This window comes from Streptomyces spinosus (assembly GCF_020400655.1).
GTDB classification, from domain to species: Bacteria; Actinomycetota; Actinomycetes; order Streptomycetales; family Streptomycetaceae; genus Streptomyces; species Streptomyces argyrophylli.
In genome coordinates, this window is the sequence record NZ_JAINRC010000013.1 from 1 (window position 1) to 112829 (window position 112829).

General features: G+C 74.2%; 104 protein-coding genes and 4 pseudogenes (1 of these 108 running past the window's edge). 59 read left to right on the forward strand and 49 right to left on the reverse strand.

The window, feature by feature from the left end:
• Together LG395_RS24145 and LG395_RS24150 are read left to right on the forward strand one after the other, a co-directional pair.
• On the forward strand, positions 1-477 hold a 477-nt coding region (locus LG395_RS24145), incomplete at its 5' end, for an LLM class oxidoreductase (RefSeq protein ID WP_505016510.1).
• Positions 478-521: 44 nt separating this feature from the next.
• Positions 522-953, forward strand: a complete 432-nt coding sequence (locus LG395_RS24150; RefSeq protein ID WP_171158821.1) for a tetratricopeptide repeat protein — start codon at positions 522-524, stop codon at positions 951-953.
• A gap of 95 nt (positions 954-1048) precedes the next feature.
• Here LG395_RS24150 and LG395_RS24155 read toward each other — a convergent pair whose 3' ends face one another.
• Both LG395_RS24155 and LG395_RS24160 read right to left on the reverse strand, forming a co-directional pair.
• The gene (locus tag LG395_RS24155; protein ID WP_171158822.1) at positions 1049-1906 is read right to left on the reverse strand and encodes an HAD family hydrolase; all 858 of its coding nucleotides are present in this window, start codon (positions 1904-1906) and stop codon (positions 1049-1051) included.
• 262 nt (positions 1907-2168) lie between these two features.
• Positions 2169-3545, reverse strand: coding sequence for an alkaline phosphatase PhoX (locus LG395_RS24160; protein ID WP_225811168.1), 1377 nt, complete (start codon positions 3543-3545; stop codon positions 2169-2171).
• A 199-nt stretch (positions 3546-3744) separates the two neighbouring features.
• On the opposite strand from LG395_RS24160, the gene LG395_RS24165 reads away from it, so the two are divergent.
• Complete coding sequence (locus LG395_RS24165) at positions 3745-6069, forward strand: ATP-binding protein (RefSeq protein WP_225811169.1); 2325 nt, start codon at positions 3745-3747, stop codon at positions 6067-6069.
• On the opposite strand, the gene LG395_RS24170 is transcribed toward LG395_RS24165, so the two are convergent.
• The 3 genes from LG395_RS24170 to LG395_RS24180 form a co-directional block, all read right to left on the reverse strand.
• Positions 6062-7045, reverse strand: coding sequence for an AraC-like ligand-binding domain-containing protein (locus LG395_RS24170; protein ID WP_443743011.1), 984 nt, complete (start codon positions 7043-7045; stop codon positions 6062-6064). The genes LG395_RS24165 and LG395_RS24170 overlap by 8 nt on opposite strands.
• Positions 7046-7154: 109 nt before the next feature.
• Entirely contained in the window at positions 7155-8024 is an 870-nt protein-coding gene (locus LG395_RS24175; protein WP_171158825.1) for a LysR family transcriptional regulator, read from the reverse strand.
• Between the two features lie 136 nt (positions 8025-8160).
• Positions 8161-9399 carry an MFS transporter gene (locus LG395_RS24180; RefSeq protein ID WP_225811171.1) on the reverse strand — a complete coding sequence of 413 codons (1239 nt, stop codon included), beginning with the start codon at positions 9397-9399 and terminating at the stop codon, positions 8161-8163.
• A gap of 337 nt (positions 9400-9736) precedes the next feature.
• On the opposite strand from LG395_RS24180, the gene LG395_RS24185 reads away from it, so the two are divergent.
• Together LG395_RS24185 and LG395_RS24190 are read left to right on the forward strand one after the other, a co-directional pair.
• Positions 9737-10789 carry a helix-turn-helix domain-containing protein gene (locus LG395_RS24185; RefSeq protein WP_225811172.1) on the forward strand — a complete coding sequence of 351 codons (1053 nt, stop codon included), beginning with the start codon at positions 9737-9739 and terminating at the stop codon, positions 10787-10789.
• 201 nt (positions 10790-10990) lie between these two features.
• Complete coding sequence (locus tag LG395_RS24190) at positions 10991-11968, forward strand: alpha/beta hydrolase (protein WP_171158828.1); 978 nt, start codon at positions 10991-10993, stop codon at positions 11966-11968.
• 43 nt (positions 11969-12011) lie between these two features.
• Here the strand turns inward: LG395_RS24190 and LG395_RS24195 are convergent, their stop codons facing one another.
• On the reverse strand, positions 12012-12992 hold the full coding sequence (locus tag LG395_RS24195; protein ID WP_225811173.1) for an AraC family transcriptional regulator: 981 nt from the start codon (positions 12990-12992) through the stop codon (positions 12012-12014).
• A 310-nt stretch (positions 12993-13302) separates the two neighbouring features.
• Between LG395_RS24195 and LG395_RS24200 the strand changes: the two genes are divergently transcribed.
• The 4 genes from LG395_RS24200 to LG395_RS24215 all read left to right on the forward strand — a co-directional run bounded on the left by LG395_RS24200 (position 13303) and on the right by LG395_RS24215 (position 16368).
• A complete protein-coding gene (locus LG395_RS24200; protein ID WP_225811174.1) occupies positions 13303-14028 on the forward strand; it encodes an alpha/beta fold hydrolase in 726 nt (241 codons plus the stop codon).
• A gap of 42 nt (positions 14029-14070) precedes the next feature.
• Entirely contained in the window at positions 14071-14919 is an 849-nt protein-coding gene (locus LG395_RS24205) for an alpha/beta fold hydrolase (RefSeq protein ID WP_225811175.1), read from the forward strand.
• A 96-nt stretch (positions 14920-15015) separates the two neighbouring features.
• Entirely contained in the window at positions 15016-15663 is a 648-nt protein-coding gene (locus tag LG395_RS24210; protein ID WP_225811176.1) for a DUF4232 domain-containing protein, read from the forward strand.
• A 60-nt stretch (positions 15664-15723) separates the two neighbouring features.
• Complete coding sequence (locus LG395_RS24215; protein WP_225811177.1) at positions 15724-16368, forward strand: TMEM175 family protein; 645 nt, start codon at positions 15724-15726, stop codon at positions 16366-16368.
• 15 nt (positions 16369-16383) lie between these two features.
• Here LG395_RS24215 and LG395_RS24220 read toward each other — a convergent pair whose 3' ends face one another.
• The 3 genes from LG395_RS24220 to mdlC all read right to left on the reverse strand — a co-directional run bounded on the left by LG395_RS24220 (position 16384) and on the right by mdlC (position 20796).
• A complete protein-coding gene (locus tag LG395_RS24220; RefSeq protein WP_171158834.1) occupies positions 16384-17631 on the reverse strand; it encodes an MFS transporter in 1248 nt (415 codons plus the stop codon).
• A 76-nt stretch (positions 17632-17707) separates the two neighbouring features.
• Positions 17708-19162 (reverse strand): benzaldehyde dehydrogenase, encoded by a 1455-nt coding sequence (locus LG395_RS24225; RefSeq protein WP_225811178.1) that lies wholly within the window; start codon positions 19160-19162, stop codon positions 17708-17710.
• A gap of 53 nt (positions 19163-19215) precedes the next feature.
• On the reverse strand, positions 19216-20796 hold the full coding sequence (gene mdlC / locus LG395_RS24230) for a benzoylformate decarboxylase (RefSeq protein WP_308071313.1): 1581 nt from the start codon (positions 20794-20796) through the stop codon (positions 19216-19218).
• 95 nt (positions 20797-20891) lie between these two features.
• On the opposite strand from mdlC, the gene LG395_RS24235 reads away from it, so the two are divergent.
• A complete protein-coding gene (locus LG395_RS24235; RefSeq protein ID WP_171158837.1) occupies positions 20892-21821 on the forward strand; it encodes a LysR family transcriptional regulator in 930 nt (309 codons plus the stop codon).
• Between the two features lie 117 nt (positions 21822-21938).
• Here the strand turns inward: LG395_RS24235 and LG395_RS24240 are convergent, their stop codons facing one another.
• Genes LG395_RS24240 through LG395_RS24255 form a run of 4 tightly spaced genes read right to left on the reverse strand, consistent with a single transcriptional unit; the run spans position 21939 to position 25472 of the window.
• Positions 21939-23171, reverse strand: a complete 1233-nt coding sequence (locus LG395_RS24240; RefSeq protein ID WP_263982986.1) for a cytochrome P450 family protein — start codon at positions 23169-23171, stop codon at positions 21939-21941.
• A gap of 5 nt (positions 23172-23176) precedes the next feature.
• A complete protein-coding gene (locus tag LG395_RS24245; RefSeq protein WP_225811181.1) occupies positions 23177-24253 on the reverse strand; it encodes an amidohydrolase family protein in 1077 nt (358 codons plus the stop codon).
• Entirely contained in the window at positions 24250-25137 is an 888-nt protein-coding gene (locus LG395_RS24250; RefSeq protein ID WP_171158840.1) for an NAD(P)-dependent oxidoreductase, read from the reverse strand. Before LG395_RS24250 ends, LG395_RS24245 begins: the two co-directional genes overlap by 4 nt.
• Entirely contained in the window at positions 25134-25472 is a 339-nt protein-coding gene (locus LG395_RS24255) for an antibiotic biosynthesis monooxygenase family protein (RefSeq protein ID WP_171158841.1), read from the reverse strand. The genes LG395_RS24250 and LG395_RS24255 overlap by 4 nt, the downstream gene beginning before the upstream one ends.
• Positions 25473-25809: 337 nt before the next feature.
• Between LG395_RS24255 and LG395_RS24260 the strand changes: the two genes are divergently transcribed.
• Together LG395_RS24260 and LG395_RS24270 are read left to right on the forward strand one after the other, a co-directional pair.
• Positions 25810-26136, forward strand: coding sequence for a hypothetical protein (locus tag LG395_RS24260; RefSeq protein ID WP_372463467.1), 327 nt, complete (start codon positions 25810-25812; stop codon positions 26134-26136).
• A 1018-nt stretch (positions 26137-27154) separates the two neighbouring features.
• A complete protein-coding gene (locus tag LG395_RS24270; RefSeq protein WP_225811183.1) occupies positions 27155-28411 on the forward strand; it encodes an MFS transporter in 1257 nt (418 codons plus the stop codon).
• A gap of 16 nt (positions 28412-28427) precedes the next feature.
• Here the strand turns inward: LG395_RS24270 and LG395_RS24275 are convergent, their stop codons facing one another.
• Positions 28428-29315 (reverse strand): endonuclease/exonuclease/phosphatase family protein, encoded by an 888-nt coding sequence (locus LG395_RS24275; protein ID WP_171158842.1) that lies wholly within the window; start codon positions 29313-29315, stop codon positions 28428-28430.
• Positions 29316-29852: 537 nt separating this feature from the next.
• Here LG395_RS24275 and LG395_RS24280 point away from each other — a divergent pair.
• On the forward strand, positions 29853-30332 hold the full coding sequence (locus LG395_RS24280; RefSeq protein ID WP_225811184.1) for an ATP-binding protein: 480 nt from the start codon (positions 29853-29855) through the stop codon (positions 30330-30332).
• 86 nt (positions 30333-30418) lie between these two features.
• On the forward strand, positions 30419-32491 hold the full coding sequence (locus LG395_RS24285; protein ID WP_225811185.1) for a SpoIIE family protein phosphatase: 2073 nt from the start codon (positions 30419-30421) through the stop codon (positions 32489-32491).
• A gap of 96 nt (positions 32492-32587) precedes the next feature.
• Here LG395_RS24285 and LG395_RS41910 read toward each other — a convergent pair.
• A pseudogene (locus LG395_RS41910) lies at positions 32588-32848 on the reverse strand (sigma factor-like helix-turn-helix DNA-binding protein); the annotation flags it as partial.
• Positions 32763-33542 (reverse strand): sigma-70 factor domain-containing protein, encoded by a 780-nt coding sequence (locus tag LG395_RS41915; protein WP_443743012.1) that lies wholly within the window; start codon positions 33540-33542, stop codon positions 32763-32765. The gene LG395_RS41915 and the pseudogene LG395_RS41910, both read right to left, overlap by 86 nt.
• Between LG395_RS41915 and LG395_RS24300 the strand changes: the two genes are divergently transcribed.
• Positions 33468-33974, forward strand: a complete 507-nt coding sequence (locus tag LG395_RS24300) for an NUDIX domain-containing protein (RefSeq protein WP_225811187.1) — start codon at positions 33468-33470, stop codon at positions 33972-33974. The two genes, LG395_RS41915 and LG395_RS24300, sit on opposite strands and share 75 nt — an antisense overlap.
• Before the next feature lie 108 nt (positions 33975-34082).
• On the opposite strand, the gene LG395_RS24305 is transcribed toward LG395_RS24300, so the two are convergent.
• From LG395_RS24305 to LG395_RS24315, 3 genes are all read right to left on the reverse strand, one after another.
• On the reverse strand, positions 34083-35066 hold the full coding sequence (locus tag LG395_RS24305) for a threo-3-hydroxy-L-aspartate ammonia-lyase (protein ID WP_225811188.1): 984 nt from the start codon (positions 35064-35066) through the stop codon (positions 34083-34085).
• Between the two features lie 75 nt (positions 35067-35141).
• On the reverse strand, positions 35142-36341 hold the full coding sequence (locus LG395_RS24310) for an alanine racemase (protein ID WP_225811189.1): 1200 nt from the start codon (positions 36339-36341) through the stop codon (positions 35142-35144).
• Between the two features lie 14 nt (positions 36342-36355).
• Entirely contained in the window at positions 36356-37045 is a 690-nt protein-coding gene (locus LG395_RS24315) for a helix-turn-helix transcriptional regulator (protein ID WP_225811190.1), read from the reverse strand.
• Positions 37046-37155: 110 nt separating this feature from the next.
• On the opposite strand from LG395_RS24315, the gene LG395_RS24320 reads away from it, so the two are divergent.
• Complete coding sequence (locus LG395_RS24320; protein ID WP_308071314.1) at positions 37156-37932, forward strand: thioesterase II family protein; 777 nt, start codon at positions 37156-37158, stop codon at positions 37930-37932.
• A gap of 73 nt (positions 37933-38005) precedes the next feature.
• Here the strand turns inward: LG395_RS24320 and LG395_RS24325 are convergent, their stop codons facing one another.
• Together LG395_RS24325 and LG395_RS24330 are read right to left on the reverse strand one after the other, a co-directional pair.
• The gene (locus LG395_RS24325) at positions 38006-38506 is read right to left on the reverse strand and encodes a peptidylprolyl isomerase (RefSeq protein ID WP_225811191.1); all 501 of its coding nucleotides are present in this window, start codon (positions 38504-38506) and stop codon (positions 38006-38008) included.
• Between the two features lie 121 nt (positions 38507-38627).
• Positions 38628-39701, reverse strand: coding sequence for an NAD(+)/NADH kinase (locus LG395_RS24330; RefSeq protein ID WP_171158849.1), 1074 nt, complete (start codon positions 39699-39701; stop codon positions 38628-38630).
• Between the two features lie 383 nt (positions 39702-40084).
• On the opposite strand from LG395_RS24330, the gene LG395_RS24335 reads away from it, so the two are divergent.
• Positions 40085-40666 (forward strand): DUF4232 domain-containing protein, encoded by a 582-nt coding sequence (locus tag LG395_RS24335; RefSeq protein WP_225811192.1) that lies wholly within the window; start codon positions 40085-40087, stop codon positions 40664-40666.
• Here LG395_RS24335 and LG395_RS24340 read toward each other — a convergent pair.
• Positions 40629-41555 carry an alpha/beta fold hydrolase gene (locus LG395_RS24340; RefSeq protein ID WP_225811193.1) on the reverse strand — a complete coding sequence of 309 codons (927 nt, stop codon included), beginning with the start codon at positions 41553-41555 and terminating at the stop codon, positions 40629-40631. The genes LG395_RS24335 and LG395_RS24340 overlap by 38 nt on opposite strands.
• A gap of 97 nt (positions 41556-41652) precedes the next feature.
• On the opposite strand from LG395_RS24340, the gene LG395_RS24345 reads away from it, so the two are divergent.
• Together LG395_RS24345 and LG395_RS24350 are read left to right on the forward strand one after the other, a co-directional pair.
• The gene (locus tag LG395_RS24345; RefSeq protein WP_225811194.1) at positions 41653-42051 is read left to right on the forward strand and encodes a winged helix-turn-helix transcriptional regulator; all 399 of its coding nucleotides are present in this window, start codon (positions 41653-41655) and stop codon (positions 42049-42051) included.
• A 166-nt stretch (positions 42052-42217) separates the two neighbouring features.
• Complete coding sequence (locus LG395_RS24350; RefSeq protein ID WP_225811195.1) at positions 42218-44296, forward strand: sigma-70 family RNA polymerase sigma factor; 2079 nt, start codon at positions 42218-42220, stop codon at positions 44294-44296.
• 303 nt (positions 44297-44599) lie between these two features.
• On the opposite strand, the gene LG395_RS24355 is transcribed toward LG395_RS24350, so the two are convergent.
• The gene (locus tag LG395_RS24355; RefSeq protein WP_225811196.1) at positions 44600-45472 is read right to left on the reverse strand and encodes a CAP domain-containing protein; all 873 of its coding nucleotides are present in this window, start codon (positions 45470-45472) and stop codon (positions 44600-44602) included.
• A gap of 561 nt (positions 45473-46033) precedes the next feature.
• Positions 46034-46228, reverse strand: a complete 195-nt coding sequence (locus LG395_RS24360) for a DUF2795 domain-containing protein (RefSeq protein WP_225811197.1) — start codon at positions 46226-46228, stop codon at positions 46034-46036.
• A 181-nt stretch (positions 46229-46409) separates the two neighbouring features.
• On the opposite strand from LG395_RS24360, the gene LG395_RS24365 reads away from it, so the two are divergent.
• From LG395_RS24365 to pqqB, 5 genes are all read left to right on the forward strand, one after another.
• Complete coding sequence (locus LG395_RS24365; RefSeq protein WP_225811198.1) at positions 46410-46565, forward strand: hypothetical protein; 156 nt, start codon at positions 46410-46412, stop codon at positions 46563-46565.
• A gap of 8 nt (positions 46566-46573) precedes the next feature.
• Complete coding sequence (locus LG395_RS24370; RefSeq protein WP_171158857.1) at positions 46574-46897, forward strand: DUF2795 domain-containing protein; 324 nt, start codon at positions 46574-46576, stop codon at positions 46895-46897.
• An 88-nt stretch (positions 46898-46985) separates the two neighbouring features.
• Entirely contained in the window at positions 46986-48539 is a 1554-nt protein-coding gene (locus LG395_RS24375; protein ID WP_225811199.1) for a purine-cytosine permease family protein, read from the forward strand.
• Positions 48540-49231: 692 nt separating this feature from the next.
• On the forward strand, positions 49232-49630 hold the full coding sequence (locus tag LG395_RS24380; RefSeq protein WP_225811200.1) for an SseB family protein: 399 nt from the start codon (positions 49232-49234) through the stop codon (positions 49628-49630).
• 180 nt (positions 49631-49810) lie between these two features.
• Complete coding sequence (gene pqqB / locus LG395_RS24385; protein WP_225811201.1) at positions 49811-50707, forward strand: pyrroloquinoline quinone biosynthesis protein PqqB; 897 nt, start codon at positions 49811-49813, stop codon at positions 50705-50707.
• Here pqqB and LG395_RS24390 read toward each other — a convergent pair.
• The 3 genes from LG395_RS24390 to LG395_RS24400 form a co-directional block, all read right to left on the reverse strand.
• Positions 50704-51138 carry a MarR family winged helix-turn-helix transcriptional regulator gene (locus tag LG395_RS24390; RefSeq protein WP_171158858.1) on the reverse strand — a complete coding sequence of 145 codons (435 nt, stop codon included), beginning with the start codon at positions 51136-51138 and terminating at the stop codon, positions 50704-50706. The genes pqqB and LG395_RS24390 overlap by 4 nt on opposite strands.
• 74 nt (positions 51139-51212) lie before the next feature.
• Positions 51213-51563, reverse strand: a complete 351-nt coding sequence (locus tag LG395_RS24395) for a VOC family protein (RefSeq protein WP_225811202.1) — start codon at positions 51561-51563, stop codon at positions 51213-51215.
• 106 nt (positions 51564-51669) lie between these two features.
• Positions 51670-51840, reverse strand: coding sequence for a hypothetical protein (locus tag LG395_RS24400; protein ID WP_225811203.1), 171 nt, complete (start codon positions 51838-51840; stop codon positions 51670-51672).
• A 5-nt stretch (positions 51841-51845) separates the two neighbouring features.
• Between LG395_RS24400 and LG395_RS24405 the strand changes: the two are divergent.
• The 12 genes and pseudogenes from LG395_RS24405 to LG395_RS41470 all read left to right on the forward strand — a co-directional run.
• A pseudogene (locus LG395_RS24405) lies at positions 51846-53643 on the forward strand (beta-galactosidase); the annotation flags it as partial.
• 104 nt (positions 53644-53747) lie between these two features.
• A pseudogene (locus LG395_RS24410) lies at positions 53748-54521 on the forward strand (glycosyl hydrolase 53 family protein); the annotation flags it as partial.
• 273 nt (positions 54522-54794) lie between these two features.
• Positions 54795-55082 (forward strand): helix-turn-helix domain-containing protein, encoded by a 288-nt coding sequence (locus LG395_RS24415; RefSeq protein WP_225811401.1) that lies wholly within the window; start codon positions 54795-54797, stop codon positions 55080-55082.
• Positions 55083-55135: 53 nt separating this feature from the next.
• On the forward strand, positions 55136-56095 hold the full coding sequence (locus LG395_RS24420) for an SMP-30/gluconolactonase/LRE family protein (RefSeq protein ID WP_225811204.1): 960 nt from the start codon (positions 55136-55138) through the stop codon (positions 56093-56095).
• Positions 56096-56672: 577 nt separating this feature from the next.
• The gene (locus LG395_RS24425; RefSeq protein WP_171158866.1) at positions 56673-57509 is read left to right on the forward strand and encodes an undecaprenyl-diphosphate phosphatase; all 837 of its coding nucleotides are present in this window, start codon (positions 56673-56675) and stop codon (positions 57507-57509) included.
• Positions 57510-57643: 134 nt separating this feature from the next.
• The gene (locus LG395_RS24430) at positions 57644-58375 is read left to right on the forward strand and encodes a FadR/GntR family transcriptional regulator (RefSeq protein ID WP_171158867.1); all 732 of its coding nucleotides are present in this window, start codon (positions 57644-57646) and stop codon (positions 58373-58375) included.
• On the forward strand, positions 58372-59811 hold the full coding sequence (locus LG395_RS24435) for an amino acid permease (protein ID WP_225811205.1): 1440 nt from the start codon (positions 58372-58374) through the stop codon (positions 59809-59811). Before LG395_RS24430 ends, LG395_RS24435 begins: the two co-directional genes overlap by 4 nt.
• Before the next feature lie 41 nt (positions 59812-59852).
• Positions 59853-60869: an asparaginase gene (locus LG395_RS24440; protein ID WP_171160238.1), complete on the forward strand. Its 1017-nt coding sequence runs from the start codon at positions 59853-59855 to the stop codon at positions 60867-60869.
• A 115-nt stretch (positions 60870-60984) separates the two neighbouring features.
• On the forward strand, positions 60985-62397 hold the full coding sequence (gene aspA, locus LG395_RS24445; RefSeq protein WP_225811206.1) for an aspartate ammonia-lyase: 1413 nt from the start codon (positions 60985-60987) through the stop codon (positions 62395-62397).
• Positions 62398-62549: 152 nt separating this feature from the next.
• The gene (locus tag LG395_RS24450; RefSeq protein WP_171158870.1) at positions 62550-63479 is read left to right on the forward strand and encodes a glutaminase; all 930 of its coding nucleotides are present in this window, start codon (positions 62550-62552) and stop codon (positions 63477-63479) included.
• Between the two features lie 220 nt (positions 63480-63699).
• Positions 63700-65130, forward strand: coding sequence for a polyprenol phosphomannose-dependent alpha 1,6 mannosyltransferase MptB (gene mptB / locus LG395_RS24455; RefSeq protein ID WP_225811403.1), 1431 nt, complete (start codon positions 63700-63702; stop codon positions 65128-65130).
• On the forward strand, positions 65127-66518 hold the full coding sequence (locus tag LG395_RS41470; protein WP_308071316.1) for a glycosyltransferase family 87 protein: 1392 nt from the start codon (positions 65127-65129) through the stop codon (positions 66516-66518). Before mptB ends, LG395_RS41470 begins: the two co-directional genes overlap by 4 nt.
• A gap of 59 nt (positions 66519-66577) precedes the next feature.
• Here the strand turns inward: LG395_RS41470 and LG395_RS24465 are convergent.
• A pseudogene (locus LG395_RS24465) lies at positions 66578-67423 on the reverse strand (D-alanyl-D-alanine carboxypeptidase family protein); the annotation flags it as partial.
• 100 nt (positions 67424-67523) lie between these two features.
• Complete coding sequence (rho, locus tag LG395_RS24470; protein WP_171158872.1) at positions 67524-68672, reverse strand: transcription termination factor Rho; 1149 nt, start codon at positions 68670-68672, stop codon at positions 67524-67526.
• Positions 68673-69055: 383 nt separating this feature from the next.
• On the opposite strand from rho, the gene LG395_RS24475 reads away from it, so the two are divergent.
• Together LG395_RS24475 and LG395_RS24480 are read left to right on the forward strand one after the other, a co-directional pair.
• Entirely contained in the window at positions 69056-70306 is a 1251-nt protein-coding gene (locus tag LG395_RS24475) for a cytochrome P450 family protein (RefSeq protein WP_225811207.1), read from the forward strand.
• A gap of 117 nt (positions 70307-70423) precedes the next feature.
• Positions 70424-71299, forward strand: coding sequence for a hypothetical protein (locus LG395_RS24480; RefSeq protein WP_225811208.1), 876 nt, complete (start codon positions 70424-70426; stop codon positions 71297-71299).
• 30 nt (positions 71300-71329) lie between these two features.
• On the opposite strand, the gene LG395_RS24485 is transcribed toward LG395_RS24480, so the two are convergent.
• The gene (locus LG395_RS24485; protein WP_171158874.1) at positions 71330-71728 is read right to left on the reverse strand and encodes a nuclear transport factor 2 family protein; all 399 of its coding nucleotides are present in this window, start codon (positions 71726-71728) and stop codon (positions 71330-71332) included.
• A gap of 75 nt (positions 71729-71803) precedes the next feature.
• Here LG395_RS24485 and LG395_RS24490 point away from each other — a divergent pair, with 75 nt between their 5' ends.
• From LG395_RS24490 to LG395_RS24500, 3 genes are all read left to right on the forward strand, one after another.
• A complete protein-coding gene (locus LG395_RS24490; RefSeq protein ID WP_171158875.1) occupies positions 71804-72415 on the forward strand; it encodes a PadR family transcriptional regulator in 612 nt (203 codons plus the stop codon).
• Positions 72416-72445: 30 nt separating this feature from the next.
• Positions 72446-72907 carry a hypothetical protein gene (locus tag LG395_RS24495; RefSeq protein WP_225811209.1) on the forward strand — a complete coding sequence of 154 codons (462 nt, stop codon included), beginning with the start codon at positions 72446-72448 and terminating at the stop codon, positions 72905-72907.
• A gap of 96 nt (positions 72908-73003) precedes the next feature.
• On the forward strand, positions 73004-73777 hold the full coding sequence (locus LG395_RS24500; protein ID WP_225811210.1) for a class I SAM-dependent methyltransferase: 774 nt from the start codon (positions 73004-73006) through the stop codon (positions 73775-73777).
• On the opposite strand, the gene LG395_RS24505 is transcribed toward LG395_RS24500, so the two are convergent.
• From LG395_RS24505 to LG395_RS24530, 6 genes are all read right to left on the reverse strand, one after another.
• Positions 73747-74490, reverse strand: a complete 744-nt coding sequence (locus LG395_RS24505; protein ID WP_171158877.1) for a GntR family transcriptional regulator — start codon at positions 74488-74490, stop codon at positions 73747-73749. The two genes, LG395_RS24500 and LG395_RS24505, sit on opposite strands and share 31 nt — an antisense overlap.
• A gap of 153 nt (positions 74491-74643) precedes the next feature.
• Positions 74644-75843 (reverse strand): serine hydrolase domain-containing protein, encoded by a 1200-nt coding sequence (locus tag LG395_RS24510; protein WP_225811211.1) that lies wholly within the window; start codon positions 75841-75843, stop codon positions 74644-74646.
• A 109-nt stretch (positions 75844-75952) separates the two neighbouring features.
• Positions 75953-76921: an acetylxylan esterase gene (locus LG395_RS24515; RefSeq protein WP_225811212.1), complete on the reverse strand. Its 969-nt coding sequence runs from the start codon at positions 76919-76921 to the stop codon at positions 75953-75955.
• 262 nt (positions 76922-77183) lie between these two features.
• Positions 77184-77768 carry an Rv1733c family protein gene (locus LG395_RS24520; RefSeq protein WP_225811213.1) on the reverse strand — a complete coding sequence of 195 codons (585 nt, stop codon included), beginning with the start codon at positions 77766-77768 and terminating at the stop codon, positions 77184-77186.
• Positions 77769-78203: 435 nt separating this feature from the next.
• On the reverse strand, positions 78204-78959 hold the full coding sequence (locus tag LG395_RS24525) for a ferredoxin reductase (protein WP_225811214.1): 756 nt from the start codon (positions 78957-78959) through the stop codon (positions 78204-78206).
• Complete coding sequence (locus tag LG395_RS24530; protein WP_171158882.1) at positions 78952-79557, reverse strand: sulfite oxidase-like oxidoreductase; 606 nt, start codon at positions 79555-79557, stop codon at positions 78952-78954. Before LG395_RS24530 ends, LG395_RS24525 begins: the two co-directional genes overlap by 8 nt.
• Positions 79558-79856: 299 nt before the next feature.
• Between LG395_RS24530 and LG395_RS24535 the strand changes: the two genes are divergently transcribed.
• Positions 79857-80615, forward strand: a complete 759-nt coding sequence (locus LG395_RS24535) for a GNAT family N-acetyltransferase (RefSeq protein WP_225811215.1) — start codon at positions 79857-79859, stop codon at positions 80613-80615.
• Between the two features lie 54 nt (positions 80616-80669).
• Here LG395_RS24535 and LG395_RS24540 read toward each other — a convergent pair whose 3' ends face one another.
• Positions 80670-81068 carry a MarR family winged helix-turn-helix transcriptional regulator gene (locus LG395_RS24540; RefSeq protein ID WP_225811404.1) on the reverse strand — a complete coding sequence of 133 codons (399 nt, stop codon included), beginning with the start codon at positions 81066-81068 and terminating at the stop codon, positions 80670-80672.
• Between the two features lie 126 nt (positions 81069-81194).
• Between LG395_RS24540 and LG395_RS24545 the strand changes: the two genes are divergently transcribed.
• Together LG395_RS24545 and LG395_RS24550 are read left to right on the forward strand one after the other, a co-directional pair.
• On the forward strand, positions 81195-82289 hold the full coding sequence (locus LG395_RS24545; protein WP_225811216.1) for an ABC-2 transporter permease: 1095 nt from the start codon (positions 81195-81197) through the stop codon (positions 82287-82289).
• 210 nt (positions 82290-82499) lie between these two features.
• Entirely contained in the window at positions 82500-83291 is a 792-nt protein-coding gene (locus LG395_RS24550) for a putative protein N(5)-glutamine methyltransferase (RefSeq protein ID WP_225811217.1), read from the forward strand.
• 288 nt (positions 83292-83579) lie between these two features.
• Here the strand turns inward: LG395_RS24550 and LG395_RS24555 are convergent, their stop codons facing one another.
• Positions 83580-85658, reverse strand: coding sequence for a SpoIIE family protein phosphatase (locus tag LG395_RS24555; protein WP_225811218.1), 2079 nt, complete (start codon positions 85656-85658; stop codon positions 83580-83582).
• A gap of 336 nt (positions 85659-85994) precedes the next feature.
• Here LG395_RS24555 and LG395_RS24560 point away from each other — a divergent pair, with 336 nt between their 5' ends.
• The 4 genes from LG395_RS24560 to LG395_RS24575 all read left to right on the forward strand — a co-directional run bounded on the left by LG395_RS24560 (position 85995) and on the right by LG395_RS24575 (position 90101).
• Complete coding sequence (locus LG395_RS24560) at positions 85995-86876, forward strand: hypothetical protein (protein ID WP_171158888.1); 882 nt, start codon at positions 85995-85997, stop codon at positions 86874-86876.
• 94 nt (positions 86877-86970) lie between these two features.
• Positions 86971-87345 carry a hypothetical protein gene (locus tag LG395_RS24565; protein ID WP_171158889.1) on the forward strand — a complete coding sequence of 125 codons (375 nt, stop codon included), beginning with the start codon at positions 86971-86973 and terminating at the stop codon, positions 87343-87345.
• Between the two features lie 163 nt (positions 87346-87508).
• Positions 87509-89524, forward strand: a complete 2016-nt coding sequence (locus LG395_RS24570; RefSeq protein ID WP_171158890.1) for an oxidoreductase — start codon at positions 87509-87511, stop codon at positions 89522-89524.
• 31 nt (positions 89525-89555) lie between these two features.
• Positions 89556-90101 carry a PadR family transcriptional regulator gene (locus LG395_RS24575; protein ID WP_171158891.1) on the forward strand — a complete coding sequence of 182 codons (546 nt, stop codon included), beginning with the start codon at positions 89556-89558 and terminating at the stop codon, positions 90099-90101.
• Positions 90102-90135: 34 nt separating this feature from the next.
• Here the strand turns inward: LG395_RS24575 and LG395_RS24580 are convergent, their stop codons facing one another.
• Together LG395_RS24580 and LG395_RS24585 are read right to left on the reverse strand one after the other, a co-directional pair.
• Positions 90136-90771 (reverse strand): hypothetical protein, encoded by a 636-nt coding sequence (locus LG395_RS24580; protein WP_225811219.1) that lies wholly within the window; start codon positions 90769-90771, stop codon positions 90136-90138.
• A gap of 220 nt (positions 90772-90991) precedes the next feature.
• Positions 90992-91969: a fibronectin type III domain-containing protein gene (locus LG395_RS24585; protein WP_225811220.1), complete on the reverse strand. Its 978-nt coding sequence runs from the start codon at positions 91967-91969 to the stop codon at positions 90992-90994.
• A 421-nt stretch (positions 91970-92390) separates the two neighbouring features.
• Here LG395_RS24585 and LG395_RS24590 point away from each other — a divergent pair, with 421 nt between their 5' ends.
• A complete protein-coding gene (locus LG395_RS24590; RefSeq protein WP_268744364.1) occupies positions 92391-93164 on the forward strand; it encodes a glycoside hydrolase family 75 protein in 774 nt (257 codons plus the stop codon).
• Positions 93165-93531: 367 nt separating this feature from the next.
• On the opposite strand, the gene LG395_RS24595 is transcribed toward LG395_RS24590, so the two are convergent.
• The 7 genes from LG395_RS24595 to LG395_RS24630 form a co-directional block, all read right to left on the reverse strand.
• Positions 93532-93942, reverse strand: a complete 411-nt coding sequence (locus tag LG395_RS24595; protein ID WP_171158895.1) for a PTS-dependent dihydroxyacetone kinase phosphotransferase subunit DhaM — start codon at positions 93940-93942, stop codon at positions 93532-93534.
• Positions 93939-94544, reverse strand: a complete 606-nt coding sequence (gene dhaL, locus LG395_RS24600) for a dihydroxyacetone kinase subunit DhaL (RefSeq protein ID WP_171158896.1) — start codon at positions 94542-94544, stop codon at positions 93939-93941. Before dhaL ends, LG395_RS24595 begins: the two co-directional genes overlap by 4 nt.
• A 67-nt stretch (positions 94545-94611) precedes the next feature.
• The gene (gene dhaK / locus LG395_RS24605) at positions 94612-95604 is read right to left on the reverse strand and encodes a dihydroxyacetone kinase subunit DhaK (RefSeq protein ID WP_171158897.1); all 993 of its coding nucleotides are present in this window, start codon (positions 95602-95604) and stop codon (positions 94612-94614) included.
• A gap of 300 nt (positions 95605-95904) precedes the next feature.
• Positions 95905-98301, reverse strand: a complete 2397-nt coding sequence (locus LG395_RS24615) for a glycoside hydrolase family 65 protein (protein WP_225811221.1) — start codon at positions 98299-98301, stop codon at positions 95905-95907.
• Positions 98298-99041 (reverse strand): HAD family hydrolase, encoded by a 744-nt coding sequence (locus LG395_RS24620; protein ID WP_225811222.1) that lies wholly within the window; start codon positions 99039-99041, stop codon positions 98298-98300. The genes LG395_RS24615 and LG395_RS24620 overlap by 4 nt, the downstream gene beginning before the upstream one ends.
• Positions 99042-99176: 135 nt before the next feature.
• The gene (locus LG395_RS24625; RefSeq protein ID WP_225811223.1) at positions 99177-100391 is read right to left on the reverse strand and encodes a cytochrome P450; all 1215 of its coding nucleotides are present in this window, start codon (positions 100389-100391) and stop codon (positions 99177-99179) included.
• Positions 100392-100600: 209 nt separating this feature from the next.
• Complete coding sequence (locus tag LG395_RS24630; RefSeq protein ID WP_171158901.1) at positions 100601-100756, reverse strand: hypothetical protein; 156 nt, start codon at positions 100754-100756, stop codon at positions 100601-100603.
• A 247-nt stretch (positions 100757-101003) separates the two neighbouring features.
• Between LG395_RS24630 and LG395_RS24635 the strand changes: the two genes are divergently transcribed.
• Positions 101004-101354, forward strand: coding sequence for a DUF3040 domain-containing protein (locus LG395_RS24635; protein WP_171158902.1), 351 nt, complete (start codon positions 101004-101006; stop codon positions 101352-101354).
• A gap of 234 nt (positions 101355-101588) precedes the next feature.
• Here LG395_RS24635 and LG395_RS24640 read toward each other — a convergent pair whose 3' ends face one another.
• Positions 101589-102152, reverse strand: coding sequence for a hemerythrin domain-containing protein (locus LG395_RS24640; RefSeq protein ID WP_225811224.1), 564 nt, complete (start codon positions 102150-102152; stop codon positions 101589-101591).
• Positions 102153-102253: 101 nt separating this feature from the next.
• On the reverse strand, positions 102254-103147 hold the full coding sequence (locus LG395_RS24645; protein WP_225811225.1) for a polysaccharide pyruvyl transferase family protein: 894 nt from the start codon (positions 103145-103147) through the stop codon (positions 102254-102256).
• A gap of 283 nt (positions 103148-103430) precedes the next feature.
• On the opposite strand from LG395_RS24645, the gene LG395_RS24650 reads away from it, so the two are divergent.
• The 9 genes in view from LG395_RS24650 to LG395_RS24690 are tightly spaced (at most 33 nt apart) and all read left to right on the forward strand, a layout consistent with a single transcriptional unit that may run on beyond the window.
• Positions 103431-104438, forward strand: coding sequence for an NAD-dependent epimerase/dehydratase family protein (locus LG395_RS24650; protein WP_171158905.1), 1008 nt, complete (start codon positions 103431-103433; stop codon positions 104436-104438).
• Between the two features lie 33 nt (positions 104439-104471).
• Positions 104472-106106: a carbamoyltransferase family protein gene (locus tag LG395_RS24655; protein WP_212768293.1), complete on the forward strand. Its 1635-nt coding sequence runs from the start codon at positions 104472-104474 to the stop codon at positions 106104-106106.
• The gene (locus LG395_RS24660) at positions 106103-107098 is read left to right on the forward strand and encodes a glycosyltransferase family 2 protein (protein WP_225811226.1); all 996 of its coding nucleotides are present in this window, start codon (positions 106103-106105) and stop codon (positions 107096-107098) included. Before LG395_RS24655 ends, LG395_RS24660 begins: the two co-directional genes overlap by 4 nt.
• Complete coding sequence (locus LG395_RS24665) at positions 107095-108105, forward strand: D-glycero-alpha-D-manno-heptose-1,7-bisphosphate 7-phosphatase (protein WP_225811227.1); 1011 nt, start codon at positions 107095-107097, stop codon at positions 108103-108105. Before LG395_RS24660 ends, LG395_RS24665 begins: the two co-directional genes overlap by 4 nt.
• Entirely contained in the window at positions 108102-109112 is a 1011-nt protein-coding gene (locus LG395_RS24670; RefSeq protein WP_225811228.1) for a glycosyltransferase family 9 protein, read from the forward strand. The genes LG395_RS24665 and LG395_RS24670 overlap by 4 nt, the downstream gene beginning before the upstream one ends.
• Positions 109109-110071 carry a glycosyltransferase gene (locus LG395_RS24675; RefSeq protein WP_225811229.1) on the forward strand — a complete coding sequence of 321 codons (963 nt, stop codon included), beginning with the start codon at positions 109109-109111 and terminating at the stop codon, positions 110069-110071. The genes LG395_RS24670 and LG395_RS24675 overlap by 4 nt, the downstream gene beginning before the upstream one ends.
• Entirely contained in the window at positions 110068-111300 is a 1233-nt protein-coding gene (locus LG395_RS24680) for a glycosyltransferase (protein ID WP_225811230.1), read from the forward strand. The genes LG395_RS24675 and LG395_RS24680 overlap by 4 nt, the downstream gene beginning before the upstream one ends.
• Positions 111297-112151, forward strand: a complete 855-nt coding sequence (locus tag LG395_RS24685; RefSeq protein ID WP_225811231.1) for a D-sedoheptulose-7-phosphate isomerase — start codon at positions 111297-111299, stop codon at positions 112149-112151. The genes LG395_RS24680 and LG395_RS24685 overlap by 4 nt, the downstream gene beginning before the upstream one ends.
• Positions 112148-112829 carry the beginning of a PfkB family carbohydrate kinase gene (locus LG395_RS24690; protein WP_225811232.1) on the forward strand. Its footprint extends 740 nt past the window's final position, so 682 of the gene's 1422 nt are visible here — the first part of the coding sequence; the start codon lies at positions 112148-112150; the stop codon falls past the right edge of the window. Before LG395_RS24685 ends, LG395_RS24690 begins: the two co-directional genes overlap by 4 nt.

Sequence of the window (112829 nt, forward strand, 5' to 3'; positions counted from 1 at the left end):
AGGCTGATCGACCTGTACCGGCAGCGGTACGCGCACTACGGGCACGGCACCCCGGAGCAGGCCGTCGTCGGACTGGGCGGCCACGTGTACATGCGTCCGCGCTCCCAGGACGCCGTCCGGGAATTCCGCCCGTTCTTCGACCACTCACCGGTGATGGGAGGTGGAATCCCGATGGAGGAGTACATGGAGCAGACTCCGCTGACCGTCGGCACGCCCGCGCAGGTCATCGACAAGACGCTCACCTTCCGCGAGCAGTTCGGGGACTACCAGCGCCAGCTGTTCATGGTGGACGGCGCCGGAATACCGCTCGAGACCGCGCTGGAGCAGATCGAGACGCTCGGCGCGGACGTCGTACCGGTGCTGCGCGCCGAGTTCGCGAAGAACCGGCCGGCCGACGTGCCCGACGCGCCCACCCACGCGTCCCTGCGCGCGGCCCGCGACGCGGAACGCGCGCACACCACCGGACCGGCGGCCTGAGCCCCAGGCCCACGCAGCCCCCACGCAGAGGAGAACGAGGAACGATGAGCGAGAACTTCACCGGGTACACGACGGGCGACAATGTGGCGCCCGACCGCTGGGCGAGCGCGTTGCACCTGTTCGACAACGGCCCCGGCGCGCCGCGCGAGGAGACCACCACGGAGCGCTGGGAGCGCGCGCAGCTGCTCTTCGAGGCCAAGGACTACATCGGGGCCGCGCGGCTGCTCGCCCTCGTCGTGGAGGAGGCGCCGGAACAGACCGGCCCCCGGCTGCTCCTGGCCCGTGCCTACTACCACTCCGCTCAGCTGCGGCGTGCCGAGGAACAGCTCCGCGCGATCATCGAGCGCGATCCGGTGGAGCACTACGCCCACCTGATGCTGGGCCGCACCCTGCAGCGCCAGGGGCGGCAGGACGAGGCCGAGCCCTTGCTGCGCATGGCCGCCGCGTGGTCGGGCGAGTTCCCGGAAGAGGACTGAGCGACGCGGCGGGGAGCCCCGTTCACGTGATCCGGGACCGGGGTGTCCGGGGCGCGGCCCCGGGCACCCGGTCGCACGGGGTGGCCTCTCAGGGCTCAGGCGGTCAGGGGTGACCGGCGTGTGATCGCGTCGACGAACGCCTCCAGCACCTGCGCCACCCCGTCCTCGTCGTTGGAGGGCGCACGGTGCCGCGCGGCCGCCAGGACGTCCGGGTGGGCGTTGGCCATGGCGTAGGAGTTCCCCACCGCGCCGAGCATGGGCAGGTCGTTGGGCATGTCACCGAAGGCGGCGATCTCCTGGGTGCCGATGCCGAGCCGGCCGCTCCAGGTGACCAGGGTGGTGGCCTTCGTGACGCCGGGCGCGCTGAACTCCACCAGCGACAGCCCGGTGGAGTGGGTGGTCTCGGCGTCCGGGCCGGCGGCGTGGCGCGCCCGCTCGTAGAAGGCGTCGAGCGGGAGCGCCGGATGGTGGGCCAGGATCTTCAGCGGACGGCGGCCGGAGCCGGGGGCGAGGATCTCCTCCGCCGTGCCGATCAGTTCGACGGCCTTGTCCCCGAACGACCAGGCCGGATAGGCCGGTTCGTGACCGAAGGCGCCGTCGAACTCGACCGCGAACGAGACGCCCGGGATCGCGGCGCGCACGTGTGCCACGAGACGGGTGGCCCCGGGGGCCGTGAGGGGGAAGGCGTGGGCGACGGTGCCGTCCGGTGAGTGGACCGCGGCGCCGTTGGCGGCGATGACGGCGTGCGGCCCGACGCGCTCCAGCAGGTCCGGCACGCTGCGCGGTGGGCGGCCCGTGACGAGCACGACACGTATGCCGGCTCCCTCGGCCGACGCCAGCGCCGCTCGCGTGCGCCGCGACAGCGTGCCGTCGCTCCGGAAGAGTGTGCCGTCCAGGTCGGTCGCCACCAGCTTCGGCGGCGTGACCAGCGATGGGGCGGGCGTGGATGTCATGGGTGCCGGTACCTCCCGTAATCTCCGATGAAGTATCGGCCCTCGACGGTCCTGACGCTGCGGCGCCCCCTCCTTCGCCCCCCACACCGGCGGCGCACACACCGCCCGAGCCCCGCGGCCGACGGCACGCGCGCCGGGGCGGACGGGCCGTGGGGCGGACCCTCCGCGAAGGTCCACCCCATGGCACCCTCGGCGTCTCGCGTGAGCGGGCACGGACGGCCGGGCCCCGCTCCCTGATCCGGCCTGATCCAGACAAAAGACCCTAGCCGCGCCAGGGTCCGGTCACCGCGAACGTGGTGCCGGGCGTGTAGCAGTTGACGAACATCGTGTCGCCGTCGGCGGAGAAGGTGACCCCCGCGAACTCACCCCACTCCGGCTCCTGGGCCGTGCCGCCCGCCGTGAGGACCTGGCGGTTGCGGGCCATCGGGTACACCTCGCCCCTGCGGGTCACGCCGAAGACGTGCTGGGCCCCGTTGCCGTCCTCGCACACCATCAGTCCGCCGCCGGGGGCGAGACAGATGTTGTCCGGGGACTCGCCGGGCAGCCGCACGTCGGTGTCCGGGCCGAACACGACGACCAGGGTCAGCCGGCGGTGCGCCGGGTCGTAGCGCCAGATCTGGCCGTAGTGGTCGGCGGCGGAACCGTCCGCGCCGCGGGCGAAGGACGACACGAAGTACACGCAGCTGCCCCCCCAGTAGCAGCCCTCCAGCTTCTGCGCGTGGGTGATGCCGCCGGGGCCGTAGTCCTGCAACCGGGTGGGAGTGGCGGCGGCCAGCGGGTCGGGGACGTCCACCCACTCGATGCCGTCGAAACGCGTTCCCGGCTCCTGGACCGGGGACAGGTCCGGCACGCCGGGCACCCGCATCGCCTGGAGCCGGCCGCCCGCGCGCAGCGAACCGACGCCGCCGAGGGGCTTGTCCGGCAGGAAGCGGTAGAAGAGGCCGAACGGCTTCAGGAAGGCGTCCTCGGTCTCGTAGACGACGCCGGAGCGCGGGTCGATCGCCACCGCCTCGTGCTGGAAGCGGCCCATCGCGGTCAGCGGGACGGCGCCGGTGCGGTGCGGGTCGGTGGGGTGGACCTCGAAGATGAAGCCGTGGTCCTTCGTGTAGCCGTTGGTACCCGCCCGGTCCTCGGTCTCCTCGCAGGTCAGCCAGGTGCCCCAGGGGGTGCGGCCGCCCGCGCAGTTGACGGCCGTACCGGCGATGGCGACCCGCTCGGACAGCACGTGCCGGTGCGCGTCGAGCGTGAGCGCCGTACAGCCGCCCTTGCCCGCGGGGTCGTAGGTGAGGCCGCTGACGGTCGAGACCGGGACCGGCGCGGTGACGCGGTTCTCGTGGTTGCGGACGAGGTGGGTGTGGCCCCCTCCGCCGGCGAAGGCGGCCATGCCGTCGTGGTTCGAGGGGACCCTGCCCTCCCCGGAGCGGAGCTGGTCGCCCTCGCGGGAGAGCACGGTGTAGCGGAAACCTTTCGGCAGATCGAGCAGGCCGTTCGGATCGGAGACGAGCGGACCGTAGCCGGTGCGGCCGAGGGGCTGTGCGGCGGCGGTGCCCGCGAAGAGTTCGGACAGGGCCCCGGTGAAGGCGATGCCCGCTCCCAGGGCGCTCGCTCGGGCCAGGACCTGACGACGTGTTGCAGACATGGGGCGGCAACCTTCCTGCTGGCGGACAGGAACTGTGATCCCGCTGTGTCTATCACCTGCCGCGGGCCGCGGGAACCGCGCGTGCATCACGTGTCACGCGTCGTGACGTGTGCCAGGACGGCCGGTCCCCGGACGGCGGCTCTTGTGACCGAGGTCCCGGTATTACAATATTCAAGCGTAGCCGGGGGAAAGGGCCGACATGTCCGGACAGGAAATCGCGTTCGGGCCGTTGCTGCGCTCGATGCGACGGGCGAAATCGCTGACCATCGAGGCCCTGGCGGAGGCCTCCGGGGTCAGCGAGCGGGGCATCGGCGACCTGGAACGCGGACGGCGGGCCGCACCGCAACGGCGGACGGTGGCCGCGCTCGCGGACGGCCTCGGCCTCGACGACGCCGACCGGGAACGGCTGCTCGCCGCCGCCCGCGCCGGACGCGCCCCCGGATACAGTCCCGTCGGCGTCCGCTCCTTCCCGCGCGGCATCGACGACTTCGTCGGCCGCGCCGACGAGCTGGCCGGCCTGGAGACACTGACCGCACGGCCCCGCAAGGACCGCGCTCTGGGAGAGGGCGGTGGTGCCGCGGACGGCCAGCCCGTCGTGGTCGTCATCCACGGACCGCCCGGCACCGGGAAGACCACCCTCGCGCTGCGCGCCGCCCGCCGCCTCGCCGACCGCTTCCCGGACGGCCAGCTCATGGTCGACCTCAGGGGGACCGACGACAGCCCGCCCGCCCCCTCCGAACTGATGGTCCGGGTGCTCAAGGCCTTCGGCGTGCCCGACCGCGACCTGGCCAAGACGGGTCCGCAGGCCCACCCCGCCCTCTACCGGCAGGTCCTCGCCGACCGCCGCTGTCTGCTGGTGCTGGACGACGCCCGTGACGAGACGCAGGTACGCCCGCTGCTGCCGGGCTCGGGCGGGACCCTGGTCCTGGTGACCAGCCGCCGCATGCTCACCGGACTGGACGACGTGCACCGGCTGCCCCTCGGCGGGCTCGAACCCGCCGAGTCGGCCGCCTTCCTGACCACCCTCGTCGGCGAGGCGCGCGCGACGGCCGAGCCCGAGGCCCTGGAGGAGGTCGCCCGGCTGTGCGAGCACCTGCCGCTGGCCCTGCGGGTCGCGGGCAACTGGCTGGCGACCCGCACCGGATGGACCGTGCGCCGGCTCGCGGACCGGCTGGCGAGCGAGGAACGGCGGCTGGACGCGCTGTCCGCCGGGGACGTACGCGTCACGACCGCCTTCGACCTGTCCTACCGGCAGCTCACGCCCACGGCCGCCCGCCTGTTCCGGCGCCTGTCCCTGGTCCCCGGCCCGGACGTGGGCGCCGCCTGCGCCGCCCGGCTCACCGGCCAGGACGTCCACGACGCCGAGGACACCCTGGAGGAACTGGTCGAGGCCGGCCTCGTCGGCAGCGCCGAGGACCGCTACCGGCTCCACGACCTGCTGTGCCTGTACGGCCGCTGCCGCCTCACCGCCGAGGACGGCGCGGCCGACGTCGAACGGGCCCGCCGGTCGATGTTCCGCTGGCTGCTGGAGACGGCCGTCGTGGCGGGGCGGTGGTACGAACCCGGCCACGGAGCCCCACCCGACTCCTGGCAGGGCACGGTGGACCTCTCCAGCGCCGACAGGGCCCGTGAGTGGCTCCAGGCGGAGGCCGCCAACTGGCTGGCGGCCCTGCACGCCGCCGCGGCGGACGGCGACCACGCCACCGTCGTCGAGGTGGCCGAGTCGCTGCACTGGTTCTCCGACCAGTGGATGTTCTGGGGGCACTGGCCGGAGGTCTTCGGCACCGCCGTCCGCTCCGCCGAGGCGCTCGGCGACCCCCTGCTCGAGGCGACCCAGCGCAACTACTACGCCTGGGCCGTGCTGATCTGCGAGGGCCGGCCCCGGGACAGCCTCCCGCACGCCGCCCGTGCGCTCGCCGCGGCCCGGCGGGCGGGTGACGCCGAGCAGCAGGCGTGGGCGCACGCGTACGCCGCCTGGGCCCACCGCGTGCTGCGCGAAGAGGGCCCGGCCGCCGAGCACAGCGCCCAGGCCGTCACGCTGTTCGAGGTCGCCGGCGACCTGCACGGTATGCTCCAGGCCCTCGTCTCACGCGCCCTTGACCTGAAGGGCGCCGGGCGCGACGAGGAAGCGGTCGACGCCTACCGGCAGGTCCTGACCCGGCTGGACGAGGTCGGCGACCGTGTCGAACCGCACATCGCCGCCTTCACCCGGGTCAACGCACTCGCGGGCCTCGGAGGCGCCTACGGCCGCCTGGGGCGCTGGGAAGAGGCGGTGGAGTACCTGCGGGCCTCGGTCGCGCTGTCCCGCACGGACGGCAACATCGCCCTGGAAAGCCGCTACCTCCTCGTGCTCGGTGACCTCCTCCTCGGAGCCGGCCGTCCGGGCGAGGCCCGTGAGGCGTTCACGCGGTGCGTCGCCCTCGGCAACGAAGCGGACCCGCGACGGGTCGCCGAGGCCCGCTCCCGGCTCGCCCGCCTCGACGGCGACCGCCGGCACCCGCCGCCCGGCGTGGGCGTCAGGTGAGGGCCGGGCCCGCCGGCTGCTCGTCCTCGCCCCGCTCCAGGTGCCGGGTGCGCCACTCGCGGGGGGAGAGCCCGTACGCGGCGCGGAACGCCCGGCTGAAATGGGCGGGATTGACGAACCCCCACCGCCGGGCCACCGCCGACACGGTCGGCGTCACCCTCCCGCGACGGGCCAGTTCACGCCCGCACGCCTCCAGCCGCCGCTGCTGGATGAGACGGCTGACGGTGATGCCCTCGCCCTCGAAGAGCCGGTGCAGATAGCGGACGGATATGTGGTGCGCGCGGGCGATGGACTCCGGTGAGAGGGAGGGGTCCCCGAGCTTGCGGTCGATGTGGGCCCGCACGCTCAGCACGAGGTGGTCGCGGCCGTCGTCCGGGTCCCGCAGGGTCTGATCGGTGATGAGGGTGGCGAACAGGTCGACGACGTGGCCGGCCAGCCGGTGCCCGACGGCCGCCGGGTAGGAGGGGGCCGCGTCGGCCAGGGTGGCGAGGAAGGGCCGCAGCACCGAGCCCAGGCCGTGTGCCGTGCCGATCGCGGTCCCCGTGACCCGCTTGATGTCGCCGTCCGAGACGCCCAGCACATGCCGCGGCAGCTGGAAGACATGGGTGGCGAACCGCTCCGGATAGGTGAAGGAGAACGGCCGCGCGGTGTCGTAGAACACCAGGTCACCGCCGCCCATCTCGGCCCGCCGGCCGTCCTGGAGGAAGGTGGCGGTGCCCGACACCAGCAGGCCGACCGCCACGAGGGCCTCGGGCGAACGCTCGATCAGGGCCGGCGTGCGGCTGACCCGCCCGGCGTCGGCCTCCATGCGCGAGACCCGCAGGTACCCCAGGCAGTCGCTGGCGATCCTGCCGTCGAACCGCCGGCTGTCGCGGGGGGCCACGGTGACCGGCACCAGGGCCCTGCTCACCGCGTCGTTCCAGTAGGCGACCTTCTCCTGGTCCGGCACCGTGTCGGTCGTCAGCACCAGGCTCAACTGGCTCTCCCTTGGCATGCGTGGCACCGGGGCGCCGTACTGGTCGTGTTCCCAGCCCAGCCAAGCAGCGGCGCCCAGGGACCACCAGGAACAAAGCAGGCAGAAATGATCAGGTGAAGTGCCGCCACAGCGCGGTGACCGCCGGTGACGCCTCACCCGGGGGGCGTACCAGCATGATCTTCCAGTGGGGTGCGTGGTGCCGGAAACCATACGTGGTCAGGTCGGGGAAGCGGTCCGCGATCGACCGGGGCAGGATGCAGATCCCGAGATCGTTGCGGACCAGCTCGGCCGCCGCCACGATGTCGTTCACCTCGAACGTCGTGGTGCGGTCGACGCCGGCGGCCCGGAAGGCGCGGTCCACCGAGTGACGGATCGCCCAGCCCGGGCTGAAGTCCACCAGCGGCAGCCGGGCGGCATCGGCGAGTTCCACCTCGCCCTGCGGCTTCGTGGCCCCCAGGACCCGGCGCGGCGACGCGACCAGCACCATCTCCTCCTCGGACAGCAGCCGGGTGGTCAGCCCGCGCTGCTGCTGGCGGTCCAGCGCCACCACGGCCAGGTCGACCGTGCCCTCGCGCAGCGCCTGCCGGATGTCGGCGACCGCCGCCTGCCGCAGCTGCACACCGAGCCCCGGGTGCTCCGCCCGCAGCGCGGCCAGGGCGTGATGGAGCCCGGCCCAGACCCCCTGCATCGTGCCCACCGTGATCCGGCCCCGCAGCTGCCCCCGCACCGCGTCGACCGACTCCCGGGCGGCCTGCGCGGCGCGCAGGGCGGCGCGCGCCGCCGGCACGAACGCCTCGCCCGCCGGCGTCAGCGCGACCCGGTGCGTGGTGCGGTCGAAGAGGGGCGTGCCCAGCTCGCGTTCGAGTGCGCGGACCGTGCCCGACACGGCCGACTGCACCACGTGCAGCTGTCGCGCCGCCGCGGTGAAGCCGCCCGTGTCGGCCACCGCGACGACGACCTCCATCTGCCGCAGATCCATCGTGTGCTCCTCCGGGTGGTGCGGGGCCCGGTCGCCGCGGGGCGGAACCCGTGCCGCGTCGTGGGGGTGCGCCTGACGGCGGGGAGGTCCGTCAGGCGCCTGTCTACGGTGTGCCGGCCGCACCGGCCGGGCGCCGTCAGTCGCGGGTCTCCGCGGCCGGGGCCGGTCGCGGGGACCGGGGCTCGAAGGCCCAGTAGACCAGCGCGCCCAGCGGGAGCACCGCGCCCAGGACGCTGAGGGCGGCCCAGCCTCCGGCGTGGTAGACCGTGGAGCCGAGCTGGGAGCCGGCGGCGCCGCCGACGAAGAACATGGCGATGAACGCGCTGTTCAGACGGGCCCGGGCGCCGGGGTCGAGGGCGTAGATGGTGTGCTGCCCGAGGATGAGCGTCGCCTGTACGGCCATGTCGACCAGGATCGCGGCCAGGGCTATGAGCACGATGCTGTGCCCGCCCAGACCCGCGAGCACGAAGGCCAGCGCGGCGACCACGAACGCGGCACCGGTCATGGGCCGCGTGAGCCCCCGGTCCGCCCAGTGGCCGGCGAACGGGGCCACCGCCGCGCCCGCCGCGCCCACGAGCGCGAAGACGCCGACGCCGACCGGCGAGTAGTGGAAGCGGGGACCGGTCAGGACGAAGGAGACCGTGGTCCAGAAGGCGCTGAACGCTCCGAACATCGCCGCCTGGTACAGCCCGCGGCGCACCAGCGCCGGATGGGTGCGCACCAGCCGGGCCGTGGACCGCAGGACGTGGTGGTACGGGACGGAGGTGGTGGGCGCGTGGTCCGGGAGAGCGACGCGCAGCGCCACCGTGAGCACGGCCATCAGGGCGGCGGAGCCGAGGAAGACCACCCGCCAGCCGGCGACGTCGGAGACCAGGCTGCTCAGGGTCCGGGAGAGCAGGATGCCGGTGAGCAGACCGCTCATGACCCGGCCGACGACCCGTCCCCTGGCATGGTCCGGGGCGAGGCTGGCGGCGAAGGGCACGAGGATCTGCGCCACGACCGAGGTGGCACCACTGATCAGCGCCGCGATCAGCAGCACGGGGAAGTTCGGGGCAAGTCCCGCCACGACGAGGGCGGCCGTCGTGACGATCAGCAGGACGGAGACCAGATTGCGCTTCTCCAGCCGGTCGCCGAGCGGCACCAGGAAGATCATGCCGAGGACGTAGCCGATCTGGGTCAGCGTGATCAGCGTGCCGGCGGTGGCCTCGCTGATCCCGAACACGTCGCTCAACGACGACAGCAGCGGCTGCGCGTAGTAGAGGTTGGCGACCGTCATCCCGGACGCGCCGGCCAGGAGGGCGACCAGCCAGCCGGGCACGCCCTGGGTCTGACGCCCGGAGCCGGTCCCACGGCGGTGATCGAGTGGTGTGGACATGTGCACCTTCTTTCGTCATGCAGCACAACGACCTGACCGCCGGCCGGCTTCCTCACCTGACGCGATCGTTCGGGATGTCAGTCATCTCACGCGGAGATGACCGCGTGAGTGCCGGGCGTCGACCCTAGAGGCGGGCGGACGGTGCTTCTTGCCGGGTGACGCACGCGGCGATGACTCACCGCGCACGGCTCATGCCCCTGTCCGCACGGAACGCCGGACGGCCTCCTGCGCGCCGCCCCGCCGCACCAGGCTGACCTGCGTGGGCTCCTCACCTCACCGGACGCCCACCGCCGGACCCCGTCCCGGCGCGGAACCACCGTTTCCACCAGGGGATCCCATGAACCCGACGCCCCCGCCCGCCCCAGCCGGCAGCGCCGCCGGCCGACCCCCGCACCCGGACCTGACCCTGGCGAGCGCCCCGGTGCCCGCGCCGACGCGCGCCTTCCTGCCCGCCCACGTCCGTGCCACCACCCGCTTCACCCCACCGGCACAGGTCCGCGTGCTCGGCGTCCTCCAGGTCAGCACCTACCGCGGACCGGGGCGGTCCTTCGTCCGCCCCGCCGACGACGCCACCGAGCCCCACCTGACGCTGGGCGTCCACGCGTCCGGCCGGGCGACCCTGGTCAGGGGTGACGGCACCGCGGCCTGCCGTCCGGACGACATCTTCGTCTGCGACGGAGCGGTGCCCTTCCTGCTGCACGAACCGGTGGACTTCGAACTGCACCTCCTGCGGATCCCACGGGCCGCCCTCACGCTGACCGACCGCCAGGTGCGGGCGCTCGGCGCCCGGGCGCCCTTCGCCGACGGCTCCGTGGCGCCCCTGCTCGGCCCCCTCCTGCGGTCCTTCCTCGACACCCTGCCCGCGTTCCCGCCGGCGACGGCCCTGCGCCTGGCCACGACCGTCACCGGGTTCGTCGGCTCGCTCGCGGCGGAGGGCGCGCAGGACACGCCCGACGTGGCGGACAGCGTGAACGGGGCGCGGGCCGGGCGCGGGACGGGCACCGCACCCGCGTCCGGAATGGGACAGGAGCAGCGGGAACTCCTGCGGCGCGTACGCGCCCACGTCGACGCGCGCCTGTGGGACCGCACCCTGAGCCCCGCCACCATCGCCGCGGCCCAGCACATCTCGGTCCGCTACCTGCACAAGCTCTTCGAGAGCCAGGGCAGCACGATCGGCCGCTGGGTGCAGCACCGCCGTCTGGAGGAGGCACGGCGCGAGCTGGCCCGGCCCGGCGCGCGGGACGTCGCGGTGGGGGCGGTGGCCAAGCGGTGGGGCTTCGCCAACGCCACCCACTTCAGCCGCAGTTTCCGCGCGGCCTACGGCGTGTCACCCCGCGAGTGGCGCGAGCGTACCCGGCCGCCCGAGGACACCGCGGGCGGGGGCGGCTGACGCCGGAACTGTGCACGCAGCGGCAAGTATCCATGGCACGGTGCCGCCCGTATCACGTTCACCGCGGCCTAGGCTGGGCAGTCGTGCCGGTGGAGCCGCCTCCGGCGCCGCACGCCCGCCTGCCCGGCCGCGGGGGAGGGGCCGGCACCCTTTCCGACGGCCCGGCCCTTCGAACGGCCGGGCCCCCTCGCAGGAGTTCTCTTGCACGATGACGTTCCGGCCCCCGGGGCCGCGCCTGTCCTGGAGCGGCTGACACGCGCCTTCGTCGAGACGCACGCGCTGCCCGCGTCCTCGGACCCGGACGCGGTCGGCGCCAGGGCGCGGATGGCGTCCCTGTGGACCGGTGACGACGGTGACGAGCCGGACGTCGAGGAGGAGTGGCTGGCCCTGCCGGGCGGTGACGGCCACCGCGTCCGGGTGCGCATCCTCCGCCCCGCCGGCAGCGACGAAGAACTGCCGGTGGTGCTCTACCTGCACGGCCTGGGCTGGATGCTGACCGACGCGTACGCGCACCGGCACCTGGTGACGGACCTCGTCCTCGGAGCGGACGCCGCCGTGGTCATCCCGGAGTACGACGCGCCGGAGGACGTCCGCTATCCCGGCGCCGTCGAGCGGGCGTACACCGTGGCCCGGTGGATCGCCCGGCACGGCCCGGGATGCCGGCTGGACGGGAGCAGGATGGCCGTCGTCGGCGCCAGCGCCGGCGCCCAGCACGCCGCCTCGCTCGCCCTCCTGGCACGGCAGCGCGGCGGCCCGGCCCTGCGGCACCAGGTGCTGCTCTGCCCGGTCACCGACGCCGCGATGGACACCCCCTCCTACGAGCAGTTCGCCGACGGCTACTTCCTGAGCCGCGCGGCCATGCGCGACTACTGGGAGCAGTACGCGCCCGACCCGCGCATCCGGACGCACGACACCGTCTCCCCGCTGCGCGCACCCACCCGGTCGCTGCGCGGCCTGCCGCCGACACTCGTCCTCACCGCGGAGGCGGACGTGCTCCGCGACGAGGGCGAGGCCTACGCCTCCCGCCTGCGGGAGGCGGACGTCCCCGTGGTGTCGCTCCGCTACCACGGGACGATCCACGGCTTCGTGCTCTTCGACTCCCTGCGCGGCACCGACGCCTCCCGGGCGGCCCGCATCCAGGTGACGGACACCCTGCACACCGCGCTGCACGCCGCCTGACCCGTCCGCCCGTCGGGCGCCGACGCGCGCGGCGGGGTCCGGATCACCCGGTGGCGTCCCCCGCCTCCGCCCGCTGGAGCCGCCGCCACTCGCTCGGCGCCACCCCGTACGCCGTCCGGAAGCGCCGGCTGAAGTGGCTGGGGCTGCCGAACCCGCAGCGGGCGGCGATCGCCGCCACGGTGAGCCGGTCGTACCGGGCGGAGGCCAGCATCTGCCGTGCCTTGCCGAGACGCTCGGTGATGAGCCACTGCTCCAGGCTGAGCCCCGCCCCGCCGAGCACCACGTAGAGCCGGCGCACGGAGACCGCGTGCTCCGCCGCGATCCGTTCCGGCGTCAGATCGCGGTCCGCGAGGTGGCGCCGCGCGTAGGCCATGATCCGGGTGAGCAGGGTGTCGTCCATGACGGACCGGGCCGCGGCGGACTCCTCGACGTGCGCGGCCGACACGAGCAGCGCGCGCACCAGATCGGTCGTCGCGGACGCCAGATGGTGCGCGCCGGGGTCGGTCTCCAGGCCGTCCGGATCGCGCCACACCCCGCGCAGATGCGTCAGCACCAGGTCGTACAGGGGGCTGGCACGCAGCCGTTCCGCCGCCCGCACCACCACCTTTGGCGGCAGGCCGAGCCGCTGCGCGTCGAACATCATCGACTGGGACGCCCCGTCACCGGACCAGCCGTACACCCGGGGCGACAGCTCGTGGAAGACACAGATGTCGTCCGAGCCCAACAGCCGCCGCGCGCCGGACACCTCGGCCCGGTGCACGCCCTCGGGCTGGAGCGAGACGGAGACGATCGGGTCGCTGCGGTGGTGCCGGACGTGCCGTTCCGTGCGCCGCACCTCGAAGCCGGAGTTGCGGGTGGCGAAGAGATGCAGATCGCCCACCCGCCACATCCGCATCCGGGCGTGGATGCCGGACGCGGGCTCCTCGTGGACCACGTCGTTGGGTACCGAGGAGTCCGTCAGCGCGTGGTGGAACGCCTCGGCCCGGTCACAGGGCGCCACGGTGGCGAGATCGAGCAGCAGCACACAACCCTCCGAATCGGTGTCCCGGATGCCGGGATGCCGACGATACGGCGACTCCGAAGGGGCAGGTGGCCGCCGAGCGCGCACAGGCCACAGATGGTGCACCGACAGTCAATCCGCCCGATCCGGCCCGCCCTAGGGTCTCGGACGTACCGGTGGTTCCGCCCACGGCGTGGTGGCGCGCTCCCCGCGCACGAACCGGGCGGCCGACCCGTCCGGACGTCCCGCGGCCCCGGCACCACCCACGGGCCACCCGCCCGCCCGGCAGCCGGGCACGGGCCGGCACCCGCCCCAGAGACCAGGGAGTTCCCTCATGTCCCGTACCGACGCACCGACCGTCGTCCTCGTCCACGGCGCCTTCGCCGACGCCTCCAGCTACGCCGAGGTCATCCCCCGGCTGATCGCCCGCGGCCTCGACGTCGTCGCCCCGGCCGTACCCAACCGCAGCCTCCTCGGTGACGCCGCCTACGTCGCCGGGATCGTCCGTCAGATCCCCGGCCCCGTCGTCCTGGTGGGCCACTCCTACGGTGGTGCCGTGATCACGGTCGCCGGGACCGAGGACAACGTCAGCGCCCTGGTCTACCTGGCCGGCTACGCCCTGGAGGAGGGCGAGAGCCTCGGCGAGCTGCAGGGCCGCTTCCCCGACTCCGACCTGGCCGACGCCCTCGTCTACACCCCGTTCCCGGCCGAGGGCTCCGACCAGCCCGGAACCGACGTGTCGGTCCGGCCGGACAGGTTCCCGGCCATCTTCGCCGCCGACGTCGACCCCCGCCTCGCCTCCACCCTCGCCGTGTCCCAGCGCCCGCTGGCCGCGCGGGCCTTCACCGAGGCCGCTCCGGCCGCGGCCTGGAAGACCAAGCCGTCCTGGGGCCTGGTCGACTCCGCCGACCACACCATCAACCCGGACGTGGAGCGCTACGGCTACCGGCGGGCCGGCATGACCACCGTCGAGGTGGACTCCTCCCACCTGGTCATGCTCGCCCACCCCGAGCGGGTGGTGCGCCTCATCGAGGACGCCGTCCGGGCCACCTCCCGCTGACCCCGGCCCGCGCCCCCCTCCACCCCTGACAGAGAGCGAACGATGAACCCACCGATCTCGCGCCGTACCGTGACCACGTCCCTCCTGGCCGGCGCCGCCGCACTGGGCACCGCCGGCATCGCGCACGCCGCGCCGGCCGCCGGCCGTCCGGCCACCGGACACGGCCGCCCGGCCGACCCCACCGTCGTCCTGATCCACGGCGCGTTCGCCGACGGCTCCAGCTGGCGCGCCGTCGTCCAGCGTCTGCTGCGGCAGGGCCACCGCGTCCTGGTGCCCGCCCTGCCCCTGCGCGGACTGGCGAGCGACGCCGCCTACATCCGCAGCGTCCTGGAGAGCGTCAGCGGACCGGTCGTGCTGGTCGGGCACTCCTACGGCGGCGCCGTCATCAGCCAGGCCGCGGCCGGACTCCCGAGCGTCAAGGCGCTCGTCTACATCGCCGCCTTCGTCCCCGAGATCGGGGAGAGCGCGCTCCAGCTCACCGGCAAGTTCCCCGGCAGCACCCTGGGCGAGGCGACCGTCACCCAGCACTACCCGCTGCCCGACGGCGGCCAGGGCGACGAACTGGTCATCAGAAAGGACCTGTTCCGCGACCAGTTCGCGGCGGGTGTCCCCGTGCCGACCGCCCAGGTCATGGCCGCCGGGCAGCGCCCGATCACCCTCGCGGCACTCCAGGAACCGGCCACCGCCGCCGCGTGGAAGAAGATCCCGAGCTGGTATCTCGTGGCGACCGAGGACCGCAACATCCCGCCGGCCGCCGAACGCTGGATGGCCGAGCGCGCCCGCGCCCACACCATCGCCGTCCGCGCCCCGCACGCGGTGTCCGTGAGCGACCCCGGCCCCGTCACCGACCTGATCCTGCGCGCCGTCCGGTCCGTACGCACCGGTCACTGACCCGGCCCGCCGCCCGTCACCGCGCCGGCCCCTCGGGCCGGCGCCCACACCTGCCACGGCGCCCGCGAGCCCGGGACGCCCCGAGGAAGAAGCACCATGACGTTCCGTCGCATCCTGCCCGCCGTACTCGCCGGCTGCGCCGTGCTGACCGCGTGTACGAGCCGCGGCGCGGACGGCACCTCCGGGAGTACCGTGCCCCCGTCCGCCACCGGTACGCCGTCGGCGACCGCCCCGGGTCCCGCCGGCGGCGACACCCCGGGCCCCGCCGAGCCGGCCGGCACCGGCACCGGCACGGCGGTGGCGTCGCCCGCCGCGCCGGCGCCGAAACGCTGCCGCACCTCCGACCTGACGGCGTCCCTCGGACCCGACCACCCCGGGGCCGGGCAGGAGAACTTCGCCCTCGTGCTGACCAACCGGTCCCCGCGCGCCTGCAGCCTGTACGGCTTCCCGGGCGTGGCGTTCGTCGACGCGGCGGGCGAGGCAGTCACCCCGGACCCCGAGCGGGCCACCGACCAGCCGCCACAGCGGGTGACGCTCGCCCCGGGGGCCGACGCCTGGTCGGCGCTGAGCTACACCGATCCGGCGATCACCGGCGTCACCACCGTCACCCCACGGGCCCTGCTGGTCACCCCGCCCGACGAGACCACCCCGCTCTCCGTCCGCTGGACCGGTCGTCAGGTCTCCAACACCGGCAAGGCGTCCGTCCCCCGGGTGAGTCCCCTCAGGGCGGGCAGCGGGGCCTGAGACACCCGCCCCGGCCCGGTCCTGTCCCGTCCCGTCGTCAACCAGCGCTCAGGAGCCAGTGTGTCCCGCACCCGCTTCCGCGGATTCTCCCGGTCCGACACCACCCGAGCGGAGGCCTTCAGCGACGGCGTGCTGGCCATCGCCGTCACGCTGCTCGCCCTCGGCCTCGCCGATCCACCGCACCGGCCGGGCGGCCTCGGCCACGCCCTGCTGGCCCAGTGGCCCGCCTACCTCGGCTACCTGGCCTCCTTCGGATACGTGTCGGTCATCTGGCTCAACCACCACCAGGCCTTCGTGCGGGTCCGCGTGATGGACCGGGGACTGCACGCCGCGAACCTGCTGCTGTTGTTCAGCACCGCGGCGCTGTCGTTCCCCACCGCGGTCGTCGCGGACGCGCTCCAGGCGGACCCCGACGGCTCCGACGCCCGGGTCGCCGTCGCCCTCTACGCCGGTCTGGCGGCGGTGATGTGCCTGAGCTGGGTGGCCTTCTACCACCAACTCGCCCGCCGCCCCGAGCTGTTGGTCCCGGACGTGGAGAGCACGTACGTACGGCACGGCCGCCTGCGCTCCTGGGCGGGAGCCCTGGCGTACGGCGCCGCGGGGCTGCTCGGCGTGCTCGTCGCACCGCCGGCGGCAGTCGCCGTCTTCGTCGTGCTCCCGGTGTTCTACTTCGTCACCAGCGACGGTTTCCCCGCGGAACGGTGAGCGGACGCGGCCGCGTCAGGCCCCGGGTTCCCGCGGGGGCCGGGCCGGGAGGGTGAGCACCGCCAGGAAGGCCAGGACGGCCACCGCGGCGAAGAAGTAGAAGCCCCACGGATGACCGACCCCGGCGGAGACCAGGGCACCGGTGACCGACGGGCCGACGATGGAGCCGATGCGGCCGATGCCGGACGCGGAGCCGAGCGCGGTGCCGCGGACGGAGGCCGGGTAGAACTGCGTGACGTAGGCGTAGACGAGCACCTGTGCCGAGAAGACGAACACGCCGGTGAGGAAGACGACGGTGTCGAGCAGCAGGTCGCTGTCCATCTTCACGCCGAGACAGGCCAGCATGCCCACCGAGACCGCGAACCAGCCCAGCGTGGTGAGCTTGATGCCGCGCCGGTCGGCCACGAAACCGCCCAGCACCAGTCCGGCCACACCGCCGACGTTGAGTACGAGGAGCTGGGTGACGGCCGTCGGGACGGGGTATCCGGCGTCGTTCATGAGCTTGGGCAGCCAGGTGTTGAGGCCGTAGACCAGCAGCAGGCCCATGAAGGAGGCGACCCAGATCCCGATGCCGGCGCGGAGGTAGGCGGGCTTGAGCAGTTCGGCGAACGGGACGCGCCCGGTGCCGGGTGCCTCCTTGGCGCGGACGAACGCCTCCGACTCCGGCAGCCGGAACCACTGGACGACCGCGACGACCAGTCCGGCGGCGCCCAGGACGTAGAAGAGGACCTCCCAGTCGCCGGTCACCCGCAGCGCCAGCAGCGAGGTGATCACGGCGCCGGTGTGGTAGCCGGTCATCGTGAGCGTGCTGGCGCGCGCCCGCCGGTCCGCCGGCATGTGTTCGGCCATCATCGTCAGGGACACCGGCATGCACGCGCCGAGCCCGAGACCGGCGACGAGGCGGAGCGCGGCGAACGTCGTGACCGAGCCGGCGAGCGGCACCAGCAGCGTGAAGACCGAGAAGAGCACGACCGAACCGATGAGCAGCAGGCGGCGGCCGAGCCGGTCGGCCAGCGGGCCGACCAGCACCGCGCCGATGGCGACGCCGACGAGCGACAGCGTGGCGACGGTGGTCGCGTCCCCCGCGGTCATGCCCAGGTGACGCGTCTTGAGCAGGGTCGGGATGATGGCGCCGAGGACCACGAGGTCGTAGCCCTCCAGCAGGACGGTGATCCAGCACAGGACCACCGTCCACAGGTCGCGTCCGGCGGTGCCGGTCCCCGTGGCGGTGCCGGACGCGTCGGACGAGGCGATGGATGACATGGCGATGTTCCCCCTGTGAGCGGCTGCGGGAGATGAAGGTGGGCGCGGTGCTTCGTGGTGGTGCCGGGTTTCCGGTTCAGAACGGGTAGTCGGCGATGTCCGGCCGCACGGTGAGCCACTGCGTCTCGGTGAACGCCTCGATGCTGGCGGCCGCTCCGCCGAAGCGGGAGCCGGTGCCCGACGCCTTGACCCCGCCGAAGGGCGCGTGGGGCTCGTCGCCGACGGTCTGTTCGTTGATGTGGACCTTGCCGGAGTCGATCCGGTCGGCGAGCCTCATCGCCGTACCGACGTCACCGAGGATGCCGACGGACAGCCCGTACTCGCAGTCGTTCACGATCCGCGCGGCCTCCTCCAGCGTGGAGAAACCCATGACGGGTGCGACGGGTCCGAAGATCTCCTCGCGCCACGCCGGCATGTCGGTGCTCACGTCCGTCAGGACGGTGGCCCGGTACCCGGCGCCCACGATCTCGCCGCCCGCGGCCAGCGTCGCGCCCGCCGCGACGCTCCCGGTCACGATGGCGTGCACCCGCTCCAGCTGCCGCCGGTCGATGACCGGGCCGAGCGCCACGTCCTCCCGGGCGGGATCACCGACGGGCAGCGCACGGGCCTTCGCTGCGAGCGCGGCGGTGTACTCCTCCAGCAGGGACTCGTGCACGAGGTGGCGGCCCGTCGTCATGCAGATCTGCCCCTGGTGCAGGTACGAGCCGAACGCACCGGCCGAGGCCGCCTTCCCCACATCGGCGCCGGGCAGCACCACCAGGGCGTTGTTCCCGCCGAGTTCGAGGTGGGCCCGCTTGAGCAGACGGCCGGCCCGCTCGCCGATGACCCGTCCCACCGGCGTCGACCCGGTGAAGGAGACGACCCGCACCTCGGGGGCCTCGACCACCGCCTCGCCGACCGTGCCGTCCCCCGGGAGCAGATGGAGCACACCAGGGGGCAGTCCTGCCTCCTCGAAGACCCGCGCGATGACGACACCGCCGCTCACCGCCGTACGCGGATCCGGCTTGAGCAGCACCGCGTTGCCCAGCGCCAGCGCGGGAGCCACCGAACGCAGCCCCAGGAGCAGCGGGAAGTTGAACGGCGCGATCACGCTCACCACCCCGGCCGGGCGGCGGCGGGCGAACGACCAGCGGGGGTCCTCGGACGCCAGCACCTCACCGTGCGGATGCGTCGGCAGCGCCGCGCACTCGAAGCACTCGCCCCGCGCCAGTGCCACCTCCGAACCGGCCTTGGCACGGACGGAGCCCGCCTCCCGCACCAGCCAGTCCTCGATCTCGGCGGCGTGCTCGGTGAACAGCTCGCCCGCGCGGCGCAGTACGGCCGCCCGCGCCTGGGGAGGGGTGGCCGCCCAGGCCCGCTGCGCCTCGGCGGCGCGGGCGGCGGCGGTGGTCACCTCCCCGGCCGTGGCCAGGCCCACGGTGCCGAGCCGCGCCCCGGTCGCCGGTTCGACGACCGGCTGTCCGCGGGTGGCGTCCTTCCAGCCGTCGCCGAAAAGCTTCCTGCTCCAGACCTCGTCGTCCAGGAGTGTCATCCGATTCCCTTCGTGGAGTCGCCGTGGAACGGGCACTCGCGCGCGGAGCGCGCTCAGGAGGGTGTGGTGAGCGCCGTGTCCACCTGGACGAGCCGGGGCCCGTCCGGGTGTGCGGCGAGGACCGCCCGCAGCTCGTCCACGCCCTCCGCGTGTACGGCGGGCACCCCGTAGCCCTCCGCGATACGGGTGAAGTCCAGGCCGGGGATGTCCAGTCCCGGCGCGTCCGGCACGCCGAGGAGGCCGCCGAACCAGCGCAACGCGCCGTACGTCCCGTTGCGCAGCAGCACCACGGTGAGCGGGAGCCGGTGCCGGGCGGCCGTCCACAGGGCGGTGATGCCGTAGTTGGCCGAGCCGTCCCCGACCACCCCCACGACCGGCCGGCCGGGGCGGCCCAGGGCGACCCCGACCGCGCCGGGCAGGCCGAACCCGAGGCCGCCCGCCGCCGGGAAGTAGTAGGAGCCGGGCCGGCGCAGATCCATCTGGCGCCACCACGCGGAGGCGGTCGACGTCGACTCCACCACGTACGCGGTGTCGGCGGGCAGTTCGTCCCGCAGGGCCGCGAAGACCTCCTCCGGGTGCAGGCGCGGGCCCTCGGCGGAGCGCGGCGCCGGCACGGGCCGGTAGTCGCCCACGGGCTCGCCGGACGCGCCGAGCGCCTCCGTCAGCAGCTCGATCACCGCGCCGGGGTCGGCGACCAGCGCCTCGCCCACGGGCGCCCGCGCGGCGGCGGACGCGTCCTCCGTCACCTGGATCAGCCGGGTGCCCGCCGGCAGATAGCGCCCGGGGAGATGTTCGTGGTAGCGGAACACGGGGGCGCCGAGCACCAGCACCAGGTCATGGCCCTCGAAGGCCCGGCAGACCGGCTCGATGCCGGCGGGCAGCACCCCGCGGAACAGCGGGTGGCGGTTGGGGAAGGGCAGCCGGAAGAGCGAGGGCGCCGCCCACACCGGGCCGCCGAGCCGCTCGGCCAGCCGCACCGCGTCGTCGAAGTGTCCGGCCGTGTCGATGTCACCGCCCAGGACGAGCGCGGGGCGCCGGGCGCCGGCCACCGCCTCGGCCAGCCGTCGGCCCTGCTCGCCGGCGGGCACCCCCGCGCGCTCGACCCGCCGGTCCAGCACGGCGGGCGCGTTCTCGCCCGCGTCGGCCGCCCAGTCGTCGTAGGGGACGGAGAGGTAGGCCGGCCGGCGCTGCAACCGCGCCTCGAAGACGGCCTGGGCGAGCGCTCGCGGGACGTCCTGGGCGCACGCCGGTTCCGCGGCCCAGCCGACGAGCGGCCTCATGAGCGCCGGGGCGTCGACGTTGGCGAGGTTGGCCTCCGGCCCGATGGCCGGCCGCACCTGCTGACCGGCCACGATCACCAGGGGCGTCCGCGAGGCCACGGCATTCGTCAGCGCCCCCATCGCGTTGCCGGAACCGGAGGCGGCGTGCAGATTGACCAGCACCGGCCGGCCCGTCGCCTGGGCGTAGCCGTCGGCCATGCCCACGACGGCACCCTCGTGCAGGCCCAGCACGTACCGGAACCCGTCCGGGAGGCCGGTGAGGAAGGGCAGCTCGTTCGAACCGGGATTGCCGAAGACGGTGGTCAGCCCCTGGCGCTCCAGGAACTCGTGGGCGATACGGCGCACGGACGGCACAGGCGTTCCTCTCCGAAGTGACGCAGCACACGCTAGGGACCACGCGACCTGGCCACCAATAGATGTTGGCGCGCCCCGATATAGAGTCGATCGATATGAGCAGCTTCGATCTCAACCTCGCCCGGGTCTTCGTGCTGCTCTACGAGACCGGCAGCGTCACGGCCACCGCCGAGACCCTCCACGTCACCCAGCCGACGGTCAGCTACAGCCTCGCCAAACTCCGCCGGCACTTCGACGACGACCTCTTCCGCCGCACCGGCCGCGGCCTGACCCCGACCGCCGGCGCCCGCCGCCTCTACGAGCCGCTGCAACGCGCCCTGGCCGACATCGACGGGGCGGTCCGCCAGGGCGACGACTTCGACCCCGCGACCATGCCGGGCCGCTTCACCGTCGCCCTGTCCGACCTCGGCGAGGTGACCCTGCTGCCCCGGCTCGTGGCTGCCGCCCGCGCACGCGCTCCCCGGGTGTCCTTCACCGTCCGCGCCCTGGACGTCGACGACGCCGAGGGCCGGCTGCGCAGCGGCGAACTCGACGCGTTCGTCGCCACCCCCGTCCTGACCTCCCACCGCACCGTGCGCATCCCGCTCTTCCACGAGCGCTACGTCGGCATGGTCGCCGCCGACCACCCGCGCGTCCGGGGCGAGTCCGTCACCCTGGCCGAGCTGGCGGCCGAGCACCACGCCACGGTGTACGGCCCCAGCGGACACCTCGTCCCCCGGTCCGTGCTCGCCACCCACGGGCTCCTGGACCGGGCGGCCGTGGACGCCACCCGCTTCTCGATGCTGCCGTACCTGCTGGAACGCACCGACCTGATCGCGATCGTCCCCGAGTACGTCGGGGAGGTCTTCACCGCCTCGCACCGCCTGCGCCTGGTACGCCTGCCGTTCGAGACCGAGCCGATCGAGGTCGCCCTCTACGCCCGGCACGAGGCCTCCCGCAGCCCGTCCCAGCGCTGGCTGGTGCAGTTCATGGCGGAAGTGCTGGGCGAACGGGTCAGCCCGGCCCAACTGCCGCCCAGCGCCTAGGTGCGCTGTCCCGGGAGGACAGGCCCCGGCCCCACCGGCGCGCCCTCGCCCCACAGGCACCACCGCCCGGCCGGTCGCGCCGGCCGGGCGGTGGTGCCTGCCACGTCGTGCCGCCCCTCACCCCGCGGGATCGAGGACGACCGGCAGCTCCGCGAGGCCCCGGAAGGCCGGGAACGGGACCTCCAGCCAGCGCGGCCCGCCGGCGGGGTCGGCCAGGGCCATCCGGGGGAACCGTTCGAACAGGCGGGTGAGGGCCAGCTGGGTCTCCAGCCGCGCCAGCGGGGCCCCCAGGCAGTAGTGGCTGCCGTGCCCGAAACCGAGATGGGCGTCCTGCGCGTTGCCCGGCCGCCGCACGTCCAGCTCATCCGGCGCGTCGAACTTCCGCGGGTCGCGGTTGGCCGCGCTGAGCGCGATCTGGACCAGGGCTCCCTTGGGGATCCGTGTCCCGCCGTACTCCACGTCCTCGGTCGCGTAGCGGAACGTCGCGCTCTCCACCGAGCCGTCGTAGCGCACCAGTTCCTCGACCGCCGCACGGATCAGCTCCGGGTCCTCCCGTACGGCCCGCAGCTGGGCGGGATGCGACAGCAGGTGGTGGACGGCGTTGCCGATGAGGTACGCGGTCGTCTTGTGACCCGCGAACATCAGCAGGAACGCCGTGGAGACCAGTTCGCCCTCCGTCAGCCCGCCGTCGTTGTCGCGGGCCGCGATGAGCGCGCTGAGCAGATCGTCGGCCGGACGCTCCCGCTTGGCGGTGATGAGGTCCGTGAAGTAGGCGTGCAGGTCCTCCTCCGCCTGCTGCTGGGCCCGTTTGGCCTCCTCGCCGAAGCCGGTCTGCGCCACCGTGGTGGACAGGTGCTGCATCCGGGCCCGGTCCTCGGCCGGCACGCCGAGCAGATCGCAGATCACGATGATCGGCAGCGGGAACGCGAACACGGGCAGCAGGTCGAAGGGTTCCCGGGTGGGGCACCCGTCCAGCAGGTCCCGGACGATCTCCTCGATCCGCGGCCGCAGCGCCGCCACGCGCCGCGGGGTGAACGCCGAGTTGACCAGCCGGCGCAGCCGGGTGTGCTTCGGCGCGTCGGAGTTGAGCATGTTGTCGTCCAGCGCGACGGAGGAGTCACCGAAGATCCTCCGGTAGGCGTCCATGGCCCCGTACATGTCCTTGCTCAGCCGAGGATCCGCCAGGGCGGCCCGCGCGTCGTCGTACCGGGTGATCAAGTACGTCTCGTTGCCGTGCGGGGGACTCATGGGGCAGACGGGCGCCGCGTCGCGGAGCCGGGCGTAGACCGCGTGCGGATCGCGGCGGAACTCCGGGGTGCACCGCTCCGCCGCGGCGACGGCCTCTTGCATGGTGGTCACGGACGGCTCCCGAGGTCGAAGAGGGTCTGGGCGTTGCCGCCGAGGATGAGGCGCTGGGACGCCTCGTCGACCGGCAACTTCTCGATCATGTGGACGAAGTCCTCCAGCGGCGCGGCCATCGGCGGCGAGTCGGTGCCGAACAACATCCTTTCGGGGCCCAGCACTTCGGCGTTCAGGCTCAGGTGCGCGGCGCTGAAGGGGCTGGTGTCGACGTACATGCGGCCAAGGGCGGCGGCCGGGTCGGCCGAGGGCCGCTGGACCGCCGTGGCCACCGGCCGGCCGGCGGTCCGCTCCTCGGCGGCATGGTCCTCGGCCGTCCGCTCCGTGGCCGCCCGGCCCCCCGCTTCCGGGCGAGCGGCGTCGGACGCCCCGGCCCCGGACCGCCCGGGGGGCGGCGCGCCCCCGGCCCAGTGCCGGGGGCGCGCCGCCGTCCGCAGGCGCTCCGGCAGCAGCGCCATCGCGCCGCCGCCGGTCGCGCCGATCAACCGCAGACCCGGGTACTTGTCCAGCCACCCCGCGAACGCGATCATGGCCATGCCCATCGTGACGTCGCCGAAGCGGCCGATCTGCTCGACGAACCCGGTCTCGTCCACCCGTTCCGTACCGGCCGGCTCGGCCGGGGCGTGCACCAGCACCGGCACCCCCGCCTCCGCGGCCAGCGCGAAGAAGGAGTCGGCACGGGGCGAGCCGAGCAGCTCGCCGTGCACGCTGGACGTGGTGATCAGACCGACGAAGGCCGGGTCCGCGAGGGTCTCCCGGACCCCTTCGAGGTGGTCGTCGTCGCCGAACGGGTTGGCGTACACGTAGCCGCGCAACTGGTCCGGGAACCTCCGGATCAGCCCCGACATCCAGTCGTGGAAGCGGCGCAGCCGGTCGCGGGGCTGGGCGTAGTTGTCGACGCCCGGCACCCTCGCCATCGCGCCGGCCCCGACGGGGCTGCCGATGATCGTGAGGTCGATCCCGGCCTCGGCGCGGGCGGCGAGCATGCCGTCGACGTCGGTCAGGCTCGGGGGCATGGGGAAGCGTTCGGCCGCTTCCGGTGGGGACAGATGCCCGTGGATGTCGATGATCACGTGTCGGTTTCCGGTTTCGGTACGAGTGCGCGGGTGACCGCGGCACAGTCCTGGTCGCCCAGTCCCTGCTCGGTGGCACGGACGTGGGTCTCCGCCGCGGCGGTCGCCAACGGCAGGCTCAGGCCGACTGTCGCCGCCTGCTTGGAAGCGAGCATGAGGTCTTTCGCCATCAGCCGCAGCCTGAAGTCCGGCTCGTCGAAGCGGCCGGAGGCCAGGCGCCGGGACTTGAACGCCATGACCGGCGAGGCGAAACCGCTGCCCGCGACGGTCTTGAGGACCAGCTGCCGGTCGAGGCCACAGGCGCCCGCCAGTTCGGTGGCCTCGGCCAGGGCCTGCACCTCTATGCCCATCAGCAGGTTGAGGAGCAGTTTCATCCGCATGCCGGACCCCAGTGCGCCCAGATGGACGACCTCCTTGCCCAGCGTCTCCAGCAGCGGGCGGGCGGCGTCGAAGACGCGCTTGTCGCCGCCGGCGAACAGCCGCAGCTCCCCGTCGCGGGCGTGGTCGCGGTTGCCGAGCATGCCGACGTCCAGGACCGAGGGCGCGTCACCGGCGATCTGCGTGACCTCGTCGGGGGCGACGGTGCTCGCGCAGACCAGGACGCCCGGGTACGGGCCGTCGGCCAGCACGCCGTGCGGCCCGTGCAGTACGGCGCCGAGGGCCTCGCCGTCGGAGACGACGCAGAGGGCGGCGCTCGTGCCCGCGACGGCGTCGGCGGGGTGGTCGGCGACGTGGGCGCCCGCCTCGGCGAGCGGCGCGGTGCGCCGGGGGTCACGGTTCCAGACCCGGACCGGCACGCCCTGTTCGAGGAGGCGAGCGGCCAGGCCGGCGCCCATCGTGCCCAGACCGAGGACGGCCACGGGGCCGTTGACGGTGCCCGTCATGCGGACACCCCCTTGGTCTCCTTGACGACCCGGAACCGCATCGACTGGCGCTGGTCGACCCACTGGCGCAGCGGGGCCACCAGTTCCTGGTGCTCCTGGCTCTGCTGCCAGGCGAAGAAGTCCTCGGCCGACCGCCACTCGCTGGTGATCACCCACTGGCGGGAGTCGTCGACGGGCTCTCCGAGCCGCTCGACGATGTGGCCGGGGGTGTTGGACACGGACTTGCGGAGGTGTTCGTAGAGATCGAGGAAGCCCTGCTCGCCGCCCTCGACCACGCGGACCGCGAAGACGACGTTCAGCTTCTCGGCCGGCAGGCCGTTGTGGTTGGTGCCCATGTGTCTCCTCCTGAGTGAGATCCGGCAGGACACGACACCAACGGACTCATGTCGCTCGTACGGCCGCAACTCCGAACGGGGGAGGGGCCGGTCGGCACAAGGGGTGCACGTTCCGTCATTAGTCATTTCGAGTGACGAACAGGGGTCGTCCCCGCGGGTGACGCGCCGTACGGCGACCGGGTGACGGCTCGTCGCCCGGGATGAAAGGATGATCACCCTGAGAGGTGACACCGGGGCGGGCTCCCCGGGAGGGGAGTGGCGCGGCGTGCCCGACAGGCCGGCGGAAGAAGCGGCAGGCGAGGCGGCGCAGGGGACCGGTGCGGCACCGTGCCGGGTCGTGGTGTGCCGGGACTGCTGCTGCGGCAGCCCCAAGGTGACCGGCGTCGACCACGCGGCGCAGACCGCGCGGCTGCGGGCCGAGGTGCCCGTGCGTGTCTCCGACTGCCTCGACGTCTGCGAGCAGGCCAACGTCATCGTCGTACAGCCGTCCGCCGCCGGGCGGGCCGCCGGGGCGCGCCCGGTCTGGCTGGGGCTCGTCAACGACCCGGACGCGACCGAGGACATCGTCACCTGGGTGCGCGCGGGCGGCCCGGGCGTGGCCCCCCTGCCGGACATCCTCGGCCTGTACGCCTTCACACCACCCCGGCGGCGCACGGCTCCCTGAGGCCCGGTCCGTGCCGGCTGCGGTCCCGGCGGGCGTACGGGGGACGGGCCTCGGCGGGGTGCCGGTCACGCGGTACGGCGTGTCCGAACCGACGAGGGACGACGGGAACCGGTGAGAACCCGGCACGGTCGCGCCCCTGTGTGCGGGCACCCGCGGATTCGGCCTGGTCTTCGGCGAGTTGGCCGAGCGGTCGCGAGCGCGCGGGGGCGGGCGGTCCCGACCGGGTCGTCGAAGGGCCCTCCGGGTGCGTTTCCGGCGGACTCCCGGGCCGTCCCGTTTCGGCGCGGCCCCCGCTCGGCGGGCGGCCGGCCGTTCCGCGGTGCGGACAGAGGGCGTCCCAGGCGCGGGTCCCACCGCCCGGCCCGGCCGCCGGGTTCGGTGACGGCAAGGGGTGGTACGTCGAGGCGTCGGAAGGCGGCGACGGGCATGCCCGGCCGTCACCACCACCGCGCGTACCACCTGCGGCTCCACCCCAGCGACGGTACGACCCTCCGGGCCCCGCGCTTCGGCCGGCGTCCGACCCGCCCGCACAGGTCCCGGACCGGCTCACCGCCGTGCGGCGCGTACGCCGGACGCGGTGAGCCGGCGGCCCACCGCGTCCGGCTCGGCGGCCCCCACCCCGTCCAGGGCGCGGCCCCGTCGGCGGCCCACGTCCGGACCCGCCGACTCGGGAGCCCGCACCCCTCCGGGCCGGTGCCGCGGCCGTCTCCAGGCAACGCACGCAGGGGGAGAGGAGCGCACGGGCCGCGGACGGCAGCGCTCCGGCCGCCGAACGGGACCGCCCGGCACCGCTGCCGTCGAGCGGGCCGCCGTCGTCGAAGCGGGCCTGCCGCAGCGAGGTGTTCATCGCGGGCGGGACGAGAAGGACTCGGCCGCATCGGTACCCGATGGACTCGATGCCGACGGGCGGCCGTGGCGCGTCCGGGACGCGGGGCGCGGTGTTCCGGGGCGGGACGTCTCGCGCCCGCCCGGCGCCGCGGGGCATGCTGGGCGAGGCAGTCGCGGAGGTGGTGCGGGCGTGCGGGCAGCGCGGGCCGAGGGGCCGGAAGCCGGGCGGCCGGACGGGATGGGGCCGTGGCGCTTCATCGTGTGGTTCGGCGTGGTCAGCCTCCTCGCCGACTTCGTGTACGAAGGAGCCCGCTCGGTCACCGGCCCGCTGCTGGCGTCCCTCGGCGCCTCCTCCTTGGTCGTCGGTGTGGTCACCGGCGCCGGTGAGGCGGCGGCGCTGGGCCTGCGCCTGGTGTCCGGACCGCTGGCCGACCGCACGCGCCGCTTCTGGGGCCTGTCGATCGGCGGCTACGCCCTGACCGTGCTGTCCGTGCCCCCGCTGGGCGTGGCCGGCGTGCTGTGGGTCGCCTGCGCCCTGGTGATCGCCGAACGGGTGGGCAAAGCGGTGCGCTCCCCGGCGAAGGACACCCTCCTGTCGCACGCCACGGCCGCGACCGGACGTGGCCGTGGCTTCGCCGTCCACGAGGCGATGGACCAGGTGGGCGCGCTGATCGGTCCGCTGACCGTGGCGGGCGTGCTCGCGCTGAGCGGGGACGCCTACGGCCCCGCGCTCGGGGTGCTCGCCGTGCCCGGCGCCGCGGTGCTGGTGCTCCTGTTCCGGCTCCGGGCACGGGTACCGGACCCGGAGGCGTACGAGCGTCAGGCGACGGCCCTGCCCGGTGACTCCGCGCCGGACGGCCCTCCGCCCCCTCGCCGTCTGCCCGCCGCCTTCTGGACGTACGCGGCGTTCACCGCCGTCACCACGGCCGGCTTCACCACCTTCGGCGTGCTGTCGTACCACCTCGTCCAGCAGCACCTGATGACGACGGCGTGGGTGCCGGTGCTGTACGCGGCGGCGATGGCCGTGGACGCGGTGGCCGCCCTGGCCACCGGCTGGCTGTACGACCGGACCGGCCCGCGGGTGCTGGCGGTCCTGCCCGTGCTGGCCGCCGCCGTGCCCGCACTGGCGTTCACGCACAGCGTCGCCCCGGCCGTGGCCGGTGCGCTGGTGTGGGGCGCGGCGACGGGCATCCAGGAGTCCACGCTGCGGGCGACCGTCGCGGACCTGGTGCCCTCGCCGCGCCGGGCGACGGCGTACGGCGTCTTCGCCGGGGTGGTGGGCGGCGCGACCCTGGCGGGCGGCGCGCTGACCGGAGCCCTGTACGGCTACTCGGTCCCGCTCCTGATCACCGTGGTCACCGCGATCCAGGCCGTCGCACTCGTGCTCCTCGCCGTGACGCGTCGAGCACGGCGCCACGCCGGCCGTGAGGTGCGAGGAGCACGGTAGACCGTTCGCGGCGCGGTCAGCGGCCCCGGCGGTGCAGCAGGAGGTCGGCGACCACCGGGCGGTGGTCGGAGGCCGTGGTGCCGGACTCGTGCGTGCCCGTGACGGTGACGTCCGGCGAGACCGTCACGACATCGATGCGCCTGACCGGGTCCGCCGCCGGGTAGGTCTTGCCGCCGCCCGGGGCCGCGTCGGCCAACGGGCCCCACAGCCGGGCAAGTTCGGGGGCGCCCGGCTCGGCGTTGAAGTCGCCGAGGAGCACCTTCGGGCCGCGGTCCGCTGCCAGGACGCCCAGCATGTCGTCGACCTGGGCGCGCCGGACCGAGGGGTCCGCCCGGTAGTCCAGGTGGGTCGCGTACACGTGCACCAGGACGCCCCGGACCCCGACCGTCACCTCGGCGAAGCCCGGCGCGGGGGCCGGCACCGGGTCGGGCGTCTGGGTGGACAGCCGGGTGATCTCGTGGTTCCAGGCGCCCCGCACCGGCTCGCGGCTCAGTACCGCGACGCCGTACTGCCGCCGCTGCGCACCGGGCGTGGCCGGCGGGAGGTCGTAGATCGGCGCGAAGAAGACCCGCATGCCCAGCCTTCCGGCCAGTTCCCGGGCCTCGTCCGTGAAACCGCTCCGCGCACCCCAGTGCACGTCCACCTCCTCCAGGCCGATCACGTCGGCGTCCAGGTCCCGGATCGCCGCCGCCGTGCGGTCGAGGTCGAAGACGCCGTCCTCTCCGGCTCCGGCATGGATGTTGTACGTGGCCACACGCAACGGCACACGGGGCGCCGCCGGTTCCGCGCCGGTCACTCCGTCCGCCGCGGCGGCGCCGGGCGACGTGGCGCCGAGCGCGGCGGTGGCGGCGAGCACGGCGGCGGCCAGCAGGCGCGGAGCGGTGCGTCGGGGCTTGAGGTGCACTGAGTCCTCCCGAGGTGGTCCTGGTCGTCCGGCTGGGCGGTACGCCTGTCCCGACCCGTAGGCACCGGCGCCGGGGTCGCCCTGACGGGTGAGGGCCGCCCCCGCGCTGAACGCCGTCGGGGCACAGCTGGCCGGCGCGCAGGACCGTGCCGGTGCCGTCGGCGCGGGGCGGGGCCCGGGGCAGCGGGCAGGAGGACCGGTGTCCGGCGGGTCCGTTCGCGCATCCCGGGTACGAGGCCCGCCGCGGGCGGGAGCGGGGGAGCCCCCTGGAGCGTCGCGGCCGGCGCGCGCTGCCGCGCCGCCGTCCCCGTCCCGCCGTACCCCGCCGACCATCGGCCCCCCGTCGTCCGCCCGTCAGGTCCCCGCATGATGCCCGCCCAGGGGTCGCTTGACCACCGCGCCGTCCGTGGTCGCACCGGACGGCGCGGCCCGCACCGGCCTCGCTCATGCCTTCGCCGGCCCCGGCCAGGCCGGATACCGGCCGTTTCTGGGTACACGCGAGGTAGGGATCAGGCGCTCAGGCAGAGGGCGGTTGGTATGGACGAGGTCGCCCGGAACGAGGAGCGGCGGACGGACCGGGCCGGACCCGTCACGGCGTCGGCCGCGTACGAGGGCAGCCCCGCCGACATCGCGGCGGCCCGTGAGCTGGCGCGCGCGTTCCTCGCCCGGGTGCAGGACGACCACGGCCTGCCGGTGTCGGAGCGGGTGATGGGCGTGGTCCAGCTGGTGGTCAGCGAGCTGGTCACCAACGCCTGCAAACACGCGCCCGGGCCGTGCCTGGTCGAGCTGGAGCTGTCCGGGGGCGGTGTCGGGATCGCGGTCTGGGACACCGCGCCGGTGCTGCCCGTCGCCAAGGCCGCCGATCCGGGCCGGGTGGGGCAGCATGGGCTTGAGATCGTGATGGCCGTGTGCCAGGGCTTCGAGGTGCGCCGGGAACCGGTCGGCAAGCGGATCACCGCGTCCGTGACGCTGGCCGACGACCCCGGCGGAGACGTGGCGGGCCGCGCCCCGGTGTGACGACCGGTGCCCGGCCGCCGCCTCCCGCCCGGCGGCTCCGACGGGCCACGGCGCGCTCCGACCGACCGGCAGAGGAGAAGCGGCGTATGGGTGAAACGGACGTCTCCCGTCCTGGCCGGGGCCGGCCCCTGGCCGGTGCCGGCTCGTCGCCCACCAGCCTGCTCGACCTGCTGAGCGTCGCCGCGGTGGTGCTCGACACGAACGGGCGCGTGGTCTTCTGGAGTCCCCAGGCGGAGGAGCTGTTCGGTTACACCGCGGACGAGGCGCTGGGCCGGTTCGCGGCGCGCCTGCTGGTCCACGAGGAGCACTGGGACGAGGTCATCACGCTGTTCGCCGAGGTCATGGAGTCCGGCACCGACTGGGCGGGGGCCTTCCCGATCCGGCACAAGGACGGCAGCACGCGGCTGGTGGAGTTCCGCAACATGCGCCTGCTCGACGACCTCGGCGACACCTACGCCCTGGGCCTGGCGGTGGACCAGGCGACCGTGGCACGGGTGGAGCGGGACGTCGCCCTCTCGGCACGCCTGGTCACCCAGTCCCCGATCGGCCTGGCCATCCTCGACACCGACTTGCGCTACCTGACCGTGAACCCGGCACTCGAACGCATGCACGGCCTCTCCGCCACCGAACAGGTCGGCCGGCGGGTCCGCGACGTCCTGACCTTCCTGGACGCCGAGGCCGTCGAGAACTGTCTGCGCCGTGTCCTGGAAACCGGGGAGCCGATGACCGACCAGCACGTCGCCGGCCGCCCCGCCGCCGACCCGCACCGCGAGCACGCCTGGTCGGCGTCGTACCACCGGCTGGAGGACGCCTCGGGCCGGGTGCTCGGCGTGGTCACGTCCGTCGTCGACATCACCGAGCGGCACGAGGCGGCCCTCGCCGCGAACCGGGCCCGGAACCGGCTGTCCATGATCGCGAACGCCTCCGCCTCCATCGGTACGACCCTCGACGTGGAGCAGACGGCGCACGAGCTGGCCCGGGTCGTCGTCCCGGACCTGGCCGACATGGTCTCCGTGCACGTACTCGACAGCGTCCTGCGCGGGCGCGCCCCGTCCCTCACCGGTCCCGCCCGCTTCCGGACCGTCGCCACCGCGGGGGTCCACGCCTCCGAACCCGCGCCCACGGCCGAACCGCCCGGGAGGATCGCCGTCTACGACAGCGACCGCCTGCTCACCCGGTGCGTGCGCACCCGCCGGCCCGTGCTGGTGGCCGAGACCACCCGCCAGGACCTGCGGCGGATCGCCCGCACCAGCGAGGACGCCTCCCTCCTGGAGGCGACCGGGGTGCACTCCTACCTCGCCGTGCCGCTGCTGGCCCGCGGAGAGGTCCTGGGAGCGCTGAGCCTCGCGCGCGTGGGCACCGCCGCGCCCTTCGACGAGGACGACACGCTGCTCGCCTGCGAGCTGGCCGGCCGCGCCGCGACCTGCATCGACAACGCACGCTGGTACCAGAGCGCGCGCGACACCGCCCTCACCCTCCAGCGCCGCCTGCTCCCGCAGCTGCCGTCCCGCCTGCCCGGCCTGACGATCGCCTGCCGCTACCTGCCGGCCGGAGCCGTCAGCGAGATCGGCGGCGACTGGTTCGACGCCATGCACCTCCAGGGGGACAGGACCGCGCTGGTCGTCGGGGACGTGATGGGCAGCGGCATCAACGCCGCCGCCAGCATGGGGCAACTGCGCAGCGCCACCCGCGCGTTCGCCGGGCTCGACCTCGAACCGGCGGAAGTGCTCCGGCAGCTCGACCGCCTCACCGAGGACGTCGAGCACACCATCGCCACCTGCGCCTACTGCCGGTACGACCCCGGGCAGGGCCAGTGCCGCATCAGCCTCGCCGGGCATCTGCCGCCGGCCCTCGTCCGGGCGGGCCGGCCGGCGCGGCTCCTCGACCTTCCGTCCGGAGTGCCGCTGGGCGTCGGCGGCACGGCCTTCGAGACGACGGCGTTCGACTTCCGCCCCGGCGACCAACTCGCGCTCTACACCGACGGACTGGTCGAAACCCGCTGCGACCCGATCGACGCCCGTCTCGGCACCCTCCTCGAGGCGCTGACCGCGACGGCCGGCCAGGATCTCGCCCAGACCTGCGACAGCGTCCTGGAGAGGCTCCGGCCCCCGGGAGGCGACGACGACGTGGCCCTGCTCGTGGCCCGCGCCGAGGGCTGAACGCCGCGTCGTGCGGTACGCCGGACCAGGTGAGGGGGAGACCGGAGGGGTGTGGCGACGCGCTCGGCCCGCGCGCCCCCGTACCCGTTCGCGCCGTCAGCCCGGCCACGCCGGCAGGCGCTCGCCCGCCTCCGGGGCCCGCAGCCGGCCGAGGGACTCCTTCCCCGGCCGGCGGACCCGCTCCCGGCTGAGGCCCACCTGGTCGGCGACCTGCTGGAGGGTACGGGGCTGCCCGTCGTGCAGCCCGTACCGCAGACTTAGGATCACGGAGTCACGGGGCGCCGGCGTGCCCAGCGCGTCCCTCAGCTCCTCGGCGAGCGCCCGGTACTCGGCCACCTCCGGGGCCTGGAGCACGTCGGCGGCTCCGTACTGCGGCCTCCAGCTCCCGGCGCCCGTGCGCGGTGGGACCGTGCTCGCCGGCGTCGGCCCGTTCCAGTTCCCCGGCGGCGTGCACACCCGCCTCGATGCGCCGGGCCAGCCGCACCTCGTCCTCCGCGGTGAGCAGTGGGGTCGCTGCGATCTGGGCCAGGTACTGGCCCGGCAGATCGGGTTCGTCCCCGGTCTCCGGCACCCTGCTCCGCGGACGTGCGGAACGGGCGGTGGCACGGCGGCGCTCTCGGGAATCCGCCGCGGCGGATCGTGCCGGCGCAGGCATGGTTCCGGCCTCCGACTCTGTCGCTCGCTTGCTCTCTTCAGGACGTCCAGCGCGTGCCGGGTACCCGGGCGGAAGGCCACGACGCGCGGGGCCCGGCGGTGGCCGGCCCGCCGCCCCGCGACAGCGGCGTTTCGGCCAACCGCGTCCCCGGCGCTTTTCTTGCCGGACAAGGGTCCGTGCACCCCGCATGTTCCGGGACCCGCTCCGTACGGCGGCTCGCGGTCCGTCCGAAACACGTGTGTTCGATATCGCGGCCGGTTCGTTGGACCCGGCGACGCACCCGGACGACCAGCCGTCGCGGACCGGGGGAAAGGAGACGCCGTGAGCCGTGTCTGGCTCCCGCCCGAGCAGTACGCCGAGCAGTTGATGAAGGCCACCGGATTCGCCTGTGTCCATTTCACCGACGAGCGGGACCGGCCCGTCCAGCTCCGTTCCCTGTACAGCCCCGCGCATCCGTGGCAGATGCCCGGCGGCACGATGGAGCCCGGTGAGCGGCCCTGGGAGACGGCTGTGCGGGAGTGCCATGAGGAAACCGGCATCACGGTCTCCGGCCCGCCACGGCTGCTGGCCGCGGTCTACGGACTGCCCGGGGAGGAATGGCCGTACAGCACCATGGGCCTGGTCTTCGACGGCGGCCGCCTCAGCGACGCGCAGATCCAGGGCATCACTCTCGACCCGGAGGAGCACGACGAGTTCCGCGTGCTGTCGCTGGAGGCGTGGCGACCACTGATGCCGGCCCAGGACTTCGCGCGTCTGGACGCCGTGACGACGGCCCGCCGCACGGGCGTGGCCGCGTACTTCGACACCTGGGACTGGGGGGAGACGTGAGCGGCGAGTCCGGGAGCCGGCCGGGTGCGGAGGCGGGGCCGTGCCGGCCGGTCCACTCCCCGCCTCGCGCACCCCGAGATCGTCCGCACCCGCGCCTGCGCGGCTGCGTCACCCCAGGTCCGGCCGTCCCGTGAGCGCGGTGAAGCGGTCCACGTCGATGTTGCCGCCGGACGCGATGACGCCGATCCGCCGGGGCGGGCTGTCGATGCGTCCGGCCAGCAGGGCGGCCAGGGGCGTCGCGCCGCTCGGCTCCAGGACGATCTTCAGGCGTTCGAAGGCGAAGCGCATCGCGGTGACGATCTCGGCGTCGCTGACGAGGGCGACGGCGTCGACCAGGCGCTGGTTGAGGGGGAAGGTGATCTCGCCCGGGGTGGCCAGAGCCTGTCCGTCGGCGATGGTGCGCGGGACCGGGACGGTGACCCGCGTGCCGGCCTCCAGGGAGCGCTTGGTGTCGTCACCGGCCTCCGGCTCGACGCCGATGACGCGCGTGCCCGGGTGCAGCGCCTTGGCGGCGGTGGCGCTGCCGGCGATGAGGCCGCCACCGCCCACGGGCACGAGGAGGGCGTCCAACGGACCGGTCTCCTCGAGGAGTTCCAGTGCGGCGGTGCCCTGGCCGGCGATGACATGGGGGTGGTCGTAGGGCGGGATCAGGTCGAGACCGCGGTCCTCGGCCAGGGCGTGGCCGAGCGCGGTGCGGTCCTCGGTGTAGCGGTCGTAGGTGACGACCTCCGCCCCGTATCCGGCGGTCGCCTCCCTCTTGGAGCGGGGGGCGTCCTCGGGCATCAGGATGACGGCGGTGGTGCCCAGTTCCCGGGCGGCCAGGGCGACGGCCTGGGCGTGGTTGCCGGAGGAGTAGGCCGCGATGCCCCTCGCCAGCCGGTCCGGGGGCAGCTGGGCGGCGGCGTTGTAGGCGCCGCGGAACTTGAAGGCGCCGATCCGCTGGAAGTTCTCCGCCTTGATGAACACCTCCGCTCCGACCAGCGCGTTCAGCGTGCGGGAGGTGAGGACCGGGGTGCGGTGGGCGATGCCTTGGAGGCGGGCGGCGGCCTCGCGGACATCGGCGAACGTGACGGGCGGAGCGGCGGTGGCCATGGGTGTCCTCGAAGTGTCCTTGACGGGCGGGGGTGGGGGAGACGTGCGGGGCGGACGGACCGGCGGCGGGCGGGGTCACCAGCCGGTGACGCGCGGCCAGTACGCCTCGACACCGGGCACCGGCGCTCGCGTGCCGCCGGAGCCGTCGATGACGTGGTAGCCCTGGTGCTGGGCGGCGGTGGCGCAGGCGTGGTTGGGCAGGACACGCAGGCGGGTGCCGATGGGCAGATCGGGCAGGGCGGCACCGTCGCGGGCGGTGAGGGTGCCGTGTTCCTGGCTGGCGGCCGTCATGACCAGGCCCGGGATCGGCGTGCCGGACAGGTCGGTCACCAGGCCGTAGCCCTGGTCCTGCGGCTGGACGGCGGTGCCGCGGTCGCGGGACATGGCCATCCAGCCGCCGTCGGTGACGATCCAGCCGTACTCGGGACGGTGGCCGATCACGGTGACCACGACCGACAGGGCGAGGTCGTCCAGGCCGCAGACGCCGAGTCCGGCCATCACCAGGTCGAAGAAGACGTAGTTGCCCGCGCGGAGTTCGGTGACTCCGGTCAGGTCCTCGGCGGCGTGGGCGGTGGGGGTGGAGCCCACGCTGACGGTCGGCACGGGCAGACCCGCCGCGCGGAGCCGTTCGGCCGCGGCGACCGCGGCATCGCGTTCGTTCCGCGCCGCCTCGCGCCGTTCCTCCGCGGTGTAGCAGAAGTACGACTCGCCCGCGTGGGTCAGTACACCGTCCAGACAGCCCGCGTCGTGCAGGATGCCGGCGATGCCGGTGAGCCCCGGGGCATCGGGCCTGAGGCCGCCGCGGTGGCCGTCGCAGTCGATCTCGATCTGGGCGGGAAGGGCGATGCCGGCCTCCCGCGCCGCCGCGGCGACGAACATCGCCTGCTCGGTGCTGTCCAGCAGGACGCGCAGGGTGACACCGCGCCGCGACAGGGCGACGACGCGCGGGAGTTTGTGCGGTTCGATGCCGACGGCATAGGTGATGTCGCGACAGCCGGCACCGGCGAACGCCTCGGCCTCGGCGAGCGTGGAGACCGTGACGGGGCCGGGGGTGCCGTCGTGCAGGAGGGCGGCGGCGTCCAGGCTCTTGGCGGTCTTCACATGCGGGCGCAGGGTGACCCCGAGGCGGTCCGCCCGCGCTCGCAGACGGGCGGCGTTGCGCCGCACCCGGTGCACGTCGACCACGGCGAACGGGGTGTCGGGATCCGCCAGGCTCCCGGCGGCGGGGAAGGGTCCGGCGAGGGCGGACGGAGCGGGGACGGACCCGGACGTCATGGGCAGGTGACCTCTCACTTCGCGTAGTTGTAGACCGTGGCCCGGGACACGCCCAGCAGGTCCGCGATGGTCTGGGCCGCGTCGCGCGAGTCGAAGTAGCCGTCCCGCTGGAGCTGCCGTACGAGGGCCTTCTTGTCCTCCCGGCTCAGCGAGCGGGGTGTGGCGGCGCGCTCGGCCGCCCGGGCCTCCACCGCCTGGCGCAGCTCGCGCGCGGTACGGTCCCGCAGGGACTCCAGGGGCCGGCCACGGTGCTCGGTGTCGGTGGCCACCAGGTTGGACAGCGCCAGGGTGACCGGGGACAGCACGGACACGTCCAGGTTCAGGCACAGGGCCGCGACGTACTCGCCGGCCGCGTTCTTGATGCCGATGGAGGTGCTCTTCGCCGGGCGGCCGTCGGGGAACTGGTTGGGATAGTTCTGGATGACGCTGGGGTACTGCGGGTCGGCGATGCGGGCCAGGCCCAACTCGGTCGCGGAGTCGCCCACCCGACGGCCCGACAGGTTGTTCTCGATCGCGCGGATCGCGTGGTCCGGATGCCTCAGGTCGTGCAGCACCACCTCGCACAGACCGGGGAACATGCGGCCCAGCGCGACGGCGATCTTCTCGGTCTCCCGGATGAGGTGTTCGTCCGCGCCGTCCCCGTCCGATCCGTACGCGTCCGCGCCTCCCTCGACCACGCCGTCCTCCGTAGACTCGCTGTCCATCTCTGGAATGTGAGTCTAAGGAGGCGGATGTGGCGGGTCAACCGTGATCACTCGTGATCGGATGGAGGAGCCGAGGACGGCACCACCTTCCGTTCCACCGAGGGGGACACATGACCGACCGGTACGGCGCGGCACACCGGTTGTGGCTGCGCAGCTTCCACCAGGCGGCGCCGGGCGCGCCCAGGCTGCTCTGCCTGCCGCACGCAGGCGGCTCCGCGAGCTTCTACTTCCCCGTCTCCAAGGCGCTGTCGCCCGCGGTCGACGTGCTCGCGGCGCAGTACCCCGGCCGGCAGGACCGCCTCGCGGAAACCCCGGCGCGGTCCGTGCAGGAACTCGCCCAAGGGGTGTTCCGCGCGCTGGACGAGGGGGACGGCACGCCTCTGGCGCTGTTCGGACACAGCATGGGCGCCCTGGTCGGCTTCGAGCTGGCCCGGCTGCTGGAGGCCGCCGGGCGGCCACCGGCGGTGGTCTTCCTCTCCGGCCGCCGGGGCCCGTCCCTGCACCGGACCGAGACCGTCCACGAGGGCGGCGACGCACGCCTGCTCGAGGAGGTCGGCAGGCTCGACGGCACCGACACCGCCCTGTTCCAGGACAAGGAGCTGCTGGAGATGATCCTGCCCGCGCTGCGGGCCGACTACCGCGCGGTGGAGACCTACCGGCGCGCCCCCGGACCACGGCTGCGCTGCCCCATCGTCGTGCTGACCGGCGACGCCGACCCCCGCGTGACCGCCGAGGAGGCCCGGACCTGGGACCAGGAGACCGACGGCCCGTTCGAGCTGCACGTGTACCCCGGCGGCCACTTCTACCTGACGGCGCAGCAGCAGGCCGTGGTGGCCCGGATCGAGGGGACGCTGCGGCGGCTCGGTCCCGGCCGGGCGGAGTCCTGAGCCCGCGGCCGCGGGGACCAGGAGAGCAGGGGGCGGTGCCGGTGGTCCGGCGCCGCCCCGCGGCGGGTGTGCGTCAGCCGAGGACCTTGGCGGACTCGATGACCACGGGCTCGGTGGGGACGTCCTGGTGGCCGTGGCGGCTGGCCGTCTTGACCGCCTTGATGGAGTCGACGACGTCCTGGCCCTCGGTGACCTTGCCGAACACGGCGTAGCCCCAGCCGGCCGGGCTCTTCGCCGAGTAGTTGAGGAAGGCGTTGTCCGACACGTTGATGAAGAACTGCGCCGTCGCGGAGTGCGGGTCGTTCGTCCGTGCCATCGCCACGGTGTAGTTGTCGTTCCTCAGCCCGTTGTCCGCCTCGTTCTGAATGGGCTCCCGGGTGGGCTTCTGGTCCATGTCCGGAGTGAAGCCGCCGCCCTGGATCATGAAGCCGTTGATCACCCGGTGGAAGATCGTGCCGTCGTAGTGGCCGCCCCGCACGTACGACAGGAAGTTCTCGACGGTCTTGGGCGCCTCGGCGTCGTTCAGTTCCAGCACGATCCGGCCGACGTTGGTGTTCAGCTCGACTGTCGACATCGGAGATCTCCTTGTTCCGGTGGGGCCTGCCCCCGTTCACGCTACGGAATACACGACCACGGGGCGCAGGGACGCGCCGCGGCACCCCGTGGTGCGCACGGCCATCCGTCCGGGTCATGTCTCAGGACAGCCGGGGTGTGTCCCCGGGGGCCGGGGGCAGGGCCAGATGGGCCAGATCGCCCGGCCGCGGACTCGTCACCGGCCACAGCGGAGCGGCCTCCCCGTCGGCGAGCGCGGCCGGCGCGTCGGTGAGGTTCATGCGCTGACGCAGCCGCCCGTAGAAGTCCATCGGACCGAGCCGGACCGCCTTGAGCCGGCGCGGGGCGGCGTACACGCCGATCCAGTCGCCGGGGCTCAGCACTCCGCGCAGCTGGCCGTCGATGCTGACCGCGGCCTGCCCCGACCGTTCCAGCACGCGCAACGCGATGGGCTCGTCGGGTGCGGCCACCACCGAACGGTTGAACACCATGTGCGGCGCGACCGGGGTGAACACCAGGGCGTCCGCCCGCGGTGACACCACCGGACCGCCCGCGGCGAAACTGTAGGCCGTGGACCCGGTGGGCGTGGCCACCAGCAGGGCGTCGGCCGAGTAGGAGGCGAGCAGCCGGCCCGCCAGATAGACCCCGACCGACACCTGCCGGTCCCGGGCGAGCTTCTCCAGGACCACGTCGTTCAGCGCGATGACGTGCAGCGCGACACCCCAGTCGTCGCCCACCTCGCATTCCCCGCGCACCTTCGGCGGGGGCAGCAGCGGTCCCCGCCCGTACCGCAGCAGCGTCTCCATCTGCGCCGGCACCTCCAGCCGGCACGACGCCCGCATGGTGAGGAGCATCCGGCTCTCGACGTTGATCCGCTCCTCCTGTACGGCGTCCAGCGCGTCCCGCACCGCCGTGGCGGGAACCTCCGTGAGGAAGCCGACCCGGCCGAGGTCGACACCCAGCACCAGGGCGTCGTTCTCGGCCGCGAGCCGGGCACCGCGCAGGAACGTGCCGTCACCGCCCAGGGTGACAATCAGGTCGGGGTCGCCCGCGCTGTCGACCTCCTCGCGGGCGCTGTGCCGCGCGCCCTCCTGCCACACGTCGATGTCCGCGCATCCCACCGCGTGCTCGGCGCACCACGCGCGCACCTCGCGCGCGGCGGTCTCCGCCTCGGCGCGTCCGCCGTGCACGACCAGGCCGACACGGTTCACCGTCATCTCCGCCCACCGCCTCCCAGGTTCCCGCCGGGCGCCATCCTCACCGCGGACCGCGCCGGCCCGGCGGACGCCACGCCGCCGGAGCCGGCCCACGACCGTCCGCGCCCATCCGGCGCCGGTCCTGCGCCCGGCCTTCCGTGTACCTCCTGCGCCGTCCGTGTACCTCCTCCGGTTTCCGCGTACCTCGCGACTTTCCGTACGTCTTCCGCCTCTCCGAACGCCGTCGATGCACTCACGCCACAGGTGTCACAGCCGGCACACCGGGGAACCCGGTGCCCGGCGTCCGTCCGTGGCGACGAGCCCGGCGCCGCGTCCTCACCGGTGAGCACCGGCGCTTTGACGGACGCCCCCGACCACGTACCGAGGACAACCGGGGACATGCCATGCGCGACCGACACAGCATCCGCGTCACCGCGGCGGCTCTGGCCGCCGTCGCCGCGACCCTGTCACCGGCGGCCGCCCGGACGGCGGGCGCCGCCTCGGCGGAGGCGGCCCCGGCCGGCACGGCCTCCGTCCCGAAAGTGCCAGCCTGCACACCCGAGTCGCTGGAGGCCACGGCGTACCAGGCCGCCCACCGGCCCCCGGGCACGGGCACCGGAGCGGCGGTCGTCCAGTTCACCAACGTCTCCACGCGGGCGTGCGTGGTGCGGGGCCACCCGACGGTGGCCGTGGCCGGCAACGGCTCCCCGGAGCGCAACCTCCCGCTGCACGTGACCCGCAAGGGCATCGCGGCCCCGGTGCGGCTCGCGCCGGGCGGCAGGGCCTGGGTGAAGCTGACCTTCGTCCAGGTGCAGGGCGAGGCGGACGGGTACTGCGTCTCCGGCGCCACGCCCTCCATGTTCCCGTCCCTGGTGGTCGGCCTGCCCGGAGCCGGGAAGCACCAAGTCGCCCTGGTGGACGGGCAGATCGCCGAGTGCGACAACAAGGTCACGGTGACGGCGGCGTCGGCGACGCGCCCCTCGTGAGCGCGCTTGCGCCGGCCGGCTGACCGTACCGCCCTTCGTCCGCGTCGAGGAACGGTTCCCACAGGCCCAGCAGCGCGTCCGGGCGGTCCAGCGGGATGATGTGGCCGCAGTCCGGTATCACGTGTCCGGCCAGCCGGTCGGCGTACGGCCGCAGTTGCCGTTCCAGCGCCCGGCCCACCGGGTGGGCGCCGATCGCCAGCGCGGGCACGGTGAGGCGGGCGCCGGCCACGGCTTCCCGGATCTGGCGTGCGCCGGCGGGCAGCGCCCGGTACGCGCCGAACGCGGCACGCAGCGCCCCGGTACCGGTGTACGCGCGGACGAACTCGGCACGGACGTCCGGCCGCACGCCCCGGCCGAGCGTGCCGCGGTCCAGGAACCAGCCGATGTACGCCTCCTCGTGCCCGGCGAGCACGGTCTCCGCCAGACCGGGCTCCGCGTGGAAGCCGAACCACCACGGGGGGCCGCCGGCGAAGAACTCCTCGGCGCCCGGCAGGTCGCCCAGCACCGACTCCATCAGCACCAGCCGCCGTACCAGTCCGGGCCGCCGCATGGCCAGCAGGAAGGCGGGCGGGGCGCCCAGGTCGATGCCGGCCACGACGGCCGGACCGGCGCCGAGCGCCTCCAGCAGGCCCGCGGCGTCGGCGGCGAGCGTCCCGGGGTCGTATCCCCCGGCGGGGCGCTCACTGTCGCCGAACCCCCGCAGGTCCGGCGCGATCACCCGGTACCGGCGGGCCAGCGGGCCGATGACCTCGGACCACAGCCGCCAGGTGTGCGGGAAGCCGTGCAGCAGCAGGACGGCCGGGCCCCGACCGGCCGTGGCGACGTTGAGCCCGACGCCGTTGACGGTGATCCGGCGCAAGCGCACGCCGGGAACGGACGGGACAGTCATGGACGACCCCCTGAGTAACCAATGGTGACAAGGGCACGTTAGGTAACTAGCCTGGGCTCCACCAGACCGCACTTTCCCGTCAGTTGGTGAGCCTCAGGTGACCTCCCAGGCCAAGGACGCGACCGCCCCGCGCGGCGACCTGTTCGACCCCGCGTGCCCGACCCGTCGACTCCTCGACCGCATCGGTACGAAATGGACGTCGATGGCGGTGAAGGTGCTGGCCGAGGCGGCACCGGGGGAGGTGCGCTTCGCCGAGCTGCTGCGCCGGATGCCCGGCGTCTCCCAGAAGATGCTGTCCGTGACCCTGCGGAACCTGGTGCGGGACGGCCTGGTCGCGCGCAGGGTGGAACCCACCGTGCCGCCCGGCGTGCACTACCGGCTCACCGAACTCGGCCTGTCCCTCGAGACCGTGCTCGCCGCCGTCCGGAACTGGGCCGAGGAGCACATGGCGGAGGTCGACCGCGCGAACGAACTGACCGGCGCTCAGGAGGCGTGAACCGGGCCGGGGTCCGCCGCGATGTGATCTCCTCCCTTGCGGCCGCCGCACCGCTCCTGTGAGTCTCCCGTCGAACGATTTTCCGAAGAACTGTTATCGGCACCGCACCGAGCGGTCTCCCGGGTAACGGACAGCATCGTTCGGCGTCGAGGACAGGGAAGCTCTGATGAGGACACAGCACACGGCGGATGCGGCGGCACTGGTGAACGCCGCCCGAGCGGGAGACGCGGCGGCCCAGGACGCCCTGGTCAGCGCCTACCTGCCGCTGGTGTACAACATCGTGGGGCGTGCCCTGAACGGTTCCGTCGACGTCGACGACGTCGTGCAGGAGACCATGCTCCGGGCCCTCGGCTCGCTCGGCGGCCTGCGGACCCCGGAGAGTTTCCGCTCCTGGCTCGTGGCCATCGCGATGAACCGGGTCCGGGCGCACTGGCAGGACCGCCGGCTCGTCCCGGACGCCGTGGCGGAGAGCGGCGACGTCGCCGACCCCGGCGCCGACTTCGTCGACCTGACCATCGTCCGCCTCCAGCTGTCCGGCCAGCGACAGGAGACCGCGCGGGCCACGCGCTGGCTGGAGCCGGACGACCGGGAGGTGCTCTCGCTGTGGTGGCTGGAGTGCGCCGGTGAGCTGACACGGGCGGAGGTCGCCGCCGCCCTCGCGGTGTCCCCGCAGCACACGGCGGTACGGGTGCAGCGGATGAAGGCGCGGCTGGAGGCGGCCCGGGTGGTGGTACGGGCACTGGACACGCGGCCCGCCTGCGAGGACCTGCGCGCCGTGCTGGCCTCCTGGGACGGTCTGCCCTCCGCCCTCTGGCGCAAGCGAATAGCCCGGCACGCCCGTGAGTGCACGCGCTGCGGCGGCCTGTGGAGCGGTCTGCTGCCGGCGGAGGGGCTGCTGGCCGGACTGGCGCTGGTCGCGGTGTCGTCGACGCTCCTCGCGACGACGCGCTCGGCGACGGCCACCCTGACCGCGACCACCGCGGCCGCTCCCCAGCCGCCCCACGGGAGCCTGGGCTCGAACGCGGGTGCCGGCGAACCGGGTCACGCCATCACCGGGTCGGACGGGGGCGCGGCCGGGTGGGGACACGGGGCGTCGGCATCGGGTGCCGGCCCCGCCGGGGCGGGGCATGGCACCGCGGGGTCGGACGGGGGTGCCTTCTGGGCGGACCGGGGGGTCATCGGGTCGGACCCCGGGGCAGTTGGGCCGGGGCACGAGGTCTTCGGGCCGGATGGCGGGGCCTTCGGGCCGGATCGCGGGGCCTTCGGTTCCGGCCACGGGACCTCGGAGCCCGGTCACGGCCCCGCAGGGCCGGACCAGGCCACCGCCACCGGGTCGGATCACGCGGCCCTCGGACGGAGCGCGGACGGAGCCGAGCCGGAGCCGGGCGCGGCCCAGGCGGACGCCGGCAGTACCCAAGCGGGCCTCGGCGGCAGCGACCCCGCCGCCCCCGTCGGACTCCGGGCGGCCTCCCGTCGTCGTACGAGCGGGCGCGGCGAGGCGCGGCGACGGCGGCGGACCCGGCGCAGGGCCGTCGGGGGTGCCGTGGTGGCCGCCTGTGTGGCCGGCGGCGGCCTCTGGTACTTCGGCACCGGTTCCGGACCGGCGGACACCAGGGAGGCGACCGCCGCGCGGACTCCCGGCGCCCCTGCCGTGGACCTCGCGGAACCCAGCGCCGTCGCGACCTCCTCGTCGCCCTCGGCGTCCGCTTCCCCGTCCCCGTCCCCGTCCCGCACGAAGAAGGAGCCGAGCGCCGTCGAAAGCCCCCGTCCCACACGGAGGAGCACCACTGCCCGGGCCGAACCGGCCGCGCCCACGACCCCGCCGCGCACCTCCTCCACCCCGCAGGCACAGCCGGCGCCCACCGGCACGGTGGCCCAGGTGGTCGGGCTCGTGAACAAGGAGCGCGCGGCAGCCGGATGCGGCCCGGTCACCGAGGACCCCCAACTGGACAAGGCCGCCCAGGGCCACTCCGACGACATGGCCGCCCGCGGCTTCTTCGACCACACCGATCCGGACGGAGCCGGCCCCGGCGAGCGCATCACCGCGGCGGGCTACCGCTGGTCCACGTACGGCGAGAACATCGCGAAGGGCCAGCAGACGCCGCAGGCGGTGATGGACTCCTGGATGAACAGCCCGGGCCACCGCGCCAACATCCTGAACTGCGCGTTCAAGAACATCGGCGTGGGCGTCCACGACGGTCCGGGCGGCCCCTGGTGGACCCAGGCCTTCGGCGCCAAGCTGTGATCGAGCTCTGAGCCCCGGCCCGGGGCGCACCGTCCCGTCCCGCTTTCCGGCCCGGGCGGGCGGCCGGCGCGAGACCGGGCGACCGCCCGCCGCCGGTCGTGCCCGAACCGGGTCGCGGGGCCGCGGCGCTGCGGACGTCGTGTCCGTCCCCGGTGCCGCCTTGCCGCCCGTGTGGCGCTGACTCCGGCACACCGGCCGCCGACGGTCGGCGGGCCGGTGTGCCGACACTCAGCGGGCCGACACTCAGCGGGCCGACACTCAGCGGGCCGACACTCAGCGGGCCGACACTCAGCGGGCCGACACTCAGCGGGACGTGCCGAAGTCCTGGGTCCAGTAGCTGCCGGGCTGCGCGAGACCGACGCCGATCTCCTTGAAGCCGCAGTTTAGGATGTTGGCCCGGTGACCCGGGCTGGACATCCAGCCGTCCATGACCTGCTGCGCCGTGCTGTAGCCGTAGGCGACGTTCTCGCCGTAGCTGCTCCAGGTGTAGCCGGCCCGGGTGATGCGGTCGCCGGGGGAGGAGCCGTCGGATCCGGTGTGCGACATGTTCCGGTGGGCCGCCATGTCGTCGCTGTGGGCCTGCGCGGCCTTGGTCAGCGTCGCGTTGAGGGTCAGGGGCCGGCAACCGGCCTTCGCGCGCTCGGCGTTCACGAGCTGCACGATCTCCGCGGTGACCCCGGACGCCGTGGCGGCGGGCGCCGGGCTGCTCGGCGCGGCGGTGGCCGTGGAAGCGGGAGCGGGAGCGGTCGCGGAGGGAGCGGGGGCGGTCGCGGCGGGGGCGGTGGCCTCGGGTGCCGCGGGAGCGCTGGGCGCGGTGGTCCGCCAGGTCTTGTGGGCCAAGACCTTCCTCTTCTGCGACGGCGCGTTCTTCTTGGCGTGCCAGGGCGTGCCCGGCCGGGTCGTCGCGCGCGCCGTGGACCGGGGAGTGGACGGCGCGCTGCTCTCCGGGGCCGTGGTCAGCGGTGCTTCGGAGGCGTTCGCGTTGCTGTCGTGATCTGCGGACACGGTCTGCCACTGCCTCACGGGTGCGCTCGTGGCGGTGGTCTGCGCCGGGTCGTCCGTACTGGACGGCCACTCGGAACAGGCCAGGGCGACGGACGGCACGCCCACGGCGCCGATGGCGGCGGCGGTGACGACTATTCGCCGGTAGTGCTTGGTCTTGCGGTGCTGGCCCATACGTCAACCTCACTCGGTGATCGCGGAGCGCTCATTGTCGAGACGGCTCCACACCGAGTGCAAAGGGCCCTTCTACTAGCGCGCCTCGTAGGCCGGAGCGGCCCTTGTCAGGCGGGCCGAGAGATGCCGACTTCGCGACCGCGATGTTTGCGTGGCGCTGTCGGGCCGTCAAAAGCGCACAGTCGGCGGGTGATGCGGCGACGTGCCGAGCGGCGTCCGCGCCATCGTACGCGCCGCTGCGCGCGATCATGGCAAGACGGACAAATCCCATATGTCGTGGGAGCCCCGCCTACTATCCGCCGCGCTTAGTCGACCGCCCTTCTGTGATGGATGTCACTCTGAGGTCGGTGTGCGGGTGCGGGTGTCGTGCTGTCGTCGATCGTGCACCGGGCGTCCTGCGAGCCGCCGACTTCCTCTTCACCCTCTCCCGGGTGAGGGCATTCTCCTCGCGGCTGACACGGCGTCATCCGGGCCGGGTCCCCCTCGGCGCCGGCATGGCGCCCGCGCGCGGCGGCCGGAGCGGAAAGTCTCCGGCCGCCGCGCACCCGTGTCCGGTCGCCGTCACTCGTTCCGGAAGACGGCCTTGCTGACCTCGGCGGGGTTCTCGAACTTCTTCTTCCCGAGGTGGGAGATCCGTTCGGTGATCTCCTTGGGCGCGTGATTGTTCTCGGCGACCTTCCGAAGCTGGTCGGAAGTGGCCGGGTAATCCGCGCCCGACAGGGCTTTCTGCAGGTCAGGTGGGGTGATACCCGCCATGGCTCCTCCAGGCGGTGAGTTGGTTGAGGAACATCGGACCGGCGCCGCATGCTGCACCGGACTGGTCAGGTACCCATCCGACGGAAGCGGATTCAGAGATTCCGTGGGTGATGGGTCCCGCGTCGCACGGGTACCCGGGGCGCCGGACAGACCGCACGCGCGAGAGGACCGAGCACATCCGATGAGCGAGAACACCCCTTCCCAGGCCGAGGGCGAACCGGAGCCGGGCGTCTCCGAGGCCGAACAGCCGTCCCGCACCACTCCGTCACAGGCGGAAGGAGCGGACCCCGACGACGAGGAAACCGACAGGGCCGCGGACGGGAACGACGACGCGTAGGAGGCGTCATGAGCATGGCACACACCAGCGTCCCCGAGGTGCTGGACGCACTGAAGGACGTGACCTATCCGGCCGACAAGGACCGGCTGGTCTCGGCCGCGCGGCAGGCGGGAGCCTCCGAGGAGGTCGTCAAGGCCCTGCGCGGCATCCCCGCCGAGGAGTACACCAACCGCGCGGACGTGGCGAGGTCGGTCCGGGTGGACCCGGACTCCGACCTCGGCACCAACGCCACCCAGCGGGCGGAACAGGCACGGCAGGGCGGCAAGCCGGGACTCTCCCAGCACCTGCGGGAGGAGCCCAAGACCCCCATCCAGGAGGAGTTCGACCGCTGACCGGTCGAACCTGGCTTGCCCCGACGCCCCCGAGGGCACACCTAGCGTGATCGAACACGTCCGGACAGGCAGGGCAGGTGGCTCGGCGATGACGCATCCGCACGACCCTCTCGACGGCGGAGCCACCGGTCCCCTGGACGGAGGGGCCAACGGTCCCTCGGGCGGCGGAGCCACCAGCCACCCCCTCCAGGTGGAGACGCACGGGCTCGACGTGATCGCGGACTCGGAGCGCCGGGGCGTCCCGCGCTCCCTGTTCTGGCCCTGGTTCGGGGCCAACGTGTCCGTCCTGGGACTCAGCTACGGCGCCTTCGCGTTCGGCTTCGGCATCTCCTTCTGGCAGGCCCTCGTCTCCGGCGTGCTCGGCATCGCCGTCTCGTTCCTGCTCTGCGGCTTCATCGCGGTCGCCGGGAAACGCGGCTCGGCCCCCACCATGGTGCTCAGCCGGGCCGCCTACGGCGTGCGCGGCAACCGGCTGCCGTCCGTCATCTCCTGGATGCTGACCGTCGGCTGGGAAACGGTCCTCACCGCGCTCGCCACGCTGGCGACCGCGACCGTCTTCGACAGCCTGGGCTGGGGCGGCGGCACCGAGACGAAGGCGGTCGCCCTCATGGTGGTGGCCGCGCTGACCGTCGTCGGCGGCGTCATGGGCTTCGACCTGATCATGCGGCTGCAAACCTGGATCACCGTGATCACCGGCGTGCTGACGATCGTCTACGTCATCCTCGTCGCCGACCACGTCCACTGGAGCACCGTCGGCGCGATCCCGGCCGGCTCGGCCCAGCAGTTCATCGGCGCACTGGTGTTCATGATGACCGGCTTCGGCCTCGGCTGGGTCAACGCCGCCGCCGACTACTCCCGCTATCTGCCCCGCGACTCCTCAAGCCGGGGCGTGATCGGCTGGACCGCCTTCGGCGGCTCGCTGGCCCCGCTCGTCCTGCTGGTCTTCGGCCTGCTGCTGGCCGGTTCCTCCGCGGAGCTGAGCAAGGCCATCGCGGCCGACCCGATCGGGGCGCTGGCGACGCTCCTGCCGACCTGGTTCCTGGTGCCGTTCGCCGTGGTCGCGGTCCTCGGCCTGGTCGGCGGGGCCGTCCTCGACATCTACTCCTCCGGCCTGGCCCTGCTCTCCGCCGGCCTGCGGGTGCCCCGCTACCTGGCCGCGTTCTTCGACGGTGTGCTGATGATCGCCGGCGCCGTCTACATCGTGTTCTTCGCCGGCACCTTCCTCGGCCAGTTCAAGGGCATCCTCACCACTCTCGGCGTGCCCATCGCCGCCTGGGCCGGCATCATGCTCGCCGACCTGGCCCTGCGCCGCCGCGACTACGACGACGGCGACCTGTTCCGCCCGCACGGCCGCTACGGCGACGCCCCCCTCCGCCCGCTGGTCCTCACCCTCGCCGCCACGGCCGTCGGCTGGGGCCTGGTCACCAACAGCGCCGCGCACTGGCTGACCTGGCAGGGCTACCTGCTGGAGCCGTTCGGCCTCGGTGGCAGGACCGGCGCCTGGGCCTACGCCAACCTGGGCGTCGTCGTGGCCCTGGCCCTCGCCTTCCTCGGCACGCTGCTCCTGAGCCGGGGCCGAGTCCGCTCCCAGGAGGCCCGGGAACCGAGCCCGGCGCTCGACGAAGGGGTGCTGAACACCTGAGTGCGGTGTACCCCGGCGCCCGGGCCGCCCGCCGGAGTCCCGGACGTCTCGCCGTCATCGACACGCAGCGCGCCTTCGCCGACCCGGCGAGCCCCCGCACCCTGGGCGCTGAGGGACGCGCCCGCCGGCCTGGCGGACCACGTCGTGGAAGCCGCCGCCTTCGGCCGACGCCCCCCGAACGCGCCGCCCGCACCGCACCGCCGCCGGGTGCTCGCCGGCGCCGGCGCCGAATGCCGCGTGCTCCGCACCGCCCTCGCCGCCGCGGACACCGGCGCGCAGGCGCTGGTCGTGGCGGAGGTCCGCGTCGGCGTGGACGACGACTCGCGCATGGAGGCCCGTGCGGATCACGGAGCGGTACCGGCCGCTGGTCCGGCTCACCACCATCGACATCGACGACCTGCCCACGGAGGCCGGGCCATGACCGGTGGTCGCCCGGGCACCGGCGGGTGAACGGCGGCCCCGGAAGTACCGGGGGGAGGCGCTCTCCGCATCGAGAGCCCTTCGTAAGGCCCGGGCCCTGTGGTGCTCACCTGGGCATTTCACGTCCGTCGCCTGCTCCACCGCCCCGTCACCGGACCTCCCGCCGATCCCCACGCATGCCGCGCACCCCACCGGGTACGCGAGGCGGGAGCCCGGCCGGGCGGCAGTCCGCCCGGACGGCCCGTACGACCGCCGCTACCTGGGGACCAGCCATGGAGACACCCGCACACGAAGCCCAGCCGACACCGGCCCAGCAGGCACTGGACGCGCTGGCCGAGAACGCCGAGGACCAGGCCGCCCTGGACACCCTCGCCCACAGTGACGTGCTCGTCCCCGTACCGGACGACGCGGTGGACGGAGAGGGCGCCGACGCCTCGACGGTGGCGCTGCCCGTCCTGGAACAGCCCGGGGGCGACCCGGTCGTCCCGGTGTTCACCACGGAGGGCGAGATGGCCGAGCTGCTGCCGTTCGTATCGCGCTACCGGCTGATCCCGCTCGGCGCGCTCGCCGCCCAGTGGCCCGAAGGGGACCTCTCCCTGGCCATCGACGGCAGCTCCGCGCACGGGCTGACCCTCACCTCACAGGGAGTGCGTACGCTGCTGGCCCGGTGATCCGACGCCCCTGAGGGGCGCGGAAGCCCGGCGCGCGTCCGCACTTCGGGCACCCCGGGCGCGTGAATCCGGGCGTGCCGGTTCCAGGACGGCCGGAAGTGCTCCCCGGCGCCGGTGGTCACCGGCCTTCCCACGGGAAGATCCCCACGGAGGACGAGTCGGGCGAGCGCGAAGGAGCCGATGGTCGTGAAGGTCGTCCTGCTGGGCACCGCCGCCGGGGGCGGCTTCCCGCAGTGGAACTGCGCCTGCGCGCTCTGCGGCGCCGCCCGGGACGGACACCTGCCGCCCCGCACCCAGGACTGCGCCGCCGTCACCGGCAACGGCCGCGACTGGTGGCTGCTGAACGCGTCCCCCGACCTGCGGACGCAGCTCACCGCCACCCGGGCCCTGTGGCCCGGCCCCGGCCCCCGTGACACCCCCCTGCGCGGAGTGCTCCTGACGGACGCCGAGGCCGACCATGTGACCGGCCTGACCGAGCTGCGCGGGGCGCCGGACCTGATGATCTACGCCGCGCCCCCGGTCCGCGCAGCCCTCGCCCCCGCCCGTGCCGCGTTGGACCGCTACGCCCCCTGGGAGTGGGCCGACAGCCTGGCCGCCGGCGGCTTCGTGCTGGCCGGGGGACTGGTGGTGACCGCCCACCAGGCCGGGGCGAAGATCCCGAAGTACGTACCGGACCGGACGTCCACGACGCCGGGGCCCTGGGTGACGGCGTACCGCGTCGAGGACCTGGCCACCGGGGGAGTGCTGGTGTACGCGCCCTGCGTCGGCGCCTGGAGCCCGGTCCTGGACGGGCTGTGCGCCGAGGCCGACTGCGTCCTGCTGGACGGCACCTTCTTCGCGGCCGACGAGATGGGCACCGCGGTGCGCTCCGGCGCCGGTCAGGCCGCCATGGGCCACTTGCCGGTCACCGGCCCGCAGGGCTCCCTGGCCGCGCTGGCCCGGCATCCCGGCGCCCGCCGGGTCTACACCCACCTCAACAACACCAACCCGCTCCTCGACCCGGCCTCACCCGCACGCGCGCGCGTGTCCGAGTACGGCGTCGAGGTCCTGCCGGACGGGACGGAGCTGGTGCTCTAGACGGCCGGTTCCCCGCTGTGGGCCCCGCGCCGGCGGCCTTCCTGCCCGGCCAGCATCCGCCGCAGCACCGTCCGCTGCACCGGCAGCACCTCGGCGTGCAGCGCCCGGCCCTTCGGGGTGAGCGCCACCCACACCCCGCGCCGGTCCTCCGCGCAGACCGAGCGCTCCACCAGGCCGTCCTTCTCCAGCCGGCCGATGAGCCGGGACAGCGCGCTCTGGCTGAGGTGCACCCGGCCGACCAGGTTCTGCACCCGGCACTGGTCACCCTGCCGCGGCGACTCCGCCGCCAGGATGTCCAGCACCTCGAAGTCGCTGGCGCCCAGACCGTGCGGATGCAGGGCGCGGTCGATCTCGCACATCGTGCGCGCGTGCACCGCGAGGATGTCCCGCCAGCGTTCTTCGAGCCGTGTCTCGGCCGTCGTGCCTGCCATACCCGCACGGTAGCACCGTTTCGGCCAATCGTTGAGTGTGCAACTAGTGCTGGGAGCGGAAGGCTTCGACGCTGTCAGGCCGCCGGGTCCTGGAGCAGCCCCACGAGGTTGCCGTCGGAGTCCTTCACGAAGGCGATCAGCCGGCCACCGCCGACGTCCTGCGCGTCCTGGAGCAGTTCGGCGCCCGCCGCCAGCAGCGCCGCGAGCCGCTCCCGCAGATCCGTCACGTGCCAGTACGGCACCGGCCCGGTCATGCCCTTGGCGTGTCCGTTCGGGTCCAGGCCGACGTCCTGGCCGGCGGCCTTGTAGCCGACGTAGTACGGCTCGTCCGCGTACGGCTCGACACCCAGCAGCGCGCCGAAGACGGCCTTGGCGCGCTCCAGGTCCTTCACCGGGTAGATGATCGTCTGCAGGCCGGCGGTCATGGTGGTCACTCCTTCGCGATGCGGGACCCGGCGGTTCTCCGCCGGTGCCCCCACGCTAGGACCCGGTAGCCGGCCGTGGCTTCTCCGATCCTGACCGCTTGCCGCGTCACTCGTTGCGCAGCACCTCCGCGACGGAGAGACGGGCCGCCCTGCGGGCCGGCACGAGCGCGCCCAGAACAGCGATCACGACACCGGCGAACGCGAGGACGGCCGGCAGGGGCGCGTGCCAGACGTCCGTCATGTACCGGGGCAGGGTGATGTCGGCCCCAGCCGCCATGCGCGGGAGCACCACCCGACCTGGGCACGCCCACCGTGGTGCCCCCCGCCTGGTTCTACCGGGCCCACCCCGAGGCCCTGCCGGTCACGGCCGAGGGCACGCGCTACGAGTTCGGTTCGCGCGGCGCGATCTGCCACAGCAACGCCGACTACCGCGCCGCCGCCGCGAACATCACCACCCGGCTCGCCGAGCGCTACGGCGACCACCCGGCGCTCGCGATGTGGCACGTCCACAACGAGTACGGCGTTCCCGTCTCCGCCTGCTACTGCGAGTCCTGTGCGGACCGGTTCCGCCACTGGCTGGCGGACACCTACGGCAGCGTCGACGCCGTCAACGAGGCGTGGGGCACGGCCTTCTGGGGCCAGCGCTACACCGACCTCGCGCAGATCAACCCGCCGCGGGCCACCCCGACCGTCGGCAACCCGGGCCAGGCCCTCGACTACAAGCGCTTCGCCGACGCCACCATTCGGGAGAACTTCCGCACCGAGCGGGACATCCTGCACCGCCTCTCGCCGGGCGTGCCGGTCACCACCAACTTCATGACCGCGCTCAGCCAGTGCGACTCCATGGACTACTGGGCGTGGGGCCGCGAGGTCGACCTCGTCACCAACGACCACTACCTGATCACCGACGGCCGCCGCACCCACGTCAACCTCGCGATGGCCGCCGACCTCACCCGCTCCGTCGCCGGCGGCTCGCCCTGGCTGCTGCTGGAGCACTCCACCTCGGGCGTCAACTGGCAGCCCCGCAACCCCGCGAAGGCACCGGGCCAGATGGCCCGCAACTCCCTCGCGCACGTGGCGCGCGGCTCCGAGGGCGCGATGTTCTTCCAGTGGCGCCAGTCCCGGCGCGGCGCCGAGAAGTTCCACTCGGCGATGCTGCCGCACGGCGGCACCGACACCTTGCGTCTGGCGCGAGGTGGTCGAACTGGGCTCCTCCATGCGCGCGTTGGCCGAGATCCGGGGCACCCGCACCGAGGCCGACGCGGCCGTGCTGTGGGACTGGCACTCCTGGTGGGCGCAGAACCTCGCCTGGCGCCCCAGCGAGGACCACGACCCGCGCGAGCGCGCCGACTCCTTCTACGAGGCGCTCTACGACCGCCACCTCACCGTCGACTTCGCCCACCCGGAAGCCGACCTGTCGCGGTACCCCCTGGTCGTCGTGCCGGCGCTGTACCTGATGACCCGGGCCGCCGGGAACAACGTCCGCGCGTACGTCGAGAACGGCGGCACGCTCGTGGTGTCGTACTTCTCCGGCATCGTCGACGAACACGACGCCGTCCACGAGGGCGCCTACCCGGGCGCGCTGCGCGAGGTCCTCGGGCTCACCGTGGAGGAGTTCTCGCCGCTGCTCCAGGACGAACGGGTCCGCCTGACCGGCCCGGACGGCTCCGAGCTGACCGGGGAGGTGTGGACGGAGTTCGTGGTCCCGCGCGGCGCCGATACCGTGTGGACCTACGCCGACGGGCTCACCGCGGGCCGTCCCGCCGTCACCCGGCACCGGCTCGGCCGGGGCACCGCCTGGTACGTCTCCACCCGCCTCGACGCCCAGGGGCTGAACGCGCTCATCGGCCGGGCGGCCGACGACGCCGGTCTCGCCCCGCGCGCCGGCCTGCCCCGAGACGTCGAGGTGGTGCGCCGGCGCGGCGACTCGGGCACCTACCTCTTCGTCGTCAACCACACCGCCGGCGACACCAAGGTCCCGCTGGACACGCCCGGGACCGAACTGCTGACGGGTGAACGCGCCGCGGGCCGCCTCGCGGTCCCGGCGGGGGCCGTCCGGGTCGTACGACTCGACGGCTGAGCCTGCTCCCCTCCGCCCGCGTGTGCCACGAGAGCCGCGGGCGGAGGGGTCTCCTCCGGACCCGCCGGAGGACACCCCCCGCCACGTCGAAGGGACGACGGACGATGAAGTTCCCTCCCGGACGCACCATCAGGGGCCCTGTTGCCGCCGCTCGCGGCCGGGCTCGCCCTCACCGCCCTGCCCGCCCAGGCCGCGAGCACCCTCACCAACGGCGGCTTCGAGTCCGGCGGCACGGGCACGGCCACGCCCGCCGGCTGGTCCGAGTACGGCGACACCGGCGCCTCGTACACCGAGCCCGGTGGTCACGGCGGGAGCCACCGCCTCAGCCACTACGCGTCGTCCGCCTACAAGGTGGAGACCTACCAGCACCTGTCCGGACTGGCCGACGGGACCGCCACGTTGACGGCGTGGGTCCGCTCCAGTGGCGGGCAGAAGGCCGCGTACCTGTCGCTCAGGAACTGCGGCAGTGCGGACAGCGCACGGATCTGCCGACATCGTCCAGTGGGTGGATACGGATCGTCACGTCGGTCAAGGTGACCGACAACCAGTGCACCGTCAGCGTCAACAGTGACGCGAACGCCGGCAACTGGATCAATGTTGACGATCTCACCTTCACGTCCGGCACCACGGGTACATCCATCCATGGTGCGGACGTCTCCTCCCTCGCCAAGAGCGAGGCCATGGGCGGGGTCTACAGGACGAGTTCCGGAGCGACCGGGGACGCGCTCCGCATCCTCAGGTCGTCCGGCATGAACTACGCGCGCCTGAAGGTCTGGGTGAACCCGCCCGACGGCTTCAACGACAAGGCGCACGTCCTCGCGACGGCCAAGCGCGTCAAGGCGCGGGGCATGAAGCTGCTGGTCGACTTCCACTACTCGGTCCGGCAACGGCTGGGAGAACCAGGCCCTGTTCGGCTACGACGACAGGGCGCTGTCCTCCATGTCGTGGTTCGGCCACCGCTGAGCCGTCCGTGCACGGGCCCGGTCGCGCGCGGCGGCCGGGCCCTCGCCGCTCCGGGGCGGCGGCAACCCCCCCGGTCGTACGGCCGTTCGGTACCGGACAACGGCCGCCGAGTACCGGACGTGCCCGCGTCGCCCGCGCCACAGTGGGAAGACTGCGTACGAGGAGGCCGGGGACGGGAGGGCGGACGGATGACGGGGACTCCCTCGGGCCGGATGCGGCAGACCATCCTGGAGTGGCTCAAGGACCCGCCGGCCCACTTCCCGGCCCCGCGCCGACGCGATACCGCCGAGACCGGCGTCACCGCGCGGGCCGTCGCCGCCGAACTGGGCGTGCCCCGCCGGACCGCACTCGCCCACCTCCGGTTCCTCACCCGCCTCGGCGTCCTGCGCACCCGCCGGATCCACGGCCGCACCCACTACCGGCGCGACGAGGTCCGCATCGCCGAGGTGGCCCGGATGTTCGAAAAGGGCTGGTGACGAGGGCGGTCACGGGCGGCTGCCGACAGGGGCACGGACGGAAGGGACCGCACATGGACCGATCGACGGCACTCGTACCGCTCCACTACGTCTCGCTGCGCGCCCGCGGTCCGGAGGACGTCGTCGCCGATCCCCAGGGACGGGTGCTGACCGGGGTGGAGGACGGGCGCATCCTCCGCGTCCACCACCCCGCCGACCCGCGCAGAACCCGCACCGAGGTGCTGGCCGAGACCGGCGGCCGTCCCCTCGGGCTGGAACTCCTGCCGGACGGCGCCCTGGTGGTGTGCGACGCCGAACGCGGCCTGCTGCGCGTCGGCCCGCACGACGGCACCGTCCGCGTCCTCGCGGACGCGGTGGCGGGCGAGCGGCTCCGGTTCTGCAGCAACGCCGTCGCCGTGCCGGACGGCACCGTGTACTTCACCGTCTCCAGCCGCCGCCACCCGCTGGGCCGGTGGATCGGCGACATCGTCGAGCACACCGGCACCGGCCGTCTGCTCCGGCTCGCCCCCGGCGACCGGGAACCCGAAGTCCTGCTGGAGGGACTCCAGTTCGCCAACGGGCTCGCCCTCAGCGCCGACGGCTCCTTCCTGGTGATCGCCGAGACCGGCTCCTGCCGGCTCACCCGCTGCCGGCTCACCGGCCCCCGCGCCGGACACGCCGAACCCTTCGCCGAGCTCCCCGGGATGCCCGACAACCTCTGGCGCGAGGGTTCCGGCGGTCCACTCTGGGTCGCCCTGGCCAGCCCCCGTGTCCCCCCGCTCGACCTGTTGCACCGCACCCCGCCGGCCGTCCGCCGCACCGCCGCACGGGCCGCCGTCCACGCGCCGTACCGCCCGAGCGGGACCGTCGGCGTCGTCGCCGTCGACGACCGGGGCCGGACCGTGCACCGCCTGACCCGCCGGCGCTCCGGGTTCCGCATGGTCACCAGCGTGTGCGCCGTCGGCGACCACCTGGTGCTCGGCAGCCTCTGGGAGTCCGGCATGGCGGTCTGCGCCCGGCCCGCCGCCCGCTGAGGCGCCGGTACCCTGGTCCCGGCCTTGATCGCCCGTCGAGGCGGGGGCCGAACAGGAGACGTACCGGCATGACCCTCCCGGAGACCGAGATCCACGGCGACCGGCCCAGGCGAAGACGGCGGTCCCGCGGCGTCGCGGGAGCACGTCGTGGCGGTCGGCGGCGGCGTCGCGGGAGCCCGCCGTGGCCGTCGGCGGCGCGCCGGACAACACGCCGGACAAAACGGACAGCAGAGGTAAGAAGTCGTTGTGAACCGGCTGCTCTTCCTCACCGGAGCCCTCGTCGGCGCACCCTCGGGCCCTGTCCCCGGTCACGCCGTACCGGCGCGCCACGCCCGGTCCTGCGCCGGGGCTCCCTCGTCGCCCGGTCTTCCGTCGTGCGAGGCCCCGGCAGACCGGGGCCGGCCCGGGCCTCTACGCTGCCCTGGGTGCCGCGGCGAGCGTGCCGGCGGGTCCCGCTGCGGCCTTCGCCGGGGCTCCGGCCGCCGGCGCCCCGGAGGTCCGGGCGCTTGCCGTACGGCCGGGCACAGCAAGTACTGTCTACAGCAATGTCGACCAACTCTCCTCAGAACTGGATCCCATGAGCGCCATCTCCGTCGGTCAGGCCGTCGTCCTCGGAGTAGTCGAGGGGGTGACCGAGTTCCTCCCCGTGTCCTCCACCGGACACCTCAAGATCGCCGAGGGGCTCATGGACATCCCCGTCGACGACAAGTCCGTCGTCGGCTTCTCCGCCGTCATCCAGGTCGGCGCCATCGCCGCCGTGCTCGTGTACTTCTTCAAGGACATCAAGCGGATCGTCACCGCCTGGTTCCGCGGTCTGACCAACCGCGAGGAGCGCTACCACCACGACTACAAGTTCGCCTGGTGGGTCATCGCCGCGACCATCCCGATCGTGGTGGTGGGCCTGGCGGCGAAGCCGCTGATCGACGGCCCGCTGGCCTCGCTGTGGGTGGTCGCCGGGTCGCTGATCGTCGGCTCGGGCGTGATGTGGGCCGCCGACCAGATGGGCCGGCACAAGCGCGGTGAGGACGACACGTCCTTCAAGGACGCGATGTGGGTCGGCTGCTCCCAGATCCTCGCCCTGCTCTTCCCCGGCTTCTCCCGCTCCGGTGCCACCATGTCCACCGCGCTCATCCTCGACCTGGACCGCGTCGCCGCCACCCGGCTCTCCTTCTTCCTCGGCATCCCGGCCCTGACCGGAGCGGGCCTGTACGAGCTGAAGGACGCCCTCGGCGCGGGGGTCGGCGCCGCCCCGCTGGCCGTCGGCACGGTCGTCTCCTTCGTGGTCGCCTACGCCTCCATCGCCTGGCTGCTCAAGTTCGTCGCCAAGCACTCCTTCAACGCCTTCGTGATCTACCGGATCGTCATCGGCGCCGGTCTCCTCGGCCTGCTGGCCACCGGCACGCTCAGCAGCTGAGCCCGGCCGCCGGGCGGACACCGCCGCTGATCACCCACGGGGTGCGGATGCCTGCATTCAGGCGCCGCACCCCATGAATTCTTCCTTACGCGACGTCTTGACAGCCCCCGCACGCACCCCGCAGGATCGCTCCCGTGAACCTGTCAGACAGCCAGACAGGTGGTCCGGCCCCGCGGCGCGTCAGCGCCATGGAAGCGGTGCTCGCCCACCTCCGCGACGCCATCGAGCGCGGCCGGTACGCCATCGGCGACAAGCTCCCCTCCGAGGCCGAGCTGTGCCGCACGCTGGAGGTCTCCCGGCCCGTGCTGCGCGAGGCGCTGCGCGCGCTGCAGACGATGGGCCTCACCGTGTCCCGGACCGGCAAGGGCACCTTCGTCGTCGCGAACACGGTGGAGGACCCCACCTTCGGCGACTACGCCGCCAGCGACCTGCTCGAAGTGCGCCGCCACATCGAGATCCCGGTCGCCGGGTACGCGGCCCTGCGCCGCACCCCGGAGAACCTGGACCACCTGGCCCACCTGCTCGACCGCATGGAGCGGGAGACGGACACCACCGCCTGGGTCGCGATGGACACCCTCTTCCACCTCGCCGTGGCCGAGGCCGCCCAGAACCCGGTCTTCCGCCGGGTCATCGAGGAGATCCGCGACGCACTGGCGCGCCAGTCGGCCTTCCTCAACGAACTGGGCGGGCGCCGCGAACAGTCCAACCGCGAGCACCGGGCCATCGTCGAGGCGCTGACCGACGGTTCCGAGCACGACGCCGTGGAGGCCATGAGCCACCACCTGGACCGCGTCGAGACGACCCTCACCGACATCGTGCGTCCCCAGCGGACGGACCACCCTACGGAAGGCGGACCCGAGGCGTGAGCGAACAGCACCTCAAAGACGAGACGCGCCCCTCGTCCGGCCATGTCGACGCCGGAGACGCCGGCTACAGCAAAGGGCTGAAGCACCGGCACGTCAACATGATCGCCATCGGCGGCGCCATAGGCACCGGCCTCTTCCTCGGCGCGGGCGGCCGGCTCGCCGACGCCGGGCCCTCCCTCTTCATCGCGTACGCCGTCTGCGGCGTCTTCGCCTTCCTGGTCGTCCGGGCCCTGGGCGAACTCGTCCTGTACCGCCCGTCCTCCGGCGCCTTCGTGTCGTACGCCCGGGAGTTCCTGGGCGAGAAGGGCGCGTACACCGCGGGCTGGATGTACTTCCTGAACTGGGCGACCACCGGTATCGCCGACATCACGGCGGTCGCGACCTACACCCACTACTGGGGCATGTTCTCGGACATCCCGCAATGGTTGATCGCATTGATCGCCCTCGCGGTCGTGCTGACCGTCAACCTGATCTCGGTCAAGATCTTCGGCGAGCTGGAGTTCTGGTTCGCGATCGTCAAGGTCGGCGCGCTCGTCGTGTTCATGTGCATCGGCATCTTCCTGCTGGTCACCCAGCACCCGGTCGACGGCCGGCACCCCGGCCCGTCCCTGATCACCGACAACGGCGGCGTCTTCCCCAACGGTCTGCTGCCCATGCTGCTGATCATCCAGGGCGTCGTCTTCGCCTACGCCTCCGTCGAGCTGGTCGGCGTCGCCGCCGGCGAGACCGAGAACCCCGAGAAGATCATGCCCAAGGCGATCAACTCGATCATGTGGCGCGTGGGCCTGTTCTACGTCGGCTCGGTCGTCCTGCTGTCGATGCTGCTCCCCTGGAACAAGTACTCCGCCGGGCAGAGCCCCTTCGTCACGGTCCTGTCCCACATCGGCGTCCCGGCGGCCGGCGGCGTGATGAACCTGGTCGTCCTGACCGCCGCCATGTCGTCGCTGAACTCGGGCCTGTACTCCACCGGCCGCATCCTGCGCTCCATGGCGATGAGCGGCTCGGCCCCGCGGTTCACCGGGCGGATGAGCCGCAGCCAGGTGCCGTACGGCGGGATCCTGCTCACCAGCGGCATCTGTGTCCTCGGCGTGGGCCTGAACTACGTCGTCCCCTCCGACGCGTTCGAGATCGTCCTCAACTTCGCGGCGATCGGCATCCTCGCCACCTGGGGCATGATCATGCTCTGTCACCTGTTGTTCTGGCGGAAGACCCGCGACGGCGAGCTGACCCGGCCGTCGTACCGTCTGCCGGGCTCCCCGTGGACCGAAGTCGTGACGCTGGCGTTCCTCGCCTCCGTCCTGGTCCTCATGTACGCCGACGGCGGCGCCGGACGCACCACCGTGCTCTGCCTGCCGCTGATCGCCGCCGCACTGGTCGCGGGCTGGTACGCCGTCCGCGCCCGTATGACCCGCACGTCCACCGGCGCCGACGCGTGACCCGCATACCGGCCGGCCCCGACCCCGAGATCCAGGCAGTGATGCACAGCAGTTCCCCCACCGACGCCCCCGTCGTCCGCGAACCCCTCCACGCCCCCGTCGCCCACCTCGTCCGCGGCGGGGTCGTCGAAGGCGTCCACCACGGCTCCGTCGTCGTCCTCGGCGCCGACGGCCAGGTGCGCCTCCAGCACGGTGACATCGAGGCGGCCTTCTACCCGCGCTCCGCCCTCAAGCCCGTCCAGGCCGTGGCCATGCTGCGGGCCGGGCTGCCGCTCGACGGCGAACTGCTGTCGCTGGCCGCCGCGAGCCACTCCGGCGAGGAACGCCACCTCGCCGGCACCCGGCGCATCCTCGAACTCGCCGGACTCGGCGAGGACGACCTGCGCAACGTGCCCGACATGCCGTTCGACCCGGTCGTGCGGGACGCCTGGATCCGGGAGGGCCGGCTGCCCTCCCGGCTCGCCCAGAACTGCTCCGGCAAGCACGCCGCCATGCTGTGGACCGCGAAGCTCAACGGCTGGTCCCTGGACGACTACCTCGCCCCGGAGCACCCGCTCCAGCAGGCCGTCGCCGCGACCGTCGAGGAGCTGACCGGCCAGCGCGTCGCCCGGGTCACCGTCGACGGCTGCGGCGCGCCGCTGTTCGCCGTCTCCCTGCACGGACTCGCCCGGGCCGTGGCCCGGATCACCTCCGCCGCGCCCGGCACGCCCGAGGCCCGGGTCGCCGACGCGATGCGCGAGCACGCCGAGATGGCCTCCGGATCGGGGCGTGACGTGGCCGCGCTGATGCGGGCCGTGCCGGGGCTGCTGGCCAAGGACGGCTTCGAGGGCGTGCAGGTCGCCGCGCTGCCGGACGGCCGGGCCGTCGCGGTGAAGATCGCCGACGGGGCGAACCGGGCGCGGATCCCGGTCGCCGCGGCGGCGCTCGCCCGCGCGGGCGTCGACCCCGCCCTGCTCACCGAGTTCGCGGGGGAGCCGCTGCTCGGGGGCGGGGAGCCGGTGGGCCGCGTGCGGGTCGTGCGCGCGCTGGACCCGGTTCCGCTCACCGCCTGCGCGTAGCTCCGCCGGGTCCGCCGTCGTGGACCCGCGGGCCCGCCGTGGCCGATCGCGCAGTTCCCGCGCCCCTCCCGGGGGCGCTTCCACCTCCGCACCCCAGGAAGAGGACCGTACCCTCATGACCGCCGCCACCCGAAGCGAACACGATCTGCTCGGGGACCGCGATGTGCCCGCCGACGCGTACTGGGGTGTCCACACCCTGCGCGCGACGGAGAACTTCCCCATCACCGGCACGCCGATCTCCGCCTACCCGCACCTGATCGACGCCCTGGCCGCGGTGAAGGAGGCCGCCGCCCTCGCCAACGAGGAGCTCGGGCTGCTGGCGCCCCGCAAGGCCGCCGCGATCGTTGCCGCCTGCAGGGAGATCCGGGCCGGGGAGCTGCACGACCAGTTCGTCGTGGACGTCATCCAGGGCGGAGCCGGCACGTCCACGAACATGAACGCCAACGAGGTCGTGGCGAACCGCGCGCTGGAACTGCTCGGCCACGCCAAGGGGCAGTACGCGCATCTGCACCCCAACGAGGACGTCAACCTCGGCCAGTCCACCAATGACGTCTACCCGACGGCCGTCAAGGTGGCGACGATCTTCGCGGTACGCGGACTGCTCGAGGCGATGTCCGTACTCCAGGGCGCGTTCGCCGGCAAGGCCGTCGAGTTCCGTGACGTGCTCAAGATGGGCCGCACCCAGTTGCAGGACGCGGTACCGATGACGCTCGGCCAGGAGTTCTCCGCGTTCGCCGTCATGATCGAGGAGGACCGCAGCCGTCTCGCCGAGGCCGTCGAGCTGATCCATGAGATCAACCTCGGTGCCACGGCCATCGGCACCGGTCTCAACGCCCCCGCCGGTTACGCCGAGGCGGCCCGCCGGCACCTGTCCGCCATCACCGGCCTGCCGCTGGTGACGGCCGCCAACCTGGTGGAGGCCACGCAGGACTGCGGCGCCTTCGTCCAGATGTCCGGCGTCCTCAAGCGCGTCGCGGTCAAGCTCTCCAAGAGCTGCAACGACCTGCGGCTGCTGTCCTCCGGTCCGCGCGCGGGCCTCGGTGAGATCAACCTGCCGCCGGTGCAGGCCGGTTCGTCGATCATGCCGGGCAAGGTCAACCCGGTCATCCCCGAAGTGGTCAACCAGGTCGCCTTCGAGGTGATCGGCAACGACGTCGCCATCACCATGGCCGCGGAGGCGGGGCAGCTCCAGCTCAACGCGTTCGAGCCGATCATCCTGCACTCCCTGTCGGAGTCCGTCACGCACCTGCGGACGGCCTGCCTGACGCTGGCCGAGCGCTGTGTGTCCGGCATCACCGCCAACACCGAGCGGCTGCGCGCCACCGTCGAGAACTCCATCGGCCTGGTCACCGCGCTCAACCCGCACATCGGTTACACCGCCGCCACCGACATCGCCAAGGAGGCCCTCGCGACGGGCCGTGGCGTGGCCGAACTGGTCCTGGAGAAGGGCCTGCTGCCCGCCGAACAGCTGACGGGACTCCTGCGGCCGGAGGTGCTCGCGGGCAGCGGGACCACGCCGGCGATCTGACCCGACGGCACCCGCGTGCCGCCCGGCCGGGTCCGCCCGGCCGGTCCCTGCCCGCGGGTGCCGTCGCACCCGGCAACCCCGCGCCGGGGCCCGGCACCGCCGGGAAGCCGGCCGTCGGCGCCCCCGGAGCGCCCCGGCACCAGGGGTGCGGCATGATGACGATCATGTCCTCGCAGTTCCAGCCGGTCCTCGATCGCATCATGGCGGAGATCGACCGCACTCCCGGGCGCGGCCGGTCCGCCGACTACATCCCGGCCCTCGCCGCCCGCGACCCGCGCCGGTTCGGCATGGCCGTCGCCGAACTGGACGGCACGGTGTACGGGGTGGGGGAGTGGCGGCAGCCGTTCTCCACGCAGTCGATCACCAAGGTCTTCACACTCGCCCTGGACCTGGCCCGCGAGGGCGACGAACTGTGGGAGCACGTGGGCCGCGAGCCCTCCGGCAACCCGTTCAACTCCCTGGTCCAGCTGGAGTACGAGAACGGCATCCCGCGCAACCCGTTCATCAACGCGGGCGCGCTCGTCGTCACCGACCGCCTGCACACCCGCACCGGGGACGCGGCCGGCGAGCTGCTGTCCTTCCTGCGTGCCGAGAGCGGCAACCCCGATCTGGGCTTCGACGAGGAGGTCGCCGCCTCCGAGACCGCCCACGGTGACCGCAACGCCGCCCTCGCCCACTTCATGGCGTCCTACGGCAACGTCGACAACGAGGTGCCGGTCCTGCTCGACCAGTACTTCCGGCAGTGCTCGATCGCCGCCTCCTGCGCCGACCTGGCCCTCGCCACCGGCTTCCTCGCCCGGCACGGCATCCGCGCCGACGGCGGCCGGCTGCTCAGCCGCAGCCAGGCCAAGCAGGTCAACGCGGTCATGCTGACCTGCGGCACGTACGACGCCGCCGGCGACTTCGCCTACCGCGTCGGGCTGCCCGGCAAGAGCGGGGTCGGCGGCGGGATCATCGCCGTCGTACCGGGCCGGTGCACGCTGTGCGTGTGGAGCCCGGGCCTGGACGAACGCGGCAACTCGGTGGCCGGTGTGGCGGCCCTGGACCGTTTCACGACCCTGACCGGGCTGTCGGTGTTCTGAGGAGCGTCACCTCCCGGCCCGCGGCAGGGCGGCCGGCCCGCGGAGCGGAGCGTGGGCCCGGGCACGGACGAAGTCTCGGCGGAGCGGGCGCACCACGACGGACCAGCACCGGGAACCCGGCCGGGACACACCACGCGCCGGTCACACCCCGGCCCCCGCCCGGCAGGGCCGCCGTCGCCTTCCGGCCACCCGGCGCCGCCACGCTGACCCGGTGTTGCCCTTGGCGTTCCCCGTCGATCTCCGCCGCTGCCAGGTGACGGGCCTGGCCGGCACCGCCTGTCTCGCGCTCGGCGGTGAGACGGCCGGCGCCCTCCCCGTCCGGGACCTGCCGGCACCCGCCTCGGTCCAGGCGGCGCTCGGCCTGGTCGGGGTGTACTTCGGGGTCGTGCTGCTCATCGCCGCCTGGGTGCTCCTCGGCAGTCTGGTCCGCGGTCCCGAGCCGCCCACCCCGCGCGCCCTGCTGCTCGTCCTGGCCGTGTGGGCGGCCCCGCTGCTGCCGGCCCCGCCGCTGTTCAGCCGGGACGTGTACAGCTATCTCGCGCAGGGCGCCATGGTCGACGCACACCTGGACGTCTACGCCCACGGCCCGGCGTGGCTCGGCGGCCCGCTCGCCGGCGAGGTCGCCCCGATGTGGCGGCACACCGGCGCCCCCTACGGGCCCGCCTTCCTGGCCCTCGCCTCGGCGCTGTCCGGACTGACCGGCGGCGCTGTGCCCGCCGGTCTGCTCGGCATGCGCCTGCTGGCCCTGCTCGGCGTGGCCCTCATGGCGGTGGCGCTGCCCCGGCTCGCCCGGCACAGCGGAGCCGACCCGGCCGCAGCCCTGTGGCTCGGCGCCCTGAACCCACTGGTGCTGCTGCACCTGGTCGCGGGCGCGCACAACGACGCCCTGATGCTCGGCCTGCTCGGGCTCGGCCTGGTCGCCGCGCGGGGCCGCGGACCCGTCGCCGGCGCCGTCCTCGTCACCCTCGCCGCCCTGGTCAAGGCGCCGGCGGTGCTGGGCCTGCCGGCCGTCGTGGCGCTGCGGGCGCGGTCCGGCGGCCGTCCGCTGCCGGCCGTGCTGGCCACGGCGGCGGCCTCCGCCGCGACGACGGTCGCCGCCACGGCCGTCGCCGGCACCGGCTACGGCTGGATCGGCGCCCTGGACACCCCGGTCTCCCCGCACAACTGGGCGCTGACCAGCCTGCTCGGCCGCGCCACCGGCGCCCTGCTCGCACACCTCGGCAGTTCCCTGGCCCCGCTGGCCGTCCCGGCCTGGCACCTGCTGGGCCTCGCGGCCACGGCCGTCGCCGTCCTGCTGATCTGGCTGCGGCTGAGGCCACGGCCGGTGTACGCGCTGGGCCTGAGCCTGCTCACGGTCGCCGTCCTCGGCCCGGCGATCCGCCCCTGGTACGCGCTGTGGGGCCTGTTCCTCATCGCCGCCGCCGCGCCCAGCACCCCGGTACGGCACCGGGTGGCCGCCCTGGCGGGGGTGCTCTCCCTCGCCGTCCTGCCCGGCGGCGGCCCGGCCGGCCCCGGACAGGTGGTGCTCGCGGTCTCCGGCGGGGCCCTCGGGGTCGTCGTCCTGTGGCAGGCCTACCAGTCTCACCAGGCCCACCAGTCTCACCAGGCCCACCAAGCGGCCCGGGGCCCGGTTCCAGGACGCGTGGCATGACGGGCCGCTGGAGAGCGGGGCCGCGCAGCCGGCTGGGCCGGCTGGTGCTCGTCCTGCTCCTCGTGGCGGCCGTGACCGTGTTCACGGCCACCGTGCCGCTGCTGCGCGGCTTCTTCGACCTGCGGGTCTACTACGGCACCGTGCACACCTGGGTGCGCCACGGTGGCCGGATCTACGACTACCGGGTGCCGGGCACCGCGTACGGCTTCACCTACCCGCCGTTCGCGGCCGTCGCCATGCTGCCGCTGGCCCTGCTCGGCAGGACCGCGGCGATCGCCGCGTCCCTGCTGGTGAACCTGGCCGCGCTCGTGGTGGTCCTGCGCGTCCTGGCCTGGCCGCACGGGCGCGGCCAGGGCTGGTACCGGTGGGCACTGTGCCTGTGCCTGCTCGCCCTGTTCGAGCCGCTGCGGGACACCGTCAGCTTCGGCCAGGTGAACCTCGTGCTGCTCGCCCTGGTCCTCGGCGACTCCTGGCTGCTGGCGAGCGGCCGGGGCCGTTGGGCGGGCGCGGGGATCGGGCTCGCCGCCGCCGTGAAGCTCACCCCCGCCCTCTTCGTCGGGCTGCTGCTGCTCGCCGGGCGCCGGCGGGCGGCGGGCACCGCGACGGCCGTGGCCCTGGCCGCGACCTCGCTGGCCGCCTGGGCGGATCCGGCGGCCTCCCGCTTCTACTGGACCGAGGCCCTCTGGGACACCCGCCGGGTGGGCCGGCTCGACTACGTCTCGAACCAGTCGCTGCAGGGGGTGCTGGCCCGCCTCGGCGAGACCGGCCGCCCGCTGTGGGCGACCGTGGTGCTGCTGACCCTCTGCGTCTGGGCGTGGCGCGGCCGACGGGCGGCCGTGACCGGCGACTGGCCCGCGGCGTTCGCGCTCACCGGTGCGGCGGCCTGCCTGGTCAGCCCGGTCACCTGGGTGCACCACCTGGTGTGGCTGCTGCCCTCCTTCGCGGTGCTGATCCGCGCCGGGCGCCCGCGGACCGCGGCCGTCCTGTACGCGGTGCTGTGCACCAGCGTGGTGTGGCTGTGGTTCGACGACGCCTCCGGCCTCGACGGGTTCCTGGGCGGCAGCCTCTACACGTGGATCTCGCTGGGCCTGCTGCTCGGCCTGCCGGTGGGTCAGTCGCGGCCCCGGCTCCACTTGGCCCGCAGCACCAGCGCCACGGCCCCGGCGCCCAGTCCGGACAGCCCCGCGACGACGGCGGTGCCGGGCCAGTCCGAGTCGTCGTCCGGTGCCACGGCCGCCACCACCGGCTTCGCGGACGCCGCGGGACGGGAGACGGCCGGCCGCAGCCCGTCGAGCGAGCCGACCGGATCGACCCGCCCGGCCGCCGCGAAACCCCAGTCGAGCAGGGAGCGGGCCTCCTCGTACACGGTGAACCCGCCGCCGGCCTGAGGGTTGAGCACGGTCACCACGAGGGTGCGCCCGCCCCGGTGCGCCGCGGCCACCAGGGTGTTGCCCGCGTTGCTGGTGTAGCCGTTCTTGATCCCGATGAGCCCGGGGTACGGCGCCACGCCGTCCTCGCCGGTCAGCAGCCGGTTGGTGTTCTCGATGGAGTACGGCGACCCGTCACCGGGGAAGGAGGCCTCGACGGTGGCGCAGTACCGGGCGAAGTCGGGGTTGTGCAGGCCCGCCCGGCCGAACACCGCGAGGTCGTAGGCGGAGGACACCTGACCGGGGGCGTCGTAGCCGTCCGGGGAGACCACGTGGGTGTCCAGGGCACCGAGCGAGCGGGCCTTGTCCTGCATGCGGGCGGCCGTGGCCTCCCAGCCGCCGCCCATCCGGGCGAGCACGTGCACGGCGTCGTTGCCGGAGCTGAGGAAGACGCCGCGCCACAGGTCGGCCACCTGGTAGGTGTGCCCTTCCTCGACGCCGACCAGGCTGCTGCCCTCGGCGACGTCGTCCAGCTCACCGTACCGCACGGTGTGCTGCTGCCCGCTGGGCAGCACCGGCAGCACGGTGAGCGCGAAGAGGGTCTTCAGGGTGCTCGCGGGAGGGAGCTCGCGGTGGGCGTCGTACGCGGCCAGCACCTCGCCGCTGCCCGCGTCGGCGACGAGCCAGGAGAGCGCCGAGACGTCCGGGAGCCCGGGTGCGTCCCGGTGCGGCCGGACCTGGATGCCGGAGTTGTAGAGCAGGGACGGCCCCGGCACGGCCGCCCCGGGGCGGGGCGGGGCGGGCTCCCCGGCGGGCTGCGTGGCCCGTGGCCCGGCGGCGGCAGCGGCCGGCGTGAGCGCCAGCAGGCCCGCCACACAGAGGGAGCAGGCCGACACCGCCGCGCGATAAGAGAATCCGGTGATCATATGATCAAAGTACGAAATTGGGGTGTATGCACCACGCCGCCGGGCCGTTCGGGTCACCGGGACACCCGGATGCCGCACCCGGCGGCCTCGTGGCCGCGCGTCAGGCGGCCGGCAGGGTGGGCCTGACCTGCCGCAGGAACGCGGCGTTGCCGGGGGTGGCGCGCAGCCGCTCCAGCAGGGTCTCCAGCCCGCAGGGCCCGCCCTCACGGGAGCGCAGGACCCGGCGCAGACCGTGCACGGCCGTCAGCTCGGCCGGGGTGAGCAGGAGTTCCTCGCGGCGGGTGCCGCTGGCGTCGATGTCGACGGCGGGGAAGACGCGCCGGCCCGCGAGTTGCCGGTCCAGGCGCAGCTCCATGTTGCCCGTGCTCTTCAGCTCCTCGAAGAAGTAGCCGTCGGCGCGGGAGCCCGTGTCCACGAGCACCGTGGCGAGGATGGTCAGCGAGCCGCCCTCCTCGGCCTGGCGGGCCGCGCCGAAGAACCGCTTGGGGCCGAGCAGCGCGCCGGCGTCGACACCGCCGCTCAGGGTGCGGCCGCCGGCGGCGGAGGCGTTGTTGTGGGCCCGGCACAGCCGGGTCAGGGAGTCCAGCAGGACGACGACGTCTTCGCCGGCCTCCACCAGGCGCTTGGCCCGCTCCACGACCAGGTCGGCGAGGGCGATGTGCTCCTTGGCCGGCCGGTCGAAGGTGGAGGCGTACACCTCGCCGCGTACCGAGCGGCGCATCTCGGTGACCTCCTCGGGCCGCTCGTCCAGCAGGAGCACCATCAGCCGGCACTCGGGGTGGTTGCCGGCCACGGCGGCGGCGAACTGCTGGAGCAGCACCGTCTTGCCGGTCTTCGGCGGGGCCACGATGAGGCCCCGCTGGCCCTTGCCGACCGGCGCGAGCAGATCGGTGACGCGTCCGGCCAGGCCGGAGGCGGGGTGTTCCAGGCGGAGGCGCCGGTGCGGGTGGAGCGGGGTGAGGTCGCGGAAGTGCGGCCGGGTGCCGGGCTCGCCGGGGGCGCGTCCGTTGACGCGCGCGACCTCGGTCAGGGCCCGCTGCGCGCCGCGGACGCCTTCGACCAGGTCGCCCTTGCGCAGCCCGTGGCGGCGGATCAGCGCCGGCGCGACCTGCGGATCGGCGGGGGAGGGCAGGAGGCCCGCGGCCCTCAGGTGTCCCTTCCCGTGCGCGTCGATGTCGAGGACACCGGTGACGAGCGGGGCGGCGGGGGCCTGTCGGGCCGTGGAGGGATGTTCGAGTGTGGTGGTCACGGGAGGGGGTCCTTTCGCGGACGGAGCAGAGAGCAGATGGGGGGAAGGCCGCGAGGGGGAGGCGTCCTGGACTGCCTCCGGGCGGCGGGAACGGCATCTCGGGTACGGCCTGGAAGGCTCGTCACGAGGTGGTGCCGGGAAGCTGACGCGCCGGGAGCCGGACATCCGGAAAACGGCGGACGGATCAGCGCGAAGGAGGGAAACTGGCACCGGCGGCCACGGTGGCCGTGCACGGGTGCTGAGGGAACGGTACCACCCGGGGGGAGCACCGCGTCCGTGACGTCGTCAACGAACCACCGGACCGGGCTATTCCCGGGGGCGTGCGTCCTCTCGGGGAGACGTCGGGAGGATTCGCCTTGTCAGGGGAGCATCAGGATCACCGGGTGGACACCTCGGCCGCCCGCACCCCGCACCGCCTGGACCCCGCCGGCGGCTGCCCGCACGCCGTGAACGCGCGCCTGCTGGCCCGGGGCGCCGTGGTCCCGGTCGAGCTGCCCGGCGGGATCGAGGGCATGGCCGTACTCGGACACGGGGCCCTCAAGGAGTTCCTGCAACATCCCCAGGTTGCCAAGGACGCGCGCCACTTCACCGCCCTGCGCGAGGGGCGGGTCGGTGCGGGCTGGCCGTTGCTGACGTTCGCCACCGTACCGGGCATGACCACCGCCGACGGCGACGACCACCGGCGGCTGCGCTCCCTCGCGGCCCGCGCCTTCACACCCCGCCGGGTGGCGGAACTGCGGCCACGGATCGAGGAGTTGACGGAGTCGCTGCTGGACGGCCTGGCGCGGGCCGCCGCCTCGGGCGACGGGGTCGCCGATCTGCGGCGGCACTTCGCCCTGCCCCTGCCGATGGGCGTGATCTGCGAACTCCTGGGCGTGGACATGGAGTTCCGGGACCGTCTGCACCGGCTCGGCAGCCTGGTCGTGGCCACCGACACCGCACCGGCCGAGGCCGTCGCCGCCAACCGCGAACTCCTCGCGGTCCTCGCGGAGATCGCCGCGGCGAAGGCCGCGCGGCCCGGCGACGACCTCACCAGCGCGCTCCTCGCCGCCCGCGACGAGGGCGGCGACCGGCTCGGCGAGCAGGAGCTGATCGGCACCCTGCTGCTGATGATCATCGCCGGGCACGAGACCACGCTCAACCTGATCACCAACGCCGTGCGCGCCCTGTGCGCCCACCCCGAGCAGCTCGGCCTGGTGCGCGCGGGCCGGGCGAGCTGGGCGGACGTGGTGGAGGAGACCCTGCGCTGGGACGCGCCGGTCAGCTACTTCCCGTTCCGCTACCCCGTACGGGACCTGACCGTCGCCGGCACGCTCGTCCCCGCCGGAACCCCCGTGCTGGCCGGCTACTCCGCCGCCGGCCGCGACCCGGCGGCGCACGGCCCGGACGCCGGCCGCTTCGACCTCACCCGCTCCGCCCGGCCCGGTGCCGTACGGCACCTGTCCCTCGGGCACGGCGCCCACTACTGCCTGGGCGCGCCACTGGCCCGGCTGGAGGCCACGGTCGCCCTGGAACGGCTGTTCACCCGGTTCCCGTCGCTGCGACTCGCCGTACCCGAAGCCGATCTGGTGCCGCACGCGGGCTTCGTCGGCAACAGCGTGCGCGCTCTGCCGGTCCGGCTCGCCGCGGCGTGACCCGCCCCTGAGCCGCGAACCCGCCGGAGCGTCGGGCTCAGGGAACAGACATCCCCAGACCGTAACGATCCTGGACAGCAAGGGACTTGACCGCCAACCATCCACTATCTTCCCGACATGTCCACGCCCCCGCAGCCCCCGCAGCCGGCCGACCGGCCCGCACCGCAGCCCCCGCAGCAGCCGGCCGTCCCGCCGCAGCCGACGGCCTACCCCTACCCGAACCCTCAGTCACCCCCGCCGGGAACGTTCCACGCGCAGCCCACCCTGGCCGACCAGCCCGCGCCGGGACAGCCGCAGCCGGGCAACCCGTACGCGCAGGCGCCCCAGTACGGGCCCGTGCCGCCCGTCCCCCCGGCCGGTGGCGGCGGGGCCGGCCGGGCGGTGCTGTGGGCCGCCGTCGGCGCGGTCGTCGCCTCCGCCGCGTGGGCGGCCGGTGTCCTGCTCGTCGGCGGGCGGAGCGACAGCGCGGACCTGCGCGGCTACTCGGCGCCCTCCAACATGTGCTCCAGCGGCGACTACTCGTCCTTCAAGGACGAGTACACCCAGAACGACTCCTCGCCGACCCGCACCTCGCTCAAGGACGCGGCACTGGACGAGAGTTACTGCAGCCTGGGCCTGAAGAAGGCCGGCTCGTCCTACGCGGACGCCTATCTGACCATGCAGCTGGACCTGCACAAGAAGACCGACCCCGCGCCCGAGTTCACCGCCACCTGGAAGAACTACGGGGACAGCCACACCGGGTACGACGTCGACCCGGTCGAGGGCATCGGCGACGAGGCCTACCTGGTCAGCCAGGACACCTCGAACGGCTCCTCCTCCAGCGGGTCCCGGTACGCCACGCTCGCCGTCCGCGACGGCTGGGTGACGTACACGATGAGCTACAGCGTCTACCTCACCTCGTACGACGAGGACAAGGACCCGCCCGCGCTGACCGACGTCACCGACTGGCTGAAGACCGACGCCAAGGCCACGCTGCGGCAGCTGAAGGACTGATCACCGCCGTGTGCCGGTGGGCGCGGCGGTTCACGCCGACCGGGCCCCGGCATCCTTCGCGATCTGCTCGAACCGCGCGCCCATGGCCTCGCCGAGAGCCTGCGCGCCCGACAGCGGACGGACCATGACCATGAGGTCGTCGATCAGGCCGTCCTCGTTCACGTGCAGGAAGTCGCAGCCGGTCAGCTCCCGGTCGCCGACCCGGGCCTGGAACACCAGCGCGTGGTCCGGTCCGTCCGGGGCGCCGATCTCCCGGACGTACCGGAAGTCCTCGAAGACCTGGACCACCGCGCGCAGCACCGCCGCGGTGATCGCTTTGCCCGGGTACGGCTTGAAGGCGACCGGACTGGTGAAGACGACGTCCTCGGCCAGCAGCGCCTCGACGGCGTCCAGGTCCCCGGCCTCCACCGCCTCGCGGAACGCGCGCATCGGCTCACCTCACTGATAGTCAACTAGTTGAATAAGTGCGGAGGAGATTAATCAACTGACTGCTAGCCTGTCCACATGTCGCTCAAGTACGCCGTCCTGGCCGCCCTGCTGGAGGGCGAGGCCTCGGGCTACGAGCTGTCGAAGGTCTTCGACGTCTCGTTCGCGAACTTCTGGCCCGCGACCCCCCAGCAGCTCTACCGTGAGCTGGAGCGCCTCGCCGGGGACGGGCTGGTCGAGGCGCGCACCGTGCAGCAGGAGCGCCGTCCCAACAAGCGGATGTTCACGCTCACCGAGGCCGGCCGGGCCGAGCTGGGCGCGTTCGCCGCCGAGCCGCCGAAGCGGCCCACCGCGATCCGGGACGAACTGCTCATCAAGGTCCAGGCCATGGACGGGGGCGACCCGGAGGTCACCCGGGCGCTGATCGAGGAGCGCATGGGCTGGGCACGCGGCAAGCTCGACCGCTACCGGAGGGTGCGCGAGCGCCTGCTCGCAGGGCGGACGGAGGAGGAGTTCCTCCGGACCGCCGACCGGGTGGGGCCGTACCTCACGCTCCTGGCCGGGATCGGCTTCGAGGAGGAGAACGTGCGCTGGTGCGAGCGGGTCCTCACGGTGCTCGGGCGACGCGGTGACGCCACGTCGGCCCGGCGCGTCGCTCATCAGGGTGGTGATCCCCCGCGGAACATGTGATGACCCCGAAGGGTGCGGGACAGTGGGCGGGTGCCTCGCCGACTTCTTCCGCTGCTGGTGGCGGCGCTGGTGACCGTCGCCGGCTGCACCACCGTCGACCCCGGTCCCGCACCCGACGCCGCCCGCCCCCGGCGCTCCCTCGCCCCCGGCACGGTGGTGCGGCCCCCGGTGCCCCAGGAGCCGGTCCGGGTGCCGTCCGGGCACGCGGCGCTGGTCCGCACCGGCCACGGACCCCGCTCGTCGGCCGGAGCGCGCCGGAACCCCGGGACCGGCCGCGTACCGGCGCCCGCGGCGCCTCCCCGGGCGGTGGCACCGGCCGCCCCGCCGGTCCGGCACCCCCGCCCCGAGCGCCGGAGACCGGTACGCCACCCGGACCGGCGTCCCCGTCCCGTCTCCCGGCCGCCCGCCGTCCGGATGCGCGACCTGTGCCGCCAGGCGGACGGCGTGACCGCACCGGAGATCGCACGGCTGTGCCACGACACCTTCGGCTGACGGTGGTGCCGGAGCCGGCCGAGCCCCGTGGCGGAACCCCGTGGTGCCTGGTGCGCTCCCGCCCGCGGCGCGGCACCAGCGTCATAGGCTGACGTCATGTTCGGTCCCGAAGGCCCCACGCTCCGCGAGCTGACCGTCCAGGCGCTGTCGTCCGTCGAGCACGGCTACGACCTGCTCGCACCGAAGTTCGACCACACCCCCTTCCGGACGCCCGACGTCGTACTGGACGCCGTGGCGCGGGCACTCGCCCCGCTCGGCCCCTTCACGGACGGACTCGACCTGTGCTGCGGCACCGGCGCGGGTACGCGCCTGCTGACCGGAGTGTGCCGCCGCAGCGTCACCGGGGTCGACTTCAGCGCGGGCATGCTCGACGTCGCCCGGCGCCGGGCGCCGGCCGCCGACGGGCCGGGGGTCGCGTGGGTGCGCGGCGACGCCCGGGCCCTGCCGTTCACCGCCGCCTTCGACCTCGTCGTCTCCTTCGGCGCGTTCGGCCACTTCCTGCCCCGCGAACTGCCGGGCCTGTTCACGCAGGTCCGCACGGTGCTGCGGCCGGGGGGCCGCTTCGTCTTCCCGGTGTTCGCGCCGCCCGGCCCGGCGCACCCCGGCTTCTGGACGCTGCTCGGCTTCGACGCGGTGATGCGGGTGCGCAACGCGCTGTGGCGACCGCCGTTCGTCATGTACTACCGGACCTTCCGGCTGAGCGCCGTGCTGCGCGAGCTGGAGCGCGCGGGCCTGACGGTGGAGCTGGGTGTCCTGCCCGGGTTCGGCCGGCGGGCCGACGGCAGCCCGCGCGCCCGGCTGGTGGTGGCCCGGCGGGCCGGCGCCGCGCCCCTCGGCGGTCAGCCCGCGGCGGGCAGCGTGAACTCGTAGACCAGTGTGTCGCGTTCGGCGTTCACCACCAGGTCGGTGATCTCCAGCGGACGCGCGTACTGGTCGTGCACGCGCCGGGTCACCCGCACCGAGGAGGCGGCGCCGGCCTGGGTGATGGCGTCCTGGTGGTGCAGGGTCAGGCCCGCCGTGCGCATCCAGTCGTAGGCCCGCCGCAGCTGCGCGGGCGTGGTCCCGTCGGCCCGGTCCCGGTAGCGGGCCAGCTCCGCCACCTCGGCCAGCGCCACCGCGGAGAACGACGTCACCGCCGTGCGCAGCGACCGGCCGTCCGGTGTCACCGACCGGTAGCGGTGCACCAGCGTGGGCCGGTGCGGGGCCAGACCCAGGGCCCGTGCGTGCTCCGGCGGCGGCTCCTCCCAGGTCACCGTGGCCCGGTCGACCGCGTAGGGGTCCACCGGCCGCGCGCCCACCGGGAAGGTGAGCGCTCCCGCCGTCTCGACGGGCCGGCCGGGCAGCGTCGCGTGGCTGCCCCGCCGGTCGGTGGCGACCGCACCGCTGCGGCGCAGCACCTCCAGCGCCTGCCGGACGGTCTCCCGGCTGACCCCGTAGCGTGAGGCCAGGTGCCTCTCGCCCGGGAGCCGTTGACCCGGTGGAATGATGCCGGCGCGCAGTTCGTCGAGCAGCAGCGCCGCGATCCGCCCGTACAGGGGCCGGTCGTCGCCGGTCGGGGGATCGTGCGGGGTGGTGCGGGCCATGCCGCGCCCTCCTGTCGGTGACAAAGGGTAGTCGTGCGGGTTCAGTGCGCGACCATGACTACCATTGGTCTAAACCACGAGGGAAGAGCGATCGGTCGGTTCGACCGAAACCCATCCGCGCGTACGGCGCCCGCAAGGCTCTACGCCGAAGTGTCACAAGGCGCTGTAGAGGGCCTCCACCAGCGCCGTCTTCCGTGGATCATTGGCGATGTGCGGACCCATCCGGTTCATCACATAGCCCAGCGACACCCCCGCGTCCGGATCGGCGAGCCCGCAGGAACCGCCGAATCCGTCGTGGCCGAAAGCGCGCGGATTGGGTCCGTACGACCCCTGGGGCCCGCTCAGCCACAGTCCGAGCCCCACCTCGGTGTCGCCCTCGAAGCCCGCGCCGAGCACCAGGTCGCGGCAGCTGCCCTGGCCCTCGCGCACCCGCTCGGCCGCCGGCGGTGACAGGATCCGCCGGCCGCCGTACGAGCCGCCCCCGGCGAAGACCCCGTACAGCGCCGCGACCGCGCGGGCGGTGCCGTGACCGTTGGCCGCCGGGATCTCCGCCGCCCGCCAGGCCGGACTGTTCGCCTCCGCCGCCCCGACGAGGGGGTTGGTCAGGGCCGCCAGCGCGGCCGGCGCCAACTGGCTGAACACCGCCGCCTGTTCGGTGCGCGACGCGGCCGGCGGGTGCACCAGCCGCGCCGCCCTGCCAAAGTCCCGCTCCGGCAGGCCCACCGTGAAGTCGAGTCCGAGCGGGCCGGTCACCTCCCGCTCCAGGAAGGCCCCCGGCCGCAGTCCCGACACGCGCCGTACGACCTCCCCGACCAGGAAGCCGTACGTCAGCGCGTGGTAGCCCGATCGGGTGCCCGGTTCCCACCAGGGCGCCATCGCGGCGAGCCGCCCGGTGGTCAGCTCCCAGTCGTACAGGTCCTCCAGGGTGTGCGGCTCGCGCAGCCCCGACAGCCCGGCGCGGTGCGACAGCAGGTGCCGTACGAGCACCTTGTCCTTGCCTTCGGCGGCGAACTCCGGCCAGTAGGCGGCCACCGGCGCGTCGAGGTCGAGCAGGCCCCGGTCGGCGAGGATGTGCGCGCACAGCGCCACGGGCCCCTTCGTGGTCGACCACACGTTCACCACGGTGTCCCGTGCCCAGGGCCGGGCGCGGGCCTCGTCCGCCCAGCCGCCCCAGAGGTCCACCACCGTCCGGCCGGCGACGGTCACCGCGACCGCGGCGCCGAGTTCCCCGCGTGCGCGGAAGTTCTCCGCGAACGCCTCCCGTACCGCCGCGAACCGCGGATCGCAGTGCCCGTGGATCTGCGCGTCCGTCTGCGGCGTCCGGTGTCTTCCCTGGGCTTCGTGCGCGGACATGCGGCCTCCCTCGTCGCCGGGATCCCGGGCCGCGGCACTGCCGCCCGGGCGCTCCGAACGTACCGACTGGTCGGACCGGAGGAAAGACCGGCGCAGCCGACGGCGGGGCTCAGGCGTACGACCGCAGCCAGCGCACCTTCTCGGCCTCCTGGAAGGGGCCGCCGCCCTCGTGGTCGTTGAAGTCGTACACCTCGATCGCCTTGTCTCCGTGCGCCCACGCGTTGAAGGCCGCGAACACGGTCGACGGCGGGCAGGTCTCGTCCTCCAGGGCCGCCGAGAACAGGGCAGGCGCCCGGCCCCGGGCCGCGAAGTGCACCCCGTCGAAGTAGGACAGGGTGCGCAGCACGTCCGCCGAGCGCCCGCGGTGCGTCTTGAGGAACAGGCCGATCTCCCGGTACGGGTGACGGTCCGTCAGGGTCGCTGCGCGCGGGAAGTCGCACAGGAACGGCACGTCCGGGGCTACCGCCACCAGGTCCGGGACCAGCCCGCCGACGGCCAGGGCGATGCCGCCGCCCTGGCTCCCGCCGGTCACCACCGTGCGCGCCGGGTCGGCCAGCGGGTGGGAACGGGCGGCCTCGACCGCGCGCACGGCGTCCGTGAACACCCGGCGGTAGTAGTAGTTCTCCGGCGCGTCGATGCCGCGCGTCATGAAGCCGGGGTACGCGGGCGCCGCGCCCACCGGGTCCGGGGTGCCGCCCCCGCCGCCCCAGGCGCTGCCCTGTCCCCGGGTGTCCATCGTGAAGTGGGCCCGGCCCGTCGACGCCCACAGCAGGTTCTCGTGCGGCAGACCGCGCCCCCCGCCGTAGCCGATGAACTCCACGACCAGCGGCAGCGGCTGCGCGGCCCCGGCCGGCAGTCGCAGCCAGCCCTTCACCGGGTGGCCGCCGAATCCGGCGAACGTCACGTCGTACACCTCGACGGTGGACAGCCCGGTCTCCACCGGCTCGAAGCGCGCGTCCAGTTCGTGCTCGCGGGCCTGCTGGAGCGTCTTGCCCCAGAAGGCGTCGAAGTCGTCCGGTTCGAGGGACTCGCTGCGGTACGCGCGGAGTTCGTCGAGGGGCAGGTCGAACAGGGCCATCAACAACCGCCTTCGTGAAGGGAGACTGCGTCGCCTCACCGTACGTGGGTGATCGGATGACTCGCCAGGGTCGTCGGGGGCGCGCGGCCCGGGTGCCGCCGCTCGCTCACGCGCCTCATCGCCGCTGGTCCAGGGGTGTGTAAGCGCGTGCTCCGAGGCGCGGGCGAGTGCGGGAGGGCGCCCCGGGTGGTCGGGTCACACGGCAGCCGTTTCCGGCGGCCGGACGTCAGGTGCGCGGCCCGCGCAGGCGTGCGACCGGACGTCAGGTGCGCGGCTGGGTCCACCGGGGTCCCGTCCGGGCCCACTCCCGCTCCCACTCGGCCAGCCGGTGGCGCAGGGCGATGCGGCGCGCGATCACGTGGCCGAGGAAGACGAGGGTCGCCGTACCGCCCGCCGCGCACAGCCCGACGGTCACGGTGTGCTGCCACACCGCGACGTCGTCCGCGGGCGGCCCGACACTGCGGTCCCGGGAGTCGAACCACACCGACACCGGCTCCCCGGGGCGGGTCCCCGCCGGGACCCGGGACCACGCCGTCCGGACCCCCTTGCCCGGCTCGGTCCAGCGGACCTGGGCGCGGTAGGGCTGCCGGGGGTCGCTCTGCGACGGGGTCAGCCGCCGGGGCGCGTCACCGATCACCACCGCGCGCACCTGATGGCGTTCGGCCCGCTGGGCCGCGGCGAGCGCCCGGGCCTGGTCGTGGGCGTGCAGGCCCGCGGCCACCCCGGCCAGGGGCGCGACCACGGACATCAGGACGGCGACCACCAGTACGGTCCACGCCTCCACGACGTCCGACCGGCGCCGCAGCGGATTGCGCCGCCAGCGCCAGCCACGCACCCGGGTACGCATGTCCACCTCCTCGCCACCGCCGCAGCCGGGGGAGCGGCAGGAGCCGGGTCGCCGGTCCACCGCCCCGCCGCTCACGGACACGAGCGTCCACACCCGTCTCGTACCCCGTTCGGCACACCTCGCGCACGCCGTGAACCCGCGAGTTCCGGCCCATGTGGCGCACGGCGCGCCCCCTGCGCCCCACGATCGCGCGCGGCGCTCCCCGGCGCGACCCGGGCGCCTCCCCGCCGGGCCCCGGCCGCACCGCTCGATCCCGGCAGGCGGGTTCCGCCGGGGTTCGGCCGGGCGTCTCGGGTCACTTCCCGGGCCGGTCTCGGCCGGCTCGCCCGGGTCCGTCGGCCGGGTCGGTCCCGGGAGACCGGCCCCCGGGCAGCGGAGCCGCCCGGCCCCGGCCGACGCCCTCAGGGCCACCGCGTCCCGGCTCGTCCCGAGACGTCAGCCGAAGCGTTCGATGCGGATGCGGTCCACGGGCTGGCCGGCCGCCACCAGTAGTCGGGAAGCGTGTTCGGCGAAGCCGTTGGACCCGCACACATAGGCTTCCCAACCACCGACGGGCGGTTCGGCCAGGAGCGGCGCCACATGCGCGGTCGTCATACGTCCCACCGGAACCCCGGGCGGAGCGCTGCGCGTGAACACGGGCGTCGTCTCCGCGCCGAGCTCGGACGCGTAGATCAGCTCCCCGGGACTGCGCGCCGACACCAGCATCCGCAGCGGGACGGTGAGACCCCGAGCCCGGTGGTGCCGGATCATCGACATCAGCGGTACGACCCCGGACCCCGCCCCGATCAGCAGCGCGGGCCGGTCGCCCGGCCAGGCGAAGAAGCCGCTGAGCGGGCCCCGCACCTCGACCGTGTCACCGGGCCGGGCCACGGTGTGGAACCAGCCGGAGACCTCGCCGTCCGGCACCCGGTCGAGGGTCAGCTCGATGTGCCCGGAGCCGTCCGGAGCGGACGCGATCGAGTAGTGGCGCTGCGCCACGTAGCCGTCGGCGGCGGTCAGCCGCAGCAGCAGGTGCTGGCCCGGCAGGTGCCCCGCCCAGTGCGGCACCGCCAGCCGGAACGTGGCCGCGCGCGGTGTCTCGCGCCGGATCTGGGTCAGGGTGGCCGTCCGCCACACCGAGGCAGCCTGCTCGCTCACGGCGATCCGCCCCGGCACCGCGAACCGCTGCGCGGAAGTCGTCGTCTCAGTCACCGGCGTACCGCTGTTCCTCCCACGGGTTGCCGCGCGCGTGGTAGCCGTTGCGCTCCCAGAAGCCCGGCTCGTCGTGGTCCAGGAGCGTAATGCCCGCGATCCACTTGGCGCTCTTCCAGAAGTACAGGTGGGGCACCACCAGCCGCGCCGGTCCGCCGTGTTCGGGCGGCAGCGGTGCGCCGTCGTACTCCCAGACGATCCAGGCCCGTCCGCCGGTGAGGTCGGCGAGCGGCAGGTTGGCGGTGTAGCCCGTGTGGGAGCGGGCGACGGCATGTGTGGCGGACCCATGGGGGCGCACCACATGGAAGAAGGCGTCCAGCGAGACGCCGCCGAACCGCACGCCGAACTTCGACCAGCCGGTCACACAGTGGATGTCACCGTCGTACGCCGACGCCGGCAGTGCGTGCGCCGCGTCCCAGTCCCAGGTGTGCGGGCGCTCGACCAGGCCGTCGATGCGGAAGGACCAGTCGGCGGGGGCCAGGTCGGGGGTGACCTCGGCGGACAGGACGGGCCAGTCGTCGCGCGCGTCGTACTGCCCGGGCGGCAGCCCCGGGTTGTGGACGCGCGGGCGACCCGTGAAGCCTCGCGTGACGTTCATGGTTAAACCGTACGTGGTCGGCCGGAATGCTCCGGCCCCGGCCGGCGGTCCCGCCGCGCCACGGGGCCCCGCGCCCCATGGCGCCGAGCCGCGCCGTGTCCCGGCTCGTCGCGTGTCATCGCGTGGCTTGTCGCGTGTCATTGCGGCCGTGTGAACTCTGTCCCGGGCCGGGAATACCGGCCCGGGACCGCTCCTTGCCGATCAGTGCCGGCGCCGGTGCGCCGGTGACAGCACGAGAGAAGTGAGGAAACGAGGATGCTCCAGGCCCATGTCTCCAGGCCCGTGACCGAGGTGGCCGGATGAGCGCCGTGACGGGTCCGGGCGTTGCCGGTCCGGCCGCCGCCGTCCCGCACGTCCTCGACAACCCCGCGCTCGCCTCCCTGACCGGCCCGCACGCCCACTTCGCCGAGCGGCGCGGCCGGGTGCTGCGCTACCCGGTCGACGTCTCCCCCTGGCTGGCCCTGCCCGATGACCCGGACTCGCGGGACTGGGCGGACCTCGCCGCGCTGGCCGGTCCCGGCGCCGAGGTCCCGCTGCCCGGTTTCCGCGGGGAACTGCCGGAGGACTGGGAGACCACCTTCCGGGTCGAGGGCGTGCAGTTCGTGGACGACGGCCTCGCCGCGGCGCCGGACCCGGAGGCGGTCCGCCTCGGCCCGGCGGACGTGCCGGAGATGCTCGACCTGGTGGCCCGGACCCAGCCGGGACCGTTCCTGCCCCGCACCGTGGAACTCGGCACATACCTGGGCATCCGGCGCGACGGCGCGCTGATCGCCATGGCGGGGGAGCGGCTGCACCCGCCGGGCTGGACCGAGATCAGCGCGGTCTGCACCGACCCCGCCTTCCGCGGCGAGGGCCTGGCCACCCGCCTGATCCTCGCGGTCGCGCACGGCATCCGCGAGCACGGCGAGACCCCGTTCCTGCACACGAGCGCCGAGAACACCAACGCCATCCGGCTCTACGAGTCCCTCGGCTTCCGGCTGCGCCGCCGTACCGCGTTCCTCGCGGCGCGGGCACCGCAGCGGCCGGCTGAGGACCACGCGGCGGTGCCGGTGCCGTAACCGGCCGCGGCGGTGCCGTGCACGGGCGTCGCTCCCCGCGGCCGGGCCGCCGGCTCAGTCCGCGTCCGCGGCGCCCGGGCCGGCGTTGTAGCGCTCCAGGTAGGCGGCGAAGCGCACCAGGTCCTCCTCCGGCCAGTCCGCGAGCCGCTCCCGGAACGCGGCCCGGCGGCTGCGGGTGACCTGGGCCAGGATCTCCTGGCCGGCGTCCGTCAGGTGCAGCACCTGGACCCGGTGGTCCTCCGGGTCCAGCCGGCGCTCGATCAGCCCGGCCCGCTCCAGCGCCGCCACCTGGCGGCTGACCGTGGACTTGTCCAGGGCGTAGTGCGCCGCCAGGTCCGTCGCCCGGCAGCCGCCGCGCTCCTCCAGGTGGCCGAGCAGGGTGTACGACACCAGGGACAGCTCGGGGTGCATGCGGCCCGCCGAGGCACGGGCCCGGCGGGCGAAGATGGTCATCTCGCGCTGGATCGTCTCGACGGCCGACTCCGCTGCGCTCACGGGAATTCCTCCTCCGACGTTCTAGTTGTATAGTACAACTTGAACTGGAAGTTGTATAAGCCAACCTTTGGAGGGCCGCGCGCGATGAGGTCACCGGCACTGCGCCATGTGCTCACGCACCTGATCACCCCGCTGCTGATGTGCATCGGCATGGGGCTCGCGTACATGGGGGCGTTCGTCACCCCCGAGCCGCACCACCTGCCGGTCGCCGTCGTCGGCACCGCCCCGAGGGCGAAGGTCTTCGCGCAGACCGTCAAGGACGCCGCGGGCGACAAGCTCGACGTCCGCACGGTCGCCACCCGGGCCGACGCCGTCCACCTGCTCAGGTCCCGCGAGGTGACCGGAGCCTATGTGCCGAGCGCCAGGAAGCCGGAACTGCTGGTGGCGACCGCCGCGTCCGACATGGGGGCCACCGCCGTGGAGAAGGTCTTCACGCCGGTCGCCGCCCGGGAGGGCGTCCCGCTGAAGGTGACCGACGTGGCCGCCCCGGTCGCCGACGACCCCACCGGGCAAGGCCTGTTCTTCCTGCTGGTCGCGGTCAGCATCGGCTCGTACGCCTCGGTCGCCGCGCTCGGCGCCGCGGGTGCCGCCCTCGCGATGCGGGTCCGGGCGCTGCTGGCGCTCGGGGTCGCCGCCGTGGTCGGCGGCATCGGCGCGCTGCTCGCCGGGCCGGTGTTCCACCTCGCCCACCACGACCTCGCGGGGGTCTGGGGCATGGCCTCGCTGTACTCGGCGGGCATCCTCCTGCTCGGCGTGGGTCTGCACACGTTCCTCAAGCGGTGGACCACGCTCACCATGATGGTGCTGTTCGTCATGCTGAACTTCACGAGCTCCGGCGGCCTGTTCCGGCCCGAACTCCAGAACGGCTTCTTCGGCGCCCTGCACGCCTTCTGGAACGGCGCAGGCTTCGTCGAGGGCGCCCGCGGCCTGCTCTACTTCGGCGGCGACGGCCTGACCCGCTCCGTGTGGACCCTGGTGGCCTGGCTGCTGGCCGGTGTCCTGGTGACCGCGGTGGCGGCCCTGTACGAGCGCACCCGCGCCGCCCGCCAGGAAACCACCGCACCCGAGGCCGGCACCGCATCAGCCGTGTCCGGGCCCGAGCGCGGGGCCCGGCGGGCCACCGAGGAGCAGGCCGCGCAGGAGGCCGAGGAAGAGGCCGAGGAGACGGTCGGTGTCTGAACCCGGCGTCCCCGAAGGCCCGTCAGGGCCGTGGGGTAGAGTGACCGTCCTGCCGCGGACGCCTGTCCGGGGCTTCGCGGACGAGGAGGTGAGACCCATTACCGCTGTGTCGGCTGGGGTGCTCCCTCCTCGTGACGGCGCGGTACGCCGAGCCCGGTGACCGCGGGAGCGCCCTGAAGGCTTCGCGCTCCCGAAAGGCTTTCGGCTTCCATGCCCACTCCTGTTCCGTTCTCCCCGTCCGCCGTCGTCTCCGCGTTGCGCGCCGCAGGGTGCGTCTTCGCCGAGGACGAGGCCGAGCTGATCCTCGCCACCGCCCGCACGCCCGAGGAGGCGGCCGGCATGGCGGCCCGGCGCGCCGCCGGGCTGCCGCTCGAACAGGTGGTCGGCTGGGCCGCGTTCCGCGGGCTGCGCGTCACCCTGGAACCCGGGGTGTTCGTCCCCCGCCGCCGTACCGAGTTCCTGGTCGACCAGGCGCTGGCCGCCGCGCCGGACGCGACCGTCGTCGTGGACCTGTGCTGTGGCTCCGGTGCGCTCGGCGCGGCACTGGCCGCCGCCCTGGACGGGGCGGAGGTGCACGCCGCCGACATCGATCCGGCCGCCGTGCGCTGTGCCCGCCGCAATCTCGCCGCGTTCGGCGGCCTGGCGCACCAGGGCGACCTGTACGACGCGCTGCCCGCCGGCCTGCGCGGCCGGGTGGGTCTCCTGACCGCCAACGTGCCCTACGTACCCACCGCCGAGGTGCCCCTGCTGCCGGCGGAGGCCCGCGAGCACGAGCCGCTGGTGGCGCTGGACGGCGGCGCCGACGGGCTCGACGTGCTGCGCCGGGTGGCCGCCGGGGCACCCGAGTGGCTCGCCCCCGGCGGCTGCCTGCTCAGCGAGACCAGCGAACGCCAGGCCCCGGCCGCCGTACGGGCCTTCGAGGCCGCGGGTCTGACGACCCGCCTGGCGGTCGGCGAGGAGCTGTACGCGCACGTGGTGATCGGCGTACGGCCCCGGGTCTGACGCGGACTCCGCTCCGCCCCGTGCCCCCGGTTCCCCGAACCGCCGTCAGCCGCCCGGCCGCTCGGGGGCCGCAGGAGCCCGGGGGCCTGTCGTCGGACTCCCGTCGTCCGCCCGGAGGGCGGGCGGCGCGGCGTCAGGTACGTGCTCCGGCGGAGTGCCGGGTCCCGGCCCCCGTACCGGCTGTACCCGGGGCGGTGCCCGGTGCGGCGGGCGGAGGCGCCCCCGCGCCGTTGAGGCGGTGGGGGAGCGTGCGGAGGCGCGCGGCCGACGGGAGTCCGTCGCCGCGGGCTACGGCAGTTCCTGCGCCCGGGCGATGAGCAGGGCCACGTCGTCGTGGTTGTCCGGGTGGTGCAGCGTGCGCAGCAGCAGGTCGCAGGCCTCCTCCAGCGGGCGGGCCGGGTCGTCGAGCAGGGACAGCAGGAACGCCAGGCGCTCGTCGAGGGAGTGCCGGCGGGTCTCCACCAGTCCGTCGGTGTAGAACACCAGCACGTCGCCGGGTTCGAAGTCGACCGTGACGGTGGAGAAGCCGACCCCGCCCACCCCCAGCGGCACCCCGGTGGGCAGGTCGAGCAGCTCCGCCGGCCGGCCGGGCCGCACGCGCGCCGGCGGCAGGTGGCCGGCGTTGGCGATCCGGCACTGCCGCAGATGCGGGTCGTGGACGGCGTACACGCAGGTCGCGATCGAGTGGTCCAGGGCCGAGGTCGTCTTGTCCAGGTGCTCCAGCAGCCGCGCCGGATCGAGGTCGAGCGCGGCCAGGGTGGTCGTCGCGGTGCGCAGCCGGCCCATCGTGGCGGCGGCGCCGATGCCACTGCCCATCACGTCACCGACGACGAGCGCGGTCTTGCCTCCCTCCAGCGGGATCACGTCGAACCAGTCCCCGCCGACCTCGCTGGTGGCGCCCGCCGGCTGGTACCGGGAGGCCACCTCCAGACCGGTGGTGACCGGCGGATGGCTGGGCAGCAGGCTGCGCTGGAGGGTCAGCGCGGTGTTGCGGGCGTTCTGGTACCAGCGCGCGTTGTCGATCTGCACGGCCGCGCGGGCGGCCAGCTCGCGCGCCAGCAGCAGGTCGTCCTCGTCGAAGGGCGCCGGATTGCGGGTGCGTTTGAGGTCGAGCGCGCCCAGCACCTCGCCGCGCGCGATCAGCGGCACCGCGAGATACGAGTGCAGGCCCGCCCGGCCCAGCAGCACGGCCGCCTCGGGGGAGCGGGCGATGCGCGCCAGGTCCTCGTCCTTCACCTGCGGCACCAGGACCGCCTCGCCGGTGCGCACGCACTCGGTGACCAGGCGATCGGGCGCGTACCGGGTGACCCGGCCGGGCGGGTCGGCGGCCCGCACCGCCTCCGAGCCCTGTGCGGGACGGACCGCGAGGGCCCGGATCACCGCCGCCTCCGAGGGGCCCAGGGTGCTGCGCCGGCCCTCGGCCACCGCCTCCAGCAGGTCCACCGCCGCCACGTCCGCCAGTTCCGGCACGGCGACGTCGGCCAGTTCGCAGGCGGTGCGCTCCAGCTCCAGCGTCGTACCGATCCGGGCGGAGGCGTCCGCGACGACCGCGAGCCGGCGCCGCGCGGCCTCCCGCTCCACCGAGGCCCGGTGCTGCTCGGTGATGTCGGTCATCGAGACCGCCACCCCGAGCACGTTGCCCATCGCGTCCTCCAGCCGGTACAGCGAGTGCGACCAGGTGTGGTCCGCGTCCGGGTCGGCGGGCGTGCGGCCGACGAGCGTGACGTCGATCACCGGCACCCCCGTCCTCAGCACCTGCCGGGCGGCGGCCTCCAGGGCCTCGGTGTCCAGCATCGGCAGCACCTCGCGCAGCGTCCGGCCCACGTGCCCGGCGGCCGTCACCCCGTTCATCTTCTCCAGGGCCGGGTTGACCGAGACGAACCGCAGGCCGGTGTCCAGGACGGCGTAGCCGATCGGTGACTGCATCACCATCCGCTCGGACAGCGCCACGTCCTGCTCCAGCCGCCGCACGGTCGACTGGTCGGCGGCGAGCCCGAGCGCGTAGACGTCCCCCTGGTCGTCCAGCAGCCGCATGTTGCGGAACTCGACCAGACGGGTGCTGCCGTCCTTGTGCCGGACCGGGAAGCCGCCCGCCCAGCTCTGCCCGGTGCGCATCACGTCGGCGAAGAGCTTGCCGACCAGCTGGATGTGCCGCTCGTGCACCATCAGGCGGGCGGCGTACTGGCCGAGGGCCTCCTGGGCGGTGTAACCGAACAACTCCTCCGCCTGTGGGCTCCACAGGACGATCCGCCCGTCGGTGTCCAGCACCACCGATGCGACGCCGAGGACGTCGAGCAGGCCGCCGGGAGGCACCGGTCCACGAGCCGGTTCGCCGCCCTCCGCCATCGGAGCTCCGGGTGCACTCATGCCACGCACCGCCTTCGCACGTCCGCACGGCACGCCGTCCCCCGTGCCGAATCCCCTGCTTCTACCGCGCTCACACCCGACTCTCCGACGCCTTCGCCGCTACCTCCACCATCTCTCAACACGGCGCGGCCGTCCGCCGAAGCCGTCGCGCCGGCGGTGCGCGCCGTGCCGGACCTCCTGCCGAGACCGTACAGCGCGGTCCGGCCGGCCGTGAGAGTTCACGCTCATGTTGCTCTGTTGGTCTGTACATGACTACGGCGCCACGCCAGACTGTCCGCCGACCGAGTGACCCCGCCCGCTCGCCCCGGGCCCCCAGCCCCGTCAGAGGAGTCGGCCATGCCCGCGTCCGCCCGGCAACGTTGTCACGCAGTACTCTCCGGACTCGTCACCCTCGCCACCGCCGCCGTCGTGTCGCTCGCCGCACCCGCGCCCGCCCACGCGGCGGACACCTGGACCGAGACCGGCTCCGACCGCGCCGACCCGCTGACCGAGAGCCAGGGCCTGGCCTCGGTGGAGGTCCCGGCCAACAGTCCCAACCGCTACACCGGCATCGGCACCATCCCCCTCGGCGTCTCCAGCCGCGGCTGGAATCACGTCGGCGACCCCGACGCCTCGTACGACGGCTACTACGTCGAGCCCTACCAGCGGGACTCCGGCACCTCCAAGATGTTCCGGGTGCAGGCGCCCGGCGGCGCCTGGTCGGAGTACGTCCACACGCTGGGCGCGGGCGAGGCGCTGAACAACTCCTGGGCCGCGATATCGCCCGACGGCCAGTGGATGCTGTCCGGTGAGTGGGGCACGATGACCCGGCTGCTGGTCTTCCCGACCCCGGGCGTCAACCCGGCCACCTCGCCCTCGGCGAACCTCCCGCAGGTCTCCACCGTCCGCCTGGACCACGCCGTCCGCGACGTCCAGGGCTGCGACTTCTCCGGCCCCACGACCCTGCTGTGCTCCTCCGACGACCCGGAGGGCAGTCTGTTCGGCCTCACCAAGCCACTGCTCCAGATCGACCTGTCGGCCGCGCCGAACGGCACGGCGGACGTCTCCGGCCATGTCACGGCGCTGCGCCAGCTGCCGCTGCGCAGTTCCTGCTCGGGCACCTTCGAGGCGGAGGGCATCGACTACGACCGCCGGACCGGCACCCTGCGCGTGATCGTGGTCTCGCCCGGCTTCTGCGTGCTGACGGACAGCAAGACGTACAAGTTCTCCCGCGGCTGAGGTGTGCCCGGCGGCCGGTGATGCTTTGCTGAGGATGAACTCGGTTCGGCGGGGTACCCCGTTCCACCGCAGCACGGCCACGAAAGGAGCGGTCATGGCAGACACGGAGCGGTCGCATCCGGAAACCGTCTCGGTGGAGATCAGCGGCTATTCAAAGGACGACGCCCGGCTCGTCTTCGAAGCGCTCAGCGCCTGCTTCGCCTCCGACCGGGCTCCGGAAGAGGTACCGCAGCAGCTCCACGAGACCCGTCCGATGGTATGGCTCGGTACGTACGACGTCTCGGACGCCCGCGGCGGGGGCTGCCCGCCGGTCCACCTCGACTCGCCGGTCCAGGCGGACGTGCAGGGCAGCTACTGGGCGGTGGAGCGGTTCCGCACCACCCTGGACTCGATGTTCACCGTGCAGGAGACCTGCGCGGCCTCCGGCGACCAGGAGCGGGACCTGCACCTGCGCCTGGAGAGCCGCTGACCGCGTCGAGGTTCCGGGCGACGCCCCGGCCGGCCCCCCGCCGGCCGGGGCGTCGCCGTGTCGGAGCGTCCGTGCCCGCGCGCCGCCGGTTGTGCAACTAGTTGCAAAAAGGCTCGGGCTTCCTCTACAACAGGAGGTGACGACACCGCGCACGGAGGGCCCGATGAGCCGTTACCCGCATCTGATGACCCCGCTCGACCTGGGCTTCACCACGCTTCCCAACCGCGTGCTCATGGGCTCCATGCACGTCGGCCTGGAGGAGGCCGAGCACGGCTTCGAGCGGATGGCGGCGTTCTACGCGGCCCGCGCGCGCGGGGGAGTGGGCCTCATCGTCACCGGTGGCATCGCGCCCAACGAGGAGGGGCGGCCGTACGAGGGCGGAGCCATGCTCACCACCGAGGCGGAGGCCGATCGGCACCGGACCGTCACCGAGGCCGTGCACCGCGAGGGCGGCCGGATCGCGATGCAGATCCTGCACTTCGGCCGTTACGCCTACCACCGGGACCTCGTCGCGCCGAGCCCGCTCCAGGCGCCCATCAGCCCCTTCGTCCCTCGCGAGCTGACCGACGCCGACGTCGAGCGCACCATCGAGGACTACGCCCGCGCCGCCCGCCTCGCCCGGCGGGCCGGCTACGACGGTGTCGAGATCATGGGCTCCGAGGGCTATCTGATCAACGAGTTCATCGCCGCGCGGACGAACCGGCGCACGGACCGCTGGGGCGGACCCTACGAGAACCGGATGCGGTTCCCCGTCGAGATCGTCCGGCGGGTGCGCGAGGCCGTCGGCGAGGACTTCGTCATCATCTACCGGCTGTCCATGCTGGACCTGGTCCCGGGCGGCTCCTCGCTGGACGAGGTGATCGCGCTCGGCAAGGCCGTCGAGGCCGCCGGGGCCACCATCATCAACACCGGCATCGGCTGGCACGAGGCCCGCATCCCCACCATCGCCACCTCCGTGCCGCGCGGCGCCTACACCTGGGTCACCAAGAGGCTCATGGGCGCGGTGTCCGTGCCCCTGGTGACCACCAACCGGATCAACACCCCGGAACTCGCCGAGCGACTGCTGGCCGACGGCTGTGCGGACATGGTCTCCCTGGCCCGCCCGATGCTGGCCGACCCCGACTTCGTCGCCAAAGCCGCCGCCGGCACCCCGGAGGCCATCAACACCTGCATCGGCTGCAACCAGGCCTGCCTCGACCACACCTTCAGCGGGCAGATCACGTCCTGCCTGGTCAACCCGCGCGCCTGCCACGAGACCGAGCTGGTCCTCGCGCCGACCCGGCTGAAGAAGCGCGTCGCCGTCGTCGGCGCCGGCCCCGCCGGCCTCGCCTGCGCGGTCTCCGCCGCCGAACGGGGCCACACCGTCACCCTGTTCGACGCGGCGGGCGAGATCGGCGGACAGCTCAACGTGGCCCGCAAGGTGCCCGGCAAGCAGGAGTTCGACGAGACGCTGCGCTACTTCCGCCACCGGCTTCAGGCCCACGACGTCGAGGTACGCCTGGACACCTGGGTGGAGGCCGGCGACCTGGAGGGCTTCGACGAGGTCGTCGTCGCCACCGGCGTCACCCCGCGCACCCCGGACATCCCCGGCGTCGACCACCCCCGCGTCCTCGGCTACCTCGACGTGCTGCGCGACGGCGCCCCCGTCGGCGACCGCGTCGCCGTCCTCGGCGCCGGCGGCATCGGCTTCGACGTCGCCGAGTTCCTCACCGACGGCGGCGACAAGGCGAGCGAGGACCCGGAGACGTACTTCCGGAACTGGGGCGTCGACACGGACTACCGGGCGCCGGGCGGGCTCACCGCCCCCGAGCGGCCCGCGCCGCCCCGCCAGGTCCACCTGCTCCAGCGCAAGACCAGCAAGGTCGGCGCCGGACTCGGCAAGACGACCGGCTGGATCCACCGCACCGAGCTGAAGCACCGGGGCGTGACCATGGTGCCGGGCGTGCGCTACGACCGCATCGACGACGCCGGACTGCACATCACGGTCGGCGAGGAGAGCACGGTCCTGGAGGTCGACACGGTCGTGCTCTGCACCGGGCAGGAACCGCGCCGCGAGCTGTACGAGGAGCTGCTGGCCGCCGGGCGCAGCGCGCACCTGATCGGCGGCGCCGACGTCGCGGCCGAGCTGGACGCCAAGCGGGCGATCAAGCAGGGCACGGAACTGGCGGCGGCGCTGTAGGCGCGTCCGCGCGCCTCCCTAGGATGACCCCATGTCACTCCCGCACGCGATCCTCACCGCCCTGCTGGAAAAGCCGTCGTCGGGACTGGAACTGACCCGCCGGTTCGACAAGTCGATCGGCTACTTCTGGTCCGCGACGCACCAGCAGATCTACCGCGAGCTGGGGAAACTGGAGGCGGAGGGCCTGATCCGCACCCTGCCGGCCGAGCAGCCGGCCCGCGGGCAGAAGAAGAGGTACGAGGTACTGCCAGCGGGCCGCGCCGAGCTGGCCCGCTGGACCGCCGCCGCGCAGGACCCCAGGGCCATGCGGGATCCGCTCCTGCTGCGGCTGCGCGCGGCGGCCGTGGTCGGCACCGCGGGCGTGGAGGACGATCTGCGCCGCCATCTGGAGCTGCACCGGCGCCAGCTGGCCGAGTACCGGCAGATCGAGCAGCGCGACTTCCCGCCGGACCGGGACGCCCCGCAGGACCGACTGCGCCACCTGGTCCTGCGGGCGGGCATCGACCTGGAGACCTTCTGGACCCAGTGGCTGACCCACGCCCTGGCGGAGTTCGCCGGGCTGCCGGACGCCGACTGAGGGTGCGCGGGAGCCGTACGGCCGTGCGGGCCGTTCAGAGCCGGTACGGGTTCGAGCGGCGGCGCAGCACCCAGCCCGTGGCGACGACCCCGGCGCCGACCAGGGTCGCGCCGACGCCCAGGGTCAGCGGGCCGTAGTCGCGGGCGGCGCCGCCGAGCCCGCCCATCACACCCCGGGACGGTGCCGGGCTCGACGTCGAGGAGATCGTCGGTCTGGTCGAGGAGATCGTCGGCCTCGTCGGGGGGATCGTCGGTCTCGTCGGGGGGACTGCCAGTCTCGTCGGGGGGACCGCCGGTCGCACGGACGCGGGCGCGGACGCGGACACGATCACCGACTGGCTGCCCGCCGTGAGACCGCTGGAGCACACCACCGCCACGGTGTACGTGCCCGGGCTCACCCCGGTCCAGGCCGCGGACTGGCTGACGGACGTGCCGGACAGGGCCACCTGCCGGCCCTGGGCGAAGTTGGCCTGCCGGTCGGTGAGCAGGGCCGCCGTGCCCCAGCTGCCGTTGATCAGGGTGCAGGCGCTGGTGACCACGGAGACCGTGCTGCCGGTGGTGCTGACCGAGATGCCCGAGACCGCGGCGGACGGCCCGGCGAGCACGGCCGGGAGGACGGCGGCGGCCGCCAGGGTCAGGCCGCGGCGGAGCGGAAGTCGCGAGGTGTGCATGGGCTGGCCTCCGGCGGCACGGTCGGCGGTACGTCCCATGCGCCGCCGGGGGTCGGGAAACGTCCGTGCTGCCTCAACCGCAGCCAACGCGCCGCCGCACCCACCCGCATGCGGGGCGGACCCGGTCGGGTGACCCGTTCCGCCGTCCGGCGCAGACGGGGACGCACCGGCCCGCCCGGTTGCCGGGCCCCGCGCGGTCACGCCGCCCCCCGTGCGCCGGTCAGCCGCCCGTGGTCACCGTCCGCTCCGCCGACCAGCCGCCCCAGGTGCCGTCCGGCAGCCGGGCCCGCAGCCGCACGCGGTGCACCTCACCGGCGTCGGTGCCGGCGTAGAAGCTGTAGCGTGCCCGGCCGCGTGGTGGTGTGCCGCCCCAGACGAGCGAGGTGGCCGTGGTGCGGTCCAGCTGGATCAGGTACTCGGTGATCACCCCGTCTGTGCGCGGCGGGTCCCAGGCGAGGTCGATGTAGCGGGCTCCGCCCGAGCGGTGGGTGGTGGCGGTGAACCCGGTGGGCGCGGTGCCGCGGCCGTCGTCGGTGCCCGGCGTGGTGAGACGGACCGGGGCGCCGGCGGGGGAGAGGTTGTCGGCGGCGTCGCGGGCCCGGACCGTGAAGACGTAACGGCTGCCGGGGCGCAGACCGGTGACGACGGTGGCGGTCTGGTCGCCGCCGACGCTGTGGATCTTCACCCCGCCCTGGTAGACGTCGTACGACAGCACGCCCCGGTCGTCCCGTGACGCGCCCCAGGACAGCTGGACCGCGCGGCTGCCCACGGCGTGCCCGGTGGTCGACGGCGGCCGGGTCGGTGCGGAGCGGTCCGCCGCCGCCTGCACCGGCGTCCGGGCCCGCACCGCCCGGCTGGGCGGGCCCAGCCGGCCCGCGCCGTCCCGGGCCCGCACGGTGAACGCATACATGGTGGACGGCCTGAGCCTGGTGACGTCCACCATGTGCTGCGAACCCGGTACTTCAGCCACTTTGGTGTGGCCGCGATAGACCTCGTAGACGCGGACCCCGGAACCGTCCGGTGCCGCGTTCCACATCACATGGACGCTCGTGGCGCTGCCCGCCGCGGCGGTGACCCCGGCCGGAGCACCGGGCACCCGGCCCTCGCCGCCACCGCCGTCGGCCCGGCTCCAGCCGCAGGACGCGACCAGCAGCAGCGAGCCGCAGGCCAGTACGAGCGGAACGGGAACGCGTCGCACGGCTCTGCCTCCCCCCGGACGGCCTCGGCAACCCCTAAAGGTCCGGACCAATATGCCCGCCCGGTGCGGACACAGCAAGGGGGCCGCGTTGGTGAGCAGCCCCGGACGTTACGTATGCTGAGTGTTCCTACGGCTGAACTACCCCAGAGGGCAGGGCAGTTCACGCCTGTGGCGCGGACACGCTGTCGTCGCCGAACCCGCGCCGGCGCGGGTGGCCGGGGGATCCGGGTCGGTACCCGTCCGGATCCCCGGCCCCTGTTGTCCCCCGCCGAGCCCCGAGGCTCGCCCGACAGTCCCCTGACGGGGTGTCAGAGGCGTGCTCCATCCGGCCCCTTCGCGGCGGCTCCCGTGGCTCCGGGCCCTGAGCGGCACCACAGTGTGCTCGATGTCCGCCACGTCCCCGACGAGAGGGTCCCCCATCGTGCGTGTCCCGTCGCTGATCCTGGCCGCGGCCGGCGCCGCCCTGATCGCCCCGGCGGCGCTGCCTGCCCCGGCCACCGCCGTCCCGCCCCGTGAGCGGCCCGCGGCCCGGGACGAGGGCGGGGTCACCGCCGGGCCCACGGCCCGGGAGCCGGGCGGGGACACCGCCGGGCCCGGGGCCCGGGACGAGGGCGGGGTCACCGCCGCCGACCTCCTGGCCCGGACCGGCACGTGCACCGAAATCTCCCGGGGCCGCTACCGCACCGACGCCGACAGCCCGGCGACCGTGCCCGTCTGCGGCACCGACGACGCCGTCTTCTGGAGGGCGGACCTGGACGTCGACTGCGACGGCCGGCCCACCACCCACTGCAACTCCGCCACCGACCCGGTCTTCGCCCCCACCACGGCCTTCCAGCAGTCCGACGGCCTCGACCTGAACGCCGAGACCCTGCCCTACATCGTGGTCCCCGCGCCGAGCTCCCGCTGGGACTACCGCGCGCACGGCATCCGTGGCGGCTCCGTGGCGGCCGTCGTCCACGGCGACCGGGTGCAGTACGCGGTCGTCGGCGACACCGGCCCCAGCGACCTCATCGGCGAGGCTTCCTACGCCACCGCCGAGGGCCTGGGCGTCGACCCGGACCCGCTCACCGGCGGGGCGCCCTCCGACGTGACCTACATCCTCTTCCGGAACTCCCTGGTCACCCCCATCGAGGACCACGAGGAGGCGGTGGCGACGGGGGAGCGGCTGGCCAGACAGTTCCTCGCGAACGACTGACCGCCGGGCCCGGCCGCCACGGGGGCCGCACCCGGGCCGCCCGAACCCGGTCGACGCGCGGGCGTCTGTGGGCGGCCGGTGGGGGGGACCTCCGCGCCTCGTACAGGAGCCGGCCCGGTGCGGGAAGAGTGAGCCGGCCGTCGCTGGTCGGCTCGGGCGGGATCGGGTTCTCACGAGCCCCCTGCCGGCAGGCCCCGGCCACCGGCCGGCCGGGACGCGGCACCGCGCCTGGGGGACGGGCACCGCACCGCGAGGACGGCATCCCCGCCTACGGTCGCCGGCCCCCCGGCGGCGTCCGGGCCGGACGCCGCCGCCGGTCGGCCCGGCCCGGGTGCCCCGGCCGGGTGCCGAGGCCGGGACCCCCACGTCACACCTTGCGGTAGCCGTACGCCTCCGCCGCCGCGGCCTCCACCGCGTCCAGGTCCGCCCCGGCGGCGGAGGTGACCACGGCGGCCACCGCGCCCTCCAGGAACGGCGCGTCCACCAGCCGCGTGCCGTCGGGCAGTTCGTCGCCCTCGGCGAGCAGTGCCTTCACCGTGAGCACCGCGCTGCCCAGGTCGGTGAGGACCGCCACCCCGGCCCCCCGGTCCACCGAGGCCGCCGCGGCGGAGATCAGCTCGGCGCTGGTGCCGAGCCCGCCGTCCTCCGTGCCGCCCGCCGGAGCCACCGGCACCGCGGTCGCACCGCCCGCCAGACCCTTGGCCAGTGCGGCGACCGAGGCGGCCACCTCCGCGCTGTGCGACACCAGCACGATCCCGACCAGCTTCCCCTCGCTCACTGCTCCGCCTCCGCCGTCTCGGCCAGCGCGGCGATCAGCAGCGCCGACGAGGTGGCCCCCGGATCCTGGTGGCCGATGCTGCGCTCGCCCAGATAGCTCGCCCGCCCCTTGCGCGCCTGCAACGGGGTGGTGGCCACCGCACCCTCCTCCGCGGCGGCCCGCGCGGCGCCGAACCCGGTCCCGAGGGCGTCCACGGCCGGAACCAGGGCGTCGATCATGGTCTTGTCGCCCGGTGCCGCTCCGCCGAGCGCCATCACCCCCTCCACGCCCGCGCGCAGCGCCGCGGCCAGCTCCTCCTCGCCGACCTCGGCGGCGTCCCCGAGCGCCTTGCCGGTCCGGCGCAGCAGAGTGCCGTACAGCGGTCCGGACGCGCCGCCGACCGTCGAGATCAACTGCCGCCCGGCCAGCGTCAGCACGGCCCCCGGGGTGTCCGGCGCGTCCTTCTCCAGGGCGGCCGCCACGGCGGTGAACCCGCGCTGCAGATTGCTGCCGTGGTCCGCGTCCCCGATGGCCGAGTCGAGAGCGGTGAGCCGTTCCGCCTCGCGGCTGACGGACGCGGCGGCCGTCGTCATCCAACGGCGGAAGAATGCGGCGTCGAGCACTGGATCTCCTCGCGTGGTAGGGCTGCCGGCCGTTCGGCCGGGACGGTGCGCCGTCTGCTCCGCCGTATCACATTCCCCAGCGCAGCGCCGGGGTCTTCACCGGCGCGTCCCACAGCCGCAGCAGCTCCTCGTCGGCCTGGCACAGCGTCACCGAGGCGCCCGCCATGTCCAGCGAGGTCACGTAGTTGCCGACGAGGGTGCGCGCCACGGCGACCCCGCGTTCCCGGAGCACCCGCTGCACCTCCGCGTTGAAGCCGTACAGCTCCAGCAGCGGCGTCGCGCCCATGCCGTTGACCAGCACCAGGACGGGGCTGCGCGGCGGCATGTCCTCCAGGATGGCGTTGACCGCGAAGTCGGCGATCTCCCCCGAGGTCATCATCGGCCGCCGTTCGCGGCCCGGCTCGCCGTGGATGCCGATGCCCAACTCCAGCTCGCCGTCCGGCAGATCGAAGGTCGGGCTGCCCTTCGCCGGGGTCGTACAGGCGCTCAGGGCCACGCCGAAACTGCGGGAGTTGCCGTTGACCTGGCGGCCGATGGCCTCCACGCGCTCCAGCGGCTGCCCCTCGGCCGCGGCGGCGCCCGCGATCTTCTCCACGAACAGCGTCGCGCCGGTGCCGCGCCGGCCGGCCGTGTAGAGACTGTCGGTGACGGCCACGTCGTCGTCGACGAGCACCTTGGCGACCTGGATGCCCTCGTCCTCGGCCAGCTCGGCCGCCATGTCGAAGTTGAGCACGTCGCCGGTGTAGTTCTTCACCACGAACAGCACGCCCGCGCCGCTGTCGACGGCCGCCGCGGCCCGCGCCATCTGGTCGGGCACCGGGGAGGTGAACACCTCTCCGGGGCATGCGGCGGACAGCATGCCCGGACCGACGAACCCGCCGTGCAGCGGCTCGTGTCCCGAGCCGCCGCCCGAGACGAGCGCGACCTGGCCGGACACGGGGGCGTCCCGGCGCACGATCACCCGGTTCTCCACGTCCACGTTCAGGTCCGGATACGCGGCCGCCAAGCCGCGCAGCGCGTCCGCCACGACGGTCTCCGGGACGTTGATCAGCATCTTCATGCGTGTCTCCTCGTGAGCTCGGCGGTTGCGCCCAAGACCCGTGTCTTCGCAGGTCAGCGGTGCACTGACGGCCGCCCGAGGGGGGAAGCCGCCCGTCCCGTCTACTGGAAGTATCGACCTTGTGGCGTCGAAGGTCACCTGTGACCGCGCCCCTTCACGGTGCGTAGCCGATGCGTGACTCGGCGTGTGCGCCGCGTCACGGCGGACGTGGTCGCGCGCCGGGGAGTACGTCGAAGGGGGGGCGGCGCACGGGTTCCCCGACGGCGTCCCGGGGAGGTCCGGGGCCGTCCGTACGCCGTGCTACTCCGGCGTGTCGGCCCGGTCCTCCTCCCCTGGGGGCAGGCCCACCGGGCGGCGGCCCGGCGGCTGCTGGGGTTCCGGGAGGGAAGGCGCGTGGGGCATCGGGCGGTCGACCGGGCCGTCGGCGGTCAGGTGCGTCGGCTCCCCGTGGTGCAGGACGTCCAGTGGTCCGCCCTCCATCAGCTGGTAGCGCACGCGGGACCGGCCGATGTCCACCTTGAGCCTGCGCCCGCACACCAGCACGGTGAACGCCACCCTGGACAGCGCCTCCGGCAGGCGCGGTGTGAACGACAGCTGCCCCGGCCTCCCGTCCTCGCCGAGGTACCGGCGCATCCCTCCGAAGCCCGCGACGAGGGCGATCCAGGTCCCGGCGAGGGAGGCGATGTGCAGCCCGTCACGGGTGTTGTGCTCCAGGTCGTCCAGGTCCATCAGCGCGGCCTCGCCGAGGTAGGCGTAGGCCAGCCGCAGATGACCGGTCTCGGCGGCGAGCACCGCCTGGCAGCACGCCGAGAGGGAGGAGTCGCGGACGGTCAGCGCCTCGTAGTAGGCGAAGTTGCGCGCCTTCTGCTCCTCGGTGAAGACGTGCGGGCACTCCATCATCGCCAGGACCAGGTCGGCCTGCTTCACCACCTGCTTGCGGTACAGGTCGAAGTAGGGGTAGTGCAGCAGCAGAGGGTAGTTGTCGGGCGGGGTCGCCTCGAAGTTCCAGCGCTGGAAGGTCGTGAACCCGGCCGACTGCTCGTGGACACCGAGGGATTCGTTGTACGGCAGCGCCATGCGGGCCGCCGCGTCCCGCCACACCGCGGCCTCCTCGTCGTCGACGCCGAGTTCCGCCGCCCGGTCCGGGTGGCGTACCGCCGCGTCCGCGGCGGCCAGCAGGTTCTGACGGGCCATCAGGTTCGTGTACAGGTTGTCCCGGGCGAAGGCGCTGTACTCGTCGGGACCCGTGACCCCGTCGATGTGGAAGACGCCTTCCGGGTCGTGGTGGCCGAGGGAGCGCCACAGCCGGGCGGTCTCCACCAGCAGGTCGAGCCCCTCGGCGCGCTCGAACTCCTCGTCCCCGGTCACCATGACGTACCGCACGACGGCCATGGCGATGTCGGCGTTGACGTGGAAGGCGGCCGTACCGGCGGGCCAGTAGGCGGAGCACTCGGCGCCGTCGATGGTCCGCCAGGGGAACGTCGCCCCGGACAGTCCGAGCTGACGCGCGCGCTCCCGTGCCGCCGGCAGCGTCCGGTGCCGCCAGCGCAGCGCCGGCGCGACGGCCTCCGGCGCGGTGAAGGTCAGCACGGGCAGCACGAAGGACTCGGTGTCCCAGAAGGAGTGCCCGTCGTAGCCGGTGCCGGTCAGGCCCTTCGCGGGGATCGCGCGGTTCTCGCCGCGGGCCGCCGCCTGGAGCACGTGGAAGAGAGCGAACCGCACCGCCTGCTGGATCTGTGCGTCTCCCTCCACCTCGACGTCCGCGCCGCCCCAGAAGCGGTCCAGGTACGCCCGCTGGGCGGCGACCAGTCCGTCCCAGCCGGTGCTGACGGCGGCCGCCACCGCCCCGTCCACCTGGTCGTGCACGGCCGGCAGCGAACGCTCACCGGACCAGCCGTGGGCGACGAACTTGACCAGCCGCAGCGGCTGTCCGGGCACCAGGTCCGCGGTCACCGTCAGCCGGCTGACGTCGGGCTCGCTGTGCGCCGTCCACTTCGTGCTCTCGGGCCCCTCGACGAGGTGGTCGGCCGCGGTACCGACGCGCAGCCCGCTGCTGCCGGTGCAGTGCACGAGCCGTAGCCGGGTGTTCTGCGCGAAGTGCTCCTCGGACACCAGCGGGGACTCGGTCGCCGCGGCGACGCGCGGATCGCCGTGGAACCTGGGCAGTTGCTCGTTGGCGACCAGCTCGGACTGCACGGCGACCGTCGTCGGTCCGTCGAGGGGCTCCACCTCGTACACGACCGCGGCGACCGCCCGCTGGGTGAAGGACACGAGCCGATGCGAGGTGATCCGGACCGTACGGCCGCCGGGCGACGTCCACCGAGCGGTCCGGCTGAGCACACCGGAGCGGAAGTCCAGGACCCGCTCGTGCGCCAGCAGCCGGCCGTAGCGCAGATCGCACGGGTGGTCGTCCACGAGCAGCCGGATGATCTTGCCGTCGGTGATGTTGATCATCGTCTCGCCGGACTCGGGATATCCGTAGCCCGCTTCCGCGTACGGCAGCGGGTGCCGCTCGTAGACACCGTTGAGGTAGGCGCCGGGCAGCCCGTGCGGCTCTCCCTCGTCGAGGTTGCCGCGCCAGCCGACGTGCCCGTTGGACAGCGCGAACACCGACTCGCTCTGGGCGAGCACATCGAGGTTGAGCTCGGTCTCGCGCAGGCACCAGGGCTCGACCGTGTAACTGGGGTGAGTGATCACCGCGACTCCAGGAGTTCGGCCAGGTCCCGGACCACCACATCGGCCCCGTGCGCGCGCAGTTGCTCCGCCTGGCCCACCCGGTCGACGCCCACGACGACGCCGAACCGCCCCGCCCGGCCCGCCTCGACACCGGCCAGGGCGTCCTCGAACACGGCCGCCTCGTCCGGCTGGACGCCCAGCTCGCGGGCCGCCTCCAGGTAGGTGTCCGGGGCAGGTTTGCCGCGCAGCTGACGCTCGCGTGCCACCACGCCGTCGATCCGTTCGTCGAACAGGTCCTCGATCCCGGCCGCCACCAGGACGTCCCGGCAGTTGGCGCTGGAGGAGACCACCGCGCAGCGCAGCCCGGCCTCCCGCACCGCGTGCACGAAACGGACCGAGCCCTCGTACGGCTCCACCCCGTCCTCGCTGATCCGCCGCAGGACCAGCTCGTTCTTCCGGTTGCCCAGGCCGTTCACGGTCTCCGCCTCCGGCGGGTCGTTCGGCGACCCCTCCGGCAGGCGCACCCCGCGTGCGGCGAGGAACGTGCGCACCCCGTCCTCCCGGGGCCGCCCGTCCACGTACGCGTCGTAGTCGTCGACCGCGTCGAAGGGGACGAACGCGGTCCCCTCACGGGCCGCGCGCCGGCGGAGGTAGTCGTCGAACATCTCCTTCCAGGCCGCCGCGTGCACCTTCGCGGTCTGGGTGAGTACCCCGTCGAGGTCGAACAGACAGGCACGGACATGAGAGGGAAGCCCCGGCATGCCGCCGAGGCTAGGGGCCCGGCACGGGCCGCCGCGGCAGGACACCGCGCGCCGGGCCGGAAGGCACCCGCTCGGTGGAGGCGGGAGCGGCGGCGGGGCCGGGCCGCCGCGTCGCCGCGGTGGCCCGGCCCCGTCTCACCAGGTGACCGGCAGACTCAGCGGGAAGCGGCGGATGGTGCCGTTGTCCCACTCGATGTCCTCGGCGGGGACGTCGAGGCGCAGCTTGGGGAAGCGCGTCAGCAGACCCGAGACCGCGCTGTCCAGCTCCGCCCGTGCCAGCGGTGCCGCGAGGCAGTGGTGCCCGCCCCAGCCGAAGGTCATGTGCGGGCGCACGGGCCGTTCCAGGTCGAGCTTGTGCGGGTCGGGGAAGACGCCGGGGTCCCGGTTGGCCGCGAGGTAGGACACGTGCACGTAGTCGCCCGCGCGGATCGGGACGCCCTCGATCTCCGCGTCCTCCAGCGCGATCCGCGGGATGCCCACGCCCTTGCGGAACGGGATGAACCGCAGCAGCTCCTCCAGCGCGCCGGGGAACCGCTCGGGGTCGCGCGCGAGGGCGGCCGTCTGCTCGGGCCGGGTCAGCAGCAGATAGGCGATGTCGCTGATCTGGCAGGTCGCGGTGTCGTTGCCGCTCAGGATGAGCGTCACCGCCAGGACCGCCAACTCGTCGTCGCTCAGCGGCTCCTCACCCTCCGGCACCGGGGCGGTGGCCAGCGTGCTGAGCAGGTCCTCGCCCGGCGAGCTCCGCCGGGCCGGGACCAGTTCGGCGAAGTACGCCCGCAGGCAGGCCTTGGCGTCGGCCGCGTCCTGCCGCGCGTCCGGCGAGGTGGCCAGCAGCCGCATGGTGTGCGCGCGCAGCTGGTCGCGGTCGGCCTCGGGGACGGCGAGCAGCTCGCAGATCGTCAGGTGGGGCAGCGGCACGGACAGGTGCGTGACCAGGTCCGCGGGCGGACCGGCCTCGTCCATCGCCGTCAGCAGCCCTGCCACCACCCGGTCCACGGCCGGCCGCATGGCCGCCACCCGCTCCCGGGTGAACGCCTGGGCCGCCACGTGCCGCAACCGGGTGGAGTGCGGCGGGTCCGTCACGTTGATCGACTCGGGTGACACGATGGGCTCGGGCGTCATCCGCGGATAGTCGCGTCCGACGATCGCCGCCCGGCTGAACCGGGGATCGCACGTCACCTGACGCACTCCGGCGAAGCTGGTCACCAGCCACGCCTCCGCCTCGCCGTAGGGCAACCGGATCCGGCTGACCGGGCCGCGGCGTGCCAGTGCGTCCAGCGCGGGGTCGTACTCCAGTGCGTCGGCGAAGTCGAAGGGGCAGTCGAGAACCGCCGGGTCGTGGGACGACATACAGCCTCCTTTGCGCGCCGCCGGGCGCGTCGCTTCCGGGGGGCCGGTCCTACCCGTGCCGGCCGCTCAGCGTCGTCGCGGCGGCCCCGGGGGCGAAGCGTGGTGCGGGCAGCCCCGGTCCTCCCCGGCCGACCTGGTGCGAGAGCTGTGTTCACTATGCGGTACCGCGACCGGTCCCGCACCACGGGCGCTGCGGGGGACGCATCCGCTCAGCCCGTCATGAGCACGTTGACGAGGACGATGACCACGGCCGCGACGACGGCCGCGACGACCACCCAGGGCCACGTCGCGTGCTCCTCGGCCGGCTGGACCGCCGACCGGACCGCCGGCTTGGCCGTCGGCTCGACCTCGGTGGACTCGGACACGGTGGCTCCTCGCGGGGCGGACGACGGACGGCCGGACGTACGGGGGCTGTACCGGCTCCATCGTGGACCGGGCGGGGGCCGCGCTTCAGTCGGGGTGGCCACCGGAGGCGGGGTGGACTTTTCTCCACCCCGCCGCTTCACCGCCGGCTCCGCCCGCCCGCGGCGGCACCGCATCGGCCGGGCGCAGAGGGGAACTCGGTCGCCCGGGGCCCGGATGCCGCCGAGGGGCGGAGGAGGTGCCGTTGCCGTGGACGACTGGGAGATGTGGGAGATGCGTGACGAGGTACGGCTGTCACCGCGGGAGCGGCTGGCGCTGTTGCGGATCGAGGCGGACCTGCGACGGGACAGGAGGTTCGCCCGCCGTATGGGCGCCGGCCCGCGCGAGGTCTGGCTGCCGGTGGCGGTGTCGCTGCTGACGGTCGCGTCGGTGTTCGTCGCCGTCATGGGCATCCGCACCTCGGACCCCGCGTTGCTGTGGTGCTTCGCGCTCCTGTGGCCGCTGACCCTCTTCCAGGCGTTCCGGCTGCTGTGCCGGGCGACCCGCACCCGTCCCCGCGCCGGTGTCAGGACGACCCGTGGCACGCAGCCGTGGCTGTGACGCACGGCTCCCGGGCGCCGGCCCCGGCCCGGACGGCCCGGACGCCCGATGTGAGCGAACGCTGAGCCGAACGGGTGAGTTCGCGCGGCTGGGCAGCTTGGGCGGGTGGGTTCGCGCGGCTGGGCAACGGAAGGGGCGAGTGAGCCGAACGGGTGAGGACAGAACGGCGCCGCCCGGCCCTCACGGGTCCGGACGGCGCCGTTCTCCCTCGGCCCTGGCTCTCCGGGCCCGCCCTCAGCCCCCCTTGCCCCGTCCCGTCAGCGCGTCCCGCATCCGGTCGACCAGGCCGGCTCCCGGTGCCAGCAGCTTGTTGGCCGGGGGCTTGTCCGGTGCCGACGGGTGCGGACGGGTGGGCGCCGTCTTCTTCGCCCGGCGGATCTTGTCGCCGAGGTCCATCAGCGCGTCCGGGGGACAGGCCGCCTCCAGCCGCGGGAAGAGGTTCTGCTCCTCGTCCGTCACATGGGACCGGATCTCGCTCATCAGCTGAGCCATCAGCGAGTCGAACCGCGGATCGTCCGCCTGGCAGCCCTCGAGATCCTTCATGATCTGCTCGGCTTTGGCGTGGTCCTCGAGTTCCTTGTCGGCCAGCGCGTCCCCGCCCGCCACGTGCTCGCGCACCGCCGGGTAGAGGTAGGCCTCCTCCGCGACCGAGTGGCGGACCAGTTCGATCGTGGCCTGGTCGCAGAGGTCCTTGCGCTCCTGGGAGCCGGGCGGCAGCGCCTCGATGCGGCCGAAGATCTCCTCGACCTCGCGGTGGTCCGTGGTCAGCTCCTGGATGACGTTTCCGCCGTGACCCATGGTCGTTACCTCCTGCGTGGAACGCGGCGGCCCGTGAACGGTCCGCCGTCGCCGCGCCGAGTGCCCCGCGCCGGGCGCGCCACACGGCCCGCCGCGCCCGGTCAGCTCATCGAGTGGCAGGCTGCGGCCGTCCGGCCCGCCCCGGACAGCGCCCACTCCCACCAGTGGTCCAGGATGTCCGGCGCCAGCGCGTCCGCCGCCACCAGCGCCGGCCACCGCAGGGCGCGCGCCTGGGCACTGACCTTCGCGCCGCCCGCCACCGGATCGACCGCGATCACCGGGGTGCCGGTACGCAGGCCCAGCACCAGGCCGTGCAGCCGGGTGGTGACGACCACGTCGAGGCGCGCCACGAGGGAGAGGAACTGCTCGGCCGTCGCGCACAGCCGCCAGTCGCCGGTGGCCAGCCGGGAGTCGGCCGGCACCCGCGCGCAGTCCTTGCCGGCCAGCCAGCCGGCGATCCGCTCGTTCACCTCCGCGTGCCGGCGGCGTGTCCGGTACTCGCCCTGGCCGTGGGAGAGGACCACCCCGGCCACGGGCGGCAGCGGGCCCGCCGGGGCGTCGGCCGCGAGGTCGCGCCGGGCCGGGCCTGCGGTGCCGTCCCGAGCGACGATCACGTCGAAACCGGTGACCGCCGGGTCCGCCGGATCGACCACCGAGACGCCGGCCGCCAGTCGTCTGCAACACCCGAACCTTCCATGCAGAGCGGCCACTTGCGGCCCGTGCACCGGACCGCACACGAACAGCAGGGTGTCGTACGCCCGCGGGTCGGCCGTCTCCAGCGACAGCTCACCGGGCCGGAAGCCGGGGCTCCACGCCGTCTCGTGCCGGATGCCCGCCCCGGTCAGCGCGGCCGACATGTGCTGCTGTGCCAGCACGTCCCCGGCCGTCGCCTCGCCGTCGCGGAAGCTGAACCAGCCCGTGAGCAGCAGCCGCTGCGGGGCCCGGCCGGGCCCGCGCAGAACGCGCAGCACCGCCTCGGCGACATCGTCGTGCATCAGCGCCTCCCGCGTGGTAGAGGGGCGCAGGAGTCGCGCGAGCACCCCTGAGACCCGAGAATAAGAATCCAACGTGTGAACCCAACTGGCAGGGGAACTCAGCTGCCAGTGCCGTCCAGAAAGCGGCGGCGTGCCAGGCCGGTCCTCCGGATCGACGGGGACCCGGGCCGAGTCATTCTCCTCCCATCGGGCCGACGAGGTCGGTCCCGGCGACGCGGTATGCGCCGAGCGCCCAGGCAGGGGCGCTGTCCGGCGCGCACGACGCGGACGAAGGAACAGCCCCATGACTGGTGACACACCGTTCTCCTGGCGGCGCGCCCTCGTGACCGGCGGCGCCGGCTTCCTCGGCTCCCATCTGTGCGAACGGCTGCTGGATTCAGGTGTCGAAGTCGACTGTGCCGACAACCTGGCCTGCGGGCGGCGCGAGAACGTCGCGCACCTGGCGGACCGGCCCGGTTTCCGCTACGCGCACGGCGACGTCTGCGCGCCCGACTGCGCCGAGCGGCTGGCGGGCCCGTACGACCTGGTCCTGCACTTCGCCTGCCCGGCCTCGCCCGCCGACTACCTGCGCATGCCGCTGCAGACCCTGGACGTGGGCAGCCTCGGCACCCGCAACGTGCTGGAGATCGCCGAACGCGACGGCGCCCGCTTCCTGCTCGCCTCCACCTCCGAGGTCTACGGCGACCCGCTCGTCCACCCGCAGCACGAGGGCTACTGGGGCAACGTCAACCCGGTCGGACCGCGCAGCGTCTACGACGAGTCGAAACGGTTCGCCGAGGCCCTGGTCACGGCACACGCCGGCACCAGGGGGACGAACGCGGGGATCGTCCGGCTGTTCAACACCTACGGTCCCCGGATGCGGGCCCACGACGGCCGTGCCGTGCCCACCTTCATCTGCCAGGCCCTGGCGGGCGAGCCGCTCACGGTCACCGGCGACGGCAGCCAGACCCGTTCGCTGTGCTACGTCGACGACACCGTCGACGGCATCCTCCGGGTGGCCGAGAGCCGGTCCGTGCGACCGGTCAACATAGGCGGCAGCGACGAGATCACCGTCGCCGACCTGGCCCGCCGGGTGGTCGCCCTCACCGGCTCCCGCTCCCCGATCGCGTTCATCGACCGGCCCGTCGACGACCCCGGCCGGCGCCGCCCCGACACCACCCTCGCACGCGAACTGCTCGGCTGGTCGCCGCAGGTCCCCTGGGAGGAGGGCCTGAAGCAGACCATCGCCTACTTCGCGGCCCTGCCCCCGGATCCGGACCCGCGCGTGGAGGAACCGGCCCCGCGCCCCTGACCCCCGCACGTTCCCCGGCCCTGGAGACAGCGCATGCACGTCCTCGGTATCAACGCACTCTTCCACGACCCCGCCGCCGCCCTCGTCACCGACGGCAGGGTCGTGGCGGCGGCGGAGGAGGAACGGTTCTCCCGCCGCAAGCACGGCAAGCGGCCCGTTCCCTTCTCGGCCTGGGAACTGCCCGAACAGTCGGCCCGCTGGTGTCTGGAGCAGGCCGGCCTCACCCCGTCCGACCTGGACGCCGTCGCCTACTCCTACGACCCCGCGCTGGCCCGCCCCGCCGACGAGATGGGGCTGCACGACCCCTGGGACCACCTGCGCCAGCAATACGCCCGCCAGGCACCGGACTTCCTCGCCGAGGCACTGCCCGGACTCGACCCGGCGAAGGTGCGCTTCGTCCCGCACCACATCGCGCACGCGGCCTCCGCCGGGCCCGTCTCGCCGTACCCGGACTGCGCCGTCCTCGTCCTGGACGGCCGCGGCGAGTGCGGCTCCCACCTGGCCGGCCGCTGCGCCAACCGCGAACTGACCGTCCTCGGCACCCAGCGGCTGCCCGACTCCCTCGGCCTGTTCTACGAGGACCTCACGCAGCACCTCGGATTCCTGCGCAGCAGCGACGAGTTCAAGGTCATGGCCCTCGCCTCCTACGGCACCCCGCGCTTCGCCGGGCGGCTGCGCGAGTACGTCCACGCCGACGGCGACGGCGGCTTCCTGGCCCGCCCGGTGCCCTGGGCCGAGCTCGTCCCGCCGCGCCCGGCCGGCGGCGCCTGGAACCAGGACCACGCCGACCTCGCCGCGAGCGCCCAGCTCTGTCTGGAGGAGGCCATGCTGGCCCTCGCCCGGTGGCTGCGCGAGCGCACCGGCGAGGACGCGCTCACCATGGCCGGCGGTGTCGCCCTGAACTGTGTCGCCAACACCCGGCTGTGGCGGGAGAGCGGCTTCCGGCACGTGTGGGTGCAGCCCGCCGCCGGCGACGCCGGCACGGCCCTGGGCGCGGCGGCGTACGTCGCCGGGCAGAAGGACACCCTGGAACCGATGCCGACGGCCGCGCTCGGCCGGGGCTGGAGCGACGCCGAACTGCGCGCGTGGCTGGAGCGGGCGGCCGTACCGTACGAGGAACCCGCCGACATCGCCGAGACCGCCGCTCGGACACTGGCCGACGACGGGATCGTGGCCTGGTTCCAGGGGCGCAGCGAGTACGGGCCGCGCGCGCTCGGGCACCGCTCCCTGCTCGCCCATCCCGGCAGGGCGGAGAACCTGGAACGGCTCAACGCGGTCAAGGGACGCGAGGAGTTCCGGCCCGTCGCGCCCATGGTGCTCGCCGAGCGCGCGGGCGAGATCTTCGACGGACCGCTGCCCAGCCCGCACATGCTGTTCGTGCACGACGTGGCGCCCGAGTGGAGGACCCGCATCCCGGCCGTGGTGCACGTCGACGGCACGGCCCGCATCCAGACCGTGGACCGCGCCCGGGAACCACTGGTGGCCCGGATGATCGAGGGCTTCGAACGGCGCACCGGACTGCCCGTGGTGGTCAACACCAGTCTCAACACCGCCGGACGGCCCATGGTCGACGACCCCAGGGACGCCCTGGAGTGCTTCGGCTCGGCCCCGGTCGACCTGCTCGTGCTCGGCCCGTTCGCGATCCGCCGTGGGAAGGCCTTCGCATGACCGACGCCCCCGCCTACACCGTCGTCGTCCCCACGATCGGCCGCCCCTGCCTCGCCGAGTGCCTGCGCGCGCTCGGCGCGGCCGAGGGCCATCCGCCGCACGAGGTGGTCGTCGTGGACGACCGGCCCGCGCCCGACGGCGGCCTGCCCCTGGAACCGGCCGGGCAACTGCTCGACCGGGTGCGCACCCTGCGCACCGGCGGCAGAGGGCCGGCCGCCGCCCGCAACGCCGGCTGGCAGACCGTCCGCACGCCCTGGACGGTGTTCCTGGACGACGACGTCCAGGTGTCGCCGGACTGGTCCCGGCGGCTCGCCGACGACCTGCGGCAGGCCGGCCCCGACGTCGGCGGTGTCCAGGGGCGGCTGCGTGTCCCCCTGCCCCCAGACCGCCGGCCCACCGACTGGGAACGCACCACGAAGGGGCTGGAGAACGCGGCCTGGGCCACCGCCGACATGGCCTACCGCACCGAGGCGCTGAAGCGGACCGGCGGCTTCGACGAACGCTTCCCACGGGCCTTCCGCGAGGACGCCGACCTCGCCCTGCGCGTGCAGCGCGCGGGCTGGTCCCTGACCCGGGGCACCCGGGTCACCCGGCACCCGGTCCGCCCCGCCCACTGGTGGGCCTCGTTGCCCGCGCAGCGCGGCAACGCCGACGACGCCCTGATGAACCGGCTGCACGGCCGGGACTGGTGGGACCGCGCGCAGGCGCCGCGCGGCCGGCTGCCCCGCCACCTGGCGGTCACCGGCGCCGCCCTCGCCGCGGCCGGCTGCGCCCTGGCCGGACGGCGCCGGGCCGCGGTCGCGTGCGCCGCCCTGTGGACGCTCGGCACCACCGAGTTCGCTCTCGCCCGCATCCTGCCCGGGCCGCGCACCGCCCGCGAGGTCGCCGGGATGCTCGGCACCAGCGTGCTCATCCCGCCGCTCGCCGTCCGGCACTGGCTGCGCGGGGTCGTCCGCCACCGGCACGCCGAGCCCCTGGGAGGTGCCGGGTGAACAGGCTGTCCGCCGTCCTGTTCGACCGTGACGGCACCCTCGTCGTGGACGTCCCGTACAACGGCGACCCCGGCCGGGTGCGGCTGATGCCGGGGGCCGCCGCGGCCGTGGCGCTGGCCCGGTCCGCCGGGCTGCCGACCGGGGTGGTCAGCAACCAGTCCGGCATCGGCCGCGGCCTGCTCACCGTGGACCAGGTGGTCCGCGTCAACGAGCGCGCCGACGAGCTGCTGGGCGGCCTGGACACCTGGGTGTTCTGCCCGCACGGCCCCGACGCCGGCTGCGCCTGCCGCAAGCCCCGCCCCGGCCTGATCCGCACCGCCGCAGCCCGGCTGGGCGTCCCGCCGGACGAGTGCCTGGTGATCGGTGACATCGCCGCGGACGTGCTGGCCGCCCGCGCGGCCGGCGCCCGGGGCGTCCTGGTGCCGAACGCGGCCACCGCGCCGGCGGAGGTGGAACGTTTCGCCACAGAGAGCGCCCCCGACCCCCTCACCGCGGTCCGCGCGGCCCTGACGGAGGCGGGCCTCAGCCCCCCGAGGCGACCCCCGCGCACCCCGCCCGCGCGGACGGCACCGGCTTCCGGCGCGATGAGCTGGTCCCGTGAGGGCACCGCGGTGGTCTCCGAGGGCCGCTGGTCCCGCGTGCGGAACGCGGCGAGCCCGGCCGGGACGCGACCGCCGTCCGACCGCGCCCCCCTGGTCTCCGGGGCCCGGCGGCCGTACGCGCCGGGAGAGGCGGCCTCGCGGGGGCCGCTGCCGCCCGTGCCGGAGGGGGCGACATCGAAGGGGTCCTCGCCGTCCGCGCCGGGTGAGGCGGCCGTGTGCCGGGCGTCGTCGTCCGGGTCGGGTGAGGCGGCTGCGTGCCGGGCGTCGTCGTCCGGGTCGGGTGAGGCCGCTGCCTACCGGGCGTCGTCGTCCGGGTCGGGTGAGGCCGCTGCCTACCGGGCGTCGTCGTCCGTCTCGGGCGCCGTGCCCCCGGCGGGGCCGGCGTCCGGGAGGTGGTCGGCGTGAGGTCGCTCGTCGTCCGGCTCGACAGTTTCGGTGACGTCCTGCTCGCCGGCCCCGCCGTGCGCGCCGTCGCCGCCCGGTCCTCGCACGTCACCCTGTTGTGCGGCCCGCGCGGCGCGGACGCCGCCCGGATGCTGCCCGGGGTGGACGAGGTGCTGATGTGGGAGGCGCCCTGGGAGGGGTTCGACCCGCCGCCGGTCAGCACCGCGGACGTCGACGCACTGGTGACACGGCTGCGTGCCGGGGCCTACGACACCGCGCTGATCCTCACCTCCTTCCACCAGAGCCCGCTCCCCACCGCCCTGTTGCTCCGGCTCGCCGGCGTCGGCCGGATCGGCGCCGACAGCGTCGACCACCCCGGCCGGCTCCTCGACGTACGCCACCGGCGGCGTGCGGGCCGGCACGAGGCCGAGGCGGCGCTGGACACCGCCGCCGCCCTGGGCTTCCCGCCCCCGCCCGGCGACGACGGGCGGCTGCGCGTCCTTCCGCCCCCCGACACCAGCAGCCTCACCGGCCACGGCCCCTACGTCGTCCTGCACCCCGGCGCCAGCGCCCCGGCCCGCGCCTGGGGCCCGCACCGCTGCGCCGAGGCGGTCGCGCTGCTCGCCGACGCCGGCCACCGCGTGGTCGTCACCGGCGGCCTGGAGGAGACCGGGCTCACCCGGCGGGTCAGCGGGGACACGGCCGTGGACCTCGGCGGCCGGACCTCCCCGCGCGTCCTCGCCGGCGTGCTGCGCATGGCCGACGTCGTGATCAGCGCCAACACCGGCCCCGCCCACCTCGCCGCCGCCGTCGGCACCCCGGTCGTCTCGCTGTTCGCACCCGTCGTACCGGCCGGACGCTGGGCGCCGTACGGCGTCCCCGTCATCCTGCTCGGCGACCAGTCGGCGCCCTGCGCGGACACCCGGGCCCTGACCTGCCCGGTGCCCGGCCACCCCTGTCTGGACGAGGTCACCGGACAGGACGTGGTGCGCGCGGCGCACAAGCTCATCCAGGAGCGGCAGTCATGAACATCCTCGTCTGGCACGTGCACGGATCCTGGCTCACCGCCTTCGTGCAGGGCCCGCACACCTACCTCGTCCCGGTCACGGGCGACCGCGGGCCCGACGGGCTCGGCCGCGCCGTCACCTGGGACTGGCCGCAGAGCGTCCGGGAACGCACACCGGAGGAACTGCGGGACTGCGACATCGACCTGATGGTCCTGCAACGCCCGCACGAACCCGACCTCGCCCACCGCTGGACCGGCCGCCGTCCCGGCGTGGACGTGCCCGCCGTGTACGTCGAGCACAACAGCCCCGACGAGTCGCCGGAGCGCCAACTCCACCCGCTGGCCGGACAGTCGGCGATCCCCGTCGTGCACGTCACCCACTTCAACCGGCTGATGTGGGACAACGGCCGGGCCCCCACCGAGGTCGTCGAGCACGGCATCATCGACCCCGGCCACCTGTACACGGGCACCGAGCGGCGCGCGGCCGTCGTGGTCAACGAGCCCGTGCGCAGGGGCCGTACCACCGGCACCGACCTGCTGCCCCGGTTCGCCCGGTCCGCGCCCCTGGACGTGTTCGGCATGCGCACCGAGGGACTCGCCGGCCACCTCGGCCTGCCGCCCGGGCGCTGCCGCACCCGGGACCTGCCGCAGCACGAACTGCACCGGGAGATGGCCCGCTGCCGGGTCTACCTGCACCCCGTGCGCTGGACCTCGCTCGGTCTGTCCCTGCTGGAGGCCATGTTCCTCGGCATGCCCGTGGTCGCCCTGGACACCACGGAGGCCCGTGAGGCGATACCCGAGGGCGCCGGGGTGGTCTCGAACCGCCTCGACGTCCTGGAGGACGCCGTACGGACCTTCCTCGCCGACCCCGGACCGGCGCGCCGCGCCGGCGCGGCCGCCCGGGCCGCGGCCCAGGCCCGCTACGGAGAGCGGCGTTTCCTGGACGACTGGGAGCGCCTGATCAAGGAGGTCACCCGATGAGCCGCATTCCGCACACCGCCGGGCGCGTCGCCATGGTCTCCGAGCACGCCAGCCCGCTGGCCGCGCTCGGCGGGCCGGACGCGGGCGGCCAGAACGTGTACGTGGCCCAGGTCGCCCGGCAGCTCGCCAGAAAGGGATTCCGCGTCACGGTGTACACACGGCGGGACTCGGCGGGCCTGCCGGACCGGGTGACCCTCATCGACGGCGTCCAGGTGGTGCACGTGCCCGCCGGACCGCCCGCGTCCGTCCCCAAGGACGAACTCCTGCCCCACATGACCGACTTCGGGAGCTTCCTGGCCCGGCAGTGGGCCAAGAGCCCACCCGACGTGGTGCACGCCCACTTCTGGATGTCGGGCCTGGCCGCCCTGGCCGGCGCCCGCGACCTCGGCATCCCGGTGGTGCAGACCTACCACGCGCTGGGCACGGTCAAGAAGCGCTACCAGGGCACCGCCGACACCAGCCCCCCGCAGCGCCTCGCCGTCGAGGAGGCCATCGGCCACGAGTGCGCCCGGATCATCGCCACGTGCAGTGACGAGGTGGCCGAACTGAAGGCCATGGGGCTGCCGGAGGACCGGATCAGCGTCGTGCCGTGCGGGGTCGACCCCGACCAGTTCGCCCCCGTCGCCGGCACCCGCCCGGCCGGCGCCCGCAGGCGGCTGCTGGCCGTCGGCCGGCTCGTGCCCCGCAAGGGCTTCGACCGCGCCATCCGCGCCCTGGCCGGCGTACCCGACGCCGAACTCCTCGTCGCCGGCGGCCCCGAGGCCGACCTGCTCGGTGCCGAACCCGAGGCCGGGCGCCTCTACGGCATCGCCGGCGAGTACGGCGTCCAGGACCGGGTCACCCTGCTCGGCGGGGTCAGCAGGGCCCGTATGCCCCGGCTGATGTCCAGCGCCGACCTGGTGCTGTCGCTGCCCCGGTACGAGCCGTTCGGCATCGTCCCGCTGGAGGCCATGGCCTGCGCCACACCGGTCGTCGCCACCGCCGTCGGCGGCCAGCTCGACACCGTCGTGGACGGCACCACGGGCGTCCTGGTCCCGGCCGACGACGACCACGACCTCGGCGCGGTCGTCCGCGCCCTGCTCGCCGACCCCGGCCGGCTCGCCCGGTACGGAGCCGCCGGCCGCGCCCGGGTGCTCAGCCACTACACCTGGGACCGGGTGGCCGACGGCGTGGCCGCGGTGTACGGCGCCGTGTCCGCCATCCACTCGCTCTCGGGAGTCGTCCGATGAAGAGTCCGACGAAGGGTCCGGGGAAAGGTCCGGCGAAGCCCGTCACCGGCACGGCGCACGGGAACACCGCCACCACCGCGCACTGCGACGACCTCGCCAAGGCCCTGGAGGCGTTCCGCGAGCACGGCCCGCTCATCGAGCGCTGGGGCACCGAACTCGCCCGGCGGCTGGGCGCGGGCGCCCGGCTGCTCGTCGCGGGCAACGGCGGCAGCGCGGCCCAGGCCCAGCACCTCACCGCCGAACTCGTCGGCCGCTACCGCGACGACCGGCCGCCGTTCTCCGCGGTCGCCCTGCACGCCGACACCTCCTCCACCACGGCGATCGCCAACGACTACGGCGTCCAGGAGGTGTTCGCCCGGCAGACCGCCGCGCACGGCCGCCCCGGCGACGTGCTCCTGCTGATGTCCACCAGCGGCGCCAGCGCCAACCTGCTGGCCGCCGCCGACCGCGCCCACCGGCTCGGCATGACGGTGTGGGCACTGACCGGACGGGCCCCCAACCCCTTGCAGCTCGGCGCGGACGACACGCTCTGCGTCGACGCCCCCCTCGGCGCCACCGTCCAGGAACTGCATCTGGTCGCCGTCCACATGCTCTGCGAGGCCTTCGACCAGGCCGTCGAACGGGGGGAGGCCGACCACGGGGCGGCGGGCGCCGGCGCGGGCGACCGCGCGGACGCCGGCGGCGAGCGCGCCGTCGACGGCCGGCCGGACGCCGAGGGCGAACCGGGTGCCGACGGCCGGCCGGGTGCCGACGGCAGACCCGGTGTCGTGGGGCGGCTCGTGGGCCGCGCCCGGACCGTCGGCCGGGCCACAACCGATGCGCCCGTAGCACCGAGGAAGGGACAGACATGACCGCCTCGCAGACACCTCTGGTCGTCGTGGGCGACGCCCTGCTCGACCACGACCTGTGCGGCCGTGCCGAGCGGCTGGCCCCGGACGCGCCCGTCCCCGTCGTCCACGGCGCCCGGCGCAGCTCCCGGCCGGGCGGCGCCGCCCTCGCCGCGTGCCTCGCGGCGGCCGGCGGACGGCCCGTCACCCTGGTCACCGCCCTCGGCACCGATACCGCCAGCGACACCCTCCGGGAACTGCTGGCGGGCCGGGTCGGCCTGGTCGAGGTGCCGCTGGACGGCACCCTGAGCAGCAAGACCCGCGTCCTGGCCGGCGACAGGCCGCTGCTCCGCCTCGACGACGGCGAGGGCCGCGCCCGCGAGGCGACCCAGGAGGCGGTGTCCACGATCGCGGCAGCCGGGGGCGTCCTCGTCGCCGACTACGGCCGCGGTACCGCCGACGTCCTCCGCGACGCCCTCACGCACACGGCCGCCCCCCTGGTCTGGGACCCGCACGTGCGCGGCCGGTCCCCGGTCCCCGGCGTCCGCCTGGCCACACCCTCCGCCCAGGAGGCCCGCGCCTTCGCCCGGCGGCTCGAGGACGCCGAGCCCGGTGACGCGGCCGGGCTGCGCACCGCCGCCCGGGACGCCCGTGCCCTCGTGCGGGCCTGGCGTGCCCAGGCCGTCGCGGTGACCCTGGGCG

What these genes read in the sequence shown, in the direction of transcription:
- LG395_RS24315 (WP_225811190.1), bottom strand. Translation starts at nt 37,045, where the DNA reads ATGGACAGCGAGTCTACGGAGGACGGCGTGGTCGAGGGAGGCGCGGAC.
- LG395_RS24520 (WP_225811213.1), bottom strand. Translation starts at nt 77,768, where the DNA reads ATGCGTACCCGGGTGCGTGGCTGGCGCTGGCGGCGCAATCCGCTGCGG.
- LG395_RS24530 (WP_171158882.1), bottom strand. Translation starts at nt 79,557, where the DNA reads ATGAACGTCACGCGAGGCTTCACGGGTCGCCCGCGCGTCCACAACCCG.
- LG395_RS24655 (WP_212768293.1), top strand. Translation starts at nt 104,472, where the DNA reads ATGCACGTCCTCGGTATCAACGCACTCTTCCACGACCCCGCCGCCGCC.
- LG395_RS24560 (WP_171158888.1), top strand. Translation starts at nt 85,995, where the DNA reads ATGCCCGCGTCCGCCCGGCAACGTTGTCACGCAGTACTCTCCGGACTC.
- LG395_RS24440 (WP_171160238.1), top strand. Translation starts at nt 59,853, where the DNA reads ATGCACAGCAGTTCCCCCACCGACGCCCCCGTCGTCCGCGAACCCCTC.
- LG395_RS24645 (WP_225811225.1), bottom strand. Translation starts at nt 103,147, where the DNA reads ATGCACGACGATGTCGCCGAGGCGGTGCTGCGCGTTCTGCGCGGGCCC.
- LG395_RS24515 (WP_225811212.1), bottom strand. Translation starts at nt 76,921, where the DNA reads ATGGCCCTGTTCGACCTGCCCCTCGACGAACTCCGCGCGTACCGCAGC.
- LG395_RS24675 (WP_225811229.1), top strand. Translation starts at nt 109,109, where the DNA reads ATGAACATCCTCGTCTGGCACGTGCACGGATCCTGGCTCACCGCCTTC.
- LG395_RS24355 (WP_225811196.1), bottom strand. Translation starts at nt 45,472, where the DNA reads ATGGGCCAGCACCGCAAGACCAAGCACTACCGGCGAATAGTCGTCACC.
- LG395_RS24335 (WP_225811192.1), top strand. Translation starts at nt 40,085, where the DNA reads ATGCGCGACCGACACAGCATCCGCGTCACCGCGGCGGCTCTGGCCGCC.
- LG395_RS24570 (WP_171158890.1), top strand. Translation starts at nt 87,509, where the DNA reads ATGAGCCGTTACCCGCATCTGATGACCCCGCTCGACCTGGGCTTCACC.
- LG395_RS24650 (WP_171158905.1), top strand. Translation starts at nt 103,431, where the DNA reads ATGACTGGTGACACACCGTTCTCCTGGCGGCGCGCCCTCGTGACCGGC.
- LG395_RS24540 (WP_225811404.1), bottom strand. Translation starts at nt 81,068, where the DNA reads ATGACCATCTTCGCCCGCCGGGCCCGTGCCTCGGCGGGCCGCATGCAC.
- LG395_RS24235 (WP_171158837.1), top strand. Translation starts at nt 20,892, where the DNA reads ATGAGCAGCTTCGATCTCAACCTCGCCCGGGTCTTCGTGCTGCTCTAC.
- LG395_RS24330 (WP_171158849.1), bottom strand. Translation starts at nt 39,701, where the DNA reads ATGACGGTGAACCGTGTCGGCCTGGTCGTGCACGGCGGACGCGCCGAG.
- LG395_RS24415 (WP_225811401.1), top strand. Translation starts at nt 54,795, where the DNA reads ATGACGGGGACTCCCTCGGGCCGGATGCGGCAGACCATCCTGGAGTGG.
- LG395_RS24185 (WP_225811172.1), top strand. Translation starts at nt 9,737, where the DNA reads ATGAACCCGACGCCCCCGCCCGCCCCAGCCGGCAGCGCCGCCGGCCGA.
- LG395_RS24620 (WP_225811222.1), bottom strand. Translation starts at nt 99,041, where the DNA reads ATGCCGGGGCTTCCCTCTCATGTCCGTGCCTGTCTGTTCGACCTCGAC.
- LG395_RS24350 (WP_225811195.1), top strand. Translation starts at nt 42,218, where the DNA reads ATGAGGACACAGCACACGGCGGATGCGGCGGCACTGGTGAACGCCGCC.
- LG395_RS24250 (WP_171158840.1), bottom strand. Translation starts at nt 25,137, where the DNA reads ATGACGGGCACCGTCAACGGCCCCGTGGCCGTCCTCGGTCTGGGCACG.
- LG395_RS24255 (WP_171158841.1), bottom strand. Translation starts at nt 25,472, where the DNA reads ATGGGCACCAACCACAACGGCCTGCCGGCCGAGAAGCTGAACGTCGTC.
- LG395_RS24545 (WP_225811216.1), top strand. Translation starts at nt 81,195, where the DNA reads ATGAGGTCACCGGCACTGCGCCATGTGCTCACGCACCTGATCACCCCG.
- LG395_RS24400 (WP_225811203.1), bottom strand. Translation starts at nt 51,840, where the DNA reads ATGGCGGCTGGGGCCGACATCACCCTGCCCCGGTACATGACGGACGTC.
- LG395_RS24220 (WP_171158834.1), bottom strand. Translation starts at nt 17,631, where the DNA reads ATGTCATCCATCGCCTCGTCCGACGCGTCCGGCACCGCCACGGGGACC.
- LG395_RS24180 (WP_225811171.1), bottom strand. Translation starts at nt 9,399, where the DNA reads ATGTCCACACCACTCGATCACCGCCGTGGGACCGGCTCCGGGCGTCAG.
- LG395_RS24240 (WP_263982986.1), bottom strand. Translation starts at nt 23,171, where the DNA reads ATGCAAGAGGCCGTCGCCGCGGCGGAGCGGTGCACCCCGGAGTTCCGC.
- LG395_RS24510 (WP_225811211.1), bottom strand. Translation starts at nt 75,843, where the DNA reads ATGTCCGCGCACGAAGCCCAGGGAAGACACCGGACGCCGCAGACGGAC.
- LG395_RS24305 (WP_225811188.1), bottom strand. Translation starts at nt 35,066, where the DNA reads ATGGCCACCGCCGCTCCGCCCGTCACGTTCGCCGATGTCCGCGAGGCC.
- LG395_RS24500 (WP_225811210.1), top strand. Translation starts at nt 73,004, where the DNA reads ATGTTCGGTCCCGAAGGCCCCACGCTCCGCGAGCTGACCGTCCAGGCG.
- dhaK (WP_171158897.1), bottom strand. Translation starts at nt 95,604, where the DNA reads ATGAAGATGCTGATCAACGTCCCGGAGACCGTCGTGGCGGACGCGCTG.
- LG395_RS24480 (WP_225811208.1), top strand. Translation starts at nt 70,424, where the DNA reads ATGTCCACGCCCCCGCAGCCCCCGCAGCCGGCCGACCGGCCCGCACCG.
- LG395_RS24375 (WP_225811199.1), top strand. Translation starts at nt 46,986, where the DNA reads ATGACGCATCCGCACGACCCTCTCGACGGCGGAGCCACCGGTCCCCTG.
- LG395_RS24450 (WP_171158870.1), top strand. Translation starts at nt 62,550, where the DNA reads ATGATGACGATCATGTCCTCGCAGTTCCAGCCGGTCCTCGATCGCATC.
- LG395_RS24225 (WP_225811178.1), bottom strand. Translation starts at nt 19,162, where the DNA reads ATGACACTCCTGGACGACGAGGTCTGGAGCAGGAAGCTTTTCGGCGAC.
- LG395_RS24625 (WP_225811223.1), bottom strand. Translation starts at nt 100,391, where the DNA reads ATGTCGTCCCACGACCCGGCGGTTCTCGACTGCCCCTTCGACTTCGCC.
- LG395_RS24150 (WP_171158821.1), top strand. Translation starts at nt 522, where the DNA reads ATGAGCGAGAACTTCACCGGGTACACGACGGGCGACAATGTGGCGCCC.
- LG395_RS24680 (WP_225811230.1), top strand. Translation starts at nt 110,068, where the DNA reads ATGAGCCGCATTCCGCACACCGCCGGGCGCGTCGCCATGGTCTCCGAG.
- LG395_RS24550 (WP_225811217.1), top strand. Translation starts at nt 82,500, where the DNA reads ATGCCCACTCCTGTTCCGTTCTCCCCGTCCGCCGTCGTCTCCGCGTTG.
- LG395_RS24685 (WP_225811231.1), top strand. Translation starts at nt 111,297, where the DNA reads ATGAAGAGTCCGACGAAGGGTCCGGGGAAAGGTCCGGCGAAGCCCGTC.
- LG395_RS24505 (WP_171158877.1), bottom strand. Translation starts at nt 74,490, where the DNA reads ATGGCCCGCACCACCCCGCACGATCCCCCGACCGGCGACGACCGGCCC.
- LG395_RS24165 (WP_225811169.1), top strand. Translation starts at nt 3,745, where the DNA reads ATGTCCGGACAGGAAATCGCGTTCGGGCCGTTGCTGCGCTCGATGCGA.
- LG395_RS24210 (WP_225811176.1), top strand. Translation starts at nt 15,016, where the DNA reads ATGACGTTCCGTCGCATCCTGCCCGCCGTACTCGCCGGCTGCGCCGTG.
- LG395_RS24425 (WP_171158866.1), top strand. Translation starts at nt 56,673, where the DNA reads ATGAGCGCCATCTCCGTCGGTCAGGCCGTCGTCCTCGGAGTAGTCGAG.
- LG395_RS24490 (WP_171158875.1), top strand. Translation starts at nt 71,804, where the DNA reads ATGTCGCTCAAGTACGCCGTCCTGGCCGCCCTGCTGGAGGGCGAGGCC.
- LG395_RS24325 (WP_225811191.1), bottom strand. Translation starts at nt 38,506, where the DNA reads ATGTCGACAGTCGAGCTGAACACCAACGTCGGCCGGATCGTGCTGGAA.
- LG395_RS24580 (WP_225811219.1), bottom strand. Translation starts at nt 90,771, where the DNA reads ATGCACACCTCGCGACTTCCGCTCCGCCGCGGCCTGACCCTGGCGGCC.
- LG395_RS24555 (WP_225811218.1), bottom strand. Translation starts at nt 85,658, where the DNA reads ATGAGTGCACCCGGAGCTCCGATGGCGGAGGGCGGCGAACCGGCTCGT.
- LG395_RS24360 (WP_225811197.1), bottom strand. Translation starts at nt 46,228, where the DNA reads ATGGCGGGTATCACCCCACCTGACCTGCAGAAAGCCCTGTCGGGCGCG.
- LG395_RS24340 (WP_225811193.1), bottom strand. Translation starts at nt 41,555, where the DNA reads ATGACTGTCCCGTCCGTTCCCGGCGTGCGCTTGCGCCGGATCACCGTC.
- LG395_RS24320 (WP_308071314.1), top strand. Translation starts at nt 37,156, where the DNA reads ATGACCGACCGGTACGGCGCGGCACACCGGTTGTGGCTGCGCAGCTTC.
- LG395_RS24280 (WP_225811184.1), top strand. Translation starts at nt 29,853, where the DNA reads ATGGACGAGGTCGCCCGGAACGAGGAGCGGCGGACGGACCGGGCCGGA.
- LG395_RS41470 (WP_308071316.1), top strand. Translation starts at nt 65,127, where the DNA reads ATGACGGGCCGCTGGAGAGCGGGGCCGCGCAGCCGGCTGGGCCGGCTG.
- LG395_RS24640 (WP_225811224.1), bottom strand. Translation starts at nt 102,152, where the DNA reads ATGGGTCACGGCGGAAACGTCATCCAGGAGCTGACCACGGACCACCGC.
- LG395_RS24175 (WP_171158825.1), bottom strand. Translation starts at nt 8,024, where the DNA reads ATGGATCTGCGGCAGATGGAGGTCGTCGTCGCGGTGGCCGACACGGGC.
- LG395_RS24380 (WP_225811200.1), top strand. Translation starts at nt 49,232, where the DNA reads ATGGAGACACCCGCACACGAAGCCCAGCCGACACCGGCCCAGCAGGCA.
- LG395_RS24535 (WP_225811215.1), top strand. Translation starts at nt 79,857, where the DNA reads ATGAGCGCCGTGACGGGTCCGGGCGTTGCCGGTCCGGCCGCCGCCGTC.
- LG395_RS41915 (WP_443743012.1), bottom strand. Translation starts at nt 33,542, where the DNA reads ATGGACACAGGCGAATCCGGTGGCCTTCATCAACTGCTCGGCGTACTG.
- LG395_RS24660 (WP_225811226.1), top strand. Translation starts at nt 106,103, where the DNA reads ATGACCGACGCCCCCGCCTACACCGTCGTCGTCCCCACGATCGGCCGC.
- pqqB (WP_225811201.1), top strand. Translation starts at nt 49,811, where the DNA reads ATGGTCGTGAAGGTCGTCCTGCTGGGCACCGCCGCCGGGGGCGGCTTC.
- LG395_RS24485 (WP_171158874.1), bottom strand. Translation starts at nt 71,728, where the DNA reads ATGCGCGCGTTCCGCGAGGCGGTGGAGGCCGGGGACCTGGACGCCGTC.
- LG395_RS24155 (WP_171158822.1), bottom strand. Translation starts at nt 1,906, where the DNA reads ATGACATCCACGCCCGCCCCATCGCTGGTCACGCCGCCGAAGCTGGTG.
- LG395_RS24205 (WP_225811175.1), top strand. Translation starts at nt 14,071, where the DNA reads ATGAACCCACCGATCTCGCGCCGTACCGTGACCACGTCCCTCCTGGCC.
- aspA (WP_225811206.1), top strand. Translation starts at nt 60,985, where the DNA reads ATGACCGCCGCCACCCGAAGCGAACACGATCTGCTCGGGGACCGCGAT.
- LG395_RS24310 (WP_225811189.1), bottom strand. Translation starts at nt 36,341, where the DNA reads ATGACGTCCGGGTCCGTCCCCGCTCCGTCCGCCCTCGCCGGACCCTTC.
- LG395_RS24575 (WP_171158891.1), top strand. Translation starts at nt 89,556, where the DNA reads ATGTCACTCCCGCACGCGATCCTCACCGCCCTGCTGGAAAAGCCGTCG.
- LG395_RS24370 (WP_171158857.1), top strand. Translation starts at nt 46,574, where the DNA reads ATGAGCATGGCACACACCAGCGTCCCCGAGGTGCTGGACGCACTGAAG.
- LG395_RS24420 (WP_225811204.1), top strand. Translation starts at nt 55,136, where the DNA reads ATGGACCGATCGACGGCACTCGTACCGCTCCACTACGTCTCGCTGCGC.
- LG395_RS24200 (WP_225811174.1), top strand. Translation starts at nt 13,303, where the DNA reads ATGTCCCGTACCGACGCACCGACCGTCGTCCTCGTCCACGGCGCCTTC.
- LG395_RS24565 (WP_171158889.1), top strand. Translation starts at nt 86,971, where the DNA reads ATGGCAGACACGGAGCGGTCGCATCCGGAAACCGTCTCGGTGGAGATC.
- LG395_RS24160 (WP_225811168.1), bottom strand. Translation starts at nt 3,545, where the DNA reads ATGTCTGCAACACGTCGTCAGGTCCTGGCCCGAGCGAGCGCCCTGGGA.
- LG395_RS24365 (WP_225811198.1), top strand. Translation starts at nt 46,410, where the DNA reads ATGAGCGAGAACACCCCTTCCCAGGCCGAGGGCGAACCGGAGCCGGGC.
- LG395_RS24390 (WP_171158858.1), bottom strand. Translation starts at nt 51,138, where the DNA reads ATGGCAGGCACGACGGCCGAGACACGGCTCGAAGAACGCTGGCGGGAC.
- LG395_RS24285 (WP_225811185.1), top strand. Translation starts at nt 30,419, where the DNA reads ATGGGTGAAACGGACGTCTCCCGTCCTGGCCGGGGCCGGCCCCTGGCC.
- LG395_RS24395 (WP_225811202.1), bottom strand. Translation starts at nt 51,563, where the DNA reads ATGACCGCCGGCCTGCAGACGATCATCTACCCGGTGAAGGACCTGGAG.